At 61.4% G+C, this 110,849-nt stretch carries 112 protein-coding genes (2 of these 112 only partly in view); 38 read left to right on the top strand and 74 right to left on the bottom strand.

Annotated elements, in window-relative coordinates; all coding sequences use genetic code 11:
* The 4 genes in view from gcvPA to ACIX9_RS15365 are tightly spaced (at most 54 nt apart) and all read right to left on the bottom strand, a layout consistent with a single transcriptional unit that may run on beyond the window.
* A protein-coding gene (gene gcvPA, locus ACIX9_RS15380; RefSeq protein ID WP_013581420.1) for an aminomethyl-transferring glycine dehydrogenase subunit GcvPA crosses the window boundary here: on the bottom strand, positions 1 to 463 show its beginning. The gene continues 896 nt to the left of window position 1, outside the view; the window shows 463 of its 1,359 coding nt (coding positions 1-463); it begins with the start codon at positions 461 to 463; the stop codon falls past the left edge of the window.
* Between the two features lie 4 nt (positions 464 to 467).
* Positions 468 to 866 (bottom strand): glycine cleavage system protein GcvH, encoded by a 399-nt coding sequence (gene gcvH, locus ACIX9_RS15375; RefSeq protein ID WP_013581419.1) that lies wholly within the window; start codon positions 864 to 866, stop codon positions 468 to 470.
* Between the two features lie 33 nt (positions 867 to 899).
* Positions 900 to 2,045: a glycine cleavage system aminomethyltransferase GcvT gene (gcvT, locus tag ACIX9_RS15370; protein ID WP_013581418.1), complete on the bottom strand. Its 1,146-nt coding sequence runs from the start codon at positions 2,043 to 2,045 to the stop codon at positions 900 to 902.
* Positions 2,046 to 2,099: 54 nt separating this feature from the next.
* The gene (locus ACIX9_RS15365; RefSeq protein WP_013581417.1) at positions 2,100 to 2,549 is read right to left on the bottom strand and encodes a hypothetical protein; all 450 of its coding nucleotides are present in this window, start codon (positions 2,547 to 2,549) and stop codon (positions 2,100 to 2,102) included.
* A 68-nt stretch (positions 2,550 to 2,617) separates the two neighbouring features.
* Between ACIX9_RS15365 and ACIX9_RS15360 the strand changes: the two genes are divergently transcribed.
* Positions 2,618 to 3,121 carry a DUF427 domain-containing protein gene (locus ACIX9_RS15360; RefSeq protein ID WP_013581416.1) on the top strand — a complete coding sequence of 168 codons (504 nt, stop codon included), beginning with the start codon at positions 2,618 to 2,620 and terminating at the stop codon, positions 3,119 to 3,121.
* A gap of 4 nt (positions 3,122 to 3,125) precedes the next feature.
* On the opposite strand, the gene ACIX9_RS15355 is transcribed toward ACIX9_RS15360, so the two are convergent.
* Together ACIX9_RS15355 and ACIX9_RS15350 are read right to left on the bottom strand one after the other, a co-directional pair.
* Positions 3,126 to 3,623: a hypothetical protein gene (locus ACIX9_RS15355; protein WP_013581415.1), complete on the bottom strand. Its 498-nt coding sequence runs from the start codon at positions 3,621 to 3,623 to the stop codon at positions 3,126 to 3,128.
* 75 nt (positions 3,624 to 3,698) lie between these two features.
* Positions 3,699 to 4,169: a hypothetical protein gene (locus ACIX9_RS15350; RefSeq protein ID WP_013581414.1), complete on the bottom strand. Its 471-nt coding sequence runs from the start codon at positions 4,167 to 4,169 to the stop codon at positions 3,699 to 3,701.
* An 86-nt stretch (positions 4,170 to 4,255) separates the two neighbouring features.
* On the opposite strand from ACIX9_RS15350, the gene ACIX9_RS26495 reads away from it, so the two are divergent.
* The 3 genes from ACIX9_RS26495 (at position 4,256) to glgC (ending at position 6,487) form a co-directional block, all read left to right on the top strand.
* Complete coding sequence (locus ACIX9_RS26495) at positions 4,256 to 4,411, top strand: hypothetical protein (RefSeq protein WP_013581413.1); 156 nt, start codon at positions 4,256 to 4,258, stop codon at positions 4,409 to 4,411.
* Positions 4,412 to 4,701: 290 nt separating this feature from the next.
* A complete protein-coding gene (locus ACIX9_RS15345) occupies positions 4,702 to 5,010 on the top strand; it encodes a hypothetical protein (RefSeq protein ID WP_013581412.1) in 309 nt (102 codons plus the stop codon).
* A 223-nt stretch (positions 5,011 to 5,233) separates the two neighbouring features.
* Positions 5,234 to 6,487 (top strand): glucose-1-phosphate adenylyltransferase, encoded by a 1,254-nt coding sequence (gene glgC / locus ACIX9_RS15340; protein WP_013581411.1) that lies wholly within the window; start codon positions 5,234 to 5,236, stop codon positions 6,485 to 6,487.
* 82 nt (positions 6,488 to 6,569) lie between these two features.
* Here the strand turns inward: glgC and ACIX9_RS15335 are convergent, their stop codons facing one another.
* Positions 6,570 to 7,226 (bottom strand): hypothetical protein, encoded by a 657-nt coding sequence (locus tag ACIX9_RS15335; protein WP_013581410.1) that lies wholly within the window; start codon positions 7,224 to 7,226, stop codon positions 6,570 to 6,572.
* Between the two features lie 244 nt (positions 7,227 to 7,470).
* Between ACIX9_RS15335 and ACIX9_RS15330 the strand changes: the two genes are divergently transcribed.
* A complete protein-coding gene (locus ACIX9_RS15330) occupies positions 7,471 to 7,707 on the top strand; it encodes a Sec-independent protein translocase subunit TatA/TatB (protein WP_013581409.1) in 237 nt (78 codons plus the stop codon).
* Positions 7,708 to 7,709: 2 nt separating this feature from the next.
* On the top strand, positions 7,710 to 8,522 hold the full coding sequence (locus tag ACIX9_RS15325) for a polyphosphate kinase 2 family protein (RefSeq protein ID WP_013581408.1): 813 nt from the start codon (positions 7,710 to 7,712) through the stop codon (positions 8,520 to 8,522).
* A gap of 4 nt (positions 8,523 to 8,526) precedes the next feature.
* On the opposite strand, the gene ACIX9_RS15320 is transcribed toward ACIX9_RS15325, so the two are convergent.
* A complete protein-coding gene (locus ACIX9_RS15320) occupies positions 8,527 to 9,393 on the bottom strand; it encodes a DMT family transporter (RefSeq protein ID WP_013581407.1) in 867 nt (288 codons plus the stop codon).
* A 2-nt stretch (positions 9,394 to 9,395) separates the two neighbouring features.
* Positions 9,396 to 10,742 (bottom strand): VWA domain-containing protein, encoded by a 1,347-nt coding sequence (locus ACIX9_RS15315; protein ID WP_013581406.1) that lies wholly within the window; start codon positions 10,740 to 10,742, stop codon positions 9,396 to 9,398.
* A gap of 256 nt (positions 10,743 to 10,998) precedes the next feature.
* Here ACIX9_RS15315 and ACIX9_RS15310 point away from each other — a divergent pair, with 256 nt between their 5' ends.
* Positions 10,999 to 11,949 carry a VWA domain-containing protein gene (locus tag ACIX9_RS15310; RefSeq protein ID WP_013581405.1) on the top strand — a complete coding sequence of 317 codons (951 nt, stop codon included), beginning with the start codon at positions 10,999 to 11,001 and terminating at the stop codon, positions 11,947 to 11,949.
* A gap of 72 nt (positions 11,950 to 12,021) precedes the next feature.
* A complete protein-coding gene (locus ACIX9_RS25910; protein ID WP_013581404.1) occupies positions 12,022 to 12,198 on the top strand; it encodes a hypothetical protein in 177 nt (58 codons plus the stop codon).
* Positions 12,199 to 12,201: 3 nt separating this feature from the next.
* On the opposite strand, the gene ACIX9_RS15305 is transcribed toward ACIX9_RS25910, so the two are convergent.
* The 14 genes from ACIX9_RS15305 to rplM all read right to left on the bottom strand — a co-directional run bounded on the left by ACIX9_RS15305 (position 12,202) and on the right by rplM (position 23,093).
* Positions 12,202 to 12,906 carry a 1-(5-phosphoribosyl)-5-[(5-phosphoribosylamino)methylideneamino]imidazole-4-carboxamide isomerase gene (locus tag ACIX9_RS15305; protein WP_013581403.1) on the bottom strand — a complete coding sequence of 235 codons (705 nt, stop codon included), beginning with the start codon at positions 12,904 to 12,906 and terminating at the stop codon, positions 12,202 to 12,204.
* A 27-nt stretch (positions 12,907 to 12,933) separates the two neighbouring features.
* Positions 12,934 to 13,704 carry an imidazole glycerol phosphate synthase subunit HisF gene (gene hisF / locus ACIX9_RS15300; RefSeq protein WP_013581402.1) on the bottom strand — a complete coding sequence of 257 codons (771 nt, stop codon included), beginning with the start codon at positions 13,702 to 13,704 and terminating at the stop codon, positions 12,934 to 12,936.
* Positions 13,705 to 13,986 (bottom strand): biotin/lipoyl-containing protein, encoded by a 282-nt coding sequence (locus tag ACIX9_RS15295; protein ID WP_013581401.1) that lies wholly within the window; start codon positions 13,984 to 13,986, stop codon positions 13,705 to 13,707.
* On the bottom strand, positions 13,987 to 14,595 hold the full coding sequence (gene hisH / locus ACIX9_RS15290; protein WP_013581400.1) for an imidazole glycerol phosphate synthase subunit HisH: 609 nt from the start codon (positions 14,593 to 14,595) through the stop codon (positions 13,987 to 13,989). It lies immediately after the preceding gene.
* On the bottom strand, positions 14,592 to 15,191 hold the full coding sequence (hisB, locus tag ACIX9_RS15285) for an imidazoleglycerol-phosphate dehydratase HisB (protein ID WP_013581399.1): 600 nt from the start codon (positions 15,189 to 15,191) through the stop codon (positions 14,592 to 14,594). Before hisB ends, hisH begins: the two co-directional genes overlap by 4 nt.
* Entirely contained in the window at positions 15,184 to 16,317 is a 1,134-nt protein-coding gene (gene hisC / locus ACIX9_RS15280) for a histidinol-phosphate transaminase (protein WP_013581398.1), read from the bottom strand. The genes hisB and hisC overlap by 8 nt, the downstream gene beginning before the upstream one ends.
* Positions 16,314 to 17,594 (bottom strand): histidinol dehydrogenase, encoded by a 1,281-nt coding sequence (hisD, locus tag ACIX9_RS15275; protein ID WP_013581397.1) that lies wholly within the window; start codon positions 17,592 to 17,594, stop codon positions 16,314 to 16,316. Before hisD ends, hisC begins: the two co-directional genes overlap by 4 nt.
* Positions 17,591 to 18,469 carry an ATP phosphoribosyltransferase gene (gene hisG / locus ACIX9_RS15270; RefSeq protein ID WP_013581396.1) on the bottom strand — a complete coding sequence of 293 codons (879 nt, stop codon included), beginning with the start codon at positions 18,467 to 18,469 and terminating at the stop codon, positions 17,591 to 17,593. The genes hisD and hisG overlap by 4 nt, the downstream gene beginning before the upstream one ends.
* A complete protein-coding gene (hisI, locus tag ACIX9_RS15265) occupies positions 18,456 to 18,836 on the bottom strand; it encodes a phosphoribosyl-AMP cyclohydrolase (RefSeq protein ID WP_013581395.1) in 381 nt (126 codons plus the stop codon). Before hisI ends, hisG begins: the two co-directional genes overlap by 14 nt.
* A 376-nt stretch (positions 18,837 to 19,212) precedes the next feature.
* Positions 19,213 to 19,905 (bottom strand): hypothetical protein, encoded by a 693-nt coding sequence (locus ACIX9_RS15260; protein WP_157477601.1) that lies wholly within the window; start codon positions 19,903 to 19,905, stop codon positions 19,213 to 19,215.
* A 284-nt stretch (positions 19,906 to 20,189) separates the two neighbouring features.
* The gene (locus ACIX9_RS15255) at positions 20,190 to 20,852 is read right to left on the bottom strand and encodes a translation elongation factor Ts (protein WP_013581392.1); all 663 of its coding nucleotides are present in this window, start codon (positions 20,850 to 20,852) and stop codon (positions 20,190 to 20,192) included.
* A gap of 119 nt (positions 20,853 to 20,971) precedes the next feature.
* Entirely contained in the window at positions 20,972 to 21,913 is a 942-nt protein-coding gene (rpsB, locus tag ACIX9_RS15250) for a 30S ribosomal protein S2 (protein ID WP_013581391.1), read from the bottom strand.
* Positions 21,914 to 22,114: 201 nt separating this feature from the next.
* Positions 22,115 to 22,510, bottom strand: a complete 396-nt coding sequence (gene rpsI, locus ACIX9_RS15245) for a 30S ribosomal protein S9 (RefSeq protein ID WP_013581390.1) — start codon at positions 22,508 to 22,510, stop codon at positions 22,115 to 22,117.
* A gap of 70 nt (positions 22,511 to 22,580) precedes the next feature.
* A complete protein-coding gene (rplM, locus tag ACIX9_RS15240) occupies positions 22,581 to 23,093 on the bottom strand; it encodes a 50S ribosomal protein L13 (RefSeq protein ID WP_013581389.1) in 513 nt (170 codons plus the stop codon).
* 517 nt (positions 23,094 to 23,610) lie between these two features.
* Here rplM and ACIX9_RS15235 point away from each other — a divergent pair.
* The gene (locus ACIX9_RS15235) at positions 23,611 to 24,348 is read left to right on the top strand and encodes a tetratricopeptide repeat protein (RefSeq protein WP_041597846.1); all 738 of its coding nucleotides are present in this window, start codon (positions 23,611 to 23,613) and stop codon (positions 24,346 to 24,348) included.
* A gap of 94 nt (positions 24,349 to 24,442) precedes the next feature.
* Here the strand turns inward: ACIX9_RS15235 and ACIX9_RS15230 are convergent, their stop codons facing one another.
* Positions 24,443 to 25,666: a potassium channel family protein gene (locus ACIX9_RS15230; protein WP_013581387.1), complete on the bottom strand. Its 1,224-nt coding sequence runs from the start codon at positions 25,664 to 25,666 to the stop codon at positions 24,443 to 24,445.
* 186 nt (positions 25,667 to 25,852) lie between these two features.
* Between ACIX9_RS15230 and ACIX9_RS15225 the strand changes: the two genes are divergently transcribed.
* From ACIX9_RS15225 to ACIX9_RS15210, 4 genes are all read left to right on the top strand, one after another.
* A complete protein-coding gene (locus tag ACIX9_RS15225; RefSeq protein ID WP_013581386.1) occupies positions 25,853 to 26,221 on the top strand; it encodes a response regulator in 369 nt (122 codons plus the stop codon).
* A gap of 126 nt (positions 26,222 to 26,347) precedes the next feature.
* Entirely contained in the window at positions 26,348 to 27,934 is a 1,587-nt protein-coding gene (gene xseA, locus ACIX9_RS15220) for an exodeoxyribonuclease VII large subunit (protein WP_013581385.1), read from the top strand.
* Positions 27,931 to 29,277 (top strand): phosphoglucosamine mutase, encoded by a 1,347-nt coding sequence (glmM, locus tag ACIX9_RS15215; RefSeq protein ID WP_013581384.1) that lies wholly within the window; start codon positions 27,931 to 27,933, stop codon positions 29,275 to 29,277. Before xseA ends, glmM begins: the two co-directional genes overlap by 4 nt.
* Positions 29,278 to 29,340: 63 nt before the next feature.
* Positions 29,341 to 31,758 carry an Orn/Lys/Arg family decarboxylase gene (locus ACIX9_RS15210; RefSeq protein ID WP_013581383.1) on the top strand — a complete coding sequence of 806 codons (2,418 nt, stop codon included), beginning with the start codon at positions 29,341 to 29,343 and terminating at the stop codon, positions 31,756 to 31,758.
* 7 nt (positions 31,759 to 31,765) lie between these two features.
* On the opposite strand, the gene ACIX9_RS15205 is transcribed toward ACIX9_RS15210, so the two are convergent.
* Entirely contained in the window at positions 31,766 to 32,878 is a 1,113-nt protein-coding gene (locus ACIX9_RS15205; RefSeq protein ID WP_013581382.1) for a VWA domain-containing protein, read from the bottom strand.
* 151 nt (positions 32,879 to 33,029) lie between these two features.
* On the opposite strand from ACIX9_RS15205, the gene ACIX9_RS15200 reads away from it, so the two are divergent.
* Positions 33,030 to 33,512, top strand: a complete 483-nt coding sequence (locus ACIX9_RS15200) for a hypothetical protein (RefSeq protein WP_013581381.1) — start codon at positions 33,030 to 33,032, stop codon at positions 33,510 to 33,512.
* Between the two features lie 6 nt (positions 33,513 to 33,518).
* Positions 33,519 to 34,757 (top strand): lactonase family protein, encoded by a 1,239-nt coding sequence (locus ACIX9_RS15195; RefSeq protein ID WP_013581380.1) that lies wholly within the window; start codon positions 33,519 to 33,521, stop codon positions 34,755 to 34,757.
* A 64-nt stretch (positions 34,758 to 34,821) separates the two neighbouring features.
* Here the strand turns inward: ACIX9_RS15195 and ACIX9_RS15190 are convergent, their stop codons facing one another.
* The 6 genes from ACIX9_RS15190 to ACIX9_RS15165 all read right to left on the bottom strand — a co-directional run bounded on the left by ACIX9_RS15190 (position 34,822) and on the right by ACIX9_RS15165 (position 39,180).
* Positions 34,822 to 35,874 (bottom strand): NAD(P)-dependent alcohol dehydrogenase, encoded by a 1,053-nt coding sequence (locus ACIX9_RS15190; RefSeq protein WP_013581379.1) that lies wholly within the window; start codon positions 35,872 to 35,874, stop codon positions 34,822 to 34,824.
* 39 nt (positions 35,875 to 35,913) lie between these two features.
* Positions 35,914 to 36,453 carry an adenine phosphoribosyltransferase gene (locus ACIX9_RS15185; protein WP_013581378.1) on the bottom strand — a complete coding sequence of 180 codons (540 nt, stop codon included), beginning with the start codon at positions 36,451 to 36,453 and terminating at the stop codon, positions 35,914 to 35,916.
* Positions 36,454 to 36,458: 5 nt separating this feature from the next.
* Entirely contained in the window at positions 36,459 to 36,755 is a 297-nt protein-coding gene (locus ACIX9_RS15180) for an acylphosphatase (protein ID WP_013581377.1), read from the bottom strand.
* Positions 36,756 to 36,857: 102 nt separating this feature from the next.
* Positions 36,858 to 37,415 carry an elongation factor P gene (efp, locus tag ACIX9_RS15175; RefSeq protein ID WP_013581376.1) on the bottom strand — a complete coding sequence of 186 codons (558 nt, stop codon included), beginning with the start codon at positions 37,413 to 37,415 and terminating at the stop codon, positions 36,858 to 36,860.
* A 138-nt stretch (positions 37,416 to 37,553) separates the two neighbouring features.
* Positions 37,554 to 38,546: a hypothetical protein gene (locus ACIX9_RS15170; RefSeq protein ID WP_013581375.1), complete on the bottom strand. Its 993-nt coding sequence runs from the start codon at positions 38,544 to 38,546 to the stop codon at positions 37,554 to 37,556.
* 13 nt (positions 38,547 to 38,559) lie between these two features.
* A complete protein-coding gene (locus ACIX9_RS15165; RefSeq protein WP_013581374.1) occupies positions 38,560 to 39,180 on the bottom strand; it encodes an anthranilate synthase component II in 621 nt (206 codons plus the stop codon).
* Between the two features lie 67 nt (positions 39,181 to 39,247).
* On the opposite strand from ACIX9_RS15165, the gene ACIX9_RS15160 reads away from it, so the two are divergent.
* Complete coding sequence (locus ACIX9_RS15160; RefSeq protein WP_013581373.1) at positions 39,248 to 39,484, top strand: hypothetical protein; 237 nt, start codon at positions 39,248 to 39,250, stop codon at positions 39,482 to 39,484.
* On the opposite strand, the gene ACIX9_RS15155 is transcribed toward ACIX9_RS15160, so the two are convergent.
* The 3 genes from ACIX9_RS15155 to trpE form a co-directional block, all read right to left on the bottom strand.
* The gene (locus ACIX9_RS15155) at positions 39,481 to 39,981 is read right to left on the bottom strand and encodes a hypothetical protein (protein ID WP_013581372.1); all 501 of its coding nucleotides are present in this window, start codon (positions 39,979 to 39,981) and stop codon (positions 39,481 to 39,483) included. The genes ACIX9_RS15160 and ACIX9_RS15155 overlap by 4 nt on opposite strands.
* Complete coding sequence (locus ACIX9_RS15150; RefSeq protein ID WP_013581371.1) at positions 39,978 to 40,262, bottom strand: UPF0175 family protein; 285 nt, start codon at positions 40,260 to 40,262, stop codon at positions 39,978 to 39,980. Before ACIX9_RS15150 ends, ACIX9_RS15155 begins: the two co-directional genes overlap by 4 nt.
* A 114-nt stretch (positions 40,263 to 40,376) precedes the next feature.
* Complete coding sequence (trpE, locus tag ACIX9_RS15145) at positions 40,377 to 41,864, bottom strand: anthranilate synthase component I (RefSeq protein WP_013581370.1); 1,488 nt, start codon at positions 41,862 to 41,864, stop codon at positions 40,377 to 40,379.
* 230 nt (positions 41,865 to 42,094) lie between these two features.
* Here trpE and ACIX9_RS15140 point away from each other — a divergent pair, with 230 nt between their 5' ends.
* A complete protein-coding gene (locus tag ACIX9_RS15140; protein WP_049789310.1) occupies positions 42,095 to 43,372 on the top strand; it encodes a Glu/Leu/Phe/Val family dehydrogenase in 1,278 nt (425 codons plus the stop codon).
* Positions 43,373 to 43,481: 109 nt separating this feature from the next.
* Here ACIX9_RS15140 and ACIX9_RS15135 read toward each other — a convergent pair whose 3' ends face one another.
* Complete coding sequence (locus tag ACIX9_RS15135; protein WP_198152106.1) at positions 43,482 to 47,393, bottom strand: FG-GAP-like repeat-containing protein; 3,912 nt, start codon at positions 47,391 to 47,393, stop codon at positions 43,482 to 43,484.
* 239 nt (positions 47,394 to 47,632) lie between these two features.
* On the opposite strand from ACIX9_RS15135, the gene pgsA reads away from it, so the two are divergent.
* The gene (gene pgsA, locus ACIX9_RS15130) at positions 47,633 to 48,307 is read left to right on the top strand and encodes a CDP-diacylglycerol--glycerol-3-phosphate 3-phosphatidyltransferase (RefSeq protein WP_013581367.1); all 675 of its coding nucleotides are present in this window, start codon (positions 47,633 to 47,635) and stop codon (positions 48,305 to 48,307) included.
* Between the two features lie 141 nt (positions 48,308 to 48,448).
* Positions 48,449 to 48,586: a hypothetical protein gene (locus tag ACIX9_RS25905; protein WP_013581366.1), complete on the top strand. Its 138-nt coding sequence runs from the start codon at positions 48,449 to 48,451 to the stop codon at positions 48,584 to 48,586.
* Positions 48,587 to 48,590: 4 nt separating this feature from the next.
* On the opposite strand, the gene ACIX9_RS15125 is transcribed toward ACIX9_RS25905, so the two are convergent.
* Positions 48,591 to 50,141: a fumarate hydratase gene (locus tag ACIX9_RS15125; RefSeq protein ID WP_013581365.1), complete on the bottom strand. Its 1,551-nt coding sequence runs from the start codon at positions 50,139 to 50,141 to the stop codon at positions 48,591 to 48,593.
* Between the two features lie 152 nt (positions 50,142 to 50,293).
* On the opposite strand from ACIX9_RS15125, the gene ACIX9_RS15120 reads away from it, so the two are divergent.
* Positions 50,294 to 51,439: a two-component system sensor histidine kinase NtrB gene (locus tag ACIX9_RS15120; RefSeq protein WP_232298730.1), complete on the top strand. Its 1,146-nt coding sequence runs from the start codon at positions 50,294 to 50,296 to the stop codon at positions 51,437 to 51,439.
* Positions 51,440 to 51,446: 7 nt separating this feature from the next.
* Here the strand turns inward: ACIX9_RS15120 and ACIX9_RS15115 are convergent, their stop codons facing one another.
* On the bottom strand, positions 51,447 to 52,172 hold the full coding sequence (locus ACIX9_RS15115) for an outer membrane beta-barrel protein (protein WP_013581363.1): 726 nt from the start codon (positions 52,170 to 52,172) through the stop codon (positions 51,447 to 51,449).
* A gap of 94 nt (positions 52,173 to 52,266) precedes the next feature.
* Here ACIX9_RS15115 and ACIX9_RS27550 point away from each other — a divergent pair, with 94 nt between their 5' ends.
* The 4 genes from ACIX9_RS27550 to ACIX9_RS15095 all read left to right on the top strand — a co-directional run bounded on the left by ACIX9_RS27550 (position 52,267) and on the right by ACIX9_RS15095 (position 56,730).
* A complete protein-coding gene (locus ACIX9_RS27550) occupies positions 52,267 to 52,977 on the top strand; it encodes a c-type cytochrome (RefSeq protein WP_083808458.1) in 711 nt (236 codons plus the stop codon).
* A gap of 294 nt (positions 52,978 to 53,271) precedes the next feature.
* Positions 53,272 to 54,009 (top strand): GvpL/GvpF family gas vesicle protein, encoded by a 738-nt coding sequence (locus ACIX9_RS15105; RefSeq protein WP_013581362.1) that lies wholly within the window; start codon positions 53,272 to 53,274, stop codon positions 54,007 to 54,009.
* A 270-nt stretch (positions 54,010 to 54,279) separates the two neighbouring features.
* Entirely contained in the window at positions 54,280 to 55,875 is a 1,596-nt protein-coding gene (locus ACIX9_RS27420; RefSeq protein ID WP_013581361.1) for an OmpA family protein, read from the top strand.
* A gap of 81 nt (positions 55,876 to 55,956) precedes the next feature.
* Positions 55,957 to 56,730 carry an SDR family NAD(P)-dependent oxidoreductase gene (locus tag ACIX9_RS15095; protein ID WP_013581360.1) on the top strand — a complete coding sequence of 258 codons (774 nt, stop codon included), beginning with the start codon at positions 55,957 to 55,959 and terminating at the stop codon, positions 56,728 to 56,730.
* 12 nt (positions 56,731 to 56,742) lie between these two features.
* Here the strand turns inward: ACIX9_RS15095 and ACIX9_RS15090 are convergent, their stop codons facing one another.
* The gene (locus ACIX9_RS15090; RefSeq protein WP_157477598.1) at positions 56,743 to 57,006 is read right to left on the bottom strand and encodes a hypothetical protein; all 264 of its coding nucleotides are present in this window, start codon (positions 57,004 to 57,006) and stop codon (positions 56,743 to 56,745) included.
* 69 nt (positions 57,007 to 57,075) lie between these two features.
* Between ACIX9_RS15090 and ACIX9_RS15085 the strand changes: the two genes are divergently transcribed.
* Genes ACIX9_RS15085 through ACIX9_RS15075 form a run of 3 tightly spaced genes read left to right on the top strand, consistent with a single transcriptional unit; the run spans position 57,076 to position 60,246 of the window.
* Positions 57,076 to 58,017 (top strand): ABC transporter ATP-binding protein, encoded by a 942-nt coding sequence (locus tag ACIX9_RS15085; RefSeq protein ID WP_013581358.1) that lies wholly within the window; start codon positions 57,076 to 57,078, stop codon positions 58,015 to 58,017.
* Positions 58,018 to 58,028: 11 nt separating this feature from the next.
* Entirely contained in the window at positions 58,029 to 58,886 is an 858-nt protein-coding gene (locus ACIX9_RS15080; protein WP_013581357.1) for an ABC transporter permease, read from the top strand.
* Between the two features lie 31 nt (positions 58,887 to 58,917).
* The gene (locus ACIX9_RS15075; protein WP_013581356.1) at positions 58,918 to 60,246 is read left to right on the top strand and encodes an alkaline phosphatase family protein; all 1,329 of its coding nucleotides are present in this window, start codon (positions 58,918 to 58,920) and stop codon (positions 60,244 to 60,246) included.
* A 715-nt stretch (positions 60,247 to 60,961) separates the two neighbouring features.
* Here ACIX9_RS15075 and ACIX9_RS15065 read toward each other — a convergent pair.
* From ACIX9_RS15065 to ACIX9_RS15050, 4 genes are read right to left on the bottom strand one after another with little or no spacing between them, the layout of a single operon-like run.
* Complete coding sequence (locus tag ACIX9_RS15065) at positions 60,962 to 61,501, bottom strand: Uma2 family endonuclease (protein WP_013581354.1); 540 nt, start codon at positions 61,499 to 61,501, stop codon at positions 60,962 to 60,964.
* 32 nt (positions 61,502 to 61,533) lie between these two features.
* Entirely contained in the window at positions 61,534 to 62,544 is a 1,011-nt protein-coding gene (locus ACIX9_RS15060; protein ID WP_013581353.1) for a YpdA family putative bacillithiol disulfide reductase, read from the bottom strand.
* A gap of 47 nt (positions 62,545 to 62,591) precedes the next feature.
* Positions 62,592 to 63,314 carry a response regulator gene (locus ACIX9_RS15055; RefSeq protein WP_013581352.1) on the bottom strand — a complete coding sequence of 241 codons (723 nt, stop codon included), beginning with the start codon at positions 63,312 to 63,314 and terminating at the stop codon, positions 62,592 to 62,594.
* A gap of 42 nt (positions 63,315 to 63,356) precedes the next feature.
* Positions 63,357 to 64,076 (bottom strand): response regulator, encoded by a 720-nt coding sequence (locus tag ACIX9_RS15050; RefSeq protein ID WP_013581351.1) that lies wholly within the window; start codon positions 64,074 to 64,076, stop codon positions 63,357 to 63,359.
* A 141-nt stretch (positions 64,077 to 64,217) separates the two neighbouring features.
* Between ACIX9_RS15050 and ACIX9_RS15045 the strand changes: the two genes are divergently transcribed.
* A complete protein-coding gene (locus tag ACIX9_RS15045) occupies positions 64,218 to 66,053 on the top strand; it encodes a DUF2339 domain-containing protein (RefSeq protein WP_013581350.1) in 1,836 nt (611 codons plus the stop codon).
* Between the two features lie 203 nt (positions 66,054 to 66,256).
* Positions 66,257 to 67,633 carry a DUF3999 family protein gene (locus ACIX9_RS15040; RefSeq protein WP_041597141.1) on the top strand — a complete coding sequence of 459 codons (1,377 nt, stop codon included), beginning with the start codon at positions 66,257 to 66,259 and terminating at the stop codon, positions 67,631 to 67,633.
* Between the two features lie 152 nt (positions 67,634 to 67,785).
* Here ACIX9_RS15040 and ACIX9_RS15035 read toward each other — a convergent pair whose 3' ends face one another.
* Together ACIX9_RS15035 and ACIX9_RS15025 are read right to left on the bottom strand one after the other, a co-directional pair.
* On the bottom strand, positions 67,786 to 68,265 hold the full coding sequence (locus tag ACIX9_RS15035; protein ID WP_232298729.1) for a cytochrome P460 family protein: 480 nt from the start codon (positions 68,263 to 68,265) through the stop codon (positions 67,786 to 67,788).
* 820 nt (positions 68,266 to 69,085) lie between these two features.
* Complete coding sequence (locus tag ACIX9_RS15025) at positions 69,086 to 71,740, bottom strand: DNA translocase FtsK (RefSeq protein WP_013581347.1); 2,655 nt, start codon at positions 71,738 to 71,740, stop codon at positions 69,086 to 69,088.
* A 160-nt stretch (positions 71,741 to 71,900) separates the two neighbouring features.
* Between ACIX9_RS15025 and ACIX9_RS15020 the strand changes: the two genes are divergently transcribed.
* Both ACIX9_RS15020 and ACIX9_RS15015 read left to right on the top strand, forming a co-directional pair.
* Positions 71,901 to 72,368, top strand: a complete 468-nt coding sequence (locus ACIX9_RS15020) for a PA2169 family four-helix-bundle protein (protein ID WP_013581346.1) — start codon at positions 71,901 to 71,903, stop codon at positions 72,366 to 72,368.
* 561 nt (positions 72,369 to 72,929) lie between these two features.
* Entirely contained in the window at positions 72,930 to 73,295 is a 366-nt protein-coding gene (locus ACIX9_RS15015) for a DoxX family protein (RefSeq protein WP_041597138.1), read from the top strand.
* Positions 73,296 to 73,337: 42 nt separating this feature from the next.
* Here ACIX9_RS15015 and ACIX9_RS25900 read toward each other — a convergent pair whose 3' ends face one another.
* Positions 73,338 to 73,598, bottom strand: coding sequence for a hypothetical protein (locus ACIX9_RS25900; protein ID WP_157477597.1), 261 nt, complete (start codon positions 73,596 to 73,598; stop codon positions 73,338 to 73,340).
* Positions 73,599 to 73,638: 40 nt separating this feature from the next.
* Positions 73,639 to 74,613: a helix-turn-helix transcriptional regulator gene (locus ACIX9_RS15010; protein ID WP_013581344.1), complete on the bottom strand. Its 975-nt coding sequence runs from the start codon at positions 74,611 to 74,613 to the stop codon at positions 73,639 to 73,641.
* Positions 74,614 to 74,714: 101 nt separating this feature from the next.
* Between ACIX9_RS15010 and ACIX9_RS15005 the strand changes: the two genes are divergently transcribed.
* Positions 74,715 to 75,209, top strand: a complete 495-nt coding sequence (locus ACIX9_RS15005; protein ID WP_013581343.1) for a DinB family protein — start codon at positions 74,715 to 74,717, stop codon at positions 75,207 to 75,209.
* A 169-nt stretch (positions 75,210 to 75,378) separates the two neighbouring features.
* Here the strand turns inward: ACIX9_RS15005 and ACIX9_RS27750 are convergent, their stop codons facing one another.
* Positions 75,379 to 76,143, bottom strand: a complete 765-nt coding sequence (locus ACIX9_RS27750; protein WP_232298728.1) for an AraC family transcriptional regulator — start codon at positions 76,141 to 76,143, stop codon at positions 75,379 to 75,381.
* Between the two features lie 54 nt (positions 76,144 to 76,197).
* Entirely contained in the window at positions 76,198 to 76,395 is a 198-nt protein-coding gene (locus ACIX9_RS26995; protein ID WP_232298727.1) for a hypothetical protein, read from the bottom strand.
* 107 nt (positions 76,396 to 76,502) lie between these two features.
* Here ACIX9_RS26995 and ACIX9_RS14995 point away from each other — a divergent pair, with 107 nt between their 5' ends.
* Entirely contained in the window at positions 76,503 to 77,393 is an 891-nt protein-coding gene (locus tag ACIX9_RS14995; RefSeq protein ID WP_013581342.1) for an SDR family oxidoreductase, read from the top strand.
* A gap of 60 nt (positions 77,394 to 77,453) precedes the next feature.
* Here ACIX9_RS14995 and ACIX9_RS14990 read toward each other — a convergent pair whose 3' ends face one another.
* Together ACIX9_RS14990 and ACIX9_RS14985 are read right to left on the bottom strand one after the other, a co-directional pair.
* Entirely contained in the window at positions 77,454 to 78,608 is a 1,155-nt protein-coding gene (locus tag ACIX9_RS14990; RefSeq protein WP_013581341.1) for an esterase/lipase family protein, read from the bottom strand.
* Positions 78,609 to 78,732: 124 nt separating this feature from the next.
* Positions 78,733 to 79,620, bottom strand: a complete 888-nt coding sequence (locus tag ACIX9_RS14985; RefSeq protein WP_013581340.1) for an undecaprenyl-diphosphate phosphatase — start codon at positions 79,618 to 79,620, stop codon at positions 78,733 to 78,735.
* Positions 79,621 to 79,733: 113 nt separating this feature from the next.
* Between ACIX9_RS14985 and trhO the strand changes: the two genes are divergently transcribed.
* The gene (trhO, locus tag ACIX9_RS14980; protein ID WP_041597835.1) at positions 79,734 to 80,447 is read left to right on the top strand and encodes an oxygen-dependent tRNA uridine(34) hydroxylase TrhO; all 714 of its coding nucleotides are present in this window, start codon (positions 79,734 to 79,736) and stop codon (positions 80,445 to 80,447) included.
* Between the two features lie 2 nt (positions 80,448 to 80,449).
* On the opposite strand, the gene ACIX9_RS14975 is transcribed toward trhO, so the two are convergent.
* Positions 80,450 to 80,974: a MarR family winged helix-turn-helix transcriptional regulator gene (locus ACIX9_RS14975; protein WP_013581338.1), complete on the bottom strand. Its 525-nt coding sequence runs from the start codon at positions 80,972 to 80,974 to the stop codon at positions 80,450 to 80,452.
* Between the two features lie 103 nt (positions 80,975 to 81,077).
* On the opposite strand from ACIX9_RS14975, the gene ACIX9_RS14970 reads away from it, so the two are divergent.
* Complete coding sequence (locus ACIX9_RS14970) at positions 81,078 to 81,473, top strand: nuclear transport factor 2 family protein (protein WP_013581337.1); 396 nt, start codon at positions 81,078 to 81,080, stop codon at positions 81,471 to 81,473.
* A 36-nt stretch (positions 81,474 to 81,509) separates the two neighbouring features.
* Here ACIX9_RS14970 and ACIX9_RS23935 read toward each other — a convergent pair whose 3' ends face one another.
* The 3 genes from ACIX9_RS23935 to ACIX9_RS14955 all read right to left on the bottom strand — a co-directional run bounded on the left by ACIX9_RS23935 (position 81,510) and on the right by ACIX9_RS14955 (position 84,617).
* Positions 81,510 to 82,379, bottom strand: a complete 870-nt coding sequence (locus ACIX9_RS23935; RefSeq protein WP_013581336.1) for a hypothetical protein — start codon at positions 82,377 to 82,379, stop codon at positions 81,510 to 81,512.
* A 105-nt stretch (positions 82,380 to 82,484) separates the two neighbouring features.
* Positions 82,485 to 83,495: a hypothetical protein gene (locus ACIX9_RS14960; RefSeq protein ID WP_013581335.1), complete on the bottom strand. Its 1,011-nt coding sequence runs from the start codon at positions 83,493 to 83,495 to the stop codon at positions 82,485 to 82,487.
* A 147-nt stretch (positions 83,496 to 83,642) separates the two neighbouring features.
* Positions 83,643 to 84,617, bottom strand: a complete 975-nt coding sequence (locus ACIX9_RS14955) for a threonine ammonia-lyase (RefSeq protein ID WP_013581334.1) — start codon at positions 84,615 to 84,617, stop codon at positions 83,643 to 83,645.
* A 116-nt stretch (positions 84,618 to 84,733) separates the two neighbouring features.
* Here ACIX9_RS14955 and ACIX9_RS14950 point away from each other — a divergent pair, with 116 nt between their 5' ends.
* A complete protein-coding gene (locus tag ACIX9_RS14950; protein WP_013581333.1) occupies positions 84,734 to 85,462 on the top strand; it encodes a hypothetical protein in 729 nt (242 codons plus the stop codon).
* 42 nt (positions 85,463 to 85,504) lie between these two features.
* Here the strand turns inward: ACIX9_RS14950 and ACIX9_RS14945 are convergent, their stop codons facing one another.
* The 15 genes from ACIX9_RS14945 to ACIX9_RS14875 all read right to left on the bottom strand — a co-directional run bounded on the left by ACIX9_RS14945 (position 85,505) and on the right by ACIX9_RS14875 (position 101,967).
* Positions 85,505 to 86,491 (bottom strand): substrate-binding domain-containing protein, encoded by a 987-nt coding sequence (locus ACIX9_RS14945; RefSeq protein ID WP_013581332.1) that lies wholly within the window; start codon positions 86,489 to 86,491, stop codon positions 85,505 to 85,507.
* A 120-nt stretch (positions 86,492 to 86,611) separates the two neighbouring features.
* Positions 86,612 to 87,895: an alpha/beta hydrolase family protein gene (locus tag ACIX9_RS14940; RefSeq protein WP_013581331.1), complete on the bottom strand. Its 1,284-nt coding sequence runs from the start codon at positions 87,893 to 87,895 to the stop codon at positions 86,612 to 86,614.
* An 83-nt stretch (positions 87,896 to 87,978) separates the two neighbouring features.
* A complete protein-coding gene (locus ACIX9_RS14935) occupies positions 87,979 to 89,643 on the bottom strand; it encodes a ribonuclease J (RefSeq protein WP_013581330.1) in 1,665 nt (554 codons plus the stop codon).
* 66 nt (positions 89,644 to 89,709) lie between these two features.
* Positions 89,710 to 90,561, bottom strand: a complete 852-nt coding sequence (locus tag ACIX9_RS14930) for a 2,3,4,5-tetrahydropyridine-2,6-dicarboxylate N-succinyltransferase (RefSeq protein WP_013581329.1) — start codon at positions 90,559 to 90,561, stop codon at positions 89,710 to 89,712.
* Positions 90,562 to 90,651: 90 nt separating this feature from the next.
* Entirely contained in the window at positions 90,652 to 91,575 is a 924-nt protein-coding gene (dapA, locus tag ACIX9_RS14925) for a 4-hydroxy-tetrahydrodipicolinate synthase (protein ID WP_013581328.1), read from the bottom strand.
* A 49-nt stretch (positions 91,576 to 91,624) separates the two neighbouring features.
* Entirely contained in the window at positions 91,625 to 92,914 is a 1,290-nt protein-coding gene (locus tag ACIX9_RS14920) for an aminopeptidase (protein WP_157477595.1), read from the bottom strand.
* A 64-nt stretch (positions 92,915 to 92,978) separates the two neighbouring features.
* On the bottom strand, positions 92,979 to 93,665 hold the full coding sequence (gene dapB, locus ACIX9_RS14915) for a 4-hydroxy-tetrahydrodipicolinate reductase (protein ID WP_013581326.1): 687 nt from the start codon (positions 93,663 to 93,665) through the stop codon (positions 92,979 to 92,981).
* 112 nt (positions 93,666 to 93,777) lie between these two features.
* A complete protein-coding gene (lysC, locus tag ACIX9_RS14910; RefSeq protein ID WP_013581325.1) occupies positions 93,778 to 95,235 on the bottom strand; it encodes a lysine-sensitive aspartokinase 3 in 1,458 nt (485 codons plus the stop codon).
* Between the two features lie 5 nt (positions 95,236 to 95,240).
* Complete coding sequence (asd, locus tag ACIX9_RS14905) at positions 95,241 to 96,359, bottom strand: aspartate-semialdehyde dehydrogenase (RefSeq protein WP_013581324.1); 1,119 nt, start codon at positions 96,357 to 96,359, stop codon at positions 95,241 to 95,243.
* A 142-nt stretch (positions 96,360 to 96,501) separates the two neighbouring features.
* Complete coding sequence (locus ACIX9_RS14900; protein WP_013581323.1) at positions 96,502 to 97,293, bottom strand: hypothetical protein; 792 nt, start codon at positions 97,291 to 97,293, stop codon at positions 96,502 to 96,504.
* 142 nt (positions 97,294 to 97,435) lie between these two features.
* Positions 97,436 to 98,455 (bottom strand): isocitrate/isopropylmalate dehydrogenase family protein, encoded by a 1,020-nt coding sequence (locus ACIX9_RS14895; RefSeq protein ID WP_013581322.1) that lies wholly within the window; start codon positions 98,453 to 98,455, stop codon positions 97,436 to 97,438.
* 13 nt (positions 98,456 to 98,468) lie between these two features.
* Entirely contained in the window at positions 98,469 to 98,978 is a 510-nt protein-coding gene (gene nrdR / locus ACIX9_RS14890; protein WP_013581321.1) for a transcriptional regulator NrdR, read from the bottom strand.
* A 220-nt stretch (positions 98,979 to 99,198) separates the two neighbouring features.
* Entirely contained in the window at positions 99,199 to 100,242 is a 1,044-nt protein-coding gene (locus tag ACIX9_RS14885) for a lysylphosphatidylglycerol synthase transmembrane domain-containing protein (RefSeq protein WP_013581320.1), read from the bottom strand.
* Positions 100,239 to 101,003: a lytic transglycosylase domain-containing protein gene (locus ACIX9_RS14880; protein ID WP_013581319.1), complete on the bottom strand. Its 765-nt coding sequence runs from the start codon at positions 101,001 to 101,003 to the stop codon at positions 100,239 to 100,241. The genes ACIX9_RS14885 and ACIX9_RS14880 overlap by 4 nt, the downstream gene beginning before the upstream one ends.
* Positions 101,004 to 101,007: 4 nt before the next feature.
* Positions 101,008 to 101,967, bottom strand: a complete 960-nt coding sequence (locus ACIX9_RS14875; protein WP_013581318.1) for an HAD-IIB family hydrolase — start codon at positions 101,965 to 101,967, stop codon at positions 101,008 to 101,010.
* An 80-nt stretch (positions 101,968 to 102,047) separates the two neighbouring features.
* Here ACIX9_RS14875 and ACIX9_RS14870 point away from each other — a divergent pair, with 80 nt between their 5' ends.
* On the top strand, positions 102,048 to 103,310 hold the full coding sequence (locus tag ACIX9_RS14870; RefSeq protein ID WP_013581317.1) for a threonine synthase: 1,263 nt from the start codon (positions 102,048 to 102,050) through the stop codon (positions 103,308 to 103,310).
* On the opposite strand, the gene ACIX9_RS14865 is transcribed toward ACIX9_RS14870, so the two are convergent.
* From ACIX9_RS14865 to ACIX9_RS14855, 3 genes are all read right to left on the bottom strand, one after another.
* Positions 103,297 to 104,448, bottom strand: coding sequence for an acyltransferase family protein (locus ACIX9_RS14865; protein ID WP_157477593.1), 1,152 nt, complete (start codon positions 104,446 to 104,448; stop codon positions 103,297 to 103,299). The genes ACIX9_RS14870 and ACIX9_RS14865 overlap by 14 nt on opposite strands.
* Positions 104,449 to 104,563: 115 nt before the next feature.
* Positions 104,564 to 105,505: a DMT family transporter gene (locus ACIX9_RS14860; protein ID WP_013581315.1), complete on the bottom strand. Its 942-nt coding sequence runs from the start codon at positions 105,503 to 105,505 to the stop codon at positions 104,564 to 104,566.
* A gap of 142 nt (positions 105,506 to 105,647) precedes the next feature.
* Entirely contained in the window at positions 105,648 to 107,693 is a 2,046-nt protein-coding gene (locus ACIX9_RS14855; protein WP_013581314.1) for a M13 family metallopeptidase, read from the bottom strand.
* 119 nt (positions 107,694 to 107,812) lie between these two features.
* Between ACIX9_RS14855 and ACIX9_RS14850 the strand changes: the two genes are divergently transcribed.
* The gene (locus ACIX9_RS14850) at positions 107,813 to 109,456 is read left to right on the top strand and encodes a hypothetical protein (protein ID WP_013581313.1); all 1,644 of its coding nucleotides are present in this window, start codon (positions 107,813 to 107,815) and stop codon (positions 109,454 to 109,456) included.
* A gap of 217 nt (positions 109,457 to 109,673) precedes the next feature.
* On the opposite strand, the gene rpsT is transcribed toward ACIX9_RS14850, so the two are convergent.
* Both rpsT and ACIX9_RS26990 read right to left on the bottom strand, forming a co-directional pair.
* Positions 109,674 to 109,955 (bottom strand): 30S ribosomal protein S20, encoded by a 282-nt coding sequence (gene rpsT / locus ACIX9_RS14845; RefSeq protein ID WP_013581312.1) that lies wholly within the window; start codon positions 109,953 to 109,955, stop codon positions 109,674 to 109,676.
* 255 nt (positions 109,956 to 110,210) lie between these two features.
* Positions 110,211 to 110,849: the 3' end of a M56 family metallopeptidase gene (locus ACIX9_RS26990; protein ID WP_013581311.1), read on the bottom strand. It continues 717 nt past the right edge of the window; the window shows 639 of its 1,356 coding nt (coding positions 718-1,356); its start codon lies off the right edge, out of view; the stop codon is at positions 110,211 to 110,213.

Below are 110,849 nucleotides of genomic sequence, written 5' to 3'. Positions count from 1 at the left end.
CGGCGGCGTTGCGGCCGGTGACCCGGACGGCCATCATGATGGCTTCGGCTGCGCCGGTGGAGCCGTCGTACATGCTGGCGTTGGCGATCTCCATGCCGGTGAGTTCGCAGATCATGGTCTGAAACTCGAACATGGCCTGGAGGGTCCCTTGCGCGATCTCGGGCTGGTAGGGGGTGTAGCTGGTGAGGAACTCGCCGCGCTGGACGAGGGAGTCGATGATGACGGGCTTGTAGTGCTTGTAGACGCCTGCGCCGAGAAAGCTGGCGTAGCCGTTGGCGTTGTTGTCGGCATATGCGCGGAAGCGGTCGATGATCTCTGACTCGGCGTGCTGGCGCGGGACGTCGAGATCGCGGGTAAGCTGATACTCGGCCGGGATGGAGGAGAAGAGGGCGTCGATGTTGGGGACGCCGATGTCGGCGAGCATCTCTTCGCGGTCGGTGGGGCTTTTGGGGAGATAACGCATTGATCTAGTGTCCTGTTTCTTCGGCTACGAAGGTTTCGTAGGCGGCGGCTTCGATGAGAGTGTCGAGGGAGGTAAGCTCGGACGGGTTGGTGAGGTCGAATTTATAGAGCCAGGTGGTGTTGGCGTCGGTGTTGATGGTCTCGGGTGCGGGGTTGAGGGCCTCGTTGATCTCGGTGACGGTGCCGGAGGCGGGGGCATAGAGATCGCTGACGGCCTTGACGCTCTCGACGGAGCCGAAGATCTTGCCGGCGGTGAGGGTGTCGCCTACCTTGGGGAGCTCGACGAAGACGATGTCGCCAAGGGAGCTTTGGGCGTAGTCGGTGATGCCGACGGAGCCGGTGGTTCCGGAGACTTCGAGCCACTCGTGGGACTTGGTGTACTTGTATGCGGCGGGATAGGCCATGCTGGTGAGTCTCCTTGAATTCCTTGAGTGAGTTTAGACGGTGGGGGGCTTTTTTGGTTTCTTGTAGAAGGGCGTGGGGACCACTTTGGCTTTGACGAGCGCGCCGCGAATCTCTACGGCGAGGATCTCGTCCACAACTGCATACTGGGTGGGGACGTAGGCGAGAGCGATGTTTTTCTTGAGGAATGGGGCGGGGGAGCCGCTGGTGATCTCACCGATTTTTTCACCGCCTACGGTGAAGACCGGGTAGCCGTCACGGCCGATACCTCGGTCGATCATCTCGAGGCCGACGAGTTTGCGCTTGGGGCCGCCGGTGAATTCGATCTCGGAGAGGGCGTCGCGGCCCACGAAGTCGGTGCCCTTGTCCATCTTGCAGTAGCGGCCGAGGTTGGCCTCGAAGACGTTGATGGTGTCGGAGATCTCGTGGCCGTAGAGGGCCATGGCGGACTCGAGACGAAGGGTGTTGCGTGCACCGAGGCCGCAGGGGATGATGCCGAACTCTGCGCCGGCGTCCAGGACCTCGCCCCAGACGCGGGAGCTGGTGGGCTCGTCGGACGGGATATAGATCTCAAAGCCGTCTTCGCCGGTATAGCCGGTGCGGGCGATCATGACGTTGTGGCAGCCGCAGACCTGGCCCCAGGCGAACCAGTAGTTCTTGATAACGGAGAGGTCTGTGGTGGTGAGTTTTTGCAGGGTGGCTTCGGCCTTGGGGCCCTGGATGGCCAGTTGGGTGTAGTAGTCGGAGAAGTCGTTGATGTGGACGCCGGGCATGGCACCGATCTGCTTGCGGACCCACTGGACGTCTTTCTCGCGCGTGCCGGCGTTGATGACGATGAGATAGTCATTGTCGGAGAGCTTGTGGAGGACCACATCATCGACAAACGTCCCGTTCTCATACAACATGGCCGAGTAGTGGGCCTGGCCGGTCTGAAGCTTGCTGGCATCGTTCATCAGGAGACGCTGCACGGCGGCGAGGGAGCCCGGTCCACGGAGCTGGATATCGCCCATGTGGGACACGTCGAAGAGGCCGACGGCCGTCCGGACGGCGGTGTGCTCGGCGATCAGGCCGGAGTATTCGACGGGCATGTCCCAGCCGCCAAAGTCGACCATCTTGGCCTTGTGGGTGCGGTGAGTGGCGTTAAGCGCGGTGGTGCGGAGATTGACGACGGCGTCTGACATGGAATTCCTCAAGCCGATGCTGCGGCGGCCTCTAAAAGGGTAGCATCCGGGGGCTTAGGTGGGTTTGAAGAGCGGGCGCAGGAGGACGGGGGAGAAGGTGATGAGGAAGGCGGCGAGGAGGGTGGCTACGAGGGTGAAGGGACTTCGACTACAGGCGGAGACGGTCCAGGTGAGGAGGATCCAGAAGGCCATGCCAGCTGAGGCGGCGAGGTAGACCCAGTCGGAGAACTTGTGCTGGTCTCGGACAAAGTTCATCTGGGGAAGCGTGGGGTAGGGGGTTGCGGGAGTGAGGGTGAGGCGGAGCAGGGCGACGGGGAGGAGGTTGAGGGTCAGGACGAGGGCAATCCAAAGACCGGCAAGGGCGGGGTAGCGGGGCTCGACATACCAGGTGGCGAGGATGGTGATGAGGACGTTGAGGGTGGCGCCGGCGTTGACGAGGGCGGGGAAGTGCAGCATGTCGGTGAGGCGGTTCATTTCATTGAGGCGTTTTTGAGTGGCGTGCAAATGAGGCTCCTGCCGGGGGCGATCGTCAGGCTGAGTGTAACGTCCTACTTTGGGGAGGGACTTACGCGATGAACAAAGGAGCAGGGGATTCGGCGAGTGGCGAAAGTGAGTCGGTGTGGGACTATCCGAGGCCCCCTCGGCTGGAGGCGAGTGTGCGGCGAATCAGGATCGTGCATGCGGGAAGGGTGATTGCCGATGCGACGCAGGCAGTCCGGATACTGGAGACGAGCCATCCTCCGGTGTACTATCTGGCGCCTGCCGATGTGGCGGTCAGTCTGTTGCGACGCTCCTCCGCGGCCGGGAGCTTTTGTGAGTTCAAGGGGGTGGCTGGCTATTGGGACCTGATTATGCCAGGAGCCGACCTTGTTGGCCAGGTGGCCTGGAGTTATGAACAGCCGTCACCGGGCTATTCGGCGTTGAAGGGGTTTCTGGCGTTCTATGCGAGCAAGGTGGATGAGTGCTGGGTGGATGAGGAGCGCGTGGTACCGCAGGAAGGGGACTTCTATGGCGGTTGGATTACGAAGAATCTGAAAGGGCCGTTCAAGGGTGCGCCGGGGACGCGGGGTTGGTGAGGGGCTAGTGGATAAGGGCGGCCTGGCGAAGGGCTTCGGCGTACGTCTGGTCCGTGAGGGGTTGGGCGGTATGCCAGCGGACGGTGCCGGAGGGGTCGACGACGAGGATGTAGGCGGAGTCAGGGTTATCGAAGGCAGTTGCGCGCTTCCAATCCTGCTCGTGGTCAAGGATGGGGGCAAAGTGGTGCTGGCCGTTGGGAGACACGGATTGCCTGATCCTCTTGAGCACCCAGGAGCGGATGAGGCGGGGAACGGATTCGAGGACAGGGAGTTCGTAGTAGGCGACGGTCGGGGGGCGGTGGGGGTCGGCGGCGAGGCGGTGCCCCCAGTCCGAGGCCTGGGTGCGGGAGGCCTGGGAGAAGCCGAGGATGAGAATGGCGGGTGGGCCGGGGAGAGTGACGGGGTCGCCGGCGAAGGTGGTGGCATGGAGCTGCGGGATGGTGGTCTGGGCCTGGAAGGTGGCGGCCAGAAGAAGGCAGGCGGTGGGGAGGATCAACCTCATACCATGCTGTGATGCATGGCTGCGGCAGCGCACTTGATGAGATGGAAAAGCGAGGGTGCAGTCTGAAGTGAGGAGTTAGCGGCGCTGGCGGCGGGAGGCCCGGAGGAAGCTGGAGAGGGTGAAGTAGCCGAAGACGGCGAGCATGATGATGGCGAAGATCTCGTGGCGCTGCTCGGCAGCGGCGGCGTGGAAGTCGTGCCGGCCTTTCCAGACTTCGGAGGCGGCGACCAGGGCGAACATGCCAAAGAGGACGCCGGTGACCTCAAGGATGAGGACGCTGGAGAGCTTGGCGAAGGGCCCCCAGATGGCTTCGCCGAAGCGTTTGCCGCCGCGCTTGATCCCCTGGGCGGTCTGGACGGTGTGGTGGCTGGACTGACTGACGGTTTCGCGGGCTCGCTCGATGATTGGGGTGGCGGGGGCGGGGCGAGCGGTTCGTCTGCTGGGAGCAGGTGACGGGGCTGCTGCTGCTTCGGCTGCCTGGACGGCTGCTTTCGCGGCCTCGCGTGCGCCTTGCCCTAATGCTCTGCCGAAACGACCTGCATCCATGCTTTTCAGTCTACCTTGGGGTGCTGGGCTGCATCCTAGTTTGCTGGACGGGGCGGAGCAGGCCCGGAAATGGAGATTCAGAGCAGATGAGCAAACTTCTCTTTTTGGTCAGCGGTCTGGCTTTTGCGGCGGCTTATTTTGTGGTCAGCAATCAGAAGCAGGCTGCTTTGAATACGGCCCCGGTGTCGGATCTGGCGCACAAGCTTCAGGATGCATGGGCGGATCATCACACGGTGGTTTAGTTTATGTGAGTTGGTGGCCGAGGACCGGCAAAAGCTTTTTCTGGCCGGTTCTCAGCTGTCGGTTCTTGGTTGTCAGTAAAGACGCAATCTCTTTCTGTGAGGAGTGGTGATTTTGGGCCGCGATACTCACAAGGTGTGATTGCAGTGAAATGGGAGTGGGCGTATTCTCTGATTCAACATCCCGCACCCGCAATGCCGTTCCCCTCATCCAATCTGGAGGGCGAATACCCGATGCGAGTCCTTTTGGTTACAGCGTCTCAGTCGTTTATTGCGGCAGCCCGGAGGTGTCCTTGAATCAGAACGTAAAGAATCTTATCCAGAAGCTCGGCGAAGCGATTCACGAGTCTGTCTCCGAGTCCGAGCACATAGCGGGCGTTGTAAAAAACCTTCGCGAGCAGGGATTCGATGTCCTGCTGATGCTGGAGGCGACGATCGGCCTCAACGAAGTGGAAGAGGAGACTGAAGATTCTCCCCTGCTGCTGGGCGACGGTACAACGGAAGAAGGTCCTTTTACCAATAATGATTTGAGCTTCCTGAAGTCTTTGCGGATCAGTCTGGCGGAAGAAGGACAAGAGCAGGGCCTGGAGCCTAGGGACTAGGGCCTAGCAAGACAGAAATAGAATTAACCGAGTGGTGCGAAAGGCCTGGAATTTGTCCGGGCCTTTTTCATGTGAGCTGAGGGATTGTGGTCCATGTTAGGGTGGAGGTCCGGTGCGTGAGGGCTATTTTTGGCATCCCACGTAGATGTTGATCCAGAGTGGCGTTCGTACGCGGAACGCTGTTTCTGCAAGCGCAGTGCAGCAGTGACGAGGAAGCTTCCTGATGAGAGATACGCTTGGTGTTCTGCTCGCCGGTGGTGCCGGCGAACGGCTTTTTCCCCTGACCCGCGATCGTGCCAAGCCGGCTGTTCCGTTTGCCGGCCAGTACCGCATTATCGATATCACGCTGTCTAACTGCATCAACTCCGACCTGCGGCATGTGTACATCCTGACGCAATACAAGGCGCTCTCGCTGAACCGTCACATTCGTGAAGGATGGGGGTCTGTGGTGGCGCAGGAGTTGGGCGAGTTTATCGAAATTTTGCCGCCGATGCAGCGGGTTTCAAAGTCCTGGTACCAGGGGACGGCGGATGCGGTCTACCAGAATATCTACTCGATTGGGTCCGAAGAGCCGAAGTACGTGATCATCCTGTCCGGCGACCATATCTACAAGATGAACTACGCCAAGATGCTCCAGCACCACATCGACACAAAGGCCGATGTCACGCTGGCGACGCTGCCGATCCTGCCGGAGGAGGTTTCTTCGTTTGGCGTGGTGGAGGTGGGAAAGAACGGGGAAGTGACGGGCTTTGAAGAGAAGCCGAAGGAGACGAAGGTCCGGTCGCCGTTTATGCCGGACATGGTCGACGCTTCGATGGGCATTTACATCTTCAACACGGATGTCTTGCTGCCGGAGTTGATGAAGGACGCTGAAGACCCGAACTCGAAGCACGACTTCGGGCACAATATCCTGCCGAACCTGCTGGGCCGTTGCAGGATGCAGGCGTTCAACTTTGTGGATGAGAACAAGCAGAATGCGCTGTACTGGCGCGATGTGGGAACGCTGGACGCCTACTACGAGGCCAATATGGACGTGGCGGGCGTGACGCCGATCTTCAATCTCTACGATAAGAGCTGGCCGATGCGGACGCGGGCATACCAGTATCCGCCGGCGAAGTTTGTGTTCGGGGAGCCGGGACGTACTGGCATGGCGATCAACTCCATTGTGGCTTCTGGGTCGATCGTTTCAGGTGCTGTGGTCAGGAACTCGGTGGTGAGCCAGGATGTGCGCGTGAATTCATACGCGGACGTGGACTCCTCGATCGTGTTCTCGCATGTGAATATCGGGCGTCACTGCCGGATTCGCCATGCGATTATCGACCGCGACGTACATATTCCGGATGGGACGGTGATTGGGTATGACCAGAATGAGGACCGGAAGAATTATTTTGTCTCGCCGTCGGGGCTGACGGTGGTGACGCGGGATTACTCGGTTTATGAGAATCCGGTCAGTCCGGAGTTTATGCAAACGCTGTAAAGCAGGGACTAGAGCCTACGGACTAGCAAACGGAAACGCCAAGCGATCCATCGCCTGGCGTTTCCCGTTTAGGTGGGGTCGGTTATTTTTGGCCGAAGCGGTAGATGACTCCGCCGGAGATGGCGAAGAACTCGCGAGTCTCCGTGCCAAAGTGCTCGAGGATGAGGTCTGGCGAGAGGCGGATGGCGAAGTTCTTTGAGCGGTTGAAGTCTACGCTGCCACCCAACGCGAAGATGGGGGCGGTGTGATTGTCATAGAGGCCGGCGGACTGAGGTCCGTTGTTGACGATACCTGACTCCGTGAAGTCGCCGTAGGCCGCGCCGCCGTAGGCGTGGTAGTTGATGGCGGCACGCTGGCTCTTGGGGCCGCGGTACTGGACGCCGAAGAGACCGGAGTGCAGGACGACGAGCGGCTGAACGGTGGTGTTGACGTTGCGCGCGGTGGGAATAACGGGCGTGGTGCCGGCTTCACCGCGGTACTCGGCTGTGAGACCGAGCTTGTGAGTGAGCCAGTAGGTGCCAGCCACTTCAATACCGCCCAGATTCATACGCTTGGGGATGTCCTGGCCGGCCTGGAAGTTCATGAAGTTGATGCCGCCGTAGACTTCGTACTTGTTGTCATAGGTGACTGGAGCGGCTGCCGCCAGTTTGCTCTGGGACTGCGCCTGCGCTGCGGTTGCGGCCAAGGTTGTTACTGCCGCGGCGAACAAACATGCCAGGGCTTTCATCGATCTCTGCATCGGTCTTCCTGTCTCCACATCTGAACCCGGGTGCGCCGCTGCCTGCGCTTTGCGCGAGAGCGACTCCTTCCAAGATATAACGTTTGACGGCCATCTGACCCGGATGCTGCATCGTAAGGTTAGGGTGAGCGTTTCGGACGCGTGGTAAAGCAGTGGCTTGCGCTGCCCGTTCGGTGCGACAATAGGTTCGCGGACGCCATGTTTTGACATCTGTAGCTGTAGACGTTCGCAAGGGAGAATCAGTATGGAACTCTTTCAACCGTGGCACATTATTATCGTCGTGGGTCTGGCCGTTCTGTTCTTTGGAGGCAAGAAGCTTCCGGAACTGGGCAAGGGACTGGGCGAAGGATTCAAGGGTTTCAAGGACGGCATGAAGGGAATTACCGGAGATGATACCCCGGCTGCTTCGACGCAGGCAAAGGCTGCAGAGAACGCCCACAGCGTGACTCCGAAGGCTGATGAACCGGTTACGAAGGCCTAGATTTGCATATCAAGATCAAGTCCCCCTGGCTGATCAAGCCTGACACGAAGGTGAAGCTGTCCAAGCTGGAGACGAAGGCGGACGGCGGGTTCAACTCGCCTGAAGCCGCGGCTGCGGTACTGGTGAAACACCAGCGGAAGCTGCAGAAGCTGCAGGAGGTTCTGTATGCCTCGCAACAGCGGTCTGTGCTGATCGTGCTCCAGGGCATGGACACGGCAGGCAAGGACGGGACGATCTCGCATATCTTTGAGGGGATCAATCCGCAAGGGTGCGATGTGGCTTCGTTCAAGGTGCCGACGCCGCTCGAGGCAAGGCATGATTTCCTTTGGCGCTGCCATGCGAAGGCTCCGGCGAAAGGGATGATCGTGGTGTTCAACCGGTCGCACTATGAGCAGGTGTTGAGCCCGCAGGTGCATGGACATCTTTCCGGCAAGGAAGTGAAGGAATCGCTGGCGCAGATCAATCAGTTTGAGCAGATGCTGGCGGATCAGGGCACGCTGATTCTGAAGTTCTTCCTGAATATCAGCCGGGAGGAGCAGACGGCGCGGCTGAAGGCACGAATCGACGATCCGAAGAAGCACTGGAAGCTGTCCGCGGGGGACTTTGCGGAGCGGAAGTTCTGGCCGCAGTATGCGGATGCGTACGAAGATATTTTGAGCGAGACGAGCAAGAAGCATGCTCCGTGGTTTGCGATTCCTGCGAATCACAAGTGGTATCGGAACCTGGCCATCTCCGAGGTGCTGGAACAGGCCTTTGAGGGGATGAAGCTGGAGTATCCGAAGCCTACGGTGGATGCTTCTACGCTGACGCTGTAACGGTCTACAGGGTTATGAGAACTACGGCGGCGATGGCTACTGCCATTCCGAAGGCCTGGCGGCGCGTGGGGCGCTCGCGAAGGACCCAGGCGGCGAGCAGGATGGTCGAGGCGGGGTAGAGCGAGGCCAGAACTGCGGCGACGTCCAGGCGGCCGAGACGAGCGGCGGCGACGAAGAGCAAGTTGCCGGACGTATCGAAGAGAGCCGTGGAGAGAACCCAGAGGATGGTGCGGCGGGTGATGGTGACTGCGCCTCCACCGCCACGCAGAGCCAGCAGAATGATGGAGCAGGTGGAGATGCTGCCCATGCGGGCGAGGGCCATGGGCCAAACTGGACCGGCGGGGCCTGCGTATTTGAGCGCGACAAAGTAAAAGCCGAAGCCGGCTCCGGAGGCGATGGCGAGCCAGGTGGTGGAGGGGTCTTCGTGCTCGGCTGGTCCGGCTGCAATGAGCCAGATGGCTGCGCCGGCGATGAGGAAGCCGAGAGCGCGGCGGAGGCCGGGGGAGCCATCCGTCAGCATGGAGACGAGGGCAGGGATGGCGGCGGCGAGGAGGCCGCTGATGGCCGCGGAGGCACCCATCGCGCCGCGTGCGAGGGCGATGTAAAAGCCGGTGAGTGAGAGGCCGCCTGCGACGCCTGCGGCGATGCCCCAGAGCATAGGGGCCCCGTGGGGGAAGGTATCACCACGAGCGAAGAGGATAAGGAGCAGGACGGAGAAGCTGGTGAGGTGGCTGAGGAGGACGACGCGCAGGGCTGAGGCGGTGTTTCCGCCCGCGGATTTGGCCCCCATGCCGCCGGAGAAGTCGCCGACACCCCAAAGCCCTGCTGCCGCGAGGGCGAGCAGGGCGTTACCGTTCAGAAAAAAGCCCACTATTACTGGTTGGGCGTTGTCGAGACGGGCGCAGTAGGCCGCTGACGCGAGGCTTGGGAGGCTGAGGGGAAGTACCCGTCCTTGGCGATGACGTTCAGGTTGGGCTTGAGGATCTGAACCTCGAGCTTGCGGTATTTGCCGTCGATGAAGGGCTCGCGGCTGTAGTAGCCGATGGTGTACTGGGTGCGAACCTGCTCGGTGACCTGGGAGAAGCTGGTCTCGATGGCCTTCTGGCGGTACTCGGCGAAGAGGGCTCCGCCGGTGGCGTCGGTGTAGGCCTTGAGGTTGTTGTCTCGCATCATGAGGGGGACGTGGATGCGCTCGATGAAGCCGAGGCCTTCGACGCTGGCGTCGCCGGTGAGGGTGGCAAAGACCTGGATGTTATTGGTCTGAAGGAACTTGATGACGTCCTTGGTCTTGGCGACGCTGCCGTATTCCTTGCCGTCAGAGATGACGTAGATGATGCGGCGGCGGCCCTGCTTGGCCTTAGAGAGGGACTTGGCGGCTTCCAGAATGGCATCGTTGAGGGTGTGGACCTCGCGCGGAACCTGGGTCACTCCCTGGGGGGTTCCTACTCCGCCGCCGGTACCGAGGGGGGTGATCTCCTTCTGGGCTCCGTTGTTGATGTCGATACCGTGTCCAAGACCTTCGCCCGGGGCGTAGTACATTGCCTCACGTCCGCTGGATTTGGAGCGCTCCAGGACGGCCGAGAGGCGGGCGCTGGTGCCGGAGGTGAAGTCAGTCTGCATCCGGGGGCCGTTGTTATAGGTGAAGACGGCGACCTCGTCATAAGAGGCGAAGGCTGCGGGCAGCGCTTCGAGAGAGTTGTTGACGCGGGTCATGGTGTCGAAGGGCATGGATTGGTCGATGACCATAGCGACGGACATGGGGAAGGGATCGCTGGTGAAGACGGCGGTGTGTTGGCGGAGGCCGTTCTCGTAGACGCGAACGTCACGCGCGGATAGTGCGGGCACCAGATGGCCTTTGTTGTCCTTGACGGTAAACGGAACCTCTACGAAGTTTGTCTGGAGCTGGAGAGTGAAGGTCGCGGGGCCTTGGCCTGGTGCGGGCTGGACTGGAGGTGGCCCTTGGTCGTCTGCAGTCGGCTGCGAGGGTGAATTGGGCAGGGTGGAACCGACTGCTGGCTGGTCCGGATCCGTGGCGTTGCTATTGGACGTATTGGGCGCCTTGCCCGGAGCAACATTGGTCAGTGGCAGGCCCTGAGGGCGTGGGGCGTCGGGAATCGTCTGCTGCTGTGGGGTGGTCTGCTGCGCCACCGCCACGCCGGTTCCGGTTTGCTGCCCGAGCAGCGTCAACGCCATCGCGCCCGCGATCACAATCTCTTTCACTTGCTTCTCCCCAGTTGGCTGTTTGTTTCGGCCAACCTACAGCCTACCAGCTTGGACGCAGCAGGTACGGTCTAGGGTGCCCGCTGGGAGCCTCCAGGCCGTTCCAAAGGTAAGAAATGCCATAAAGTCCGTAAAGATCAGGTGCGCCCTAGAGCAGCAATTCACCGTCTAACGGATTATGCGCCGCCTTGCCTTGACTGCCACACTCTTCGCCGCCTCTTCGTTTGCACCTCTCCTGTGGGCCCAGGAGGCCCCGATGCCGTCCGGGCCGCCGCCAAAATCCAACGCTCCAGCTCAGGTGGAAGAGGATAATCCACTGCAAACGCTGAAGATTGGGACGAACCTGGTGAACGTCTATTTTTCCGCACGGGATAAGAACGGATTTATTACGAACCTGAAGAAGGACGACTGCTCGGTTCTTGAGAACAAGGACGAGCAGAAGATCAAGAACTTTACCCAGGAAAAGAAGCTTCCGCTGACGATTGGGATTTTGTTGGACACGTCCGGGTCGCAGCAGAACGTGCTGCCGTTGGAGCAGCAGTCCGGTGCGGAGTTTCTGAAGACGGTGCTGACGCCCAAGGATGAGGCGTTTTTGATCTCATTCGACATCAATGTGGATCTTCTGTCCGACTACACGAACAGCCCAAGGGAGATCAAACGATCGATCGATAAGGCCACGATCAATACGGGTGCGGGAACGGGTTCGGTGACGGGCAACTCGACCCCGAAGGGCACGCTGCTGTACGACGCAGTGTACCTGGCAGCGCATGACAAACTGCGGCAGGAGGCAGGGCGGAAGATCCTGGTGATGCTGACCGACGGCGGCGATCAGGGATCGCAGGAGACGTTGAAGACGGCGACGGAGGCGGCACAGAAGGCGAACGCGATCGTTTACGTGATCTTGATTGCGGATCGCGGGTTCTATTCTGGCGGCGGGTTCAGCTTTGGCGGCGACCGGGATATGGAGAGCCTGGCGCACGACACGGGCGGGCGCGTGATCAACGTAGGGAACAATGGTCGGAAGCTGGAAGATGCGTTCGACCAGATTCAGGATGAGCTGCGGACCCAGTACCTGCTGAGCTATACGCCGAAGGACCTGGAGTTCAACGGCAAGTTCCGGACGATCAACCTGGACTGCGGCAAGGGGATCAAGATCCAGGCTCGGAAGGGGTATTATGCAATCCCGGATGGCGGGTCTACGGAATAATTCAAGCTGACGCTTATGCCTTCCTCATGCGTTGAAGACTATTCCTGAAAGCGTAGTCAGGAAGGGTGAGGCATGAGGATTACAAACGACGCTGCGACTTTGCAGCGCAGTGCGCAACAGCGCTTTCTAAGAGCGGTCAAACTGCATCGGGAGACGATGGAAGAGAAGGCGATGATGTGGGGTCTCATCGCCTTTGTGGCGTTGGCTCTGGGGATCGTTGCTTATGCGGTCTTTGCGCCGGGGAACTGAGGGTCAGGCCTCCATGGCCCCGGAGTAGACGGCCATGCCGGCTACGGCGTCTACACCCATTGCGTCAAGAGCATCGACCTCCGCGCGTTCCTTGATGCCGCCCGCGACGATGAGCTGTTTGGCGGTGCAGGCGCGGAGGATGGCGGCAACATCGATGGGGAAGCCGGTCATGGTGCCTTCGGTATCGACGTGGGTGTAGAGGAAGGCGGCGCAGGAGTCTTCGAGCCAGGTGACAGCTTCTTCAGGCGTGAGATCGACGGAGTCCTTCCAGCCTTTGACCGCTACCTTGCCGGCTTTGGTATCGACCGAGAAGCAGATGGCTTCTTCGCCGAGGGTCTTCTTGAGGCCTTCCGCGAATTCGAGACGGATGAGTTTGTGGCGGCGCTTACCTTCCGCTTCCGTGGCTGCGCCGAAAAGGGAGGAGCCGTAGATGACTCGCTTTGCGCCTGCGTCGAGGAGGCGCTGGCCGTCTTCCGCGGTTTTGAGGCCGCCGCCGACCTGGCAGGGGAGACGCTTGCAGATCATCTCAATAAGAGCGGTGTTTTCGCCCTGACGCATGGCGGCGTCGAGGTCAATGAGTTGGACGAGGGGATACTTGGAGAAGCGGTCGATCCAGTACTCGAAGTCATCAAAAGCCAGCTTGAGTTTTTCACCCTGGACGAGCTGAACGATGCGGCCGCCCATGAGGTCGATGGAAGGAATGAGCATTTGTATCCTTTCTGGTTACTTATTTCTTTAGCAGGGGAGGCGTACGCTAACGCCTGCGCGTTGGAGCTCTGCTTTGAGCTCGCGGGAGTCAGTGACGCCGAAGTGGAAGATGCTGGCGGCGAGGGCGGCGTCGGCCTTACCGCGTGCGAAGACCTCTGCGAAGTGTGCGGCGGAACCTGCTCCACCGCTGGCGATGACGGGGATCTGGACGGCTTCACTGACGCGTGCGGTGAGCTCGCAATCGAAGCCGTTGCGCATGCCATCTGTGTTCATGGAGGTGAGGAGGATCTCGCCTGCGCCGCGCTGCTCGGCCTCGCGGGCCCAATCGACGACGCGCAGGCCAGTGGGCTTGCGGCCTCCGCTGACGTAGACCTCTGCGTCTTCTACGCCGAGCGTGCCACGCCGCGCGTCAATGGCGACGATGACGGCCTGTGCGCCGAAGCTCCCGCCAATCTCGCCGATCAACTCCGGGCGTGCGATGGCGGAGGAGTTGATGCTGACCTTGTCCGCACCGGCATCGAAGACGGCTGCGGCATCCTCTGCGGAGCGGATGCCGCCGCCTACGGTAAAGGGCACGAAGAGGGCTGCGGCCGTGCGCTTGACGGTGTCGATGAGGGTGCCGCGGCCTTCGTGGGTAGCGGTGATGTCGAGCAGGACGATCTCATCCGCGCCTGCGGCGGCGTGGCGGTGAGCGAGTTCGGCTGGGTCTCCCGCATCGATGATGTCGACGAACTGAATGCCTTTGACGACGCGGCCTCCGCGTACGTCAAGGCAGGCTATGATGCGCTTGGTCAGCATTTAGCCGAGCCTCATGGGGCTGGCTGGCGGGACCTCTTCGGCTTCACCTTCGCAGACGATGCGGGCGAGGCCGTCGTTGCCGGCTACGCGGCCACCGTGCTCCACGAACCACTGCACGATCAGGCCCTGGCGCGGGGCGGGGACGTGGTACTCCATGGCTCCGTCCGTGAGGGTTGCAACGGGCTGGCCGGTGCTGACGAGGGTGCCGACGGGAACGAGTTGCTGGACGAAGGTGTATTCGGGCTCGCCGGGTGCGAGGGTCAACTCATACATGAATGGCATTTACAGCTCCACGAAGTTCTTGAGGACTTGAAGGCCTGTTGCGCTGGATTTCTCTGGGTGAAACTGGACGCCCATGACGTTGTCCTGCTCGACGACGCCAGTGAAGGGGCCGCCGTATTTTGTAACTGATGCGGTTGCAGATAGGATCGGGGCTCGCCAGGAGTGGGTGTAGTAGACGAAGCCTCCGGGGGGTACACCGCGAAGGAGACGAGAGTCCGGACGGATGGAGTCGAGGGAGTTCCAGCCTACGTGAGGGGACTTGAGTTCGGCGCCTTCATAATGGGCGGGGAAGCGCTCACAGAGACCTTTGAAGTGGCCGAGGCCTGGGGTTTCAGGGGCTTCGGTTGAGCCTTCAAAGAGCCACTGCAGACCGACGCAGACGCCAAGGAAGAGTGAGCCTTTGGTGATGGCTCCACGGACGGCTTCGGTGATGCCGAGTTTGTTGAGCAGGTCTGTTGAGCGGAAGTGGCCTACGCCGGGGAGAACGATCTTACTCGCGGTGCGAATGAGGTCCGGGTCTTGGGTGATGGTCGTCTCAGCGCCGAGGTAGTTCAGGGCCTTGACGACACTGGTGAGGTTGCCGGCTTTGTAGTCGATAACTGCTATCACAGTAGGCCCTTCGTGCTGGGCAGCATTTCCTTCATGCGTTCATCACGAGAGCAGGCCCCGCGCATGGCGCGTGCGAAGGCTTTGAAGATGGCTTCGATCTTGTGGTGGTTGCTGCGGCCGTACATGGTTTTGACGTGGACGTTGCACTTTGCGCCGCGTGCGAAGCCTTCGAAGAAGTCGGTGACGAGCTCCGTTTGGAGGTCGCCTACGATGGGGACGTCGACCTCGGTCTCAACCGCATAGGCGGTGCGGCCGCTGAGATCGACTGCAGCTACTGCGAGGGTCTCGTCCATGGGCATGACGAAGTAGCCGGCGCGCATGATGCCTTTCTTATCGCCGAGCGCTTCAAGGAAGGCCTCGCCGAGGGCGATGCCGGTGTCTTCGACGGTGTGGTGTTGATCGACGTCAAGGTCGCCGGTCACCTTGAGGTCGAGGTCAAAGCCACCGTGACGCGTGAAGAGCTCCAGCATGTGATCGAAGAAGCGGATGCCGGTGCTGACGTTGTACGTGCCCTGGCCGTCGACGGTGAGGGTGAGGGCGATCTGGGTTTCCGTGGTGTTGCGGTTGACTGTGCCGATGCGGATTGTGTCACTCATACTCGCGCTCCAATGCTGTGTCGTGAGCGGCGACGGGGCCGGCCCAGTTGATCTCTATCAGGGAATCCTTCAGGGCTGCGAGGCCTTGTGTGACCTGATCCGCGATGCCGACGGTGATGCGCACGAAGCCATCGCAGCCGGGGTCTGCGGAGCGGTCGCGTAACAGGACGCCGCGTTGGCGCATTGCGTTGACGAGGGCCGTGTGCTTTTCACCGATCTGCATGAGGACGAAGTTGGCTTCGCTAGGAAAGTAGGAGACGCCGAGTTCGTCGAGGCCGGCCATGATGCGCTCGCGGCCGGTGCGAATCTGGTCGACGTACCAGGCGATGTAGGCGTCATCTTCAAGCGCAACGGGAAGGCAGGTGAGCGCGACGCCGTTGACGTTATAGGGCGAGCTTGCCTTGCGAAGGTAACCGATGAGGCGGGCGTCGCCGGCGAGCATGCCGACGCGAAGATTCGCGAGACCGTAGGCCTTGGAGAAGGTGCGGGCTACGATGAGGTTGGGGACGTCACCAACATCGCCCATGGTGGTTTCGCCGTGGAAGTGGAAGTAGGCTTCATCGACCATCAGGACCGCATGGGGCGCGGCGTTGGCGATGGCGAGCAAGTCCGCGCAAGGGATGGTGGCGCCCGTGGGGTTATTGGGCGAGGCGATCATGATGAGCTTCGTCTTGTCCGTGATGGCGGCAAGGAAGCGCTCCCGGGGGAACTGCATGGATGCGTCCGACTGAACCTTACGCAGGCCGCCGGGCGACATGAGTTGAATGTTGACGTCGTACATGAAGAAACCTGGGGTCCAGATGAGGGCCTCGTCGTCGTCTTCGAGGAAGGTGACGCAGAGGAGATGGATGGCTTCGTCGACGCCGTTGGTGAGAAGGACCTGCTTTGAATCGAGGCCGAATTTGGTGGCTACGATGCGCTCGACGGGTTCGCGTTCGGGATACTTGGTGAGGCCTTCGGCGGTGATGGTTTGGAGGCGCTCCATGACACGGGGCGAGGGGGCGAAGGTGTTCTCGTTGAAGTCGAGGCGCAGGGCGTCGCGGCTGGCGAGGGGCGGGTGGTACTCGGGCATCTCAAGGATGGCGCGGCGTGGGGCAACGGTTTTGATTGCTTCTGCGATGCTCATTGCTTGCCTCCCATCTTTACGCGGACGCTTTCAGCGTGGCCTACAAGGCCCTCGGCTTCAGCCATCGCGATGGCGTGGGGACCGAGATGGGCGAGGCCGGACCTGGTGTACTCCTGCACGGTGATGATCTTGAGGAAGTCCATGACGCTGAGGCCGCCACGGATGCGGCCTGCGCGGCCGGTGGGCAGGACGTGGTTGGGGCCGCTTACGTAGTCGCCCATGGACTGTGGGGAGTATTGGCCAACGAAGACGGAGCCGGCGTTCTGGACCCACTTCAGATCGGTGGTGTTGTCTACCGTCAGGTGCTCGAAGGCCAGGCGGTTGGTGAGGTCTTGTGCTTCTGTGACTGTTTTGGTTACGAATATCGCGCCTTGTGCTGTGAGCGACTGCTCGGCGATCTCGTTAGCCTTTGCCTGCTGCTTTACCTCTGCTAGGACGGCTTCTGCGAGGGTCTCGCTGGGGGTGATGAGGACGGCTAGGGTTTCGGGATCGTGTTCGGCTTGCGCGACGAGGTCAGCGGCGATGCCGGCGGGGTCGCCATGCTCGCTCATGACGCCGATCTCGGTGGGGCCGGCGGGCATGTCGATACCGCACTCATGCGACACGGCTGCCTTGGCGGCGGTGACGTAGAGATTGCCGGGGCCCACAATCTTTTCTACGCGGCCGATGGTTTGCGTGCCGAAGGCCATGGCTGCGACGGCCTGCGCGCCGCCCATGCGATAGAACTCCGTCACGCCGCAGAGCCAGCCTGCAGCAAGGGTCTCCTTTGCGGGCTTGGGGGAGCAGACGACGATGCGGGCCACGCCAGCGACCTGTGCGGGCGTGACGGTCATGATGAGCGTGGAGGGCAGGGGATAACGGCCCCCGGGGACATAGCAACCGACGCTTCCGAGCGGACGAACGATCTGGCCAGTCTGCACTCCGGCGGCGGGCTCGATGGTCCACTCCCCGGGCTTCTGGGCTTCCGCGAAGGCGCGGATGTTGGCTTGCGCGATCTCCATTGCCTCGCGCAAGGTCGCGTCGGTGTCGTCCCAGGCCGCCTTCATCTCCTCGCGGGTGACGAGGAGTGGCTGCGATTTGCCGTTGATGCATTGCAGGCCGTCAAAGCGGGCGGCATACTCCATCACAGCTTCATCGCCGCCCTGGCGCACGTCCGCGAGGATCGTGCTGACCGTGTTCTCCACGCGAGCCGTGTTGGTTGCGCCGCGTTGCTCGATGGATTCGATCAGCGCGGCCGCGGCCTTGGCCGATTCGCCGTATGTTTTGACGAGCTTCATAGGACGACCTTGCTCAGGGGGTACTCGACGATGCCGGTTGCGCCCGCAGCCTTGAGCTTGGGGATGACCTCACGGACGACGCGCTCGTCAAGAATGGTGTTGAGCGCGAAGCCGTTGCCGCCGGAGAGCTGGGAGACGGTGGGCGAGTTCAACGCGGGGAGCTGCGCCGAGACTGCTTCGAGATCTTCCTTCGCCACGTTCAGCATGAGGCCAACGCGGCCCTGTGCGGCGATGGCGGCGTTGAGCATGAGGGAGATGTTGTTGATCTTCTCGCGCTTCCAGGCGTCGGCATAGGCGGTCTTGTTGGCGATGAGTTGCGTCTCGGACTCCATGAGGGTCTCGATGATGCGGAGTCGATTGGCCTTGAGGGATGAGCCGGTCTCGGTGACTTCAACGATGGCGTCGGCGAGCGTGGGGGGCTTGACCTCGGTCGCGCCCCAGCTGAACTCGACCTTGACGGGGATGTTCTTGCCGGCGAAGTAGCGCTTGGTGAACTCGACGAGCTCAGTTGCGATGATCTTGCCGGCGAGGTCCTCAGGCTTCTGAAACGGTGAGTCTTCCGGCACTGCGAGGACCCACTTGACGGTGCCGCGGCTGACCTTGGAGTAAGTAAGGCTGGTGATGCGCTCCACGTCGGACTCGTTCTCGAGCACCCAATCGTTGCCGGTGAGACCGGCGTCCAGGGCACCGTGCTCGACGTAGCGCGCCATCTCCTGTGCGCGAACGAGCATGCACTCGATCTCAACGTCGTCGATCTGCGGAAAGTAACTGCGGCCGCTGGCGAAGATGCGCCAGCCGGCGCGTTCAAAGAGGGCGATGGTGGCATCCTGCAGGCTGCCTTTGGGAATACCGAGCTTCAACTTACCGGGCGTCATTTTCATTGTCTCCAGAGACCGCGATTGCGATTGGTTTGGTGAAGCAGCTTACGGTGCCTTCGTGGCAGACGAGTCCGTCGCCTTCAACCTCCACGCGAAAGAGCAGCGCGTCGTTGTCGCAGTCGGTGGCGGCGGTGACGACCTTGAGGCGATTGCCGCTGGTCTCACCCTTCATCCAGAGCTTCTGGCGGCTGCGCGACCAGAAGGTGACGTAGCCGGTTTCGAGGGTCTTTTTGTAGCTCTCTTCGTTGAGGAAGCCGAGCATGAGGATCTCGCCCGTCTTCGCGTCCTGCACCATTCCGGCGACGAGGCCGTCCGTCTTGCCGAAGTCGATTGCCACGTTATCCGCTGTGTTTACCGCGTTCATCCTAACTCTCCTGTGGGTTTGCCGAAGCTGACACCCGCGCAGACAAAAGGCCCGCTCGCGGTGTTCGCGTCGGCGGGCCTTCTTGTAATCCTGTTGTGCGTTTCGTTAGTTCTTCGCACCGGACACAGCCGCCAACACGCTGATCGCATGATGATGGTGATGATGCCGATGCTGGAAAGAGCTACGCATTGAATTCAAGGCTATCGAGGGGGTGGCGGATTGTCAACTAGACGCCTAACAAACTCATCATTCGATTAACAGAACATACTGTACGGATAGAGGCAAATCGATTCTGAACACAATCAAAGGGATGCGAAAAACCGGTCCGCCGTATCACTGCTTTCGAATTCATGGCCAACATTCTTTTCGAGTATCTTCAGGATGCTTTTCCGCGCGATTGAACTTGCCGCCTCGTCGAGCACTGCCATAAGGGGAAGCTGGCGCTGAACTCCCTGTCTTGTATCCCAGCAAAAAACCGATCAGGAATCCGATCGCCGTGTGCGATGCAATTCCTTACATCGAAGAGTTCTTCAAGCACAGAACCAACCGTAATGTCAGTTGCCTGCTGCAAGTAATCTGGAATATCACCGGGCTCGTAGATCCGGGTATCTCCACCAAGGAATTTCAAGATGCGATCTTTAGTGACCCTTGCTTTGCGGTGCTTGGTCGAACCAAAGACTGCCTCAATGGAAGAGCAACGCAATGCATATCGGGCTTTCCAGTAGTTAGTTTGAAAGAACCCGGCTTGATAGAACTCAACAGCCATGAGTATTTTCCACCGTTTATTCCGCCGGGCTTCTATGAAATACGGCGCAATTTCACGCAGCCTCAATGCATCTACTGTGCGCACAGTAAAGAGTTTTTCCACTTCTGACACTTCCTCGACAGAGTAGGGTGATGAGAAACTCTGAATGTCTATGGTGCCGTCATCCCTGAGGTGCCCTTTAAAAAGACCAAGGTATTCGCGCATCGGTCGTATAAGGCGCAGGCATGCCATCACCTCTTCGACTGTTTCTGATGTGCCTTCTCGATTCACAGATTTGATTGGTAACGAATCAAACCGTCGCACCAACGCAAGCGAATCCTTCCCAATCTCTCAAATTCGGGTTCGCCTAAGAATCTTTTCCAAGTGTTGAAGGAATCTTTCGATAGAAATGGGGAAATGTCTTCCAACGTCACATTTTCCGTTATGGAGAGAGGTAGCAGGCTGAGATCAAATCCGGGCTCGCTGGAGCGATTCCGAGCAAGGCTATAAATCGGGTGAAAAATAATCTCGTCCATATGAGTCTCTCCAATATAAAGAGCCCGGGCTGTCGCCCGGGCTCGATGTGCTACTGAGGTTTTGCGCTAGGCCTATGCCTGGGGCTCCTCTGCGGCAATCTTGGTCTGGGCTACGGTCCAGTCCGATGCGCCTACCTTGAAGCGGGCGAAGCGGCGAACCGAGATATTCTCACCAAGCTTGGCGACCTTGCTGGCGATGAGCTGCGAGATCGTCTGGCTGGCTTCCTTGATGAACGGTTGATCGAGCAGGCAGACCTCCTCGTAGAACTTGCTCATCTTGCCTTCGAGAATCTTGCTGATGACGGCCTCCGGCTTGCCCTTCATTGCGGGCTGTGCGAGGAAGACCTCCTTCTCGCGGTCGAGGTCAGCCTGAGCGACCTCCTCACGACCCACGAAGCGGGGATCGGTGGCGGCGATGTGCATGGCGATATCGCGGAGCAGCTCCTGAAAGTCCTCGGTGCGGGCGACGAAGTCGGACTCGCAGTTGAGTTCGATCAGCACACCGATCTTGCCGCCGGCGTGGATGTACGTGCCCACAGCGCCTTCGTTGGTGCTGCGCGAGGCCTTCTTGGCCGCGGACGCCATGCCGCGCTTGCGCAGGACGACGAATGCATTCTCCATATCGCCCTTGGCCTCCTGCAGCGCTTTCAGGCAGTCGCCCATGGGGGCGCCGGACTTCTCACGGAGTTCCTTGACGAGTTTTGCGTCGATCTTCACGGCTGTTTCGGTAGACATAATAAGATCCTTCCTCTTGCAGCGTACGCTGCCAATGTTACAGTTGTGTTCTTACGCAGAAAGAGCGTGGTGCGGGCTTGCCCGGCCTCCACGCTCTTGCTGTAAAGCGGGGTTCCAGACTAGGCAGTCGCTTCAGCGTGAACGGCTTCAGCTTCCGGCTCGGGCTCGGTTGCAGCCGCGGGTGCCTTCTTGATGCCGCCGCCGAGAGCTGCTTCGAGATCGATGACCTCAGACTCGGCATCCTCAACGGAAGCCTCAGCCGTACCGGTCGACTCCTGCACTGGAGCCTCGATCTCTTCACCCTCTTCGCCGATGAAGTGCGACTCGGTCGGAAGCTCGCGAACGTCGGCGGACTCGGTGGCGAAGGCACGCTCGGAGACCATCTGGACGCCTTCAGCGGCAGAGTCGGCCATCTTCATGGTGAACAGGCGAATGGCGCGGAGCGCATCGTCGTTACCCGGGATGACGTAGTCGACCACGGTCGGATCGCAGTTGGTGTCGACGACAGCGACGACGGGGATGCCGAGCTTGCGGGCTTCCGCAACGGCGATGGCCTCGTTGTTGGAGTCGATGACGAAGAGAGCATCGGGAAGGCGCTTCATGGCCTTGATACCGGAGAGGTTGGTTGCGAGGTGCTTGCGCTCGCGCTCCAGCTTGATGACTTCCTTCTTGGTCAGCAGCTCATAGCGGCCGTCGGTGGACATATCGTCCAGCTCCTGGAGGCGCTTGACGGACTTCTGCACGGTGACCCAGTTGGTGAGCAGACCGCCGAGCCAGCGGCTGTTGATGTACGGCATGCCGGCGCGGGTCGCTTCCTCAGCGACTGCGTCCTGAGCCTGGCGCTTGGTGCCGACGAACAGGATGAGCTTGCCGGTGGAGGTCAGATCGGTTACGAACTTGGAAGCTTCCTTGAACATCTTCAAGGTCTTCTGAAGGTCGATGATGTAAATGCCGTTGCGCTCGCCGAAGATGTATTCCTTCATCTTGGGGTTCCAACGCTTGGTCTGGTGGCCGAAGTGTACGCCGGCTTCGAGCAATTCCTTCATCGTAATGTTTGCCATGTGAGGCTCCTGTTTTAAGACCTGCGCTCCGCACTTCCCGGTCATCTCCGGAAAAGTAACGGCCCAAGTCTGTGTTGATCCCTTGCGGTAAGGCGTCGGGAGATTTAAGTCCATGCCCCGGGCGATGAAAGATCCCGAAGTTGATGCGAAAACAAGCTCCGGACCGCCGCATACAACCAGCGGCCCGGAACAAGAAGCTGATTACCGCTTGCTGAACTGGAAGCGTGCGCGAGCGCCCTTCTGCCCGTACTTCTTGCGTTCCTTGCCGCGCGAATCGCGGGTCGTCAGGCCTTCAGCCTTCAGAGCCTTGCGCAGTTCAGGGTTGAACTCCATGAGCGCACGTGCGATGCCGAGCTTGACTGCATCGGCCTGGCCCATGACGCCGCCGCCGCGAACGGTGGTGAGAACGTCAAAGGTCTCTTCAATGCCGGCGATGCCGAGCGAACGGCGAGCCGCGACGCGCTGCTGAGGGGTGACGAAGTAGACGTCTACGTCCTTCTTGTTGACAGTGAACTTGCCGCTGCCGGGACGCAGGAAGACACGGGCGATCGAGCTCTTGCGACGACCGGTGCCGTAGTACTGAATAAGATCTGCCATGTTGCTCCTCAAAATCAAAACCTAAGTAGAAGTAAGAGTCCGGATGAACTAACCACGAGAGACGGAGACTTTAGCCTTCGAGAGCCGGGATGTGGTGCGTCGGCTGACCGGGCTTGGGAACGCCTGGGGTCTTCTTTGCGTTCGAAGCGTGGAACTCCAACGGCACCGGCTGCTGGGCGAAGTGAGGATGCTGTCCGCCCTTGTAGACCTTCAGCTTGGTGGCCATCTGGCGGCCCATCTTGCTCTTCGGCAGCATGCCCTTGATCGACTGTTCGACGATCGCTTCCGGACGGCGAGCCAGCAGCTTGATGAAGCTTTCCTCGCGCAGACCGCCGGGGAAGCCGGTGTAGCGGCGATACATCTTGCTGTCAGCCTTGAGGCCGGTGAGGACGATCTTCTCGGCGTTGATCACGATAACGTGGTCGCCCATGTCGATGTAGGGGGTGTAGAGCGGGTTCAGCTTGCCGGCCAGAATGCTGGCGGCGGTAGTGGAGAGACGGCCGAGCGTCTTGCCGGCTGCGTCGATCACAAACCACTTGCGCTGAATGTCTTTGCCGCTGGGGATCGTGGTGGTGTTGTTCATAGTGCGGATGTACTCCCTGGTTCTGCCGTCTTCAGTTAGGGGGCGGCGTGGGGCATGAAGATGAGAGGCGAAACGAACATGGTTGGCAGGCGGCACAAGGCCGTCCGCAGAAGAATCTGAGTGCCTGGCGAAAGGTTTGCGGGGAAGCTCCACCGCGAGACCGGACTGCCGGGGACAGTATGGGATCAACTAAGGCTTGAATTCACCAGAGTTTCAGGACTGTCGGCCTGGATCACGACTTGGCTGCGACTGGCCGGAACTCGTCCTGTACTTCGGATCGGTCCAGCTCTCGAGGCCTTTGTCTCGCCCGTTTTCTTCGTCCGAATCACGGCATAGCCGGGTACAGACGTGCAGACGCGAGACTGCGCGAGCTTCCAGACTACCTAAGATGATGCCCGGAGTCAACGATTGCGGAGAAATTCTGGAATGCCCTGCTAAACTAGTCGCTGCGCCAATGCTCACAAGCTCTCCCGCGGCTGAATCTTTCGCCGCGACCGAAAAGGAAGAACCCAGACCCGTGGATCAACAGACCAAAGCAGCTCTCAAGCAGGATAACTTCATCACCACCACCAGCCACGGCCTTGAGTGGGCCAAGGAAAACCGCAAGTCGGTGATCGTGACGGTTTCACTCCTGCTGGCCGTCATCATCATTCTTGTAGCTGTCGGCGTGATCTACACGCAGCGTTCCAACGCGGCGGAGACAGCCTTTGGTGAGGCGATGCAGGTGTACCAGGCGCCCGTGGCGATTGCTGGCCAGCCCGCGATGCCTGGCGTGAAGACCTATGCCAACGTGGCCGAGCGTGCCACGGCGGCGAACAAGCTGTTTGCGAACGTGGCCGACCACTACGGTATGACCAAGGACGGCAAGAATGCACGCTACTTCGCCGGCTTGACCGCTGCAGAGGCAGGCCAGACCCAAACGGCGGAGACGACGTTGAAGGCAGTCGCGGACGGCTTCGACAAGGATCTGGCGAACCTGGCGAAGCTTGCGCTGGCGGATCTTTACCGGCAGACCGGGCGCGATGGGCAGGCCGTCGACCTATACAACCAGCTTGCTGCGAAGCCGACGAACACGGTTCCGGCGGCTACGGCGCAGATCGCGCTGGCCGAGATGTACACGGCTGAGGGCAAGACCGAGCAGGCTCGCAAGATCTACGCGCAGTTGAAGGATAAGGACGCCAAGGGTGTCGGCGGCGTTCTGGCGGCACAGAAGTTGAATCCGGCTGCCGCGACTGGGCCTTCGCTTCAGCAGTAAAAGCGAATCACAGAGAACACGAGAGAACCACGAGACCACAGAGAGATCCTCTGTGGTCTCTCTTTTGCTCTGCGCACGCTGTGATTCGCTTCGGCTAGAAGCCGTGCTCTTCGTCATGCAGGTTCAGTGCGGTGGAGTTTGAGCTTACGTGTCTTTGGGCATTGAGTGGGTCGATGGGGGTGGGGGTGGATTGCTTCATGCGGAGGTCGGCGACCTTCTTCCAGGCGTCTCCGGCCTTGGGTTCGGCGATCCAGAGGGGCAGTGGCATGCAGAGGTAGTTGGAGAGGGCCAGGGCGTGGGGCTCGTACATGGCGCGGATGGCGGTGAGGCGGCGCATGGTGGCGGGGTCTCCGCAGAGGCGCATCTGCATCTCGCCCAGCGCATCGCAGAGCCGGTCGAAGACCTCGGCGGGGAGGCGCTCATCGGTGATCTCGGATTCCGGTGCCAGCTTGCCCTCCACATGGAAGACGTGGCCGAGATCGATGAGGGCGTGGCGGGCCATGGCGAAGGTGAGCTGTGCCTGGCGGGTGGTGGGGCCGTCGATGGTAGTGATCAAGAGGGCGCAGGCGTCGAGGATGGCGACGAGCGCGGAGAGCCAGCTCTGGTTGTCATGCTGGGAGCGGTAGTAACAGAGGATGGGGTAGGAGATGTGGGATTCAAGGATCTCGGCGGCCCAGCGCTCCCACTCTTCAAGCAGGGTAATGAGCTCTTCCTGGCCGCCTTCAAAGCCATGGCGCCGAAGAAGCTCGGTGGCGGTGGGGGGTGAGCCGGCCCGGCCGTCGAGCATGGCGACGGAGACCTCGCGGCGGGAGAAGGCCTGGTAGATGACGGGCAGGTATCCGATGACAAGCGCCACAAAGCCCAGGCCGGTGCCGGATTCGAGAACGACGACGACGCGTGCGAGATGGGTGAGGGGGATGACGTCGCCCATGCCGAGGGTGAAGAGGGTGGTGCCGCTGACGTAGAGGTCGTCCCGCAGGCGTGCGAGGTCTGTGGCGTGGGTGAGGAGGACAGCGTCATGGAAGGGGGTGCCGGCGGCGAAGTAGATGAGGGCGAAGCCGGTGATCAGGATGACGGCCCAGAGGCCGAGCAGCAGGATGAGGGAGACGGGCCCGTAGATGCTGTAGATCTGCTCGCGGACGCGGCGGTCGCGGACCCGGGCGGCAATCGCGGTAAGCGGCCCCCATGTGACGATGTAGAAGAGGCGCGTGATGCGGAAGCGGCCGGAGGGACGGCGCGGCAGGATGATGGTCTGGAAGGCGTCGAGTACGACGCCGTTACAGAAGAAGATTCCCAGAATGCAGGCGAGGACGTGCATGGGTCTACCTTACCTTGGGGGTGGCGCGGGTGTAAGGGTGACTGTCCCGTTTTGGTTTCGTCAAACCACTATGTTCCCGATGCGACATAACCGCCAAATGTTCACTTGACAGCGGAAACCTGGTGCATTTGGATAGGCGTACGAGGTTTTTTGTTGGAATCCAACCTGACTTCGCGAGAGACGGCCATGAAAATTCTGATCGTTGACGACGAACTTGTTGTAGCTCGCACGTTGAGCCTTATCTTCGAAAAGCATGGATTTGAAGTAACGACGGCGTACTCTGCCGGGGAGGCGCTGATCGCGGCGATGAGCCAGGTGCCGGACCTGGTGATCTGCGATATCGATATGCCGGGACGGGATGGGGTAGACCTGATGCTGGACCTGGGGCGCGAGCTTCCCGGGTGCCCGATTCTGGTATTGACGGGGCTGTATGGAAGCCTGGGGCGGGTGCAGGATACGGCCAAAGGGTTGCGGCAGAAGGTGCAGATCCTGACCAAGCCCTGCCAGCCGGCGGAGCTGCTGCGTGAGGCCGGAACGATGCTGAAGACAGCTTAGGACAGTTTAGGAACAGTGGGATGGCAGTGATGGGGTCGTGGAGAGGCAGTCGGTGCTGCTGCTCCACTGTCTAGCCACTTGGTGCTTCACTGCTTCGCCACTGTCCTTTGCGTTAGACTTTAGCGGATGCCTGTGGATGATCCGATTCCGAGCTTTTTGAGTTTGAGGGCGGGTAAGGGGAAGCCTCGGAAGGGTGCCGGGGCGGGCGCCAAATACAAAGCAAATCCTGAACAGCCGATGTTTGCGTTTGAGCCGGGGCCGGTGATTGTGCCGGAGCCCGTGAAGGCCCCCGTGGGACCTCGGGTGTATGCGCCGATTGTGTTGACTCCCCCTGAGCCTTCAGTTGTGGCCAAGGTGCGGGAGCCGATTCTTTACACGGTTCGGCAGCTTCTGAACGAGATTCGTCAGAGCGTGGAGCGGAGCTATGAGGGCACGCTGACGGTTGAAGGTGAGATTTCCAACTGCAGGCCTGCGGCCTCAGGGCATGTGTACCTCACGCTGAAGGATGGGGACGCCCAGCTTTCCGTGGTGATGTTCCGGCGGCAGGCCAGTTTGTTGGGGTTCAAGCCTAAGGACGGACTTTCGGTGGAGGTGCGCGGACGGATCTCAGTCTATGAGACGCGGGGACAACTCCAACTGATTGCGGAGACGATGCGCCCGCGTGGCGAAGGCGCGCTGCAACTGGCGTTCGAGCAGTTGAAGAAGCGGCTGGCGGCGGAGGGGCTGTTCGATGCGGCGCGGAAGAAGCCGCTGCCGCCGTTTCCGCATTGCGTGGGAATTGTGACCTCGGCGAACGGGGCTGCGCTAACCGATATCATCAACGTGGTTCGGCGGCGTCATGCGCGGCTGAATCTATTGGTCTACCCGGCGACGATGCAGGGGCCGCAATGCGCTCCCTCCGTGATGGCCGGCGTGCGGTGGTTCAATAAGCATCCGGATCGGGTGGATCTGATCCTGATTGCGCGGGGGGGCGGGTCGTTTGAGGACCTGGCGGGATTCAACGATGAGGCTCTGGCGCGGGTGATTGCGGAGTCTGAGCTGCCGGTGGTTTCTGCGATCGGGCATGAGATCGATACGACGATCGCGGACTTTGTTGCGGACCTGCGGGCACCTACGCCGAGCGCAGCGGCAGAGCTGATTACGGTCGCGCAACACAGGATTGGGGAGCGGATTTCGGCCCTGGAGGCTCGCGTGCAAAGGGCAGGGCGATACCACCTGATGCATGCGCGGCAGAGGCTCTTCCGGTTGAGCGCGGAGCAGGTGCTGGCGAGGCTGCGGGATTCGATCTCGTTGCGGCATCAGAAGGTCGATGAGTTGCAGTTTCGGATGGTAGCGGCGTTTGCCCGGGTTGAGCGTTTGCGGTCGGGCAGGGTGATTGCTTTGGAAGCGAGGCTGCGGCGGCAGGACCCTACGGTTCGGGTGGCGATGGCGAAGCGGCGGCTGGAGATTGCGGTGGCAAGGATGGACCGGGCGGGGAAGGATATGGTGGCGCGGCGCGGAGTTCGGCTGGAGCGTGCCAGCGCGCGGCTGGAGGCGCTTTCGCCGCTGGCGGTGCTGAATCGTGGCTATGCGATTGTGTATGGGGCGGACGGCGGCATCCTGCGGGATGCGGGTGAGGCTGGGGTGGAACAGGTTATTCGAGCACGGCTTGCGCGGGGAAGTGTGCGCGCTCGCATCACAGAGATTGAAACGACGGAGAAGGCTGGCAGATGAAGAAGTTTTTTGGGACGGATGGGATTCGCGGTGTGGCTGGACAGGCACCGCTTGATGCAACGACGGTTCACGCGGTGGGATTGGCATTGGCGAAGTCGCTGAAGGCTGTGACGGATGCACCGCGGGTGCTGCTGGGGATGGACACGCGGGAGTCCTGCGGGGAGATTGCGGCGACGCTGACGGCGGGGCTGGTGACGGGTGGTGCGACGGTGGAGAATGCGGGCGTGATCACGACGCCGGCGGTGGCGCACCTGACGCACGCGCATGGGTTCGCGGCGGGGGTGGTGATCTCGGCGTCGCACAATCCGTGGCAGGATAACGGGATCAAGCTGTTTGGGCCGGATGGCTACAAGCTGCCAGATGGGACGGAGATGGCGATCGAGGCTGAGATTGAGCGGCAGTTGGAGTCTCATACAGCCGCTCCAGTGGCGGCCGATGCGCCGGCTGTGAATGATGCGGATCGCGCGGAGTACATGCGATTTCTGCTGGCGGCTGTACCGGGATTGTCGCTGGATAACAAGCGGGTTGTGGTGGACTGCGCGAATGGCGCGGCAAGTTCGGTTGCGCCGCAGTTGTTTTCGGATTTGGGTGGCACTTGCCTGATCACCCATGCGAGCCCGGATGGGCGGAACATCAACCTGGGCTGCGGGGCGCTCCATCCTGAGGTTGTGGCGGCGGAGGTGGTGCGGCATCAGGCTTCGATTGGGATTACGTTCGATGGCGACGCGGATCGTGCGCTGTTTGCGGATGAGACGGGCAAGGTCGTGAATGGGGATGCGGTGCTGCTGCTTGCGGCTAGGGATCTGCATGCGCGTGGGGAGTTGAAGAACGCGACCGTGGTGGCGACGACGATGTCGAACATGGGGCTGGAAGCTGCGCTGGGGCGCTCCGGGATTGCGATGCTGCGGGCCCCGGTGGGGGATAAGTATGTGCTGGAACAGATGCTCGCGACGGGGGCTACGCTGGGCGGAGAGCAGAGCGGGCACATCATCTTTGCGGGTCGGTCGACCACGGGGGACGGGCTGCTGACGGCCTTGCTGGTCCTGGACGTAATCCATCGCTCGGGCAAGACGCTGGCGGAGCTGACGAGCGATCTGAAGACGTTTCCGCAGGTGATCGTGAATGTGAAGGTGCGGGAGAAGCGGCCGCTGGAGGAGATTGCCACGGTGGCCAACGCGATTGCGGAGGCTGAGGCTGCGCTCAAGGGGACGGGGCGGGTGGTGATCCGGTACTCGGGCACGGAGAAGCTGGCGCGGGTGATGATCGAGGCGGAGGATGAGGGGCAGATGCGGAAGCATGCGGATGCGATCGCTGGGGCGATTCAAGCGGAGTTGGGCATTTAGGCCCCGTGATCACTTCGTAACCCAAAAGGCGATACCATAGCTTGTTTGGGTTTGTGAGGTGGAATGAGCGAAGGGCGTTGGGTTCTTTTGATTGCGAGTGAGGTGGGTGGGACTGACTCTGTCTCCGACCGTGCCATGGAGCGGCTCGTCAGTGCGATTGGCGAGGAAGGCTATGAGGTGGTGCGTACCTCGACCCCTGAGGATGGGCTCTCGCTGATCACGTCAGACCCTTCGTACTCGTCGATCCTGCTGGACTGGGATCTCGAAGGCGACAACCAGTTCCAGGAACGCGAGGCGCTGCAGATTCTGCGCGCGGTGCGGCGGCGCAACAAGAAGATTCCGATCTTCCTCATCGCGGACCGGACGCTGGTCTCGGAGCTGCCGCTGGAGGTCGTGCGGCAGGTGCATGAGTACATCCACCTCTTTGGCGATACGCCGGCGTTCATCGCCAACCGCGTCGACTTTGCGGTCGAGCGCTATCACGAGACGTTGCTGCCCCCGTACTTCAAGGTCCTGAAGAAGTACACGGATGAAGGTGCGTATAGCTGGGACGCGCCGGGACACATGGGCGGCGTGGCTTTCCTGAAGCACCCCATCGGCATGGAGTTCCACAAGTTCTTCGGCGAAAACATCATGCGTTCGGACCTTGGGATTTCGACTGCTCCGCTGGGCTCGTGGCTGGATCACATTGGCCCTCCGGGCGAGAGTGAACGCAATGCCGCGCGTATCTTTGGCGCGGACTGGACGTTCTACGTGCTGGGTGGAAGCTCGAACTCCAACCAGATCATCGGGCACGGCGTGATCGCGCAGGACGATATCGTGCTGGCGGATGCGAACTGCCATAAGTCCATCTGCCACTCGCTGACGGTGACGGGCGCGCGACCGGTATACTTCAAGCCGACGCGCAATGGCTACGGGATGATCGGGCTGGTGCCGCTGAAGCGCTTCAGCCCGGAGAACGTGAAGTCGCTGATCGATAAGAGCCCTTTTACGCCGGGTGCGCCTTCCAAGGAACCGACCTACGCGGTCGTAACAAACTCAACCTACGACGGGCTTTGCTATGACGTGAACCGCGTGGTGCAGGAGCTTTCAAAGTCCGTGCCTCGCGTTCATTTTGACGAGGCCTGGTATGCCTACGCGAAGTTCCATCCCATCTATCGCGGGCGTTTTGCGATGGATGTGCCGGACGACATGCCGGACCGGCCTGCAATCTTTTCCGTGCAGTCCACGCACAAGATGCTGGCGGCATTCTCCATGGGCTCGATGGTGCATGTGAAGCTGAGCCAGAGGGCTCCGCTAGACTTCGACCAGTTCAACGAATCCTTCATGATGCATGGCACCACGTCTCCCTTCTATCCGCTGATTGCCTCGCTGGACGTGGCTGCGGCAATGATGGACGAGCCTGCCGGCCCCACGTTGATGGACGAGACGATTCAGGATGCGATCAGCTTCCGCAAGGCGATGAGCTCGATTGCCCACCGCCTGCGGCTTGCGGAATCGAACGGCGACGGATGGTTCTTCCGGCTGTATCAGCCTGAGGTTGTGATTGACCCGCGGACGGATGAGTCGTTCGTGTTTGAGGAGGCACCGGACTCCTTGCTGGGAACTGCATCCTCCTGCTGGACGCTGAAGCCGGGCGAGGACTGGCACGGCTATCAGGACGAGGACATCGCAGACGACTACTGCATGCTGGACCCGACTAAGGTGACGATTCTGACGCCGGGTGTGAATCCACAGGGCAAGATCTCCGAGTGGGGCATTCCTGCGTCGATCCTGGTGGAGTTTCTGGACAGCCGCCGCGTTGAAATTGCGCGGGTCGGCGACTACACGGTGCTGGTCCTGTTCTCGGTGGGTACGTCGAAGGGCAAGTGGGGCTCGCTGCTTGAGAATCTGTTCGAGTTCAAGCGGCTCTACGACTCTGAGGCGCCTCTCGAAGAGGCATTACCGGAGTTGGTCTCGAAGTATCCCGCGCGATACCGCAATGTGAGCCTGAAAGAGCTTTCAGACGAGATGCACTCCGTGATGGGGGATCTCGATCTGGCTGGCCTGGTGAACGCTGCGTGCGATGAGGACTTCGATCCCGTGCTGACGCCAGCGCAGACCTACCAGAAGCTGGTGAAGAATCAGACCGAGCGCATTCGCTTCAACGAGATGGCCGGCCGTCTGGCGGCTGTGATGCTGGTGCCGTATCCGCCGGGCATTCCAATGTCCATGCCGGGTGAGCGTCTGGGCAGTTCAGAGAGCCCGGTCATCAAGCTCATCCTGGCGATGGAGGAGTTCGGCAAGCGGTTCCCGGGCTTTGAGCGCGAGGTTCATGGCATTGAGGTCGACAGCGACGGCAACTACTGGATGCGCGCCGTCATTGAGGGTGCGGAAGGCAAGCCAAAGAAGCGCAAGGGCAAGAAGGCTCCGCCGAGCAACGCGCCTCCGGTTCACAAGCAGCGTTTGAAGTCCAAGCCGATCCGCCGCTCCGGCGAATAAGCCGGGGTCAACGCTTGGTTGGGAGCGGTGGCGGGACGATGGGTTGGTCCGTGCCCACGCCGGGAGGTAACGCATAGTAGCCTTGCCGCGTGCGCGCGGTGAGGCTGGTGTCCGGGACCTTAACCTGCAGCCCGTGGTACTCGATCTTGTCTTCCCCAGGCGCGGGGGTGAAGGAGAGTTCGTAGTAGACATCGGCATCACGCACATCGCGCCGGATCATGGCGGCGACATCGCTGTTCAGCATGTCCACGAGACCTCCGCTCTGGGTGGCGATGACCTGAAGCCCGAGGTCCCCGAGGTCGACGTGATTTGGCGCGGTGACGCCCTTCAAAAACTCCTGGTAGTAAAAGGCGCGGCCCACATCCTCACCAACGCCCACCGGATTCAGGTTATAGAGTGTGACGCCGGCCTGGCGAAGCTCGGTGGAGGTCTGGACGACGGAGCGAAAGAGGGCTGTCCGCTGCTTGGAGGACAGGTCGACGGCGGGGCCGGAAAGCAGGGGCCAGCCCGGTGAGATCCACAATACAAGTTTGCGGCCGGGCACGGTTTTCTCATGCTGGATCAGCAAGTTCAAAGAGCGCAGCGAATCGTCCAGCCGCTCCTCCGCGCCATAGAAGCCGCTGTTACGTCGAATCTCACGTAGGCCGATTACGGACTGCTCCAGTGACTCGTTGAGCGATTTACCGTCAGTGGAATAGCCCTGCTGCATCTGGATGCCGGTATCCGTCATGATCGCCAGGGCCGTTGGATGGGCGAGCCGTCCGCCGTCCGCCAGAAGGTACTTCCCAATCTCCTGGCGCTCATAGGACACCGTGGAGAAGCGGGCGTTTACAGAATCAATGACGAGGATCACCTGCAGATTGGTAGCCCCTCCTTTCACCTCGCGGAAGGATTTAATCTCCTCCGAGCGTCCGTTATCGAGCAGCGTGAAGGCAGACTGAGGCAAGCCGGCCACCGGAACGCCGGACTTCGGCGCGACCACGACGTCCAGCGTCATCAACCTGGAAGGCGCAGGTGCGGAGGACACGGCAGGTGCGGGTGTGAGTTGCTGCGAGAAGGCGGAGACCGTCAGCGTGGCAGTGAGAAAGGCGGCGGCAAACAGAGGAGAGGTGCGCGACATTGGAGACTCCAGGGCGTCGTGGACGGGGTGGCGGAGGTGTCAGATTCCGCTCTCCGCCGACGCTATGAAATAAGATGCTATTCCGCCTTGCATATCTTCGTCGATTGCACGTCTCCTTGCCGCCACCCTGCCAGTCGTCTAATCTAAATTCATGTATGAAGACTTCACGGTAACTGACCGCTGGACCTCCGAGCCGCTCCACTGTACGTGGAAGGGAACGGTCGTCGCCATCGCCACGCGCCATGCCGACGCGACCGATATCCGCTTTGCCGTCAACGGACGTGCCTGCTGGATTGCGATGCCGAACATTGCATGGGTGGAGATGAAGAAGTCCACCGGCTTCGTCATTACCGATTACCTGGCCGCGCAAGCTGCGGGCAGATATCTGAAGACCTGCATCGAGAACGGTTACGACAACGGCCGTGAGATGTACACGATGACGGTGGAAGAGGTAATGGAACACGCCAACGCCGTCGTGCATGAGGCGGGCAGCACGGATAAGCTCCCATCGCTGCCGGTGATCAGTGACGACATCAAGCCCGAGCAGTTCCTGGGCGAACTCCCCGGAGATCCCGGAAGTGCGGCCTACTTTGGCGCTGCGCAGCCTAATGAAAACGACCGCGTCAAACTGTAGGCACGCATGACCATCTCTCGCAGACGATTTTTAGCAGCAACGACCTCCGTCGCAGCCGCCGCGTATGCATGCGGTCTGCCGGGAGAGTGTACGGCCCAGACGAACTTCTTTCCCAAGCGCCACAAGCCCGTCCCGCCCGCTCCGTCCTTTGTCTACTTTGGGACGGATACCGCAAAGCCCGGTGCGCAGGGAATCTATCTCTCCCGGTTTGACCCTGCTACGGGCAAGTTGACCAGCCCTACCGTCGCCGCTGCGAGCTTTCGGCCGGCGTTCTTCGCCCTGGGTCTGGGCCACGGAAAGCGCGTCCTGCATGTGTGCAATGAAGGCGACGAGCATAGCTCCGCCATCTCGTCTTTATTGATTGACCCGGCGACAGGCGCACTGCATCCGCTGGGGAAGGTCTTGTCCGGCAGCATGGGACCGTGTTATCTCTCACTTGATGCGGATGGCCAGTCGGCGTACTCGGCCAGCTACTCGGGCTCCGGCGTGGCGACGTACCTGGTTGAACCGGATGGCAGCCTCTCGCAGCCGGTGGAACGGCTGGACTTCAAAGATGCAAAGTTCGGTCAGCATGGTCCGAACGCAGACCGGCAGCAGGCATCCCACCCGCACTCGGCTAGGCTTTCGCCCGATAACCGCTTTTTGATCGTGAACGATCTGGGCAACGACAGCATCGTGACCTTCCCGGTTGACGTTACGACCGCACGGCTGGGCGCACCTCATGTAAACGAGCGTCGTGCTGGTTCCGGGCCTCGGCATATTGCGTTTCATCCGAATGGACGCTGGGTCTATTCGGTGAATGAACTCGATAACCGGATAGACCAACTGTTGTGGAGTGGTATGCGCGGTGATCATGCCCACGGCGTAGAACCGCAGGCTCTGTTGACGGACGCGGGCCACTCCATCAGCACGGTTGACCCGGGCTTCCATGGCACAAACACCGCGGCAGAGGTGGAGATCAGCGCCAGCGGATCCTACCTGTACGTAAGCAACCGCGGGGAGAACTCGCTGGTGGTCTTCGCGATCGATCAGGGGAATGGAATGTTGAAGGTGTTGCAGAGAATCTCCTGCGGTGGCAAGACTCCACGGCAGTTCACCTTCGATCCCACGGGCAAATGGCTGCTGTGCGGCAACCAGGATTCGGATTCAGTGACAGTCTTCGCCTGCAATCAGGGCAACGGCGGCCTGACCGGACCGGTGCAGACGCTGACCGTGCCTTCACCCATGATGACGCTCTTCGCATAACGGTAAGACCGCAGCAAAAAGCCCACACCCTGGATGCAGGCGTGGGCTTTTTGCTGTCTGAGAACTAGCTTTTCAGGGTGGCCAGATCGATCACAAAGCGGTACTTCACATCGCTCTTCACGACCCGCTCATACGCTTCATCCAGCTTGTCGACCGACGTGAGTTCGATGTCGGAGACGATGTCATGCTCGGCGCAGTAGTCGAGCATCTCCTGCGTCTCGGTCATGCCGCCGATCATGGAGCCCGCAAGACTGCGGCGATTGGTTACGGTTGAAAAGGCGCTGATGGAGAGCGGTTCCTCAGGCAGGCCGACGAGACAGAGCGTGCCGTTGAGCCGCAACAGGCCGAGGTACGTATTCATGTCATGAGGTGCTGAGACGCAGTCGAGGATAAAGTCGAAGCTGCTCTTCTGCTTCGCCATGGCGTCGGCGTCCTTGGAGATGACGACCTCGTCCGCACCTAGGCGCTTGGCATCCGCTTCCTTGCCCGCAGAGGTAGTAAAGAGCGTCACATGCGCGCCAAAGGAGTGCGCGAACTTCAGTCCCATGTGGCCCAGTCCGCCCAGACCGACGATGCCGACCTTCATCCCGGGACCCACCTTCCAGTGGCGCAGCGGGCTGTAGGTCGTGATGCCCGCGCACAGCAAAGGAGCAACCGCGGCCAGCTTCGCCTCAAGCTTCGGCGAGATGGAGAAGACATACCGCTCGTCCACGACGATGTTGTTGGCGTAGCCGCCGAAGACAAGCTTTCCGTCATAGCCCTTGGCGTTGTAAGTGCCGACAAAGCCCTTCTCGCAATACGCCTCTTCGGACGCCTTACAGTTGGCGCAGACCTTGCAGGAGTCCACCATGACGCCCACGCCCGCGAGATCGCCAACCTTGAACTTCGTCACGTCCGCGCCCACGGCAGTGACATGCCCGACGATCTCGTGGCCTGGAACCATCGGGTACATGGACCCACCCCACTCATCCCGCACCTGGTGAATGTCAGAGTGGCAGATTCCGCAGTAGGCGATCTCCACGACCACATCGGCTGGGCCCGGGTCGCGGCGGGTGAAGTCAAAGCGTTCTAAGGGCGCGGCCACATTTTGGGCGGCGTATCCAACTGATTGAGTCATGATGATCTCCTTGAGGCAAGACGGCTGATGTATGCAGGGCTACTCGTCGTAGTGCAGCAGGCTGAAGACGTCATACTCCTGGAACTTGGCGCGGCCCTTCAGGAAGTCGAGTTCAATCGCAAAGCCAATACCCGCAATCTCGCCGCCAAGCTGACGCACGAGCTTCACCGTCGCCTGCATGGTGCCGCCGGTTGCAAGCAGGTCGTCGACGATCACGACGCGCTGGCCGGGCTCGATCGCATCCAGGTGTATCTCCAGCGCATCCGACCCATACTCCAGGTCATAGGTGACCTTGGCGGTTGGCGCGGGGAGCTTCTTGGGCTTCCGCACGGGCACAAAGCCCGCGTTGAGGCGATACGCCAGCGCGGGTCCAAAGATGAAGCCGCGAGCCTCAATGCCGAGCACGAGGTCGATCTCCTTGTCGATGTAGTATGCGGCAAAGGCATCAATCAACTGCGCCATGCCTGCCTTGTTCTTCAACAGGGTGGTGATGTCGTAAAAGAGGATTCCCGGCTTGGGGAAGTCAGGGACCGTGCGGATCAGTTCCTTCAGCGGTTCACAGTTCACAATCGTGCTCATCGTTTTTACCAGGCTCCTTCAATCTCGAATGGTCCAAGCGCCGTGCCTTCTTCGTCGGTCAGCGCATGCTCGATCACGGCGTCCACACGGCTTCCGCGCGAACCCTTGTGCAGCACAGCGTTCAGCTCTGCGATCGATTCCGCATCGCCTGCAACGACGATTTCTACATGGCCTGCGTCCGTGTTCTTGACCCAGCCGCGCAGCCCAAGCTCAGCGGCTTCGCGATGGACGAACCAGCGAAAGCCTACGCCCTGCACACGGCCCTTGACCAGGTAATGACGGACGCACTCTGCTTGTTCCATTGTCTTCAGTGTCGCATCGCTGTTTGTGGGAGAGCAAATTGAGAGTTAAGCGGCAAGGGCAGAGTCGAAGCCGACTCTGCCCTCGTCACAAATGCGAAATGCTTACGCGCGGCTCATGTAAGCGCCTTCAGCAGTATCCACGCGGATCTTCTCGCCTTCGTTGATGAACGGAGGAACCTGCACTACGAGACCAGTCTCGGTCGTTGCGGGCTTGGTCACGGAAGACGCTGTAGCCGACTTGATGCCCGGCTCCGTCTGCAGCACGGTCATGATGACTGCCGTGGGGAGTTCAATGCCGACGGCCTTGCCGTCATGGAAGCTGACGCTGATGGAGAGGTTCGGGGTTAGGTAGTCGACCGCGTCGCCCAGCGTCTCGCGCTTCAGCATCGTCTGCTCGAAGCTGTCGTCCATGAAGTAGTAGTCTTCGCCGTCGGAGTAGAGGAATTCCATCTTGATCTCGTCCACGTAGACGCGGTCGATGGGGTCAGGCGAACGGAAGCGCTCAGTGAACATGGCGCCGGTGCGGACGTTGCGAAGCTTGGCCTGGATGAAGGCGCGCAGGTTGCCGGGAGTGCGGTGTTCCACCGAGAAGACCAGGTGCAGGTCGCTGTTGTACTTGATGATCATGCCCGGACGCATCTGGGTAGCGGGAATCGACATATAAAAAAATCCTTTGAGCAGAAGCTTTTTGCAAAGAAGTGGCGGCTAAGTTCAGATCGACGGCGGCCAGTCCGCAACCCTACGATTGTAGCGCAGTGACGCGGGTCTCGGCTTGCATGAGCCCGTCGCCGCCAAGCCTCAGCGAACGAAGATTCGCTTGAAGAAGCTCCCAATCGAGTGCATCACGCCGTGTCCTTCGACCTTCGGCGGAGGCGGAGGATTGAGCGCCGGAGCTGTCGCCAGGGTCACCTCCGGGGGCACAGTCCCTGTCGCGGCAGGCGCGGGCTTCTGATCGGCGGCGGGGTCATAGCTCAACGTCGTCGCCACCTGCACATGGGTCGTCTTAGGGTCTTCCGGGGGCAGGGGACTGGGCGGCGCAAGCCCTTCGCTCACCGCGGCAGGGAAGGGATGCTCTTTGGCCGCTTGCTTCGCGGTCACGGGCTTGCTGGAGCCACGCCGGACAGCCGCCTCCGCAAGCGAGATCTCCTCATGGCCCACCGGAGGACAGCCACACGGTGTCGATTCGCGATCATTGACCTCCTTCAGGCTGCCATGCTCGAACATGACATGCTGCCCGGCTTTGAGCTGGTAGGAGCTTTCGCCGAAGGAGTCCGAAATATTCAGCGTAGGTGCCTTCTTGCCGCGATTTTCCACGCAGGTATCGCCATTGGAGGTGGTGCGGATGGCAAGATCCAACGCCTCGCCTTTCCCTTTACTGCTCGCGCTGGTGAAGCGCAGATCCGGCGTGACCAGCGCATCGCCGGGCAGCATCGGCATGCGAACCTCCATGGCGCCGCGGTCCAGCGCCAGCAGAACCTGCGGGCTCCAGTCGCGCACCAGCGCATCCGCCGGGCCCATCTGCGACTCCGTCAGCTTCAGCACGCTGGTCTGGCAGACCAGGATGGAGCCGCCCCGATCAAGCGTCACATGCGCCGGCCGGTCGAGCGCGGTGATCACGCTCGCTGTGCCCAGGATGTTCTTGCCGCCTGTGACCATCAGGATTCCCGTGGCGTTTGCCTCGCCCAGCGGCACGCTTCCCGCCACGCGAGGCTGCGTCCAGGCCTGAGCGTCGGCCTTCATCGTGCCCAAAGCTCCGCATCCCACCGCAAGCAAGATCCAACCGCTCTTCATCGCCACCGCACCTCTACATCTTCAGAAAGTTCTCAATCATCTGCTTGCCGTGGCTGGTCAAAACGCTCTCGGGATGGAACTGGACGCCTTCGATGGGCAGCGTCTTATGCCGCAGCGCCATGATGGTCTGCCCGCCATCCTCTTCCACCGCCTCCGGTGAAGCTTTCCCGTAGGTACGCGCCGAAACCTCCAGCACATCCGGAAAGCCCTCCTCCGCGACGATCAGCGAGTGATACCGCGTGCAGGTCATCGTCGAGGGGATTCCGGCGAAGATGGTCCTGCCGTCATGCTCCACCTCGCTCGTCTTGCCGTGCATCAGTTTCTTCGCGCGAACGACGTTGCCGCCAAACGCCGCGCCGATGGCCTGATGGCCCAGGCAGACACCCAGGATCGGCACGCGTCGGCCACCCGCCTCCTGCAACGCAGCAAAGTGCTTCAGCAGCGGAATGCTCACGCCTGCCTCCTCTGGCGTGCAGGGCCCGGGCGAGATGAGAATGCGCTCAGGGTTCAGCGCCTCAATCTCTTCCGGCGTCAGCTCGTCATTGCGCCGGATCACCATCTCCGCGCCAAGCTCGCCCATGTACTGCACCAGGTTGTAAGTAAAGGAGTCGTAGTTGTCCAGGACGAAGACCATGGCATGATTTTACGCCTGCGGCAACAGCAGGCCGCATTGCAGACTCTTACAAGGCAGAGGTACTGCAATGATGTTCATGACGCCTACCCGCTGGAAGCACTTCGCTGCAATGACCCTGATCGGAGACGGCGTCATGGCGCTGATCCATCCGCAGAAGGACGCGCTCGCCTGGAAGAAGGGGCCAAAGCCATGGCAGAGACTGATGGGCGAACTGCATGAGCGCCCAGGGCTGACGAGGGTGATTGGCGCGGCACAGATTGCCGGTGGGATCTGGTGGGCGCTTCGGCAGGAGCGGGAGGATTAGCCCGCTACTTCCATCTCGGCCTGTAATCGATCTATAACCTGGTTCAGCTGATGGGAGAAGTAAAAGGTAGTCAATCGCAAGCGGCCCACGTTTTGTCGAAACTCCTCTGCTGGCCTTAGGCTGAGGCGCGATACTTCGTAGATTACGCCGAGCGTGCCGGTTACGGACGCATTGATGTATTTGGGTGCTGCCTTACGCGCCGCCTGATCGTCAATGAGTAGAAAATCTGCCTCAAGCTTTATCGCTAATTTGAGGGCTTCACTCTCTCCGAGATCCAAGGTTGGAATCTTTGGCGTCCTATCAGCCGCGTCGACAATGTGGAACCAGAAAGGCGGCTTTGCCAGCCATAGCTTCACGCTGGAGGGCGTAATGGGTTGACTCAATTCGTTCAACACTGCACCGGGAACATAAAGTTCGCCATACTGAGCTGGGATTTGCGCAATGAGATCAATCTCGATGAGATAGCGCAGCGGGCCGGCATCAGCAACGACGATCATGCAGTCTGTTTTTGCTTCAAACGCGCCAGATTCAGCGTCGCAATGTCATCCAATAAATCCTGTCCGCTATAAGAGCCATGCTCTATTCCTCTTTCTTTCAGGAACATATCAAGCTCATACTGGGTTGCGAATCCAAGACGACTCTGCAATTCGTGACGAGAGAGGGTGTCGCGGCAGTAAGCCCCAACAGCGGCATCTTCCAGCAGTCTGCGCGGAAGATCGTGTCCGTTCTCAGAGATTTGAGCCGCAAAATCATCAGGAATCTCAAGAGTGATCTGCATGCTGAAATCCTACACCTGCCCGCAAATATTTCCGAAGGTGGGACTTGGAGACTAGAGGGCTCTTCCAGCCTCGCCTCTCCACCGCATGAGGTTCCGCGACCTTTGAAGCAACCCCTAACTCAACCGAGCCCTCTCCATAGCCCTCACCACCGCCCTTGCCTTATTCCCGCACTCCTCAAACTCCATCTCCGGCACGCTGTCCGCCACGATCCCCGCCCCAGCCTGCACATGTCCCTGCTCGCCGTTCATGAACAGCGTCCGGATCGCGATGCAGCTATCCAGATTCCCGCTGAAGTCCGCGTAGAAGATGCTGCCGCCGTACACTCCGCGCCGAGCGGGCTCCAACTCCTCAATAATCTCCATCGCACGGATCTTCGGCGCACCGCTCAGCGTCCCGGCAGGGAAGCAGGCCTTGAACGCATCGATCGCCTCCAACTCCGGCTTCAGCTTGCCTTCGATCGCGCTCACCAGGTGCATCACGTGGCTGTACCGCTCCACAAACATCAGATCCTTCACCCGCACGCTGCCGAACTCGCTCACCCGGCCCACGTCATTACGGCCCAGGTCGACCAGCATGATATGCTCGGCAACCTCTTTCGCATCCGCCCGCAGGTCGGCTTCGAGTGCACGATCTTCCACCTCATCCGCGCTGCGTTTGCGCGTCCCAGCGATCGGCCGGTACTCCACGTTGCGGTCATGCACCCGCACCAGCAACTCCGGCGACGAACCCACTATATGAGCCTCGGAGTCCTCCATCCCAAACCGCATGAAGTACATATAAGGCGAAGGATTCACGATGCGCAACGCACGATAAACCTCAAACGCCGGCACCTCCGGCACACAGTCGAAGCGTTGCGAGAGCACGCACTGGAAGACATCGCCCGCCGTAATGTACTCCTTGGCCTTGTTCACCGCCTTCAGGAACGCCTTCTTGGACGTACGCGGAACCATCTTCAGCTTGCCCGTAATCGGCTTCCGTCTCTTCATCACAGGCAGCGCAGAGGCCAGCCGCTTTTCCATCTTGTCCAGCCGCTTCTCCGCCTGGGCGTAGCTCCCGCCGCGCGTCAGATCCACTGTCGCAATCAGCAGAATCTCCTTCTTCACATGATCAAAGGCCAGCACCTGGTCGAAGAACATCAGGCAGGCGTCCGGCACGCCAAGTTCGTCCGCCGCAAGCTCCGGCAGCCGCTCGATCAGCCGCACCACGTCATACGAAAAGAACCCCACAGCCCCAGCCGTAAACGGCGGCAACCCGGCCAGCCGAGCAGGTTTATGCCCGGAAAGCGCCTTTTTCAACTCCTCAAACACGTCGCCGTCGAAGGTCTTCCTGCGCCGGCCCTCGGAAACGGACATCCTTCGCCCGTGCGCGACCATCTTCTTATAGGGGTCGATGCCGATGAACGTGTATCGTCCCACATGCTCGCCGCCTTCCACGCTCTCCAGCAGAAAGGCCTCCGGGGCATCGTTTGCAATCCGCAGAAACGCCGAGACCGGCGTCTCCAGATCTGCAGTCACGGTCCTGTAAACCGGCACTAGGGTATGGCTCTTGGCCAGTTTTTCAAAGGCTGCGCGGGGCGGAAAACTCTCGTGTCGGGATCTCATGGTCGATATGCCAATGGTAAATGCCTGACCCAAAAGCCGTATGGCCGTGGCTTGCACCTGCTGTTAACCAAGGCCTATACTCCGCAGGGTTTGACTGAAGCTTTCACACCAGCCCTTAGAGGCGAAACATGAATCCTCCCCCATTCCGGCTCATCAGCTTAGATTGACGAGGGAGCAACACCATGGCGCGAGAATCACTGATACCCGCAACAGAAAAGAGAGAAACAAAGATGCCCGCAATTGCAAACATCCTGACGTTAGAGCAGGAGAAGAACCCTTGGGAAGCACAGGCCGCACGCTTTGACCTCGCAGCACGCAAACTCAATCTCGATAACGGAATCTGGAAGGTTCTCCGCATGCCCACGCGAGAGCTCATCGTCCACATCCCCGTCGCCATGGACGATGGCTCCATTGAAGTCTTCACCGGCTACCGCGTCCAGCACTCCATCGCCCGCGGCCCCGGTAAGGGCGGCATCCGCTACGCCCCGGATGTGTCCCTGGATGAGGTCCGAGCCCTCGCCTCCTGGATGACCTGGAAGTGCGCCGTCGTCAACATTCCCTTCGGCGGAGCTAAGGGCGGCATCATCTGCGACCCCAAGCACATGTCCCAGGGCGAGCTCGAGCGCATGACGCGCCGTTACACCGCCGCCATCATCGACTTCATCGGCCCGGAAAAAGACGTACCCGCGCCCGACATGAACACCAACGAGCAGACCATGGCCTGGATCATGGACACCTACTCCATGCACATGGGCCAGACCGTCACCGCCGTCGTCACCGGCAAGCCCGTCAACATCGGCGGTTCACGCGGACGTCGCGAGGCCACCGGCCGCGGCATCTCCGTCGTCTGTGACCAGGCCCTCAAGCATCTCGGCATGGACATCGCCGGCACCCGCGTCATCATCCAGGGCTTCGGCAACGTCGGCTCCAACGCCGCGCACCTGCTTTACAAAAAGGGCTACACCATCACCGGTATCGCCGAGTACGATGGCGGCCTCTACAACGCCGACGGCATCGACATCCCCGCCCTCATCGAGCACCGCGCCAAGGCCGGCACCATCAACGGCTTCGCCAAAGCAGAGGCCGCGGACAAGGCAGAGCTCCTCACCCGCGAGTGCGAGATCCTCATCCCCGCCGCGACCGAAAACGTCATCACCAGCCAGAACGCTGCCGACCTCCGCTGCAAGATCCTCTGCGAAGGCGCCAACGGTCCCACCACCATCGTCGCGGACGACATCCTCGAAGACAAACGCGTCTTTGTCATTCCGGATATCCTCGCCAACGCCGGCGGCGTCACCGCCAGTTACTTCGAGTGGGTCCAGGACCGCATGGGCTACTTCTGGACCGAAGCCGAGGTCAACCAGCGTCTCGACGCCATCATGACTGAGTCCTTCACCGACGTCGTCTCCTACGCCACCAGCCACAAGGTCAACAACCGAATCGCCGCCTACATGCTGGCCATCGATCGCGTAGCCTACACCACCAAGCAACGCGGCATGTACGCCTAAAGCGAAGTCAGAAGAAAACAAGCAAAAGGCGGATAAGCCCCAGACCAGGGGTCTTATCCGCCTTGATCGTTCTGATCCCTTTTTATCCCCGTAGTCTTTGCCTTATCCGTTAGTCGGCAAACACAGCCATCTTCACAGTCTGGCTAGCCGTCTGTGTAATCGGCCCACCCTGCGCCACGCCGCTCACCGTGAACGAGTAATTCCCAGGCCGAGTCCCCAGGTCCGTGCAGTTTCCGCCGCACCCACCTAGCGCCGCAACTCCTGACAGCATCGCCACCAGTATCAGCGCCCGCATCCACCGTTTGCGCCGCTTCGGCAGCAGCAGAAGCCCAAGTCCGCCGAACAGTGAAGCCACCAGGGGCCCGCCAGTCCTGCCCAGCGAGCCCAAACGCCCCGGGTCCCCGCAATTATGCGGAGCCATCGTCGTCACATCCAGCGTCGTCGATCCGCCGCCCACTGGAATCGTCCCCTGGATAAACAGGCAAGCGGCTTCAAAAGGCATTCCCGCGCAGCTCAACTGCACCGGCTGCGCAAAGCCGTTCACTGCCGTCACCGTCACCAGCAGTACCGCCGTACGCCCCGTCCCGACCGTCACCGGAACCGGCGTCACCGTCAACGTGAAGCTCTGCGGTCCCGCAGGTGGTGGAGGCGGAACAACCGCCGCCACAATCAACTCGGCCACCGCCCCAATCGTCACCGGATTGAAGTCGTTGGTCCCCGGATAAGCAGCCGTCACCGTATGCAGCCCCACCGCCAGCGAGGAGGTCGTCAACGTCGCAACTCCCGCATTCAGCGCCCCCGTCCCTATCGCCACTGCCCCGTCATAGAACGTGACGTTCCCCGTCGGCACCGCAACGTTGCCCACAATCGCAGCGCTGAACGTCACAGCCGTCCCCACCGTTGCAGGATTCAGAGAACTCGTCAGCGTCCCCGTCGTGAGATCTTTCAGCACCACAAACGGATACGGCCCGGAAAGCCCAGACCCGTTTACCGGATCGCCATTCGCCGGCCCGCCGTTATACGCAATCGTCAGCGTGTAATTGCCCGCATCCAGCAGATCCGGATTCCCATACGGACAAGAGACGCCCTTCAGATCGACGCATCCCGGAACCAGCACCCCATTGCTCAGCACCGAGTACGACCCGCTCGCGTTATAGCTCGGGTCCTGCGGTGTAATCTCCACAATCCCATCGATCGGCTGCCCGTAGTAAACCTGCAGCGGAGTCGTCAGGTCCAGCGACACCGTCGTCTGCCCTAGCTTCACAACATGCGTCCCGGTCAGAGTAGCCGAAGCATAGTTCGCATCACCGCTATACACCGCAGTCAGCGCACGAGTCCCCGGCAGCATCGGCCCAATCGTCGAGGTCGTCGCGACATACGCCGGAATACTCACCGTCGCAGCCCCGTTCGTCACCGCAGCCGAACCCAGCGCCAGCGTAACCGGCGCAGCCCCATTGACCGAGTCATTATCGGAGGTAAACGTCACCGTACCCGTAGGCGCAGGCCCACCCGCAGGCACCACCAGCGTAGCCGTCACGCTATAAGCTGCCTCAAAGTTCGCCGGCTCCGGCGCAGCCGTGACACTGCCGCTGATCGCCTGCACCTGCGGCTGAATCTGGTTCAGCAGCACCGTGATCCCACCCGTATTCACATCCGCGTTCGGTGTTAGCGTCTCCTTGTTCGCCACGACGTTCCCATAGACGCTCCCGCCGTTCGCCACCACCAGATCAGCCCGTCCCAAATGCCGCAGGTCGGCCACCGAGATCGTATTCAGCCCCTGCCCAGCCAGAAAATGTTGCTCCGCCCCAAACGTCCCGTCGCCCTTGCCATACTGCACGCTGATCAGATATCCATCGCTCAGGATCAGATCCGCATGACCGTCGCCGTTCAGATCCGCCACCGCCACCTGGTAGTAGTTCCGCGTGGGCGTCAGCCGCACCGGATTCACCGGATGCTCAGCCGAGGTCAAAAACCTCCCGCCTCCAGACCCGAACCACACATAGACATAGTTCGGATTCGCCGCCGTCGGATTCCGATGATCCGCATCCAGATTGTCGTACACGACAATCAGATCGCCATTTCCATCTCCATCCAGATCCGCAATCACCGCCGATCCCGGAAAAGCCCTGAACCCCAGCGCCTTGGACATTCCCGGAAACGTCCCAGAGATATCCGGCGCAACCATCTGCCCCGTCGTCGTCAGCGATCCATCCACCGCCAGGTCGCCCAGCGGAGTCGAGGCAATACCGGTCCCGCTATTCAGGTAAACCTTCAGCGACCCCTCATCCTGCGCCACCACATCCGCCGCCATCCCCGCGCGGAGCACCCCCGCCGTAACTAGGCTATGCGCATGAGCATCGCTCACCGGAGCGATTAGCGTGGCAAAGGGAACACTGTTCGCCAGCGAAGGCGTGCTGAGCGTCCATAGATTCCCCGCATCCAGATTCACGAACCCCGGAACCCCTCCGCTTCCCAATCTCGGAGCCGCAAAGCTCGTGCCAAAGTAAGGTGCCGTGCCCCCGTTCGCATGACTCGCCACCGCGGATGCCGTCTTGAACGTTCCATCCCCCTGCCCGAACTGCACCGCCACTCCAATACCTAAACCAACCGGTGACGTTGAAGGCCCATCCGCCGTCACCGTAAGATCCAGCACGCCATCGTTGTTGAAGTCCCCCACCACCACGGAGCCCCACGACCCCGCTCCCGGCTTTAACGTCGTCGTAGGAGAAGCCGCAAGCGTGAACGTTCCATCCCCGGCTCCGCGCAATAACTGAGCCTGCGTGGAGTTGACCGCCACTACAGCATCCACATTCCCGGAAGCCATAAACACCCCCGTAGCCCCGCTCATCGCAGGCTGCCCCGTCGCAAAGGAACTCGACGTGCCGAACGTCCCCGAGGAGTTCCCATAAACCACCGCGATCCCCTCCGGCGAATCCACCAGCAGGTTGACATACCCGCTTCCAAAGTCCTGCACCGCAAAGCTCGCATGCCCAGGCCCGATGTTGTAGATCCCGTCCAGCGTATAGCTCAGCCCCGGCTGTCCCTTCAGAACACTCAGCCCCGCCGGCGTCACCGTCAGCAGGTCCAGCACCCCATCGCCGTCCACATTGGCCGCCGCAATCAGATGGCCCCCATGCCCGGTCGTCCCGTCGCTTGCTCCACTGCCGATGATCGAAGTCGTCCCAAACGTCCCATCCCCAGCGCCTGGATAGATGTCGATCTCCCCGTTCGTACCCTCCACCACTAGGTCGATCCTCCCGTCGCCGTTCAGATCCTTCAGCAGAAAGCTTCTTGCCCCATGCGGAGGCTGAAGCAGCGCCGGAGCCTTCAATTGTCCCGTTGCATCGCTCATCAGCACATACAGCGAGATACCATCCGCCCCAGCCACCATCAGGTCATTGACCCCATCGCCGTTGAGGTCTGCTGCCTGCACGTTGCCGGCGCCGTTCGGCAGGGGAAAGCGCTGATAGCTGAACAGCCCGCTTAGGTGGCACGTATAGAGATAACCGTTCGCTGAATCCGTGAAGGCAACGTCCTCTTGCCCACCCGTATTCACTCCGGAAGGCCCTCGCATCGTTGCTCCGCCCAGTATCGGCATTTGCATGACTTGCGTGATGATAAGCGGCGTCGTCCCCAGGCTTGACCCCTCTGGATACAGGCTCACTTGTAACTGCCCTAAAGTCGTGGACGGTGATGAGACCGTCGATACGAGCACCAGAGAGTGCGTCGTCTTACCCCCGGCGATCGAACTCCCAACCAACGCCCTGCTTCCCGTCATATACGGAACCGGATAATCCGCATGCTTCGTATACGTCCCGTCAGAGTTCCCACGCAGCAGGTGGCAGGCCGGCGTCACGCCCGGCACCACCGCATCGCAGTACGCCAGGTTATCCCGCCCCGTATCTTCAATGTCACCGCTCACCAGGCTCACCGGCCAGCTTCCCGTCCCAATCACTGTCGGCTGCACAAACTGCTGTGTCTGCCCTGCGGCACTGCCGGCAGCGCAAAGGGAAAGACCCATCAACAGCACAGCGCGGAATACGGTGGAAACGAACGAGCGTGCAGAGAAATAGAACATAAGAATCAGGGCCTTTCGGACAGACTCCGGTAATTTATCATTCGCCACGCCATTGCGCTCTCCCATGGAAGGGGCAGACTCATCGCCCGTTTCCCGGATGTGGCAAAATGCTATTGGCCCATCTTTAGCGCGTATCCCCGAGCTGAAGCGGCGGACCACGGTCTCAAAGCACCGGTGCGCGCATGAATCTGCCTAACTCCATCACGATGAGCCGCATCGCCAGCGTGCCTCTGCTGATCTGGTTCCTGAGCCCCCATTCGCCCTTTGACGCCCATAACGGGAATCAGGAGATGGCAGCCTCATCCCTCTTCATCCTCGCTTCCATCACCGACGGCCTCGACGGCTATCTCGCCCGCAAGCGCCAGCAGATCACAACCATCGGCATGCTGCTTGACCCTCTGGCCGACAAGCTCATGATCACCGCGGCCTACATCATCCTGGTCGCCTACAACCCCCGCATCGTGCCGCCTTGGATCGCCGTCCTCATCATCGGACGCGAGTTTCTCGTCTCCGGCCTCCGCTCCATCGCCGCGTCAGAAGGCTTCACCATCGACGCCAGCGAGATCGGCAAGCTCAAAACCGTCATCCAGATTGTCTCCGTCGTCGCAGCCATCCTCGCGCACCGCTGGGATTATTGGAACTGGGGCGGCTTCATCGTCGCCGTCCACTTCATCGCCATCACGGCCATCTACTGGATGACCTGCGTCAGCGTGATCTCGGCCGTGGACTACTTCATCGGCTTCTGGAAGCAGATCGACCACGCCTCGGAGCGCGCCCGCACCAAACGTTCCAACGTCCTCAGCCGCAACAAGGCCAAGGCCGTAGCTGCGGCGGAAAACCCTTCAGGCATCTCCTAGCCCTATCGCCAAAGATTGCTTGCGAAGAATCACACGCGAAGAGCATAATGCCGTCACTTGAGGGCCGGGTCGATCCAACCCACCAGGCTGAACCGATCTCCGAATGCAATCCCTTACCGGGCTGTATCGCAGGAGTATCCCATGACGGACATGTTCTTCCCCTCCATGCTTCTCTTCGCCATCGTCTGTATCCCGCTGGCTTTCCTGCCACAGTACGACCTCTGCACGGAGCGCTGCCGTGCATTCTTCCGGCATCTCCTGCACCGCAAACACTCCTGAGCTTTTACTGCCCCAGAATCGCCACTCCCCCCACCGACTGACTAGCCGCAATCCTCTTCTGCCACTCGGCCGGCCCAGTCTGGTGGACACTCGTGCCATCCGCACTCACGGCCACGGTCACCGGCATATCCTCCACCACAAACTCGTGGATGGCCTCCATCCCCAGGTCCTCGAACGCCAGCACCCGCGAGTGCTTGATCGCCTTCGACACCAGGTAAGCCGCGCCGCCCACCGCCATCAGGTAGACCGCATGGTTATCCCGGATGGCCTCGATCGCCGCCTCGCCACGCTCCGCCTTCCCAATCATCCCCAGCAGCCCCGTCTGTTCGAGCATCTGCCGCGTGAACTTGTCCATGCGCGTCGCCGTCGTAGGCCCAGCCGGTCCCACAGCCTCATCGCGCACCGCATCCACCGGCCCCACGTAGTAGATAAACTTGCCATTGAAATCGACCGGCAGCGTCTCTCCCCGGTTCAGCATGTCCGTCATCCGCTTATGCGCCGCATCCCGCCCGGTCAGCAGCTTGCCCGTCAGCAGAACGATCTCGCCTGGCTTCCACGTCTCCACATCCGCTCGAGTCACTGTCTCCAGGTTCACCCGCCGAGCCGTATGCACGTCGTACTCCAGTTTTGGCCAGTCCTTCAACGAGGGAGGCACCAGCTCCGCCGGCCCACTCCCATCCAGCACAAAATGCGCATGGCGAGTCGCAGCACAGTTCGGAATCATCGCCACCGGCAGGTTCGCCGCGTGCGTCGGATAGTCCAGGATCTTCACGTCGAGCACCGTAGTCAGCCCACCCAACCCCTGCGCCCCTATCCCCAGCGAATTCACCTTGTCATAAAGCTCCACACGCAGCTTCTCGATATTCGTCTGGGCCCCGCGAGCCTTCAACTCCTGCATATCGATCGGGTCCATCAGGCTTTGCTTCGCCAGCAGCATCGCCTTCTCCGCCGTCCCGCCGATCCCGATCCCCAGCATCCCCGGCGGACACCATCCCGCACCCATCGTCGGCACCGTCTTCAGCACCCAGTCCACCACGGAGTCGGACGGATTCAGCATCACAAACTTCGACTTCGCCTCAGACCCCCCACCCTTGGCCGCCACCGTCACATCCACAGTCGTACCCTTCACCAGCGATACCTCGACGACGCTCGGCGTATTGTCGATGGTGTTCTTGCGCGAGAATGCCGGGTCCCGCAGAATCGATCCTCGCAGCTTGTTATCCGGGTTCAGCCACGCCCGCCGTACACCCTCATCCACCATCTCCTGCAGGCTCATGTTCGCAGGGCCACCATCCGGCCCGACAAATTGAACCTCCATCCCCACCTTCAGAAACGTCGTCACGATCCCCGTATCCTGGCAGATCGGCCGATGTCCCTCCGCGCACATGCGGCTGTTGATCAGGATCTGCGCCATCGCATCCTTGGCCGCCTTGCTCTCTTCCATCTCATATGCCCGCGCCAGGTTGGTGATGTAGTCCACCGGGTGGTAGTAGCTGATGTACTGCAATGCGTCCGCGACGCTCTCGATCAGGTCCTCTTGCTTGATGACGTTCATTCCCAAATCCTCACAATGTTCCCGAAATAGATTCTAGGCCGCAACAACCCCATAGTCATCCATTCCAGCCTCATACATTGAACGCACCCCGAATCTGCATCACACTCATTGTTCGCATCTGCGACGTACGGCCGAGGATGATGCCTGAAGACTTGAACACGACGCATCTCACAGCCCCGGCCCAGCCCCATGTGACGAAAGGGGATGCTCCGGAGCAGCCATGGCAGGCCCTGCTCGACTCCGCCGGAGAAGGCATCTGGGGTGTCGACCTCGAAGGCCGCTGCACCTTCGTCAACCGTGCCGCCCTCCGCATGCTCGGCTTTGACGCCCAGGAGCTCATCGGGCAGAACATGCACGCCATGATCCACCACCATCACGCCGATGGATCGGTCTACCCAGCCGAAGACTGCAGCGTCTATAACGTCTTCCGCCGCAACCGCCCAGTCTCCAATGAGGTCGACCACGTCTTCCGCAAGGACGGCAGCTACTTCTGGATCGAGCTCTCCGCCCAGCCCATCCTGCACCTGGATAAGGTCCAAGGCGCCGTCGTCACCTTTCGAGACGTCACGCAGCACCGCATGGCCGAACAGGCCCTGCGCCGATCCGAAAAACTAGCCGCCGTAGGCCAGCTCGCCAGCTCCATCGCGCACGAGATCAACAACCCCCTAGAAGCCGTCCTCAATCTCGTCTATCTCGTACGAGGTGCAGACACCCTTGAAGACGCCCGTCACTACGCGAATCTAGCCGAAATCGAGCTAGTCCGCGTAGCCGATATCACCATGCAGACCTTGCGCTTCCATCGTCAGCAGACCGCCGCCGCCCCGGTCAATCTGGAAGACACCATCACCGCCATCCTGCGTCTTTACGCCTCGCGTTTCCCAGCTCGCCGCATCAAGGTGGAGCAGTATCTGCGAGCCTCCCATGAGCCCTATCTGCTTGAAGGCGACATCCGCCAGGTCCTCAACAACCTCATCCGCAACGCCTATGACGCCATGCCCCACGGCGGCACGCTGACCATCCGCCTGCACTCCGCCACCTGCCTCAAGACCAGCATTCCAGGCGTTCGCATCACCATCGCGGACACCGGCACCGGCTTCCTGCCGGCCATGCGCGGGCATCTCTTTGAGCCCTTCCACACCACCAAAGAGGTCACCGGCACCGGTCTGGGCCTATGGATTACCAAGGGAATCGTCGATAAACATGAAGGCCGCATCTACATGCGCAGCCGCGAGGGGCAGGGAACCGTCTTCACCATCTGGCTCCCCGTCCAATCCGCCGCCGCCGCAGTCGCAGCCTGAGAACGTGCTACCGAATCGTTCCGAACCGGTAAACCAGCCCGACGTTCACGCCCTTTGTGTTCTGGATCGTGCTTCCGTAGGTCGTACCCAGATACGTCGGCGTAATCCGAGCCGAAAGATTCGGATAGAGGTGATAGTCCAGGTTTACCCCAACCGAGAACGCCGCTGCCGTCCCTGAAGGCCACAATCCAACTACTGCAGTCGGAAAGTCCTTGGGTCCCGTGCTGAACCGTCCATAAGCCGCGCCGCCCGCACCGTATACGCTCACGCCAAACTTCTCTTTGGCGACCAGCCGGTACGAGGGTCCAGCCATGAAGTCGTAGCTCTGGATCTGAGGATTCACCGCATTCGGATTCCCGTTGCCCAGCTTCGCAGAGCCGAACGCGCCGCCCACCAGCGCCTCCGCTCCAAAACGCGGCGTAAACGAGTACATCGCGCTCGTCCAGAACGTCACATCGTTATTCTGCTGTTTGAACTCGCCGCTGCGGAAACGCAGGTAGCCAGGTCCTGCGCCAACCTCCCACTTATGCGTGTAGGTCTCCTGAACCGCGCGCTGAATGCGGTTCTTGCGATTCTGATTGCTCTCCCGCCGCCGTGGCTTGGAGCTCTGCGCGCCCGCCGCCAACGCCGTTCCAACCAGCGCCAGACCGGCCGCCACCTTCAAGCTCTTGCCTGAAAAACCCAGCTCAAACGAACTCAAACCACCGTACTTCTTACCTGAAATCAAGATCAACGGACTCACTCCTGCCTATATCGACGCATGGCTCTGCTTTTTCGGTCCCTTCGGATAGGCGACCCATCCGGATGGTTTCAGATTTAGACGGACCCTGAGCCGCAAAGCATCTACCTGTATTAGAACATCCATAGCGGTCCTGCTGCACCCTGACCTGCCCCTGAATCCGCCACCTAAGGAGTCCCAAGCCATCGCATCCCGATCCACCTCCCGCAACTCCAGCCGCCCACCCGCACGAAGCCCCGGCGGCGGCTTCGGCCCTTTCCTGCTTGGCTTCCTGCTCTGTGCTGCCCTCGCCGCAGCCGCCTGGTTCTACTTTCATGGCGAAATCCCCTTCGCCCACTCCACCAAAACGACGGCCAAGTCCGCTGCTGGCCAGCCTGCGGTCCCGCTCGCATCCACGCCTGCAGCTCCCAGCCCCGCGCAGCCCAAGCCTGCCTTCCACTACCTCCAGCCACCCTTCGGCATCGGGGAGGACGTCTTTGAATCCGGAGCAAAGGTCTACACCGCCCGCTGCGCCGCCTGCCACGGAACCCCGGCCCACGACGGCTCTCTCGCCACCTCCACAAGCCCGCCAGCCCTTCAACTCTGGCGCAAGCGAGCCACCGGAACCGCCGTCGGCGATTCAGCCTTGGAGCCCGGGGAGATCTACTCCAAGACCCGCTACGGCATCCCCCACACCGGCATGCCCGCCTACAAAGCCCAGCTATCCGACACCCAGATCTGGCAGATCGCCCTCCTGCTTAAGAGCGCCAACCAGCCTCTGCCAGACCCGGTCCGAGCTCTTTTGACCTCGGGTCGGTAGTAGACGATCAAGGGGTAACACCCTTTGATCGCAAATTGGTAATACCTGTTTTCACATAGTTCGCTGAAAATGCAGCAAATTTGGTGCTCTCCCACCAGACTTGTTTCTCATTAAGATTTCATTGCCAAAGGTTGCAAGATAGGCTTACTATCCGTTTCGTTCTAGGTTCAGTGTCCACTTTTTGACACGCGCCAAGGCAATCTTCGAGGCCACTCGAGTACGGAACAGCTTTTGCAATCAACCAACGCGTGACTGGGCAGCAAGACCCATCAGCGTGCTTTGGAGAGAATCACCATGTCGTGGTATGCCTACTGCATCGCAGAGCGTCAGTCGTTTCCAGAACTTGCCCGCCACCGCCGTCCGGTCCCCCTCAATGGAGTCGCCGGTCTCTTCGGTAATCAGACGTTCCTCTTCCCCGCAGGTGAGCTTGCGGTCATCGTTTCAGAGCACGGCCCCGCAGATTCCGCACGCATGGATCAGCAGGCAGCCAAGGATCACGCCCGCGTCATCGCGGACTGCTTCAAACTCTCCACAGTCCTGCCTTTCCGCTTCGCCACCACCTTTCATGATGACGATAGCCTCCGCCGCTCCGTCCGTTCCAATCAGCGCCAGTTCCTGGCCAATGTGGAACGCCTCCGCGGCAAAGCAGAGATGCACCTCAAGGTCCTCGTAGACGACACCTGCCCCGGCAACTCAGCTCGTGACATGACCGTCGGCCTCCAGTACCTGACCAGCCTCCGCGAGTCCGCCGGTCGTCAGCGCGAGCGTCAGTCCAAGGCTCGAGCTCTCTCCGTCCAGATGCATCGCATGTTTCTCCCCATCGCGGAGGAGATCACCTGCAAGCGCATGGAGTCAGGCAAACTGCTCCTGGATATCGCCCACCTCATCGACAACAAAACGGTGGAGCGTTACCAGAATAAGTACTCCTCCGCCACCCAGGAACTGAAGGAGTGCCGCATGCAGCTCTCCGGTCCCTGGCCTCCATACCACTTCGTCCACCGCACCAGCGGAGCCCAAACCACTCACGCATAATTGTTGGCAAAACATACAAAAAGCCCTCCCACCCCGGGAGGGCTTTTCTGCGTTTACGATCCGCTAGCCATCAACGAAGCAATCACAACTATTTCGCAGCTCCAGACAACCCGGAAAAATGGCCTGTCCGGCCACGTAAGACTACCCCAGCCCCATCATGGGCATCTCTCTAAAGGAGTGAAGAAGCCAGACCCTGTCTGATCCTTCGTCACGATCAGCTTCGAGTGCTCAAGCACCCAGGAATGACGTAGCAGGAACCAGGAGAACGAAATGATTCGCAGCACCTTCCGCACCTTCCTCCCCACCCTTTTTCTCAGCGGCATCACCCTCACAGCATTTGCCGGCGCACAGGAAGCCAATCCCACCAGTGTTCAGGCCCCGCCGGCCGCAGCCGTCACCCAGAACGGCGAGGTCTTCTTCTACAAGGTCAAAGCCGTCCAGCGCGATATCGACGCCGTCAACTACTTCCACCGTAGCGGCTCCACGAAGGTCCGTTTTGAGGGCACCAACCTCCTGCCCAACGGCAAGGGTGAAGCCAGCGTCAAATCCGATCGCGGCGGTATCTCCATCCACGCCGAGTTCAAGGGTCTCACGCCCGCCAACGGCTTCGGTCCCGAGTATCTAACCTACGTCCTCTGGGCCATCACGCCTGATGGCCGCCCCCAAAACCTCGGTGAAGTCCTCCCCGACGGAACCAAGAACAATATCGACGTCACCACCGCACTCCAGTCCTTCGGCCTCATCGTAACTGCCGAGCCTTACTTCTCCGTCACAACCCCCTCAGACGTCGTAGTCCTCAAGAACGTCATCATCGACGACAAGACCCAGGGCGTCCTTGAAAAGGTCAACGCCCACGCCACCCTCATGCCGCGCGGCATATACGCGGAAGAGACGGACGGCGCTCACACCATCTCCCACCCCATCACCCGCGACGAAAAGTCCCCGCTTGAGCTTTACGAGGCCTATAACGCCGTCCGCATCGCCCAGCAGAACGGCGCAGACAAGTACTCGCCTGACACCATGGCAAGCGCCAAGCAGGACCTGAAGAACGCCTCGGACATTGACTCCGGCAAGCACCGCGACGTCAAGATGGAGATCACTTACGCCCGCCAAGCCGTGCAGCGTGCGGAAGACGCCCGCGTCGATACCCTTCGCAAGAAGGCCGCGGAGCGCCAGCGCAACGCAGAGATTGCCAAGAACGACGCCCAGCAACAGGCAGCCCAGTCGCAGGCTCAGGCTGAAGCAGCGCGCCTCGCGGAACAGAAGTCGGCGCTTGACGCGCAGAAGTCTCAGCTAGCCGCCCAGCAGGCCCAACTTGCCCAGGCCAACGCAGACGCACTCGCCGCCCAGGCCCGCAACAAGGAGCTTGAGGCCAACCAGCGTGCCGACGCAGCCAACAAGCGTGCCGAGTCCGCCGAACAGATGCGTGAACGCCTGCGTGCCCAGCTCAACGAGGTCCTCCAGACCACAGAAACCTCCCGCGGCGTCATCGTCAACCTCTCGGACGCCCTCTTCGACACCGGCAAGTACACCCTCAAGACCAACACGCAGGTCTCGCTCGCCCGCGTCGCCGGCATCCTCCAGTCCTACCCTGGCCTGAAGGTGCAGGTGGAGGGCTACACCGACATCGTCGGCTCTGACGCCCTCAACCAACGCCTCTCCGAGAACCGCGCCAACACCACGCGCGACTTCATGGTGAAGCAGGGCGTCCCCACCGATAGCATCAGCGCCGCCGGCTACGGCAAGGCTGATCCCGTAGCGGACAACGGCACGGCAGCAGGCCGTGCCCAGAACCGTCGCGTCGAACTCGTCGTCTCCGGCGACGCCATCGGCGTCAAGCAGTCAGCACCCACACCAGCCCAGTAATCTAACTCCCGCTCCAACCCGTGACCCCACGATCGTTTATCGTGGGGTTACCTGCTTAGTTCCCCAACATCCAGGAGACCCATGCAATCCCTTCGCGGCAAAACCGTCCTCATCACCGGCGCAAGCTCCGGCATCGGCCAGGCCACGGCCCTCGAGTTCGCCCGCCAGGGCGCACGCCTCCTCCTCTGTGCCCGCCGCCTCGACCGTCTCACCGAACTCACGCCCCAATTCACTGAAGCCGGAGCCGAGGACGTTCTCAACATCCGCCTAGACGTCCAGGACCGCGAAGCCGTCGCCAAGACCCTCGCCGATCTCCCCGAGAACTGGCGCACCATCGATATCCTCGTCAACAACGCCGGCCTGAGCCGCGGCCTCGCCAAGCTCTATGAGGACGACCCTCAGAACTGGGAAGAGATGATCGACACCAACGTCAAGGGTCTTCTCTACGTTACCCGCGCCATCGTCCCCGGCATGGTCGAGCGTGGCTCCGGCCAAGTCATCAACCTCGGCTCAACCGCCGGCCACCAGACCTACGCCAACGGAGCCGTCTACTGCGCCACCAAGGCCGCAGAAAGAGTCATCACGGAAGGCCTCCGCATCGACACCATCGGCAAGGGCATCCGTGTCACCACCGTCGACCCCGGCATGACCGAAACCGCCTTCAGCGAGGTCCGCTTCCACGGCGACAAGGACAAGGCCGAAAAGGTCTACCAGAACATCACGCCGCTCCAGCCTGAGGACATCGCAGACGCCATCGTATGGGCCGCCACCCGCCCCGCACACGTCCAGATTCAGACCATGGTCCTCACCACCATCGACCAGGCCAACTCCACCACCTTCAACCGCCGGAGCTAGCGGAACAGAACGCTACAGGTGCAGCGTCCACCCCAGCTCCGTCAGCTTCTCTTCCACATCGGCCAGCGCGTTTGCAAGCGCTGATCGCCGATGCGGACTTGAAGTCCGTTGCGAAAGAATAAACTCCCGCTGCAGCTCAAGCTCCTGCCGCTTCCGTCTGCTCTCCGCGTCCGCCCCATGATTACCCTGGGGCTTCTGCGTCTTAGGCTGTGATGCCGCCACTTCAGCCTCAGCCTGCTGACCTTCGACCGACTTGCTTTCCCATCCTTGAGCCATGGCCTCATTCTACGCCGCCCTCGCCCAACACCCCCTTTATAATGATCCGGGAACCCGGAAGGACCAATCTTGATCGTTGAAGTGCAAGGCCTCAGAAAGGTCTACGAGGGCAAACAACAGGTCACCGCAGTCGACGGCATCGACCTCAGCGTCGGCGCCGGCGAGATCTTCGGCCTCCTCGGCCCCAACGGCGCAGGCAAAACCACCACCATCAGCATCTGCACCACCCGCGCCCTTCCCACTTCGGGAATCGTTCGCATCGCCGGCGTAGATGTCGTCAAAGACTCCGCCCTGGCCCGCCGATCCATCGGCGTAGTCCCCCAATACAACACCCTGGACCGCGCCTGCACCATCGCAGAAAACATCAGCTTCCACTGCCTCTACTTCGGCTTCTCCCGCGCCGACGCCCGCGCCCGAACCGCCCAGCTCCTGGACCAGTTCCACCTCACCGAGCGCACCGGCGCCTACCCCCAACAGCTCTCAGGCGGCCTCGCCCAGCGCGTCCAGATCGCACGCGCCATCGCCCACCGCCCCAAAGTCCTCTTCCTGGATGAACCCTCCGCCGGCCTCGATCCCCAATCCCGCATCGCCATGTGGGACGCCGTCCGCGGCCTTCGCGATGAAGGCATCACCGTCGTCCTCACAACCCACTACATGGAGGAAGCAGACGAGCTCTGCGACCGTGTCGCCATCATCGATCACGGCAAGATCCTCGTGCAGGACACCCCCGCCGCCCTCAAGAACTCGGTAGGCGCGCAAAAGGTCTACCAACTCCACCTCCGCGACCACGACTCCACCGCCGCCCTCCTTGAAACCCTCCGCAAGCTCCCCGGCATCATCACTGCGGAGAACCTCTCGGACGGCGTGCGCGTCCTCGCCCACAACGCAGACGGCCTCCTCTCTGACGTCGTCGGAGCCGCCAACCCATACGGCCTCCGCGACCTCACCATCACAGAAACCAGCCTCGAAACCGTCTTCATCCAACTCACCGGCCGCGATCTTCGCGAGTAAGAGGCCCCACCATGAGCACCGCCCTTGAAACCAGGCCCGCCACCCAACCCGCAGGCTCCAACCTCGCCATGTACGCCCGAGCCTTCGCCGGCCTGTACCTCCGCGACCTCTACGTCCTCCGCCGCGAGCTCTTTCCCTTCGCCGTCCGCGTTTGCATGAACCCTCTGCTCTTCCTCTTCGTCTTCACCTACATCATGCCGCACATGACCAACGGTGCAGCCATGAACCCAACCGCACGCTTGGCCGGCAGCAGCTTCTCCACCGTCCTGCTCCCCGGTCTCATGGCCGTCGCCATTATGTTCTCCGGCATCGCCGCCGTAGCCCTTCCGCTCGCACAGGAGTTCGGCATCACCCGTGAGATCGATGACCGCGTCATGTGCCCGCTCCCCGTAGCCTTCGTAGCCATTGAGAAGATCGTCTTCTCCGCCATGCAGAGCATCATCGCCGCCGCCATCGTCTACCCGCTCGCCCGATACATCCCGGCCACCCCGGCCGTCGCCCACGTCACCAGCTGGCCCTTCCTGATCCTCGTGCTCATCCTCGCCAGCCTCGTCTCCGGCGCGCTCGGCCTCACCATCGGCACCAGCGTCAAGCCGCAGCAGATCGGCCTCATCTTCGGCGTGGTCGTCGTGCCCATCACCTTTCTCGGCTGTGTCTATTACCCCTGGGCCGCGCTAGGCCCCATCAGGTGGCTCCAGATCGGCGTCCTCTTCAACCCCATCGTCTACATGAGCGAAGGCCTCCGCGCCGCCCTCACCCCCAGTCTCAACCACATGCCGGAGCCCCTTATCCTCGGCATGCTCTGCATCTTCCTCGCCCTGCTCACCTGGCTCGGGATGAAGGGCTTCATGCGCCGAGTCATCGGCTGACACAATCCGTTCCAAACCATAAGGACTCCCATTGCGCACGCCCATTGCACTCCTCCTGCTTGCCTTCGCCCTGCCCCCCACCTCGCCCGCACAGAAACACTCCAACTCTCATCGCCCCAAGGTTGTCATCATCAGTCTTGACGCGTTCCCGGCTGAGACCCTTCATGATCCCTTCATAGCCGCACCCACACTCCATCGCCTCATGAAGGCCGGCGCCTACGCCCGTTCCATGCAACCCATCAACCCCACCGTCACCTGGCCCAACCACACCTCGCTCATCACCGGTCAGGACGCCAGCCACCATCACGTCCTCGTCAACGGCCTCATCGTCGATCAACGCACTGAAAAAGATGCGCGCATCGATGCCCAGGCCTCGAAGGATCAACTCGTCGCCGTCCCTACCCTCTACGATCTGGCCCATAAAGCCGGCATGACCACCGCCGAGGTCGATTGGGTCGCCATCATGCACGCCCCCACCATCGACTGGAGCTTCGCAGAGAAGCCCAACCCGGACGGCATCATTGAACGAGAACTCATCGCCGCCGGCACTGCAACCCGCGAAGAGTTAGCCAAATTCAACACACCCCGCCAAGCCTGGCGAGACCGTCTCTACACCGCCGCCGCCGTCGACATCCTCCGCAAGCACCACCCGGACCTCCTCATGCTTCACCTCCTCGCACTGGACAGCATTGAGCATCATACCGGCTTCGGCACGGACGCCGACTACAACACCATCGCCTTCCTCGACGACCGCGTCAAAGACATCATGGAAGCCGTCCAGGCCAACGGCGACACCGCACGCACCACCTTCATCATCGTCTCGGACCACGGCCAAGCCAGCGTTCACAAGCACCTGCATCCGTCGTTCCTCCTCGGTGACGCAGATCTTGAAAGCCCATCCTCTCCCACCCCCACGTCCATCATTGAAGAGGACGGTTACGCCCTCCTCTATCAGAAGAACTCCACCCCCGCCTCGCTTGCGGATCTCAAGAAACTCTTCGCAGGCAAGCCCGGAGTCAGCGCCGTCCTCCCCCCGGATGAGGCTGCACGGCTAGGCTGGCCAACCCCCGCTCAGACCACCCAGGCCCCGGACCTGCTGCTCTACGCCGCGGACGACTATAGCTTCACCGAAGAAAGATCAGACGCCTTCGTCACAGACTCTGAGCAGCGCGGCGTCCACGGCTACCCCAACACCAACCCCCTCATGCAGGCCATTTTCATAGCCCAGGGCGCAGCCATCCAGCCCCGCGGAGAGTTCCCCGCAATCTCCAACCTTGACGTAGCCCCCACCGTAGCCCACATCCTCGGCCTCACCCTCCCCGACGCCCAGGGCAAGCCAATCCTCGAAATCCTGAAGTAGAAACCGTTTGTCGCTAGCAACGTTCCTCATGCAAACATTGCCATGACTAAACGTTTGTCCCCACCAACGTCCGTTACCATCAACGTTCGTGACTACCGAAGGTTCGTCACCACCAACGTTCGTCATTCTGGCGAAGCCAGAACCTCAGTATCTGCCGTTGCTGTTGTCTGTTCTTCTCTAAAAGACAAGTAGTTCATCCAACATTGCGGCCGGCCCGCCACGAAGCCCACGGCTCGCCAAACCATTCCCTGCTTACAATCAACAGAACCCCTGCGACCCACAAGAAGTGGCCTGGCAACGGAGTCAGTGACGAGACCCAGATGGCCAGCCATGTTGCTGCAAGACACGCAACAATCACCGAAGCGCAAAGAAACTGCCAATAGCGGTTGGGGATTAGGGAGAACATCAACAGCGGATTGATAAGTCCAGTCAATCCGAAGAGGAAGATGACCCCGGACCCCGGTCGGGGGTGCAGAAACGTCCGGGGTAGCAGCAACAGCATCAGGTTGGCTTGACGTGCACACCACCATCCCACTTCCACGCCGGAGGGCCCCCAGCCCCCGCCGGATTTTATTGAGATGCCCGGAAGCGCCAACGCAACCAGGATCAGACACACCCCAGCTAACGTACGCACGTTCTCATTTCGCGTTGGCCGAACAAACTCCATCGCTGGAGTATCGTCCAACATGCCAGGTTGCGACACTACCCATAAGCGTCATGCCGGCTTAATCCAGCATCGCAAAAAGCTCAGGCAGTCAAGGTAGATCGGCGTACCCGCAATCTCCAGGCGGGTACCCTCAGCGATCTTCAGCCCCTTGGCACCATACGTCATTGCCACCCGGTCGACCGGATCGAACACCCATAGATTCTTAACACCCATCGCCAGGTAATCGTCGAGCACCCTAATAGTCCCCGTGATCCGATCCTCACGCGAGAGAATTTCGATGCACAGGAGCGGCGGCGTTACCCTCACCCGCTCGATCGCTCCACCCCGCTGAATGATGCAAACATCAGCAATCCGCACCCGCGTCTCCCCGACCCGCGTCCTCTGTTCCGTCAGCACCCGGACCCCCCACTCTCGTCCACGGTTGAAGAACCACGCACCGAGTGCCGCCTGCAGATTGCTGTGCTCGTACTCGCCCCCGTTCCGCTTCTCAAGGACGCCGTCCACAAAATCGCAGTCAGGATGGTAAGCCGTATGGAGATACTCCTCCATGCTGATCGATGCAGGAATGATCTGGGTCGAAGCTACCATTGGTCCTCCGCCGCTCTAGTATGCTCCTGACTCTAAACCGCCGCCGCCACCATCATCTTGCTCCGCAGCGAATCCGCAATCAGCTTCCCATGGAATCTTCCGTTCTCAATGAAGATCTCGTTCGTCCGCTCGCCCGCCACGATCACCCCCGCAAGATAGATTCCCGGAACATTCGATTCAAGCGTCCCCTCATCGCACACCGGGCAGCGGTCATTCGCCTCATCCAGCTTCACTCCAAGCTTCTCAATGAACTCAAAATCCGGGTGATACCCCGTCAGCGCAAACACAAACTCATTCGCAATCGTGACCTCGCCCGCCGGCGTCTTCAGCGTCACCGTGTCCTCTGAGATCTTCTCCACCGTCGATCCAAAGTAAGCCGCAATCTCGCCGTTCTTCACTCGGTTATTGATGTCCGGCAGAATCCAGTACTTCACATGCCGATGCATCTCCGCACCGCGATGCACCAGCGTCACCTTCGCCCCATGCCGCCAGAGATCCAGCGCCGCAATCGCAGCCGAGTTCTTCCCGCCGATCACCAGCACGTTCAGCCCGAAGAACGGATGCGGCTCGTGATAGTAGTGCTTCACCTTGCTGAGCCCTTCGCCGTCGATCCCCAGGTAGTTTGGCAGATCGTAGTAGCCCGTCGACACAATCAGCTTCCGAGCCCGCAGCGTACTCCCACGCTCAAACCGGTCCGTCATATGCACCGTAAATTCACCGTCGAACCCCGCAACCCGATCCACCGTCTCATACTGCCGCACATCCAGCCTGTAATGCTCGGCTACCTTGCGGTAGTACTCCAGCGCCTCGTTGCGCGTGGGCTTCTGGTTCGGGCTGGAGAACGGCATATCGCCAATCTCCAAAAGCTCAGGCGTCGTAAAGAACGTCATGTGCGCCGGATAGTGAAACAGGGAGTTGCACAGGCATCCCTTATCCACGATCACCACGGAAAAACCGGCCCGCTGCGCATCGATCGCGCACGCCAGACCGGTCGGCCCCGCACCAATCACAAGAACGTCATAAATCTTCGCCGAAGCATCCATAGTCACATCCTATGGATGCGCAGCCCACCCCACAAGGTTCGCGATGGTTACTCGTCCGGCGTAACCAGCTTGTGTGCAATCGCAAACAGCGCCAGCTCCAGCCGCGTAGACACGCCTGTCTTATCGAAGATGTTCGACAGATGCCGCTTCACCGTCTCTTCAGAGATCGTGAACTGCTTCGCCACATCCTTGTTCGAGCAGCCCTCAACAATGCACTGCACCACCTCGAGCTCCCTCGGCGTCAGCCCGTACGTCTTGCGCTCCGGCACCTGCGCCGCCTTCTGCATCAGCTCGTGCAGCGCCTTCAGCAGGTTTGCCACGCGCTCGCCGCCGATCCAGTAATCCCCGCTCAGCACCGCACGCAGCGCCTCGGAGAGATCGCCCGAAACAGCATCCTTCAGCACAATCCCGCGCGCGCCAATCTGCAGTGCCTCAATAATCTGCTGCGTCGAGATCGTCGCCGTCAGCAGAATAATCTTCACCCGCGGCGACTTCGTCATGATCGCCCGCATCGCCTCCAGTCCCGGCAGCCGTGGCATATTCAGGTCCAGCAGCAGAATGTCCGGCTCCAGCTCCAGCGCCTGCTGGATCGCCACGTCGCCATCCTCGGCCTCGCCCACGACCTCAAAGCCCGGCTCGTTCATCAACATATTCTTAACGCCAAACCGCACGACCGGGTGGTCGTCGGCCACGACGATGCGGATCGAACCGGCCGCCGGGGCAGCCTTCCTGCGAACGGGCGTCTTCTCAGCGGATGCGGTCTTCAACATTGTCTTCTCCAATGGTCTACTCCCAGTGCAAATCGATACAGGTCAGTCGTGCGCGTTTAGAATACGCCGCAGCCGTGCCGACGCCATCAGGAATTGTTCCAATGTCCTTACATTGCCATCACTTGGCGGTCCATCTTCTTCCATGGCGCTCGCCATCGAAGCCAGCTCCAGCGCTCCGACAAATCCACATCCACCCTTGATCGCATGCGCCGCCTTCGAGTAAGCCTCGCCGTCGCCCGCAACCGCCAGCTCCTTCATTGCCTCAGCCCTCCGGTCCGCATCGTCCAGGCACATCGCATACAACTGCAGCAGTTGCTCCCGAGGCATGCTCGCCGCCAGCGTGCCATATGTCGCCTCGCTCAGAGCATAGTTCTTTTCCATCCCCGCTTCATGTTCCGTATGCAACACCTGCGGCGATTCCATCGTCAACATCGTCTTCAACTCCTCGACCCCAAACGGCTTCAGCAGAAACCCGTCAAACGCCGCCGTCTCATCCACACTCACCCGGCTCCCGCTCATTGCGATCACCTTCGTCGCATCCCCGCACATCCCGCGGAGCTTCACCGCTAGCGCATTCCCATGTGTGCCTTCCATACGCATATCGGCCAGAATCGCATCCGGGTTTACCTCTCCGCCTTGTAAAAGATCCAGCGCCGCATCCCCGGATTCCAACGCCAAAGCATGAAATCCAGCCTCCGTCGCGAACAGCACCAGCAGCTCCCGGCTCACCTCATCGTCGTCGACTATCAGGACCTCATGCACAGTTCGCACCTCAGGCTCAACGCCTACAAGGTACCAGACACTTTGGTAACCTGCTTATCCCTCGGAAGTGTTAGATGTGCGCCGAACCACAAGCGCAAACTCATTCCGCTCCAAATTCACAGGAAGAGGTAAAGTAACCCCATGCATCCGGACCCGGCGAACCCGTCAGAGCCCACCCCAGACACCCTCGCGTCGCTCGCCGCACGCATCGCCGCCCTCGAGCGCCAGCTCGCCGCCCTCCAATCCCCCCAGCCAATCCCCACCGCCTTTGCCGCCCAAACCGCCCCCATCCAGCCCTCCCCCGAACCCCCACCAATCCCCATCCCACCCCCGCGCCCCAAACAATCCTTCGAAGACCGCCTCGGCTCCCAGATCTTCAACCGAATTGGCGTCATCGCCCTCCTCATCGGCACCAGCCTCATCCTCAAGCTCGCCATCGAGCACGGTCTCATCGGCCCCGTCGCCCGCATCCTCATCGGCCTCGCCGCCGGCGTCGCCCTCGTCCTCTGGTCGGAGCGATTCCGCCGCAACCACTTCGCCGCCTTCTCCTACTCCCTCAAAGCCGTCGGCACCGGCGTCCTTTATCTCACCCTCTGGGCCGCCTTCCACCTCTATCACCTCCTGCCCGCCCCCATCGCCCTCGCCGCCATGATCCTCGTCACCGCCTGGAACGCCTGGATGGCCTTCACTCAGGACGCCGAGCTCCTCGCCGCCTACGCCCTCATCGGCGCCTTCGCCACCCCCGCCCTCCTCTCCACCGGCGGCGACCACGAACTCTTCCTCTTCTCCTACCTCCTCGCCATAGCCCTCGCCGTAGCCGCCCTTCTCCGCCTCAAACCCTGGCCCCGCCTCATCCTCGGCTCCTTCCCCGCGACAGTCCTCTACTTCATAGCCTGGTACTCCGACCACTTCTACCAGCCCAACAACGCATCCCCCATCGCCCTCACCTCCGCCTTTCTCATCGCCTTCTTCGCCGCCTACACCATCCCCACCCTCACCCTCAAATCCACGGAAGAGCAACCACAGGCCTACAAACTCATCCCTCTCGCCCTCATCCTGGCCAACACGGCTTTCCTCGCCCTCGGCCTGTATTCCGTCCTCCAGGACACCGGCCATCACGACCTCCTCCCCTGGCTCATGCTCGCCCTCGCCTCCATCTCGCTCGGTCCCCGACGTCTCCAGCAAAGCCCCGCTGCCGCAGGCATCCGACTATCCCTCGCCGTCACCTTCCTCACCATCGCCATCCCCCTCAAGGCCTCCGGCCGCTGGATCACCATCGGCTGGCTCGTAGAAGGGGTAGCCCTCCTCTGGACCGCAGCCCGCCTCAGCCCGCGCGCAGAGCCCGAGCCTCCCTCGCCGCTAGCCCCCCACCGCATCATCCGCCTGCTAGCCTGCGCCGCCCTGACTTTAGGCTTCTTCGGAGCCGTCAGCCTCCCCTTCTGGCTTGATCTCGAACCCACCATCCACCAGGCCATCCTCAACTCCCGCTTCGCCACCTCCCTCGCCGCAATCGCCGCCTTCGCCCTCGCCGCCTGGATCGCCCGCACCGCCTCGACCAGGTCGTCATCCACCCCAGACCGCCTCTGGCCCACCATCACCATCGCCACCATCCTCGCCCTCAACCTGGTATCCCTCCAGGCCGGCATAGACGAGATCGCAACCTTCTGGAACTCTACCGGCCACACCCACGATTCAGCCTTCCAGACCGCCCTCTCCATCTCCGCCTTCCTCATGGCTTACGGTGCCGCCCTCCTCGCCGCCGGCTTCTGGCGACGCACCGCCTTCATCCGCTGGCAGGGCCTCATCCTCCTCGTCATCGCCATCTCCAAGACCTTCCTCTACGACGTCCGCGACCTCTCCGAGGGCTATCGGGTAGCCAGCTTCATGGGCCTCGGAGCCCTCCTCATGGCCGTCAGCTTCGCCTACCAAAAAGACTGGCTCAACCTCCGCCAACCCGACCCACCCCCTCTCGAATAGGCAAGGATGGGTCGTCTAAGTAAAAATGTGTCGTCATTCTGGCGAAGCCAGAACCCCCGTATTGGCTTTTGCACTTGCCGTTGTCTGTTCTCACATTTCCCCGGCTCCAATCTCCTCGCCCCACCACAACCGGGTGCCCCACGTCCCGCTTCTGGGACGTGGGTTTCCACAAATCCCCCACTAACTCTGAGACAATAACCACCTTGTTCAAACCCCTCCAACTCGCCGCTCTGGCCTTTGCCTTCCAGGCTATCCCTGCCCCCCACCCACACCCCATCCACTTCGCCTACCAACGCCCCGTCACCCTCCCCGCCGGCCAGACCTCCCGCACCTGCGTCACCCTCGACGCCCCCGTCTTTGCCCACTCGAACGCCACCCTCTCAGACCTCCGCCTCTACACCGGCTCCGCCGAGGTCCCCTACGCCACCACCATCTCAGAGTCCTCCCTCGAACCCCCAGAATCCGCCCGCATCCTGAACCTCGGCGAACGTTCAGGCCGCATTACCTTCGACCTCCAGATGCCCCCCCGCTCCTATACCCAGGTAGTCCTGGACCTGACCGGTGCCAACTTCCTCGCCACCGCCCACGTCACAGGCCTGCACTCCGCCGACGATAAATCCGGCACCACCCTCGGCGCCTTCACCCTCTTCGACCTCACCGCCCAGCACCTCTCCCGCAACACCACCATCCCCCTCCAGGAATCCAGCTTCCCCTACCTCCACATCGATCTAGCCGTAACCCCCGCCCCCGCATCCCCCCCGCAAACCTTCTCGCCCACCATGGTCCAGGGAGCCCAGATCCCCCCCACCCGCGACGCCCAGACCCTCTACACCGCCGTCGCCGAGACCTCCGCCTTCACCCAGCAGGAGACTCCCCAACTAGGCCGCGCAACGGTAGCCGACATCACCATCCCAGCCCGCATCCCGGTAGAGCGCATCACCTTCACCCTCGCCCCCGGCTCCAAACTGAACTTCAGCCGCCCCGTCCGCATCACCGCCACCCCGCAAAAGGAAGGGGTCATTCTGAGCGCAGCGAAGAACCTCAGTAGTTCGCTTGAAGCGCCAGACCCCGCCAGCGGAGCACCCGAAACCATCACAGGGGAGATCACTCAAGTCCGCCTCATCGCAAACGGTCCGGAGATCCACCAGGAACGTCTCAGCATCCCCGCCACCCTCGGTGCCAACCTCCACGCCCCCGCCCACATCCAGATCGCGATCCAGAACGGCGACGACAAGCCCCTCCCAGTAGCCGCCGTCCGCCTCGAAATGCGCCAGCGCAAACTCTGCTTCGACCCACCAGCGGGCGCAGCCGGAGGTAAGGCGGAACCGGTGACATTGGCCTACGGCGACCCCGCCCTGACCCCACCCATCTACGACTACGCCCGCCTCTTCAATCCCGCCGCCCCCACCCGCCCCGCCATCCTCGGCCCGGAGCAACCCAACCCCAACTACATCCCCCGCCCCCAGCAACTGCGACCCTTCACGGAACGCCACCCGGAACTCCTCTGGGTAGCTCTCCTCGCCGTAGTAGCCGTACTAGGCGTCATAGCCTTCCGCTCCGCCCGCACCGTCAAGCCCTGAAAACTCGCGACTCGAAACTGATCAATGCCAAGCCGTTGTCTGTTCTTGCACTTCGCGTGCCCGCCCCAAACTCCAGCCGCCCGCGTCATTGCCTTTGCTCTTGCCCTTTGTCTGTCATTCCCAAAGGGAATCTGCGTTTGTCCTTACTTTCCCTAAGGCTTCAACTCCTTCAAATAAGCCGCACTCAAGGTCCCCTTCGTCTTAGCCGTCTCCATCAGCGTCGGATAAAACTGCACAAACGTCGTATCCACCGCAGCATGCTCCTCATGGCACGTATAGCAACCCGCCGGCCGCGCAATCAGCTTCCCACTCACCTGGTTATCAAACCCATAGAACCCCCATCCACCCTTCACATGTGCTGAATCAAGCACATGCACCTCCAGCCCCATCAACTCGCTGGACTCCGTCTTCCCCCGCTTGTTGATCGACTTCGCCCCCTCCGCCCCCCGGTTTTCGAGCACCAGCACCGTCCCCTCCGGCCAATGCCCCGTAGCCTTGAATGCGCGGTAGGCAGAAGGGTTCACAAACACGTTATTGAACATCGAGTGATCCGGCGCCGCATCCGAGCTATAGCTCATATCCAATCCCGAAGTCAGAAACACCCAATCCCGATAATCCGCTGGAAATTTCATCTCCCCATTGGCCAGATAACCCGGCCCATCGTTCACCATCGGAGCATGTTGAGAAGGCTGAAGCGGAGACAAAACAGCAAGCAAAGCGACGAGGGCCAGACGCAAAGAAGTTCCTCTTTCCAGGAGCAGGGGTTTTCAGACTCTACGCCAATCCACCCTCGCCAGTTCCCAAAATCTTCCCCTCCAAGACCACTCACTCACCCAATCCGTCATTCTGAACGCAGCGAAGAACCTCAGTAGCGGCTTTTGCCGTTGCCTGTTCTTGCTGTTGCCTGTCCTCGCCGCTGCCTTTAAGGGCTCGGCTTGAGCCATGCCACGGAACTCAAGCACCATCCCCCAAAGCAACCCCCCCCCAAATCCAAGCTCCGCAACTTGCTAAGAATGAGCAAGTTACAACTATTTTTCAAGACTTCACGGGCAAAATCACGTGTCAAGCCCCCCCGGTCTTCAAAAAATCATCTAACTAACTCATACCAAACCACTTTCACCCCAAAAATAAATGGCGTATTTACCCCCGCCAACTCTGTACAATTAAAGCAGACCCCAAAACAAGAGAAAGCCCCGCCGCAAAGAGGAACCCAAGTCACCCAAGTCACCCAAGGTTCCCCTCTTATCGCGTTGCTTTTATCCCTTTTTATCCTCGTTACGCCTTGCCCTTTGCTAAACCATCTGAAATGAAAACTTTACCAGTAGGCACCCTCGATTTCACTGACCTCCGCACCCAAGTCCAGACCTAAGTCCAATGAATGGAAGACTTTGCGTACTTTCGCCGGGGGTGGGGTACACACTAAGCACTACCCACTAATCACTAACCATTGCCTTACCGCAGTGCCGCATCGATCTCGCTATAGAAGCTGGGTGACTTCAGAATCTCCCGCGGCTTCGATCCATCCGCTGGCCCCACCAGCCCATCCCTCTCCATGAGGTCGATCAGGTGGGCAGCGCGGCCGTAACCGATCCGCAGCCGGCGCTGGAGCAGGGAAGTACTAGCCTTACCGAACTCGAACACCAGCCGGACCGCATCGTCGAACATAGGATCATTCTCGTTCTCATCCGAGTGACTCCCTTCGACGCCGCTGCCGTCCTTTTCGTCCTTAGGTCCCTCAAGGAAGCCCTCAACGTACTCGGCCTCCCCCTGAGCCCGCCAGAACGCAGTCACCGCGGAGATCTCCTTCTCGGTCACGAACGGAGCATGAACCCGCTGTAACCGGCTGGTCCCCGGCGGCAGGTAAAGCATGTCGCCCCGTCCCAGCAGGCTCTCGGCGCCGTTCGAGTCGATGATGGTACGGGAGTCCACCTTGGTCGCCAGCCGGAAGCTCATACGAGTCGGCACGTTGGCCTTGATCAGCCCGGTGATGACGTCCACACTCGGACGCTGCGTCGCCAGGATCAAGTGGATGCCCACCGCCCGGGCCATCTGCGCCAGACGAGTAATCGACTCTTCGACGTTCGAACGGTCCAGCATCATCAGGTCCGCCAACTCGTCGATGATGATGATGATGTACGGCAACGGCTCCTGGTTCACGTCCTCGAACAGGTACTCCGACCCGTTGTCGAAGAGCTTGTTGAACTGATCGATGTTGCGCACATGGTTCGCGGCCAGCAGCTTCAGCCGCCGTTCCATCTCGCGCACGGCATTGCGTAGCGCATTGGCGGCGAGCTTGGCCTCAGTGATGATCGGCGTGAACAGGTGAGGGATGCCTTCATACATCCCCAGCTCCACCCGCTTCGGATCGACAAGAATCATCCGAACCTGCTCCGGCGTGGACTTGAACAGCACGCTCATAATCATCGCGTTGATCGCGACCGACTTACCCGAGCCGGTCGACCCGGCGATGAGCACATGCGGCATGGACGCCAGGTCCGCCGTCACGATCCGCCCATTGATATCTTTGCCCAGGGCGATGGCCAGCTTGCTCTTCGACTGCGCAAAGCTCTCGCACTCGACCACATCGCGCAGCCAGATCGTCTCCCGATCACTGTTCGGCACCTGAATCCCGACAGTCGACTTGCCCGCCATCCGCTCGATCAGGATGCTCTCAGCAGCCATGGCGAGGCAGAGGTCATCCGCAAGCCCCGTCACCCGCGAGTACTTCACACCCGCATCCGGCCTGAACTCGAACGTAGTCACCACCGGCCCTGGGTTGATCTGGGTCACCTGCCCATCCACCCCAAACTCTCCACACTTTTCAACCAGAACGCGCGCCTCTTCCCGCAGCGCATCCTCCCTGACAATCGCCTGCTCCTCTGACCGATACAGCAGCGACGACGAGGGCAGCTTATACCCCCGCACCGACTTGGCCGTAATCGCCACCGCCTTCACATCCGTATCCGCCCGCCGCCCAAACGAGATAGGCCCCGCCTCCGCAGTCACAGCCTCCACAAGCTGCGGCTTGAGCACCGCCCTCTTGGGCTCCTGGACGGGCCGGGCCACCGGCTGGCTGAGGAAGGAGAACGGTTCCTCCTCGACGAACCGTCCCTGCACCGGCGCCAAGTCCAACTCATCCGGCTGCAGCGGCAGCGGAGCCGCCGCAGCGGCCAGAGCCTCGGCATAGGGTGCAGCCGCCGCGGTCGCGGTGCTTAGCGGCGTCACCGGGGGGGCATCCACGTTCATCCGTGGCATGGCCTCCCAGACGGAGGTGGGGGCGGCCTCCGGTTGGGAGGGCGTGATGGAGATGGTGGCGTCCTTGCGGCGGGGCCACCAGCCGAAGAGGGTGGAAAGGAGGGTGTTGCTGGAACGGGTGGCTGCCTTCTCGGCACGCTCGCGCTCCTTGCGGGCCTCGGCGGCCAGCTTCTCCCGCTTGGCTCCGTAGACTTCACCGGTGGCATCGACCAGGTCTACGTCGGGCATCTCACCGCGGCGGCGAGCCTGGCGCTGGTTCCACCGCTCACGGATGGAGGCGGCGAAGGCGAAGTGCATGGTCATCCACTCGCGGGCGGTGCTGAAGGAGAAGGTGGTGGCGAGGTAGAGGGAGAGAAGGACGGCGAGGGCGAGGACGATGCAGGCGCCGGGCAGATTCAAAAGTTGGATGGTGAAGTCTGAGACCATGCGGCCCCCCAAGCCTTCGATGGGGAGGGAGTTGCGCCAGAGGAGGTGGCCGGGGAGGAGGGCGACGGCGGCGGGGGCGAAGACGACCCACATGCCGAGGCCGAGCCAGCGGGCTATAGCGGAGCCGGCGGGGCGGGACTTGAGCCAGCAGACTCCCAGGCGGACCAGCAGGACGGGCAGGAGGAAGGCTGCTATGCCGAGGGTCTGGAGGATGGCGTCCGAGGTCCAGGCGCCGAAGAGGCCGATCCAGTTGTGAGCAGGACGCCCAGTGATGTATCCGCCGACGGAGTTGAAGGATGGATCGGTCGGAGTGTAGCTCGCGAGGGCCAGGAGGAAGAGTCCGGCGGCGACCAGGACGATCATTCCGAGGATCTCGTTGAGGCGACGGCTGCGCGTTGGAGCGGATACGAGACGGAGCGGCTTCATTCTCGTATTACATCAGAGGCGGCGAAGCTTTGACGGTGATGCAGTTAGCGGGAATCCAGATACAAACCATTGCGGTGTGCGGGCATCTACCTCCATGCAACGGAATGTGTACGCTCCTGAGTTTTCGGGACCAACCATGCATCATGAAAAGGATTGACCCATGTCGACTGACGCAGATAAGAACAGTGAATTCGAGAAGATCCTGAAGGAAGTCATCAACGTATTGCAGGACGGCCAGAAGGGCTTTGCCGACCTAGGCGAGCATCTGAAGGACGATACGGTCAAACGTTACTTCCTGGCCGAGTCGCTCAAGCGTGCGAACTTCCGCGCGGAGCTGGAGAACGAACTGCACCGCCACGGGGTGAAGGACGTCCACGAGGAGGGTACTGCCCTCGGCGCGATCCATCGGACCTGGGGCGATCTCAAGGCCAAGATTTCGACTCCTACCGACCACTCGCTGCTGGCGACTGCCGAGCAGGGTGAGGACAAGGCCAAGGCAACGTACAAGGATGCGCTTGATCAGGAGCTTCCGCTGCCGATCCGTCAGCTTTTGACGGAGCAGCAGGCGCATATCCTGACCTCTCACGATTATGTGAAAGCCCATCGGGATGCTCTTGCGTCCAAATAAGTAGAACGCAGCGACGATACGGCGGCAGACTGAGTCTGCCGCCCTTTTTTTGTGCCTGACGGGTACCCCCCCCCCACCCCCGTCGTTTGGTGCAAAGTATTCAATTCATTGAGGTTAGGTGTGGACTAGCCCATATTGGAGCTCAATCATCAGTGTTTACGCGCGTGAATGTCGCAAAGTATTCATTCGCCTTGGGTTAGGGGAGCAAGGCGTAACCAGGATAAGAAGAAAAAGGCAAAGGCGATACGAGAGAAACCTGGACTGGGTCGGCTTACTCCCCGATGTTCTTGCTTGATCGACGGGTCTTATTTCTAGAGGCCGGATGGTACGAGGCCGATGTCAGGGCTCAGGATTGATCTGTTTTTCTTGGTCTGATTTAATTGTACGCGTTTGCGTGGGGTAAATACCCCAACTATTTTTGGCTTGTAAGTCATTTCGAATGAAATGCTTACAGGAAAAATCAAGGGCTTGGGGGCTTGACATGCGAATTTGCTGAGTAAAAACGCAAAACTTTTTTTGGGGCTTGTGCTTTTGCGCGGTTGGGGCTGATTCTCAGGGGTGATGATGAGTGGATTTCAGATTGGGCGAGTGATCCTAGCGGTGGTGTTCGTGGTGGCGGGGGTGCTGCACTTCGTGCTGACGCCGGTGTATGTGCGGATCGTGCCGGGGTATCTGCCGAGTCCGGTTTTGCTGGTACATATCAGTGGGATTTGCGAGGTGCTGGGTGGGATTGGGTTGCTGGTGCCGAGGGTGTCGCGGGTGGCGGCCTGGGGGTTGGTGGCGCTGCTGGTGGCAGTGTTTCCGGCTAACGTGACGATGGTTTTGGATACGGGGCGATTTCCTGGTATTCCGCTCTGGGCGGCGTGGGTGAGACTGCCGCTGCAACTGCCTTTGATCTGGTGGGCTTGGATCTATACACGGGCTTGAAAGGCCCGATCGTATGCTTCTCTGTATCGGGTCGGAGCTTCCTCAGCGGCTAATGCTGAATTTGTGGCGGGTTCGGTCGGCGGGCGTGAAGTCCTGCCCTTTCAATGCGGATTGGTGCGGCTCGGTAATGGCGCGATGAACGGCAACGGCAAGAGCAACGGCATGTATTGAAGAGTTACGAGTTAAAACAACGACAACGACAACGGCAAAAACAGAGGCAAAGGCAAAAGCGAAATACGGGGGTCCTTCGCTTCGCTCAGGATGACGGCGTAAAACAAGCACCTGCAACTGCAGCCACGGCACTGCAACTGCAGAGGAACAGCCCTTTCAAAATATGGCCATCTTAGGCTGGAGTGGGTGCTTCAAAGGAGTCGTTGGCGGCTTGTAGGGCCTGGGTGGCTAGTTGGCGGAAGGTTTCGCGGAGTTCTGCGGGACGGTGGATTTTGATGGGGCGGCCGGTGGAGAGGATCATGGCGGCGAAGATCTCCAGGCGGTCTCGGGTGCAGCGGAGGCGGGTTCCGCCGGCGTCTGCCTCCAGGGCGATGCGCCATAGGGCGAAGTTGCGTTGGGCCTCTTCGAGGGGCATGTCGAGCCAGACGTCGATCTCGTACTCGGCTGGGATGAAGGGCATGTGGTCGGCGAGGTAGCGGCGGGCGTCGAAGTTGAGAGGGCGCTCGAAGGTGGGGGTGCCGGTTTCGAGGTTGGAGACGCGGTCCAGGCGGAAGGTGCGGAGGCCGGCGCGGGAGAGACAATGGCCGATCAGGTACCAGCGGCCGTCCATGTGGATGACGGCGTAGGGTTCGACCTGGCGGGTGGAGGTGGTGGCATTGTGGGACTCGTAGGCGAAGTGGATGCGGTGGCCGGTGCGGATGGCGGTGGCGGCGGTGATGAGGGATTCGAAGGAGGCGGGGGCGGACCAGGGGCTGGGGTCGCCGGCGATGACGTCTTCTACGGTGCGGAGGCTTTCGCGGAGGGTGTGGGGGAGGACCCGGCCTAGTTTGGCGAGGGCTCCCTCTGTGGCTGGGGCGAAGGCGGAGAGACCGATCTGGCGGAGGGCTCGGAGGCCGAGGGAGAGGGCGAAGGCCTCTTCGTTGGTGAGGACGAGGGGCGGGAGGCGATAGCCGGGGCGAAGACGGTAGGCGCCGCCGACGCCGGGCGAGGAGTCGATGGGGATGTGGAGGGATTTGAGGCGGACGACGTAGCGCTGGATGGTGCGGAGATCGACGTCGAGCCGTTCGGCGAGTTCTGTGCCGGTGACGCGGTCGCGGCCCTGGAGGGTCTCGAGGAGAACGAAGATGCGGCTGACGGTGTCATCCATGAGTTCATTTTTGCATCGAGGGGCGCTTATTCCCGACAGGATTTGTCGGGGATGGTTTTTAGGATCGGAGTTGAGGCCAAGAGGCTTCCAGGAGAAGCGAGATGACAAGCGAGATGACGAGTGAAATGTTGGCCGTGAGTTTGGAGACGCCGGAGACGCTGCTGAAGAGCTGGCAGGGGCATCGGCGGCTTACGCGCAAGACGATCGAGGCTTTCCCGGAAGAGAAGCTGTTTGAGTTCTCGCTGGGCGGGATGAGGACGTATGGGCACATGGTGCTGGAGATGATCGGGATGACGGGGCCGGTGGTGGAAGGGGTGTTGTCCGGGATGTGGACGACGTTCAACTCCGGTAAAGTGGCGACGAAGAAAGAGGTGCTGGCGCTTTGGGATGAGCAGACGATGTTGCTTCAGGAGCGGTTTCCGAAGATTCCTGAGGCGCGCTTCTGGGCTATGGATAAAGCGTTCGGACAATGGGAGATGCCGGGTATCGTGATGATCCGGTATGCGATCGATAACGAGATCCACCATCGCGGGGAAGGGTATGTTTATCTGCGGGTGCTGGGGATTGAGCCTCCGGCTTTTTACGATCGCAACTGAGGTGTGGCCCCCTCCATCGCAGGGATGGATGGGGCGATGCGACTGGTCAGTTGCTGTCAGACGTACTTTGCCTGGTCCAGGTCTGACATGAGGGTTGGGCCGATGGGGTTCCAGCCAAGCTTCTGCCGGGTGATGGCGCTGGAGGCGGAAGGTCCAAGGGGGGCGAGACTCAAGGGATGAGTTGGACTTGGTTCGACCGGGTGTACTGCCTTGGCGAGCGGCCCATGACTCGCCGGAACGCCTTGCCGAAGGCACTCTCCGACTCGTAACCGAGAGAGCGAGCGATTGTGGAGAGGCCGTCCGTGGAGTTTTTCAGGCGATCGGCGGCCAGCAGCATCCGCCAACGGGTGAGATATTCCATGGGGGTTGCGCCGACTGTCTGGCGAAAACGCAACGCGAAGACTGAGCGCGACATCCCGACGCGTGCGGCCAGCGCTTCGAGCGTCCACGGATGTCCTGGGTTGTTATGCACGCTGGAGATGGCGAGACTCATGTGCTTGTCTGTGAGTGCGGAGAGCCATCCGCCGCCGGCCTGGGTGGCGCTCGCAAGGTGGAGGCGCAGCGCCTGAATGAGCATCATGTAGGCAAGCTGCTGGGCAATCAGGGAACCGCCGGGTTGAGGATCGCGCAGTTCCTCGCGTAGACGCTCCAGCGACCAGCGCATGGCGTCCCTGTCCGACTCGCGGCGAATGTGCACGATGGGCGGAAGTGACTGGAGAAGCATCTCCGCGTGGCTTCCGGTGAAGCCGAAGAACCCTCCTGCCATGTACCGTGTCCCTTCGCTCATCGCCGGGAGGGCGCTGTGGCTGTTCAGGCGGCTCAAAGCAATCGTGTAATGGACGGGTTTCAATGAGAGGTCGGTGGTGAGTTGGAAGGGTAAGCCGCGTGGCAGGATGAAGCAATCTCCGGCGCGGAGCAGTATTGGCTCAGACATGCCTTCCACAACGATCCAGCACTGGCCGGCCATCATGGCATAACACTTGACGCCCTAATGTTTCGGGAAGGAGATGGCGACATCGCCCGGTACGGCGAATCCACCGCAGGCCAAGCTCTGCGGCTTCATGAGCGCGAGAACCTCCGAGAGCGGGTCCATGGACTGAGCCGATTCCGGGTCTTTCTGCGGATAGGGGGCATCCGGAGCAGGAAGCGCGGCGATCTGCGGTGGGAGGACGATTGGACCGATCATACGGACTTTCAGTATAGATCGTCCGATCGTAAGATGCGTCTATCTCTTGACGGTTGAAGCTGGCCTGCCAGATCGACTGCGAGTTTGGAGATTCAGGAGAAGTTATCATGCGTATTTTCGTGACGGGAGCAACTGGTTTTATTGGGACGGCGCTCATTCCAGAGTTGATTCAGGCAGGACACACGGTACTCGGATTGACGCGCTCTGAGGAGGGCGCTGAGAAGCTACGGGCTGCGGGAGCCGAGGTGCTTAACGGCAACCTGGAAGATCTGGATAGTCTGCGTAAAGGCGCGGCCGATTCTGAAGGGGTGATCCACCTGGCGTTCAGCCATGACTTCTCTCAGTTTGAGAAGAACGCAGCGGATGAGCGTGCGGCGATCACTGCGCTGGGCGAGGTGCTGGCGGGTTCCGACAAGCCCTTCGTTGTGACTTCCGGCACGGCGATTGCGGCGAATGTTGACGGGAAGCCATCGACCGAGACGAGTGCGATCTCTCCCTGGAATCCTCGGTCCGGACTCGAGGCGACAGTCAAGACGTTTACCGAGCGTGGCGTGAAGACGTCGATCGTTCGGCTGGCGCAGATTCACGACACCCGGAAGCAGGGGCTGGTGCCGTATTTTCTTGCGGTGACACGCGCAAAGGGAGTGTCGGGGTATGTCGGTGACGGCAGCAATCGATTCCCTGCGGCGCATGTCTCCGACACGGCGAGACTCTATCGGTTGGCGTTTGAGAAGGCTGAGGCGGGTGCGATCTACCACGCTGTCGACGAGGAGGGCGTGACGACGAAAGCGATTGCGGAGGCGCACGGCCGTGGACTTGGGATTCCGGTTGTCAGCATCCCGCCAACAGAGGTTGAGGCGCACTTTGGATGGCTGGCTATGTTTGCCAACGCAGACATGCCTTCTTCCAGCGAACTCACGCAGAAGAAGCTGAATTGGAAGCCGACCGGTCCGGGCTTAATTGCCGACCTGGACGCGATGGACTATACGCAGGAGTAATCGCGGTCTGTGCGCCGGAGGCTGCTTGCGGTCTCCGGTGCGCCGTCTGCGCTGAGCGCTCTAGTTCTGGGGCTCGCGGATGGGGATCTGGCGGTTGATGGTGAATTGGACCTTGAGGGAGGCGCGGGCGGTGCCGAGACAGACTAAAAGGGTTTTGCCGGGGCCTTTGAAGCCGTAGTCGATGTGGGCTACGCCGGAGGGGTCGATGCCGGTGACGATGGGTGGGTCGGGATCAATGTCGTGGACGTCGGTCATGTTGACGAGGGAGGCGGTGACGGCGGTGACTCGCTCGTGGAAGGTGCTGTCCAGGGCGATGGGGACCTGAAGATCTACGTTGCTGTTGGCCTGGCCGCAGCCGGCTGTGAGACCGGCGATGACGTTGTCGCGGGTGACGATCTGCTCTTCGAGGATGGGGTTGTCGCGGTAGACGCGGCGGAAGAAGTCGTAGGCGGCGGAGTTGCGGTCAAGCGGCTTGATCATGTGGATGTGATCGGCGTGGATCTCCTGGGGCGGGGTGGTGACGTCACAGCCGTAGGTGGCGCTGAAGTAGCTGACGACGCGGGTGTGGGGCTTGAGGTAGCGGGCGATGCCGTCCTCTGGGGTGGTGTCCTCGGACTCGTAGGCGCAGAAGCGATGGATGGAATTGACGGTCGGGGTGCCGCGCCAACTGCTTTCGAGGTTGGTGAGGAAGGTGTTGCTGGTGGCGTCGCTGAGATCGTTGAGGATGGGGTCTTTGTCGTAGATGGAGGCGAAGCGGGCGACGGTGGAGCCTTCGTGCGGGGTGCCGTAGGAGACGACGAATTTGACGCGGGCGGCTTCGGCGGGATGACGGAGGAGCATCTCTTCGACGAGGATGCCGCCGAGGCTGTGGGCGAGGAAGACGACCTCGCGATGATCCCAGACGTGATCCTGCTTGAGGCGGTTCCAGAGGATGTCGGCTAACTGGATGCTGGAGGACTTGCCGTTGGAGGCGGGGGATGGGTACTCGACGACGTCAACGTCTGAGAGGGCGAAGTGGGGGTCTGATTTTACGAGGTCTGGCCAGTAGGCTCCGTTGGCGGCTCGCCAGGAGGAGCGGTCACCGTGGAGGCCGTGGACGAAGACGATGACGCGGGCACGTGGGGCCTGGGGGAAGGATGGGGAGGCATGGAGGAAGAGCAGGAGGAGGGGGAGAAAAAGCTGGAGGCAGGTGGTGCAGTGAGGGTGTCTCTTCATCTTGAACCTGAATTGAGAATACAGGGAGACGGGTGTGGCAGAGGGTGTGGGTGGGGGCGGTCCCATCCTCATCGCGATGAGGATGCGATGAGGATGGGGCACACAGTTTCTTTTTTGGGGTGGGTTAGTAGCCGCGGGTGTGGAGGAAGAAGACGACCGCGCTCATTACGAGGCAGTAGATGCCGAAGAGGTACCAGCGGCCGGCTTCGAGCCAACTCGAGAGCCACTTCAGGCCGGCGAGACCTGCGACGAAGGCGAGGATCATGCCGAGGACGCTGCTGCCGATGGCTCCGTGGAGATCAAGCGGGGTGCCTGCGGCGGCGGCTTCGTGGGAGAACTTGACGAGGCGCATCCCTTCACGGGCGAGGACGGCGGGGGTGAGGACGACGGCGAGTGCGAAGCTGAAGGTTTCGGCTGATTCGCGGGCTACGCCGGCGAGCATTCCGGCGGAGATAGTGGAGCCGGAGCGGGAGAAGCCGCGGAAGGGAAGCGAGAGGCCCTGGGTTGCGCCGATGATGCCGGCCTGGCCGAGGGACATGTCCTCATCCGATGCGCCGGTGGTGCGGCCGGTCATGCTGCGGCGCTCTGCGAGGCCGGCGAAGAGGATGAGGAGGCCGACGAAGAAGAGAGCGATGGCGATGAGATCGAGGCGGCCAAAGAGCTGTTCGATCTCGGCCTTGGGCGCGCCGTGGAACATGACCTTCTCAATGACCTTCTGGATGGGGTAGCCGATGACGCCGGTGAGGATGGTGGCGACGGCGATGCGGACGACGACGCTGGTGAAGGCGGCGGAGGAACGGAAGTAGGTGTGGACCCAGCGACGCCAGAAGTAGACGATGACGGCGAACATGGTGCCGGTGTGGAGCATGACCAGCAGGAGGGTCATCTGGGGGGAGGTGGGATCGAGGCCCATGAGCTTTTCTGCTACGACGACGTGCGCGGAGCTGGAGACGGGCAGAAGTTCGGCGAGTCCCTGCACGATGGCAAGGATGATGACCTGGAGGATCGGCATAGGGTGATTTTAGCTTGCGGGGGTGGTGAGCGTAAGAGCAACTGCAGGTTCCTCCGCTGCGCTGCGGAATGACAAACAAAAAGGCCAGGGGGAGTGTGTTTGATAATGGAGGGATGGTTTATACGATTGCGGCGTTTTATCGTTTTGTTGCGGTGGCCGATCCTGCGGGGTTGCGGGAGGAGATGGCGGGGCTGTTTACCGAAGAGGAGCTTTGGGGGACGATGCTGATCGCGGGTGAGGGCGTGAACGGCACGATGGCGGGGGAGGCGGGGACGATCTCGCGGCTGATAGAAACGCTGGGGGCGAAGGTCGGGTTGGAGGCTGGGGATGTGAAGTTTTCTTATGCCGATGAGAGGCCTTTTGGGCGGCTGAAGATCAAGGTGAAGGACGAGATCATTGCGTTTCGCAAGGCGGTCGTCGATCCGTCACAGGCTGGGACGTATGTGGAGGCTCGGGATTGGAATGCGCTGATTGCGGACCCGGAGGTCTTGGTGCTTGATACGCGGAACAAGTATGAGTATGAGGCGGGGACGTTTGCTGCGGCGGTCGATCCGGGGATTGAGAATTTCTCAGAGTTTGCGACGTTTGTGAAGGAGCGGCTGGACCCGGAGCGGCATAAAAGGGTGGCTATGTTTTGTACGGGTGGGATTCGGTGTGAGAAGGCTTCGGCTTTCATGTTGCAGGAGGGGTTCGGTGAGGTGTATCACCTGAAGGGTGGGATTCTGAAGTACCTGGAAGAGGTTCCGGAGGCGGAGAGCCGGTGGAGTGGGGATTGCTTTGTGTTCGACCGGCGGCGGGGGGTGGGGCATGAGGACTTTGAGGGGTGAGGCTATTTCCCTGAGGTCTTCGCAGCCATTCTTTCTGCCAGCTTCGATCCCGGTGCCGGCGTCACATCCAGGCCATCGGCCAACATTCTTGTCAGTCTGAGAAGCTGGTCGTAATCGGGGCGAGACCAGTTTCGGAACATCTTCAATGCCAGGCGTTCGCGTGCGGCGTCGACGGCATTGGTTGCGGCCTTACCCTCTCGTGTGACGGTCGCTTCGCGGGTGCGGCGGTCGGTTGAACCGGCGCGACGAGTGACCAGGCCAAGCTCTTCCAGGCGCGCGACCTGGCGGCTGACGGTGGTGTAGTCGCGTCCGACGCGTTCCCCGAGGTCAACGACGCCGATGGGGCCGTACTTTCCGATGAGCACGAGGAGCGGGTAGAGGGCGCGTTCGAGGGTGAGGCCTGCGCTCTCCAGCATGGCCGCGTCGCGCTCCGGGCTATTGAAGATGCCGACGATATCCAGCACTGAGCCGAGCAGCTCCGGCAACGACTTGCGGATATGTTTATTGAACGATTCTTTCCCTGGCATGCGTGCGTCTCGCCTGATCTATGCAATATACACATATTTTTTCAGGGGCCGGGCGGTGCGAGATTTTATGTGTATAGTACACCTATCGTACTTGGGAGGATTTATGGCGAATACGCAGAGAGTGATCGCGCGGGCTTACTCGGCCTTCAACGAACGTGACATCGACAGCGCACTGGCGCTGATGAGTGAGACTGTGAGCTGGCCCAAGGCGAGCGAGGGCGGGCGTGTGGTCGGGAAGGAAGAGATTCGTGAGTACTGGACGCGGCAGTGGCAGGAGTTCGATCCGCATGTGGAGCCAGTTGAGGTGATCGACCGCGAGGATGGCAAGACTGAGGTCAGGGTTCATCAGCTTGTGAAGAGTCTGGGCGGGGAAGTACTCGCGGACGGCGAGGTCTGGCACGTTCATATGATTGTGGATGGATTGATTGAGCGGATGGACCTCAAGGAGAACGAGGCGGGTGCGGGCGCGGCTCCGTCTGCGGCGTTCGCCAAGCACTAGACAGAGGCGGCACGGCTACCCGGCACCGTGAATGGATCAGGGCTGGGCCGCTGCTGCCGCTGCTTTTTTATCCTGCACGCGCTGCTGATGGCGGTGATAGAGGGCGACGAGATCCGGGGAGAACTCAAGTAGCTGGGCTCCGAAGGCTCCTTCCGCGGTGACCTGGAGGGCGTTGTCGAAGGCGAGGCCGATACCACGTTCGTTGGAGGGGTAGTAGAGGTTTGAGATGCCTCCGGAGATGATGTTGCCGGCGATGTTGGAGATGCTGAACTGACTGTGGCCGTTATCACCGTGGCAGATGACGGTGGAGAGTGCGGAGTGCAGGATGCGGCTCTTTATGGAGCCGGTGCCTTTGCGGAAGTAGCGCGGGTCCTGATGGAGAAGGATGGGGAGGACGGCGTTTCCCCAGAACGCACCGTCTACGGTATCGGCGTACTGCGCTCCGAAGCGCTTGAAGTAGCCTGCGGGGCCCCAGCCGTAGCCGTTATGGGAGCCGGAGATCTCGTCATAACCTCCGAGGACAGCAGCGAGGCTGATGGTGAAGGGATCGATGGAGGAGTGGAAGACGAGGGAGAACTTCTGCGCGGGCGAGATGGGCGGAGCGTAGCCGCCGAGGACGACGTTGAAGTCCGGAACGACGCCGGCGATGCGCTGCTTTTCTTCGGCTGCGACCTGATCGGCCGATTGCTTGCGAATGCGCTCGCGGCGTTGGGCATCAGTCTCGGCGGAGGGCTGGGGCTTAGCAGCATCCTGTGATTGGCTGGTCCAGACTGAAGAGCTGGAGGGTGCGTCAGGGAGGGTGAGTCTGGAAAGCAGAGGAGACTGTCCGCGTGCGGCCGTCGCGCTGAGCGAAGCCAGAAGGAGTGCGGCAACTCCAGGGGAGAGAATGAGATGGGGGCCCTTCACACCTCGATGGTACGCGGGAAATGGGGCGGACGGGGGAGTGTTCCGCCATCAGCGGCATAAGGTAACTCGAGACGAACGTCTGGAGGTCTCAATGTGGCGCGGGGGCTACTCGCGGTCGGAGCCGTAGATGCTCAGGCCCTGGGCGATGCGGAAGGCTATGGATTGGGCGCGGCGGGTGTAGTCGCTGTTGGGGAAACGGGTGCGCATCTCGTCGGCGAGGGTCTGGGTTTGTTTGGCGGCGGCTTCTGCGTGCTTGCGGTCTTCGTCCACCTTGTACATGGTGACGGCTACGCCCTGGCGGTAGACGGCGTTGTACTCGGCCTCGGGCGCGCGCGGGGATTCGGGGTACTGGTCTGCGTATTTAAGGTAGAGCTTGGTCTCCATCTCGGGGCATTTGGGGAGGCCCTGCCAGTCGCCGCAGAGCTTGTTGTCGAGGAGGTCGTAGGCGGCTTCCGCGGCAAACTTTGTGCCGGGATAGGTCTTCATGATGTGCTTCATCTCGCCTTCGTAGAGCTGGGGGCGGAGGTAGGCCTCCTGCTCCTTGGCGGAGGGGAGGGTGGAGATGTCGAGCTTTTCAAGCTGCCAGCGGATGTCAGCGGAGCGGAAGGCGGCTTCGGCGGCCAGGGGGGAGTTGGGGAAGTACTCGAAGACGCGGCGGTAGAGGAGGTGGGCTCCGGGGGCGGCGTTCTTGGGGGCGTGGGGTTGGGAGGCGGCTTCTTCGAGGTTGGTTGCGGCGCCGAAGAGGATGGCGTCGCCGTTGGGGGTGGCGGCGTTGACGACGCCCTTGTCCTTGATCCAGCCGCTGGCGGGGGTGACGGTGTCGTCTTCGGCGAACTCGGGGGTGCGGTCGGGGTCGGCTTCGTCGGGGGTGTCGGTGTTGGCGTAGACCTTGACCCAGGGGCCGGAGTGGTCGATGATGACGAGCTCGTGGCCGGGGGTGACCTCGGCTACCTTCTGGGTGGAGTCGTCCGCGGCTACGTAGACTACGGCGTCGTGGAGGACTGTGGCTCGGGCGGAGCGGTCGTAGCCGGAGAGATTGTCCTTGTTGTCCCGGGGTTTCTTCTGGGCCAGGAGGGCGGCGGGGATGAGGAGGAGAGCCAGGGCTAGACTGCGCATGTGGTGTTGGACGCTCGATTGAGATGGTGGGTGTACGGAGCCTGGAGTGTTGGGTGGTACGAGATTCTCTGGTAAGGTCGGCTTTGCCGATGCCCACCCTAATCGCGGTAAGACTGCGATGAGGATGGGGCACACGACTTAATTCTGCTACTTCAGAGATTCAAGTAGTTTCGGGTCTATGTTGCCTCCGCTCAGGATGACGGCGGTTTTGGCGGCGGCGGGGAGCTGGTGCGCGTGGAAGAGGGCGGCGGCTAGGGTGACGGCTCCGCTGGGTTCGGGGACCAAGTCAGTGTCTTTGAGGAGGCGGCGCATGGCGGCGTAGATCTCGTCCTCGGTGACGGTGACGATGCCGTCGACGAATTTGAGGATGTGATGGAAGTTGAGTTGGCCGAGGGATTGGGTGCGGAGGCCGTCGCCGATGGTGCGGGTGGTGAGGGCGGCGGGCCACTCGACGAGGGTTTTGGTGTCGAAGGATTCCTTGGCGTCGGCGGCGAGTTCGGGCTCGCAGCCCCAGACCTGGACGGTGGGCTTGGCAAGGCCGGCTGCCGCAGCCTGCTTGACGCAGGTGGCGGTGCCGCTGAGGAGACCGCCGCCGGAGACGGGGGAGAGGATGAGGTCGACGTCCGGGAGTTCCTGGAGGATCTCAAGGGCGCAGGTAGCCTGGCCGGCGATGATGTGGGGGTGATCGTAGGGCGGGATGATGGTGTAGCCGTGGGCGGCGGAGAGTTCTTCTGCCTTGAGCTTGCGGGCGGAGCTGGCGGGGCCGACGAAGACGACTTCTGCGCCGAGGGCTCGGGTGGCGTCTATTTTGACCTGAGGGGCGTTGTCGGGCATGACGATAACAGCTTTGGAGTTGAGGGCTCGGGCGGCGAAGGCGACGCCCTGGGCGTGGTTGCCGGAGGAGTAGGTGATGACGCCGAGGCGAAGCTGCTCCGGGGTGAGCTGGGCGATGGTGTTGTAGGCGCCGCGAAGCTTGAAGGAGCCGATGGGCTGTGCGGACTCGGCCTTGATCCAGATGCTGGTGCCGGGGAGTTGGGTGAGGGGCGTGCGGATGGCTGCGCCAGAGATGCGGGCGGCTGCGGACTGGATCTCGGAGAGGGTGACGTAGGTTGGCTGGGACATATCTGGGAATAGTTTAGTGCGTGGCGGAGTTGGTGGATGACAAGAGAGGGGGATGTGGACTAACTTGTTGCTCGCTGAGAGGACTGCGATCTGGTTCTCTCTGAAAGGATTCTGTGATGAAGAGGACTTTGCGGTATGTGTTTGGCGTTGTGGGTGCGGCTTCGCTGGCGTGCGTCATGAGTGTGAGGGCGCAGGCGCAGAAGGATTATGTGGGGAAGTATGACGTTTATGCGGGGTTTGCGGATATCAATGCTCCCGCGCTGGGACTGAATCAGCCGGGGTTTCATACACAGATTGGGATCAACCCGAGGCGGTGGTATTCGGTGGGGTTCGACTTCAGCATTGCGAGCGGGTCAGAGGTGCTGACGACGAGTGAGTTGCCGGCTGCACTGCAGGCGCAAGTGAATGGGGCGCAACAGCAGTACATTGCGTTTGGGCTGCTGCCGCCGAACTACCAGCTGCGTGTGAACACGGATGCCCGAACGGAGACGTATGCGCTGGGGCCGCAGTTGATCTACCGGAAGTACTCGAAGGTTGCGCTTTTTCTGCGACCTTCGCTGGGCGCGCTGCATGAGAGCGCGACTCCGCACCCGAGCGATCCGTTTCAGCAGGTGGTGGTGGCGGAGCTTGCACCGCGTGGGACGAAGACGGATTGGACTGGGTTCTATGGGGTTGGTGGAGGCGGGGACTTCCGGATGACGCAGCATTTTGGGCTGCGGATGCAGTTGGATGCGGTGTACAACCATCCGTTCAACGACATTCTGGCGAATGGGCGGTGGACCTATCGGGCTTCGATCGGGCCCAGCTTCCATTTTGGGAAGAACGTTACCGGGAGAGGCAAGTAAGGTGCCTCTCCTGCGTGCTTTGCAGGCAGGAGAGGCTTTGTCTCAATGGATCTGGACCTTGGCTGCGTTGGCCAGGTAGATATCTACGTTCGAGCGGTCGACGATCGAGGTGCCGGTGTCCACGAAGATGGGATAAGGCGAGAAGGCGTTGACCTGGTAGTTGGTCTGGAAGGGCTTGGGGAGGCGGTCGTGGACGTCTACCAAGGCCTGGAGGCCGGCGTAGCCCATGGTGTACGGCTTTTGCGAGACGGTAGCTTCGATGTCGCCGGACTTGATGAGATTGAGGGTATCGGGGTCTACGTCCATGGCGATGAGGGTTCGGTCGGTGGCGTTGCCACGTTTGAGGACTTCAGCTACGTCCTTGCCGGAGGCTGAGTCGAGGCAGACGAAGGCGTCGATCTTCTGTGCGCCTGTTTGGCCGAGCAACTGGCTGGCTCGGTCCATGGCGACGCCTGTATCACCCTTGATGTCGAAGGTATCGACGACTTTCATCTGCGGGTGCTCGTTGAGGACGTCGAGGTAGCCTTTGAGTCGTTCGTCCAGATTGGGCTGGCCGGGGATGGAGAAGAAGACGATATTGCCTTTGCCGCCGAGCTTTTGAACGAGGCGTTCTCCGCCTAGCCGGCCGGCCTGCAGGTTGTTGGTGCCGATGAAGAAGAGGCGATCGCTGAGTGGGGCGTCAGAGTCCACGGTGATGACGGGAATGCCCTGCTGAAGGGCGGCGTCGATCTCCGGCTTCATCAAGGCCGCGTCCTGTACGGAGACGAGGATGCCGGCGGGATGGCGGGAGACCGCGGTATGGAACTCATCGGCCTCGGCCTTGGCGTCGTTGCCGTCCGGGCCGCGGAGCTGGGCGGTGACGCCGTAGACGTCAGCCGCGTGTGCGAAGCCGGCGTTCACGGTCTTCCAGTAAGGCACCTTGAGGTTGCCGGCGATGAGGTAGTAGGTGTCCGAGCGGGAGTTCTGCTGGCATCCGATGACGGCGAGCAGGGTGGCGGCGGGGATGAGGGCAAGAAGGCGATTGCGCATGGGACGGGCTCCTGGATCAGAGTCGTCGCTCGCGTGGTCCCGTTTTGGCGTGGCCATGGAGGGGCGGCGGTTTCAGGACCGGAATTGTACGCCTTCGGTGTAACGGCTGAAATCAGATTTCTATAGCCAGGGAGTGCGGCCGGTGGGAGTTTCAGCGGCATGCATGATGAGGGCGAAGAAATGGATGAGGTGCCACTGGTCCGCGAGGGTGGGGTTGGTGCCCATGTCCAGGTGGGAGATGACGGGGCTGACGAGCATGGCCTGGAGGGTGATGGTGGGGAGCTCGGAGGCCATCCATAGGGTTTCTGCGGAGGGGATGATGTTGTCCGCCTGGCCGTGGAGGAGGTAGACGGGAGTCATGAGGGTGCGGAGATGGCCGCCGGGGGAGAGGCCGTTGAGCTCGTTGGCGTGCCTGGCGGCGGCTGCGGCGATGAGGGATCGGGTGTGCGGGGAGGCGGCGTCCATGAGGTCGAGGGCTTCGGCCTTCTGGCGTTCGTCGAGCTTGAGAGATGCGGTGGCTTCGGCGGGCTTGTCCTCATAGAGGTGGGCGCGGAGGACGGCGCGGATGCGGGCGATGTCCTGACGGGGGACGAAGTCTTCGACATACTCGTACTCCAGAACTAACGGGCCGTATTCGTGCGCGGGAAGGAGCTCGGTTGAGCCGTTGGGGCGCTCGTCCTGGTTGGTGCGGTAGTACTGGGCGACGCGGTTCATGGAGTCCTGCGAGCCTACCGCGAAGACGAACTTGAAGTCCTTTTTGTAGAGGGGGTCTGCGGCTGCGAGGAGGGCGAGGCCGCCGGAGAAGCTGAGGCCCATGACGCCGACGGGCGCGCCGGTCTTGTGGGCGAACCACTGGGTGGATTCGCCGATGGTTTTGATGGAGGTGGAATCGACGTGGTAGTCCTTGATGTCCGGTAGCTCGGGCGTGAGGACGCGGAGGCCTGTGGAGGCCATGGCGGAGGCAAAGCCTTCGAGGCGAGGCTCGTCTATGCCGAGATGGTGGACGCCGTGGAGGACGATGAGGGCGGGGGCGTTGGGGTTGTTGGCCGGCATGTAGAGGCGGGCGCGGACCTTGCCGGATTCGGTGTCGAGCGTGAGGTCCTGGGTAGTGACGGGATGGCTGACGAGGTCGGCGATGAGGGCGGGGACGGGCTTCTGGGAGACCTGCTGGAGGACGGAGATTGCTTCGAGATGGTCCTTGGTGAAGGGCCAGATGGCTAGGGCGAAGACGATCAGGCCGGCGGTCAGGATCGCCGTAAAGAGCAGGCGCTGGCGGCGGATGCGTTCGGTGACGCGGGTGCGGGTTTCTCCGACGAAGGTGCGGGAGCGGCGGAGGTTTTCAGTGAGGCGGGCGAGTGCGGGGCGGCGGGAGCGGAGTCTGCGAGGTTTCGGGAGCCGGGGCATAGGTGTTGTGGGAATGGTACATGGATGGCATGAGAAAAGGCCCGGCTTTGTGGGCCGGGCCTTTTGTGAGATGAAGCAGGAGATCAGATCTCCATGATGACGGGCATGATGAGAGGACGGCGGCTGGTGCTCTTCTGGATGAAGCGCTTGAGGTCACCGCGGATCTTCTCCTTGATGACGCCGTAGTCCTGACGCTCCTCAGCGCTGGAACCTTCGAGGGTGCGCTTGACGATGGCGCGTGACTCGCCGATGAGCTGAGCGTCGTCCATGGCGAAGCCGCGCATGACGATCTCAGGTACGCCCTCGGACTGGCCGGTGCGCTTGTCGATGGCGACGATGGCGATGACGATGCCGTCTTCGGACAGGTGCTGGCGGTCGCGGATGACGACGTCTTCGACGACGTCGATGGTGCCGCCGGAGTCGATGCAGACGCGGCCGGTGGTGACCTTGCCGTTCTTCTGCGCGGTGTCCTTGGTGAGCTCGAGGATCTCACCGTCTTCCATCAGGATGGCCTTCTGGGGGACGCCGGTGGAGAGAGCGAGTTCTACGTGGCGCTTGAGGTGACGGTAGTCGCCGTGGACGGGGATGAAGAACTTGGGCTGAACGAGGTTGATCATCAGCTTGAGCTCTTCCTGCGAGCCGTGTCCGGAGACGTGGATGAGGCCGTTGGTGCCGTCGTCATGGATGACGAGGGCATCGCGGCGCTCAAGGTGGTCGATGACGCGGTAGATGCCCTTCTCGTTGCCGGGGATGACGCGGCTGGACATGAGGACGGTGTCGCCGGCTTCGATCTTGGCGAACTTGTGGTTGTTGACCGCGGCACGGGAGAGGGCGGACATGGGTTCGCCCTGGGTGCCGGAGATCATGACCAGGAGCTTTTCAGGCGCGAAGTCGCGCATCTGGCCGGGGTTGATGATGAGGCCCTGCGGAACCTTGAGGTAACCGAGATCCTGTGCGATCTCCGTGGCGTTGTCCATGGAGCGGCCGATGACGGCAACCTTGCGGCCGTGCTTGGCGGCGAGATCGAAGGCAAGGGCGATACGCGTGACGGACGATGAGAAGCAGGAGAAGAAGAGCTTCTTCTTGGTCTGGCCGAAGATCTCGTCAAGGCGTGGACGTACGGCGCGCTCGGACGGGGTCCAACCCTTGCGATCGACGTTGGTGGAGTCCTGCAGGAGTGCGAGGACGCCGCCGTTCTTGCCGAGGTCCGCGAAAGCCTGGAGGTCAAAGGCCTTGCCGTCGGGTGGGGAGAGATCGACCTTGAAGTCACCGGTGTGGAGGACGACTCCGACGGGGGTGTGGATGGCCACGGCCACGCAGTCCACCAGCGAGTGGGTGACGTGGATGGGCTGGATGGTGAAGGGGCCGATCGAGAACTTCTTGCCGGGGATCATCTCGATGAGGTCTGCGTCATCGAGGAGGCGGTGTTCGTCGAGCTTGCCTTCAGCAAGCGCCAAAGTGAATTCGGTGCCGTAGACGGGGACGTTCAGCTCAGAGAGGATCCAGGGAAGGCCGCCGATGTGGTCTTCATGGCCGTGGGTCAGGATGATGGCTTTGACTTTGGTCCGGTTCTCGGTGAGGTAGGAGATGTCCGGCACGACGATGTCCACGCCGAGCAGTTCTTCTTCAGGAAACATCAGGCCGGCATCGATGACGATGATGTCATCCTGCCAGCGGAGGGCCATGCAGTTCATACCGAACTCGCCAAGGCCGCCCAAAGGTATCAGTCTTAATTTATCTTGTGCCATCAACCCCTGAGTTTATCAGGGATACGGAATCGGGGCTTTTCAGCCCCGTCCGGGGTGGGATGGAGGTTAGCGGAGAAGGTCTTCCAGGGCGAGCGAAAGCTCAGTCTTTTCATCGCGATACTTGACGATGATGGGGGTGGCGACGGAGAGATTCCAGTCCTTGCCCTTGCCGGAGGTGATGGCTCGGGAGCCGGGAACGACGACGGCTCCGGCGGGGATGATGAGGGGGGTGTCTGCGGTGGCGCGGTGGATCTCGCCGGTGACGAGGTCGTAGACCGGGGTGCCGCGGGTGAGGACGGTTCCGGCGGCCAGGACGGCGCGGGTGCGGACAATGGTGCCTTCGTAGACGCCGGTGTTGCCGCCGATGAGGGCGTCGTCCTCAATGATGACGGGGGAGGCGTTGACGGGCTCCAGGACGCCGCCAATCTGGGCTGCGGCACTGAGGTGAACGCGCTTGCCGATCTGGGCGCATGAGCCTACGAGGGCGTGGGAGTCGATCATGGTGCCTTCATCGACGTACGCGCCGACGTTGACGTAGGCGGGAGGCATCATGACGACGCCCTTGGAGAGGAAGGCTCCGGCTCGGACGCTGGAGCCGCCGGGGACGATGCGGGTGCCTTGCTCCGCCGTGAAGATCTGGGCGGGATAGGTGTTTTTATCGACGAACTTTCCGTCCTCCGCGGAGACGAGGTGGCCGAGACGGAAGCCGAGGAGAATGCCGCGCTTGACCCAGGCGTTGACGGTCCAGCCGATGGGGGATGTGGGGTCGGGCGAGGCGGAGCGCAGTGCGCCGGATTCCAGGGCTTCGCGGAGGGTGGCGAAGGCGGCGAGGGCCTCGGGGTTGCCGATGGCGGCTGGTCCCTGGGCGAAGTGGTGCTCGATCTGCTGCTGGAGGGTGGAGAAGTTTTGGTCTGTCATGTCTGGTGACAGTTTACCGGGTCTGTACAAACGGCCTACGGGGATAAGTTGGGATAAAAGCGATCAAGCCGGATGAGTGCCCAGATCGCCTTAGAAGGCGCGGAGGTTTTCTACGTAGCCTGCGGGGGCTTTGGTGAGGAGGCCTAGCTCGCCGATGAGGAGTTCCAGTTTGTGGCGAGTGGCGGGGGTGACGGGGACCATGGGGAGACGGAGATGGTCTGGGGAGCGGCCCAGGAGGGCGAGAACGGCCTTGACCGGGGCGGGGCTTGGTTCTACGAAGAGCGCCTGCATCAGGCGGAAGATCTTGCGGTTGATGCGGCGGGCGCCGGCCCAGTCGTTGCGGATGGCGGCGCGGATCATGTCGGAGGTCTCGGCGGGGATGACGTTGGAGGCGACCGAGATGAGGCCGGCACCGCCGAGGGCGAGGACGGGCAGGGCGAGACCGTCGTCGCCGGCGAAGACGCGGAAGTCGCGTGGGGCCTGGGTGAGGAGCTCGGTGATCTGAGTGAGGTTGCCGCTGGATTCCTTGACGCCAATGACGTTTGCGATCTCGGCCAGGCGGAGGATGGTGGCCGGATCAAGGTTCGCGCCGGTGCGGCCTGGGATGTTGTAGAGGAGGATGGGTAGATCCGTGGACTCTGCGATGGCGCGGAAGTGCTGGTACTGGCCTTCCTGGCTGGGGCGGTTGTAGTACGGGTTCGCGGTGAGGATGCCGGTGAGGCCGGGGATGCGCGACAGGCGGCTGACGCGCTGCACGGCCGTGTGGGTGGAGTTGTGGGTGCAGCCGGCAAAGATGGGCGCACGGCCTGCGGCGGCGGCGATGGTGACCTCGATGACGCGCTGGGTTTCGGCGTCGGAGAGGGTGGCGGCTTCACCTGTAGTGCCGCAGGGGATGAGGAGTTCGACGCCGTTCTGGATCTGCCAGTCGACGTGCGCGTGAAGGGCGTGTTCGTCGACGGAGCCGTCAGGGCGAAAGGGGGTTACGAGGGCGGTGCCACAACCAAAGAGTTCCATAGCAGCGTTGAGTTTATCTTGAACCGGACTGTGAGTGCCGGAGCAAGTTTCAGACCCACTCTCCCTGGCGCATCAGGGGCTCTGAGGTGCCGTCGTGCGCGATGCCGTCCACGTCCATCTGGGCGGAGCCGATCATCCAGTCGACGTGGATGAGGGAGTGGTTGGCTCCCTTGGCGGCGAGGGTCGTCTCGTCCATGTGCTCGCCTTCGATCAGGCAGGTGGCGTAGGCCTGGCCGAGCGCGATGTGGCTGGCTGCGTTCTCGTCAAAGAGTGTGTTGTAAAAGAGGATGCCGCTCTGGGCGATGGGCGAGGAGTGTGGGACGAGCGCGACCTCGCCGAGCGAGCGAGCACCTTCGTCCGTGGAGATGAGGCGGTTGAGGGCGTCTTCTCCAGCGGAGGCGGTGGCTTCGACGATGCGGCCCTTCTCAAAGCGGCACATGATGTTTTCAATCAGCGTCCCCTGGTGCGAGAGGGGCTTGGAGGCGTGGACGACGCCATCGATGCGGTCCTTGTGCGGGGTGGTGAAGCACTCTTCGGTGGGGATGTTGGCGTTACAGAAGACGCCGTTACCGGACTCGCCACCGCCGCCGGCCCAGAGGTGATCGTCCGCGAGGCCTACGGTGAGGTCTGTCTTGCCATCCGCGGAGTGGAAGCGGAGGGAGTGGTAGCGCTTCTCGTTCAGGTAAGCGACGCGCTGATGGATATTGGCGCTGTGGGCCTTCCAGGCGGCGACTGGATCTTCAGATGTGGCACGCGAGGCGTAGAAGATGGCGTCCCAGAGTTTGAGCATCGCTTCTTCTTCCGGGATTCCCGGGAAGACGAGGCGGGACCAGGCCGAGGTTGCCGCCGCGCAGATGCTCCAGTTGATGGCGTGGCGCGTGATCATCTCCATCGCGGGCTTGTTGGCCTTGGAGCCGGCGATGTTGGCGCGGGAGACCTTGGCTGGGTCCTGTGCGGAGAGCAGGGTGGGGTCGGCACCGGACAGTGCGAGGCGGGCCGCGCCGCTGCGGAAGGCGGTGGCGATGCCTTCCGCCATCCAGACCGGGGCGTAGTCGAATGAGGCGTCGTTGGCGTACTTGTAGCGGCTGAGGATGGCCTGGTCGTCGCCGTACGTCGTCGTAACCAGCAGGGCTCCGGCTTTGTAAGCGTGCTCTGTGATGAGGCGGACGAAGGGGATCATCTCCGTGGAAGCGGTGATGAGCAGCTCCTGGCCGGGCTGAAGATTCAAGCCAACGTGGACGGCGAGGCGTGCGAAACGGTCCAGCTTTTCTGCAAAGGAGAGGGCGGCGAAGTCGAAGGTCATAGTGTGCTGAGGTGTCAGAGACGCGGCAACGGACATTGCCTTAGGTTAGGCAGAAGCGGGGGATAACGCAAGGCTATGAATGTTTCAACATTCAATCGGCTTACATCTTGTCAAAGATATCGCGGAAATCATACGTTCCCTTGCGCGTGGAGAGCCATTCCGCCGCGCGCACTGCGCCCTCGGCAAAACCGCTACGGGAGAAAGATTCGTGCTGCAGGGTGATGCGGTCTGAGTCGCTTTGCGCGGTGAGAATGTGGATACCGGTCTCATCGCCTTCACGGCTGGAGGTGATGCCGACGTCGACTGCACCGGATGAGGTCTGGATGGTCTCGCAGAGGGTCAAGGCTGTGCCGGAGGGTGCATCAAGCTTGGAGGCGTGGTGGGTCTCATTGATGGAGAACTTGAAGCCCGCGTCCTTGAGGGCCGCGCCCATTTCGTAGGCGACCTTCAGCATCACCTGGACGCCGACGGAGAAGTTGGTGCCGTAGAGGAGGCTGCCTTCGCGACGTTCCGCGAGGGACTTCATATCTGCGAGCTTGTCATACCAGCCGGTGGTGCCGATGACCATCTTTGCGCCGGTGGCGAGGCAGGCGCGCATGTTCTGGATGGCGGCTTCGGGCGTGGTGAAGTCGATGACGACGTCAAAGCCTGCGACGAAGGGCGCGGTGAGGGCCTGGGCGTTGGGGTTTTCCTTGGCGTCGAGGACGTGGACGCTGTGGCCGTGCTCGGCGGCGATCTGCGCTACGAGCTTGCCGGTTTTACCGTGACCTAAAACTAAGACGCGCATTGCTGATGTTCCTTCTGGCTGCCGTTTTCAGGGCGTGCCTCAGAGGCGGAAGCCTCTTGTAATGGACAATCCTACTGGCACAAAGAGAGCTTTGTCTTTCCAGAAACAACTTTCAGACGGAAACACTTTGGGAGGCGACGTCGAAGACGGTTTCGTCTGGGTTGGTGAAGAAGGCTTTGTGGAGCGAGCGGACGGCCTCTTCTACATCTTCCTCGTCGATCATGAAGCTCATGTTGATCTCACTGGCACCCTGCGAGATCATGCGCACGTTGACGTGGCTGACGGCGGTGAAGACGCGGCCGGCGATGCCGTTGTGGCCACGAATGTCCTCGCCGACCAGGCAGATGAGGGCTTTGCGGCCTTCGTATTTGACGTCTGCGATCTTGCCGAGCTCCGCGCAGATCGCGGGGAGTTGCTCGTTGGAGTCGACGGTGAGGGAGATGGAGACCTCGGAGGTCGAGACCATGTCGATGGCGCATGAGTACTTGTCGAAGACATCGAAAACGGCCTTGAGGAAGCCGTGCGCCATGAGCATGCGGCTGGCGACGATATCGATGATGGTGAGACGCTTTTTGGCTGCGATGGACTTGAAGGGGGATGCGCAGCGGGCGGCGACGGCGGTGATCTTGGTGCCTTCGTTGGCGGCGTTACGGCTGTTCAGGACCCAGACGGGGATGGACTTCTGGACTGCGGGCAGGATGGTGGCGGGGTGCAGGACCTTCGCGCCAAAGTAGGCGAGCTCGGCTGCTTCTTCAAAGCTGATGGTCTTGACGCGCAGGGCCTCGGGGACGATGCGCGGGTCCGTGGTCATGATGCCGTTGACGTCGGTCCAGATCTCGATTGCGCCGGCGTGGAGGCCACCGCCGACGAGGGCTGCGGTGTAGTCTGAGCCGCCGCGGCCGAGGGTGGTGGTGATGCCTTCGGCGTTGGAGCCGATGAAGCCACCGAGTACAGGAATGGCCTTCGCTTCGACCAGCGGCAGCAGGTGCTGGTGGAGTGCGGCTTCGATGGCGGCCTCGTTGGGCGCGGCTTTGCCGTAGTGCGAGTCGGTGATGATGCAGGTGCGGGCGTCGATGTGCGCGCCGGCGAGGCCGCGATGCTCGAAGGTGTGGGCGACGATCATGCTGGAGAGGCGTTCGCCGAAGCTGACGACGAGGTCGTTGGTGCGCGGCGTGAGTTCACCTACGGCGGCGATGCCGCGCAGAAGATCGTCAAGCGAATCGAAGTTCTGATGGATCTGGTGAGCGACCTCATCGATGTGGCGTCCGACGAGCTCGCTGGCGGTCTCCAGATGCCGCTCACGCAGCTTGAAGGAGATGGAGAGCGCTGCCTCACGGTCGTTGCGGCCTGCTGCTGCGGCTGCGGCGAGGAGTTGATCCGTCACCCGGGCCATGGCGGAGACGACTACGATGGGCTGGTGCCCCATATCGCGGCGGCCCTTGACGATGGCGGCCGTGCGCTTGATGGCGGCGGCGTCCTCAACCGAGGTTCCGCCGAACTTCATGACGACGATCTTGGGGCGTGGCTGCAGGACTGCGACGGGGGTGCTTTGACTGCCTTCGATGCTCATACGTGTTATGCCTTCAGTGCTACGGGGACGTTCTGACTGCGGGCTTTTCCGCCAGGGAGCTTGTCCAGCATGGCGAGGATTTCGGCGTTCAGGAGTGCGGCTCCGGCTGCGCCGCGAATGGTGTTGTGGGACAGGACCACGAACTTCCAGTCGAACAGCGAGCAGGGGCGCAGCCGGCCTACGGTGGAGGCCATGCCCTTGCCGCGCATACGGTCCAGGCGGGGCTGGGGGCGGTCTACCTGGTCGACGTACTCGACGGGCTGGTCTGGGGCTGAAGGCAATGGGTGGCCTTCGTGGATGCCGCGCAGGGGTGCGAACTCAGCCCAGGCTTCGAGCATCTGCTCGTATGTGGCGGGGGTGCGGAGCTTGAGGGAGACGCACTCGGTGTGGCCGTCTTCTACGGCTACGCGGTTGCAGTGGGCGCTCAAGGGGGCGTCGAGCATGGCGACGTGGTCCCCGCTCAGAGTGCCGAGGAGCTTGCCGACCTCTTCCTGCATCTTCTCCTCTTCGTTCTTGATGAAGGGGACGACGTTGCCGAGGATATCGAGGGAGGCGACGCCGGGATAACCGGCTCCGCTGACCGCCTGCATGGTGCTGACGAAGACCTTCTCGATGCCGAAGCGGTCGTGGATGGGCTTGAGCGCGAGGACCAGGCCGATGGCGGAGCAGTTGGGATTGGTGACGATGTATCCGCCTGAGTCCTTGCGCCAGGACTGCTTTTCGATCAACGCGAGGTGGTCTGCGTTGACCTCCGGGATGACGAGGGGGACGTCCGAGGTCATGCGGAAGGCGCTGGAGTTCGAGATGACGGCACAGCCTGCGGCGGCGAACCTGGGCTCGAGCTCGTATGCGACGTCGGAGTCGAGGGCGGCGAAGATGATCTTGGGCAGCTCGGTGGCGGGGGTGCCTTCGGGCGTGTTGGGCATCAGGGTCATGCCGGCGATGTTCGCGGGGAGCGGCGTGTCCAGCTTCCAGCGGCAGGCGTCTTCATACCGTTTGCCGGAGCTGCGGTCCGATGCCGCGAGCCATGCGATCTCAAACCAGGGGTGATTGTGCAGGAGCTGAATGAATCGCTGTCCCACCATGCCGGTTGCGCCGAGAATGCCTACCTTACGCCGTTCCATTACGAGATGTGCTCCATCTGGTTAGGATATCGCGTCGGCGGGTCCTTGGGGGAAAGCGAATCACGGAGGGCACGGATGGAAAGGCGAGGACACAGAGAGATTTTTGCTTTTCTCTTTGACTCTGCGTCCTCTGTGATTCGCTTTATTTTGCTTGGAAGGTGGCGGCGGCTTTGGTGGTGGACTGGGGCTTGACCGTGAGTTGGATGGTCTGCTCGCCAAGCTTCTCGTGGATGACGCCGAGGGTGTAGTCGCCGGCGGGGAGACCCTTCAGGTTGAACTGGCCGGTGGCGTCCGTGACTGCGAAGAACGGGGTCTGGGAGACGTTGATGAAGGCGTTCATCCAGGGGTGATTGTTGCAACGGACCGGGATCATCAGCTCAGGTTTGGTGAACTGCTTGTCCTGGGGGGCACCCTTGGGTCCTTGGGACATGTCCATGGTCTCGTTACCCATGACGTGTACGTTGTGCATAGTGACGTCTGAGTTATGGAAGGAGACGGTGCCGCCCTGCATGACGCCGATGACGTGGGGGGTGTACTGGCAGCCCTTCTGGTCGAGGACTACGGGAGCTGTGCTGGTGGGGGCGGCGTTCATGGCGGCTGCGGGGCCAGTCTTGACGTAGACGAAGACGTTGGCGAGGTGACCCTTGTTGACGAGGAGCTGCTCGGAGAGGACGGGGGTGGTGGTGCCTATGCCGCAGGCGGGGTCCATGGAGGTGTCGATGGTGACGGGGGCGGGGGCCTTGCCGGCGAAGGAGATGGTGCCGGAGACGGTGCCGGTTGTGGCGGGGTCAATGGGTGCGGCGGTGGGACGGGCTGCGGCTGCGGGAGTAGCCTGCTTGTCCTGGACTTCGGCCTTTTGGGTGGCGGCGTCTGGCTTGCAGCCGGCGATCGTGAGGGTGAGGAGGAGAGCGGCGGGGAGGGAAAGCTTGTTCATTTGGGCGCCTCGGGGGAGATACCCCCAGCTATAAATCCGGTTCCGGCATTCCCTCGGCGGCTAAAGCCGCAAGGTAGTGGGGGAGCCGAGTGGCGGGGCTGAAGCCCCGCCCTTTCAAAACGGCGATCGGTTCAGCAAGTTTCTATGCCGAGAGTGCGGCTACTACGGCGTCGGAAAAGGCGGTGGTTCCGGCGGTGCCGCCGATGTCGCGGGTGAGGGTTTTGCCTTCAGCGTAGACGCGCTCCAGGGCCTTCTGGATGAGGTCGGCGGTGGCCGTCTCTTCGAGGTGGTGCAGCATGAGGACGGCGCTCTGGAGGAGGGCGGTGGGGTTGGCCTTGTCCTGGCCGGCGATGTCCGGGGCGGAGCCGTGTACGGCTTCAAAGATGGAGGCGTCCACGCCGATGTTGGCTCCGGGGACGAGGCCGAGGCCACCGATGAGGCCGGAGCAAAGGTCGGAGAGGATATCGCCGTAGAGGTTTTCGGTCAGGATGATGTCGTACTGGAAGGGGTTCATGACGAGCTGCATGCAGGTGTTGTCTACGATGTGCTCGGCGTAGGTGATCTCCGGATACTCGGCTGCGACTTCCTTGCAGCACTTGAGGAAGAGGCCGTCCGAGAGCTTCATGATGTTGGCCTTGTGGATGGCGTGGACCTTCTTGCGGCCATGCCTGCGGGCGTATTCGAAGGCGGATTTGGCTATGCGGAGGCTGCCCTTGCGGGTGATGATCTTAAGGGACTGGGCGATGTCCGGGTTGATCATCACCTCGAGCCCGGCGTAGAGGTCTTCGGTGTTCTCGCGGAAGATGACGAGATCGAGATTTGGGTAGTTGGTCTTGATGCCGGGGAGGCTCTTGACGGGGCGGAAGTTGGAGTAGAGATCGAACTTCTTGCGGAGGGTGACGTTGATCGAGGTGAAGCCGCCGCCGATGGGGGTGGTGACGGGGCCTTTGAGGGCGACCTTGTTTTCTTTTACGGAGTCGTAGAGGGACTGGGGGATGTACTCGCCGGTTTTGGCGAAGGCATCCGCGCCGGCGTTGTGGGTGTGCCACTCGAAGGAAGCGCCGGTGATCTTGCCGGCTGCTTCGAGGATCTTGACGGTGGCGGCGGTGACCTCGGGGCCGATTCCGTCGCCGGGGATGAGGGTGATCTTGTGGGTGGGCATGTTTGGCTTATCCTTATGCGTTTCGGGGTGTGGGTTTCAGAAGTTTTCTGGGGTCTTCGGGATGTTTCTTGGCGCCGCCGAGGAGTTCTTCGAGCTCGGCTTTGAACTCGCGGACGTCCTTGAAGTCGCGATAGACGCTGGCGAAGCGGATGTAGGCGACGGTGTCGATGTTCTTGAGGCGATCCATGATGAGTTCGCCGACCTCAGTGGTGAGGCGCTCGCGCTCGGGTGAGTCGACGATGAAAGTTTCGACCTCGTCGACGATACGCTCAAGCTGGGCGGAGGAGATGCTGCGCTTCTGGCAGGCCTGGAGGAGGCCTCCTAGGACTTTTTGGCGGTCGAAACGCTCGCGGCGGCCGTCTTTTTTGACGACCATGTAGGGGATTTCGTCGATGCGCTCGTAGGTGGTGAAGCGCTTGTTGCAGCGTTCACATTCGCGGCGGCGGCGGATGGAGTCGGCTTCCTTGCTTTCGCGGGAGTCTACGACGCGGTCTTGCGTAAAGGCACAGTAGGGACACTTCATTTGCTTACGGTGATTTTAGCAGTGGGGGAAGAGAGGGAGCAGGGAACAGGGATCAGGGATCAGGACGGCAAGGTCCACCGGGATGCGATGACGTGGCGTGGATGGAGGGGAAAAGGGGCATATGCCGGGCTTTCAGCCCTTGGCGGGGTGGCTCTGTGCATACCCAGGGCTTGCGCCCTGGGTATAGGCCGCGCCTTCAGTGCTTGATCTGTGGTGATGGTTAGAGGGTGGAGCTTTCTTTGGTTTCGGTGGTGTGGGCGGCCTGGCGGAGGGAGATGCCTTCTATGCGGGCGAAGATGAGGCCGGCGGGGATGATGCTCATGTTCTGGATGAGCCAGAGCATGAGGCCGGCGCTGACTGCGAGCTCTTTGGGGATGCCGAAGAGGAGCGTCAGGGCGGTGATGCTGGCGAACTGCGCGCCGCCGCCTACGCCGGGAAACTGGACGAGGGAGCCGACGACTGAGAAGCCCATCAGGACCAGGATGTGGGAGATGGTGAGGTCGTGGACGGGGGGTGGGAAGGACTTCATGATCACGACATAAGAGACCGCGATCAGGCCCCAGGTGAGCAGGCTGAGGAGCGTGACGGCGGTGAAGTCGGCTGGGGTGTCGATGACGTTGAGGCCGTCGCGGAAGGAAAGGATGCGGTCGGTGATCGCTGCGCCGGCCTTGGGAGAGGCCATGCCGACGAATTTGCCCATGAGGGTGGCTACCGCCGAACCGGCGAGGCGGACGGAGGCTACGAAGATGACCAGAAAGAGCGTCAGGGCGGCGATGGCGTAGCCCACCTTGTGGAAGAGCTCGTGATACGGGAGGCTCTGGAGGCTGGGGGAGAAGAGGAGGTTGAGCGAGAAGATGAGGGCGAAGGCCCCGAGATCGAAGACGCGCTCTACGGCGACGACGGCGATCTGTGAGCTGAAGGTGAGGCCGGTGCGGCGGGAGACGAGGAGCGGGCGGATGAGCTCGCCGATGCGGCCGAAGATGGCGAGGCCGGTGAAGCCGACGAACTGGGAGCCGACAAGGCTGTACCAGTGGGTGGGCTTGAGCTGTGTCTGTTTAAAGGCGGGGCGGAGGAAGATGGCCCAGCGGACGGCGCGGAGAACGTCCTGGAGGTAGATGACGGTGATGGCGATGAGGAGGAGACGCCAGTCGGCGGTGCGCCAGCTTTGGGCGAAGCTGTGCCAGTCAAAGTGCGAGGAGTAGAGCTTCCAGGCGATGAAGGTGAGGAGTGCGGCCCCAATGGCCCAGGGGAGGGCCTTCTTCACTTAGCGGCGACCAGGGTGGACTTACGGGCGTTGAACTCGCGGATGATGCGGGAGACGTAGGCGCGGGTTTCGCGGAAGGGTGGGACACCGTGGTAGCGGTCGACCGCGCCGGGGCCGGCGTTGTAGGCGGCGAGCGCGAGGGCGATGTCGTCGTGATAACGGGTAAGAAGCTCGTCGAGATACTTGGTACCGCCTTCGACGTTCTGGCCGGGGACGAAGGCGTCCTTCACTCCGAGTTGGGCGGCAGTGCCGGGCATAAGCTGCATGAGGCCGCGTGCGCCAGTGCGGGAGACGGCTTTGACATTGCCTGCGCTTTCGGCGTGCATGAGGCTGGCGAGGAGGTCAACGTCAATGTGGTGGGCTGCGCCGGAGGTGGTGAGGAGCTGGTGGATTTCGGCGATGGTGGGAGTTATAGAGGCCGCTAAAGAAGAAGCAGGTCCCTCCGCTGCGCTGCGGGATGACAACAAAGAAGGGGGGGACGACAAGGGAGCGGGTGGATCGGGGACAATCTCAACGGAGGCGACGGAAGCTGCGGGGACGTCGAGGTAGTTGGCATCTGGATCATCGCCGCGGGCGCTCTCGGCGCGGAAGAAGAGGCGGAGGTTGGTTCCGTCGGCTATGTGACGGACGCAGTTATCAAAGGTGCTGCCGTTCTTCAGGGTGATGCGCTCCGCCGCGTGGGCGAAGGGTGCGAGGGCGAGAAGGGCCGCAGCGATTGCTGTGCGGAGGACTCGCGTCTGCCTTAAAGGGGTGAGATGCACGGAACTAGCCTACCAGAGTGGGTTGCGTTGTCTCATGAGACTTCGGTGTTAGGGCGGAGGTGAGCGCGGATTCGATGGCTTCTGCTACACCGCTTTCCGTGTGGGGCAGGCCGATGCGCCAGCCATGCTGGCGGGCGAGGGTTTTGAGGTCCTCCGGGGCGTTGCCCATGAGGACGGGGTGGCCGACGACCTCCAGCATGGAGAGGTCGTTCCAGTTATCGCCGATGGCCATGATTTCGGAGGGCTGGATGCCGCGCGAGGCTGCGAGGCGGAGGAGCGCGGCGCCCTTGGAGCAGCCGGCGGGGAGGATGTCGAGGATGCTGAGATCGCGTTCGGGGTAGGCGGTGCGGTTGAGGGAGATGAGGCCGCCGGATAGGGTTTCGCCAACCGCTGCGACGCCTGGATGCGAGACGAGGAGGGCTTCGGCCTGGGCCATGCGGTCCATGGTGCCGACGAGCATTGCCTGGATGGGGGCGTCGTTCTTGAGGGCGTTCTCGATGGGATTGACGTGGACGATGTAGAGCTCGTTGGCGGTGACCCAGCGCTCGATGCTGGCGTGGATTTCTGCCAACTCCTCGACGACGAGGGCTCCGCGGGCGTCTTCGCCGTCGGGGCCGACCTTGTCGAAGGTGATGACGAGGGCGTTGCGGAAGCCGGCGAGGTGGTTGCAGAGGAGGGCGGTGGCCTCCGGGCTCATGTGGGTGCGCTCGATGAGCTGGCTGGAGAGATTGCGGACGACGGTGCCGTTGGAGCTGATGAGGACAGCTGATTCGGGTAGGCCGATGTCGCGGAGGACGCGCATGGCGTAGCAGTGGCGGCGGCCGGTGGCGATGACGACCTCGACGCCGAGGGAGCGGGCGAGGGCGAGGGCGGCCTGGTTGGGGGCGCCGACGCGGCCTTCGTGGCTGAGAAGGGTGCCGTCGATATCGATGGCGATGAGGCGGATGGGTGCGGCGTGGGGCATGAACCATTTTCTCACCGCGGTTTCCCGGGCGGGGTCGGCTGGTATACCACATATCTGCACATATCTATTACGATGGACGGATGCCTAAGATCGCTTATCTCGAGTCCGTACGCAGCCACAACCGCATTTCAGCCGATACTCCGCAGACGCTCGACCCGGCTACAGCCGAGAGCCTCTATGTCCGGTACGACATGGAGGAGATGAAAAAGACGGCCAAGCGTGAGAATCCGGCGAAGTATGCGGCTGAATCTGCGAAATCGCTGGGGATGTGGCGGTATAAGGACGTGCTGCCGGATGTTACGCCGGTGACGCTGGGCGAGGGTTGGACGCCGATGGTGCAGAGCAAACGGCACGCCGGGCTGTTCATCAAGGAAGAGGGCAATAATCCGACGGGGAGCTTCAAGGCTCGCGGGTTGGCGATGGCCGTGACCATGGCAAAGCACTATGGCCTGCAGCATCTGGCGGTGCCGAGCGCCGGCAATGCGGCTGGCGCGCTAGCGGCTTATGCGGCTGCGGCGGGGATCGCTGCGCATCTTTATATGCCGCAGGATGTGCCGTTTGCGAACTATCTCGAGGGCGTGATCTACGGGGCGGACGTGCATATGATCGACGGGCTGATCTCAGACTGCGCGCGGCTGGTGGGCGAGGAGATCAAGCGGCAGAAGGAGGCGGGGACGCCGGCGAACGAGGTTTGGTTCGATATTTCGACGCTGAAGGAGCCGTTCCGGATCGAAGGCAAGAAGACGATGGGGTATGAGCTGGTGGAGCAGCTTGGATGGAAGTACCCGGATGCGGTGTTCTATCCGACGGGGGGCGGGGTGGGGCTGATCGGGATGTGGAAGGCTTTTGACGAGATGGAAGAGCTTGGGTGGGTGGAGAGGGGCTCGAAGCGACCGAAGATGTATGCGCTGCAGGCCTCGGGCTGCTCGCCAATTGTGAAGGCGTATGACGGTGGTAAGGATGTTTCGGAGTTCTTCCAGCATGCGGCTACGTTTGCGGCCGGGCTGCGGGTGCCGAAGCCTTATGGGGATGCGATCATTTTGGATATTGTGAGGGTTTCGGGTGGGTCGGCGATCGCTTCGACGGATGAGGAGATTCTGGCTTCGATCCTGGACTATGCCAAGCATGAAGGGCTGTTTCTCTCGCCGGAGGGAGCGGCGGCTACGGCGGCTTATGAGCGGCTGCTGGCTTCGGGTGAACTGACACCTGAGGAGACGGTGGTGCTGTTCAATACGGGTGCCGGGCTGAAGTATACGGATATGACCGCGGAGGCGATGAAGCTGCGCCGGCCGGGGACGCTGCCGACGGCTATGCCGGTCGGGGGGATTATTACGCCGGTTTAGGGGCGGCTTCGGTGGTTGACTGGAGATCGGAGCGGCCGGGGGTGGCCGACGGGGCAAGTTTATGGCCGAGTCGGGCGAGCGGCCGCTCCAGAAGCTCATAGCTGGCGAGGGCACAGGCGAAGGTGAGGATGAGCCGGAGCGGCCAGCTCTGGAGCAGGCTCAGCCTGGAATCAGGTGGGCCGAAATGGCCCAGGAAGAAGAGCTGCTGCCAGAGGTAGAGGCTGTAGGAGATCCGCCCAATGTAACGAAGGGGCTTCCACTCCAGAGCCTTTCCGAGGAAGGTTTGCGGATTGAGCACGGACCCGAGGACGATGAGCGGCATGAGCCAGGAGATGGCCGTGGCTCGCAAAGCCGTGCCCTCTCCGAACGGAAGGATGCAGAGGAGGGCGATGGCGAGGAGCGGCCAGAACCTGAGCCACTTTTTGAAGAGCTCACGGTTCTGGGGGCCATAGGCGAGAATCGCAAACATGGCGGGGACGAGGAGGCAATCGATCCGCACATCCGTGTGGAGGTCGATCAGCACCCAGGCGCGGCCGTGGAGGGCGAAGACCCGGTGGATGGCTACGAGGAGAGCGAGAGCGGCAAGGATGGCAGCGCGATAACGACGCGCAATGAGAATGAGAAGAGCCGGAAGGAAGAGGTAGAACTGCTCTTCCAGCGCGAGCGACCAGAAATGGGAGGTGTACCAGTTATCCGGGCCACCATTGAAGCCGGTGAGGCGGGGATAATTTCGAAGGAAAAAGATGGATGCGACCACCTCATGCCAGCCAACTGTGATGAGTGCAAATGCGGCGAAGAGGCTGATGACGGCGAGGTACATGAGCGCCGGGGGAAGGATGCGGAAGGCTCGGCGGATGTAAAAGTCTTTGAGGTGGATGCGGCCGAAGATGGATTCTTCGTCCAGAAGCCGGAAGCAGATGAGAATGCCGCTGATGGCAAAGAAGACGTCGACGCCGTGGTTGCCGTACTCGTAGAGTGGGCGGGTGCTGAGTGGGCCTAACGTGTGGATCACGTCGTGATCGAAGATGACCGCGAGAATAGCTATGGCACGCCAACCGTCAAGGGTGGGGAGATAGGCGGAGCGTTTTTTAGCCGGGGTGATTGGGCTGGGTACGGTTTGTCCGTCGAATCTGGGCATGTCTTCCTTGGGGTTGAGCAACCGTTTCCTCTTCGTCCGATTATCTTTGGTGCCAGGGCTCAAAGTGGCTTGAGCTCTTGTTCTTGGACTTGCGTCGTGATCAGGAACCCCTATTTTAGCCGTGTACCGGCTCAAGCTCCTTGCGAATGTGAGTCTTGGAGTGGGTGGTGAGCGTGACGGCGGCGGCGAGGATCATGAGTCCTCCTACCCAGGCTGTGGGTCCGAGGGTCTCCTTGAGGACGACTACGCCCAGGATCGAGCCGAGGAGCGGTTCCATGTTTAGGAGGACTCCGGCCTGCGAGGCGGGGACCTGGGTGAGGCCCCAGTTCCAGAGGAGCGTTGTAGTTGCGGTGCAGAGAACCCCGCTGGCGATGAGGGCAAGCCAGGCCTTGACGGAGATGTGATGGATGGGTGGCAGGCCCCAGATGGGTGGGACGATGGCGAAGAGCATCACCGTGCCGAGCAGGAGGCCATACGAGGTCACGGCGATGGGGGAGTGCTTTTCCTCCGGGCTGACTCCGTCCATGAGGTGCTTGTTCATGAGAATCCAGAAGAGAGCGATGAGGAGCGAGACGACGACGATGAGGTCGCCGGTGAGCGTGGCCTGGTTGGGGCCGTGGGGGTGGGCGCTGAGCGCGATGAGGGCGGCTCCGAGGGTGGAGGGACTCAGGGCCAGCCAGCCAGTGCGGTCCATGCGCTCGTGAGCGTGGATGGCTGCTCCTACGGCCAGGATGACGGGCATGGTGCCGACCATGAGCGAGGCGTGACTGACGGTGGTGAGGGAGAGTCCGTAGAACTGCAGGAGGAACTGGACGGGGACGCCGAGGAAAGAGGCGGCGAGGAGGATGAGCCAGTCGCGGCGGGTGAAGCGGGGCTTGTGGGTGAAGAGGAGGGGTATGAGGACGACGGTGCCGAAGAGGAATCGGTAGAAGACCATTGCGCCTACGTTCATCTCGGCGAGTGCGATCTTTCCGAAGAAGAAGCCGCAGCCCCATAGGGAGCTGGCGAGGGCGCAGGCGGCGAAGCCTAAGGTGCGGTTGGGTGGTGCCTGGGGCATCTATTCAGGGTCGCACAGATAAAGATTGGTGCCGGGGTGAGGAACGGCCTGAGTTGATAAAGATTGATAAAAGCGATCAAGGCGGATTGGACCCTTGGTGGGTCAATCCGCCTTGACTCGGGTTGATATTGTTTTTTTGTGTTTACCAGACTCGGCAGCTTTTGGTGGGGGTCATGGGGGAGTTGGCTTTGCAGCTGAAGGCTGCTGCGAAGCCAGGTTGGTTGACGATGGGGCCGTTGGTGCGGAACTGGTCCGGGGAGTGGGGGTCGGTGAGGACCTGAGAGCGGATGGCCTCAGGGCGGTCGTTGGCGCACCAGTTCTGACCGAAGGAGATGTAGAAGCGCTGGATGGGAGTGTAGCCGTCTTTCTTCGCGGCGAGGTCTACGCCCTGCTTTTTGGCGCGGTCCAGGTAGGCCATGTACGCGAGAAGCAGGCCTCCGTTGTCTGCGGTGTTTTCGCCGAGGGTGAGCTTGCCGTTGACGTGTACGTCGTCTACTGCGACGAACTGGTTGTACTCGTTGACCTCGCAGTCGGTTTTGGCCTCAAACTTCTTGGTGTCTTCGGCGGTCCACCAGTCGCTGAGATTGCCGTTGCCGTCGAACTTCTTGCCTTCGTCGTCGAAGCCGTGGGTGAGCTCGTGGCCGATAACTGCGCCGATGTGGCCGTAGTTGACGGCGTCATCCTGCCTGGGGTCGTAGAAGTTAGGCTGCAGGATGCCGGCGGGGAAGTTGATGTCGTTCATGCTGGGGTTGTAGTAGGCGTTGACGGTGGGGGGCGTCATGCCCCACTCCTGATGATCGACGGGGTTGCCGATCTTGTTGAGCTGACGATCGTTCTCAAACTGAGTGGCGCGCATGTCATTGCCGATGGCGTCGGTGGGCTTGATGGTGACTGAGGAGTAGTCGCGGAAGTGATCCGGGTAGCCGATCTTGTTGGCGACGAGGTGGAGCTTCTCCTTGGCCCGGGTCTTGGTGGCGGGACTCATCCAGTCAAGCTGATCGATATCGCGATCCATGGCGTCTTCGATGTCCGTGACCATTTCAAGGGTCTTCTTCTTGCTGTCGCCGGCGAAGTACTGGTTTACATAGACCTTGCCGAGCGCTTCTCCGAGATCTCCGTCGACGGCTGCGCTGCAACGCTTCCAACGGGCGCGCTGAACCTCAGAGCCGGTGAGCTTGCGGCCGTAGAAGTCGAAGTTCTCCTGGTCGAAACTCTTGGGAAGGTTGTGGGCTTCCGCGGTGAGGAGGTGATAGCGGATGTAGGCACGCAGGGTTTCGAGGTCGGTATCGCGGATGAGGGCTACGGCGGCGGGGATGTAAGAGGGGTTGGCGTCGTTGATCTCCGTGACTCGCGGGGAGTGGACGGCGTCCTCAAACTGTCCGAAGAGACCGTAGGGGAACGATTTATTGATCTCCGAGATGGGGACGAGGTGGTAGGTCTTTTCGGGGTCGCGGCGCTCCGTAACGCCCATGCTGGCCTTGGCGAGGGCGGTCTCAAAGGCCATGACCGCAGTGGCATCCTTGAGGGCCTGCTGGGGGGTGGAACCGGCGAGGGTGAGCATTTTGGTCATGTGGGCGACGTAGTCCTTGCGGAGCTGCTCGTCTTTGGCCCCGGTGCGGAGATAGTAGTCTTTCTCGGGCATGCCGAGACCACCCTGGTCGATGTTGGCGATCTGCTTGGTGGCGTCCTTGAGGTCCTGCTGCTCGCCGAAACCGAAGAAGACGGTGACGTTGATGCGGGAGAGCTTGCCGGCGAGGGAGGGGAGGTTGCGGAGGGTCATGGAGTCGATTTCAGCGAGGAGACCGGCGATGGGGGTGAGGCCGGACTTCTCTATGGCGTCCGTGTCCATGCAGGCGTGGTAAAAGTCGCCGATCTTCTGCTGGTCAGGGGTGCGGGAGGGATCGGGCTTCTCGTACTTGGCGAGGATGCCGCTCAGCTCTTCCGTGTTGACGTTGTAGAGGGTGTAGAAGCCATCGGTGCTGGCCTGGTCGGCAGGGATGGGATGGTTTGCGGCATAGTTTCCGCAGGCGAACTTGTAGAAATCATTGCAGGGGTCTGCGGAGGGATTGATGGAGGCGATATCAAAGCTGGGCGTGGGGAGGTAGGTGGGCTTCGCGGCTGGAGCCTGGGCGGAGAGGGTGGTACAGGCGAGGGCCAGGGCGGGGAGGGCAAGGTGCTTCAGGGACATTCGAGTTCCTTCCTGATGTGGGCGCGGCTGTGGTCGTTTGTTCGGTAAGTGCGTCTATGAAACAGTAGATCAGCGGAGAGTTCCGCACAAACTACACCAGACGATACGAAGACAGGGCTATGACGGTTCGGGCGAAGTTCGGGATAGTTTTTGCGGCGGTGGCGATGCTGCTGGGTGGAGTGCGGGCGGGGGCGGCCAAGACGGCCGGGCCGGTGGTGTCGATTCCGCTGGACAGCATTGGGTTTCAGCCGATTGCGGCGCACTATCTGCTGGCCGGCGACACGATGTATACGCTGCACTTTGTCGACGATCAGCACCTGCTGGTGACGTTTACGACGCATGGGCTGATCAAGCGGATGGCGGACTCGGAGCCGCTGGACTACGACCGCAATGTGCAGGCGGTGCTGCTGGAGTTGCCGAGCGGGAAGGTGCTGGGGCGGACGGAGTGGCATCTGCGGGATCATGGGCAGTATCTTTGGCCGATCGGGCATGGGCGGTTTCTGCTGAGGATTCGGAACCGGCTCTCGCTGCTGAGCCCGATGCTGAACCTGGCCAAGGATAAGCCGTTTCAGGAAGAGCCGTTCGTTACGACAGAGCGGCACATTGGGCATATCTCTGTTTCGCCGATGAACGATTTGCTGACGATCGAGACGATTCCGAAGCCGGTGGAGAAGGCTACGGGGGCGGCCGCGGCGATGGCGTCGCTGGCGGCTGCACAGGGCAGGCCGATGGAGTTGCAGAAGCGGGACGCTCCGGATGTGCAGATTGCGTTCTTCCGGTTCTTTGTGGAGCCCGGAAAAGATCATGAGGAGAAGCTGGTGGCGCAGTCCTCCGGGCTGGTGCGGGCCCGGGATCTGATTGAGATTGCGGCTACATCAGAGGGATACCTGGATGTTTCGCAGGAATCGCCTGGGGTGTATGACTTTGACTTTCAGCCGCATGGCGGGGGGAAGAAGCTGGAGCTTTCACCGTATGACTCGACGTGCATTCCGCGGGCGAGATTTATCAGCGCGAGTGAGTTTGTGGCGTTTGGGTGCAGAGGGACCGAGGATAAGCAGCAGCTCTCGGGCTTCAATCTGAAGGGGGAACAGAACTGGATCGACGCATTTCCGACGCGGCATGTGTTTCCTTACGTGGTGCCGGCCCCGGCTACGGGGCGGTTCGCGCTGAGCCGGACGCTGGTGGCGGGAACGTACGTGGACCCGGATAACCTGACGGCGGATATGGTGTCGGCCACCGAGATTACGGTGCTGCAGAGCCATGATGGGCGGACGCTGCTGAAGACGCAGGCTGCGCCGATCCAGAAGGCGGGGCAGAACTTCGACCTCTCGCCGGATGGGACGGAGCTGACCGTGGTTCGGGCGGATGCGATTGAGGTCTACAAGTTGCCGGCGCTGAGCAAGAAGGATGAGCAGCAGATCAAGCTGGCGGGGGAGTATGCCCCTGCCCGGAATACGGCTCGGATCGACCTGGGGGCCAGGCGGGTGGCGGTTGAGGCGGAGGGGCCCAAGGAGACTCGGTCGGAGAAGGTGGAGGCCAAGGAAAAGGTGGTTGCGCCGGAGGGGGATTTAGGTGCGAAGCCGCAGGCGGCGGCGGAGGCTCTACCGGCACAGACGGCGAGTGAGACGGGGAAGGTCGCGCCTGCCTCCGCTCAACAGCAGCGGGTGATCATGAATGGGGATGAGGTTTACGAGCCGGAGACGATGGGGCATCGGAAGAAGCCATCGCTGTACGATGCGGAGCATCCAAAGGGGAATGACTAGGTACCCCCCACTCCCCCTCTCTTTGCGCAAAGTCTTCATTCCATTTGGGTTAGGTCTGGACTTGGGGTCGCATCAGGGCGCATTTTGAGTGCCAAAGCGGGGCTAAAGTCTTCAAAACAGAGACTTTAGGGGTAGGTCCAAAGGGCACTTTATTTTGGGGGAGTGCAATGGAAAAGGCCAGCCCGTCTGGGCTGGCCTTTTCTGAGACTGAAGCTGCTTAGGCGGCCTTTTTCGCGAGGATCGCGGTCTTGACGCGGGCGTTGAGACGGCTCTTATAGCGGCTGGCGGTGTTCTTGTGAAGGATACCCTTCTGAACGCTCTTATCGAGGATGGAGGCGGTGTTGCTGTAGACCTTCATGAGGTCGGTGGCATCGCCCTTGGCGAGGGCCTCGCGGAGAATGCGGAGGGTGCCGCGGAGCTTGCTCTTGTTGGCGCGGTTCAGGGAGGTTTTGACGATGGTCTGACGGGCGCGCTTGAGCGAGGATACGTGATTTGCCATGAGAACTCTTTTCTATTGGGCTCGAGCTTGAACTCTGAGCGGAATTTGGGTGCGGGCTTTTGGGCCGGGCCGTGAACACAGCCTGCCGCACTCCCTGCAATTTCTAAGTCTACGGAAGAATGGGGCGGAGGTCAACAGATTTGGGGCCGTGCCGCCGCAAGAAAGGCAAACGCAGATTCCCTGCGGGAATGACAACCAGGAGACAAAAAGGGAACCCGAGGTGGGTTCCCTTTCGGAACGACCTCTGCAGGCGGGTTAGTTGGCTAGGGAGTAGTTGACGGTGATGGTGGTATCGACCTCAGTGGGTTCACCGTTGAGGAGGTAGGGTTTGTAGACCCATTGGCGGACCGCGTCGAGGGCGGAGGTTTGCAGCTCCTGGGGGCCGGAGATGACGGTGAGGTTTTCAATGGTGCCATCCTTGCCGATGATGGCGTGGAGCAGGACGGCACCCTGGATGTGGTCTTTCTTGGCTTGCTCCGGGTATTTGGGCTGTGATTTGGTCAGGATATTGCCGGCCATGACGCCGCCTGCGATTTTGGCGGTTCCGGCCTGGTTGCTGTCTTTTCCGTTGAGAGTGGACGTGGAGGTGGGGGTTGCCACGTTGAGCCTGAGTGCAAGGGCGGAGCCGCAGGTGGCGAGGGCGAAGGCGGTGCAGGCAGCGAGGATGAGGGTGCGGCGTGTGCCGGCGAGGGGCTTTGTTTTTTCGGTGAGTTTCATGATTCTCCTCTCGAAGATGTTGGCATCCAGGATTCCGATGGCGTGAGGTGCGCGGGCTGAGCGCCCTGTGATCAGGAGGGAGGCGAGCCGAAGAAGAGACTGTCCGTAAGGGGTTGGGCCGACAAGTTGTGCGGCGAGGTGGTCGCAGCTCATCTCGCGGGTCTCGATGAGGCGCTC

Source organism: Granulicella tundricola MP5ACTX9, assembly GCF_000178975.2.
In the GTDB taxonomy this organism is placed as follows: domain Bacteria; phylum Acidobacteriota; class Terriglobia; order Terriglobales; family Acidobacteriaceae; genus Edaphobacter; species Edaphobacter tundricola.
Note: the sequence above shows the minus strand (reverse complement) of the source record. Positions and strands in the feature narration are given on the sequence as shown.

Bases quoted from the DNA above. Each gene is read 5' to 3' on its own strand.
- gcvH (WP_013581419.1), bottom strand. From the start codon at position 866: ATGGCCTATCCCGCCGCATACAAGTACACCAAGTCCCACGAGTGGCTC.
- gcvT (WP_013581418.1), bottom strand. From the start codon at position 2,045: ATGTCAGACGCCGTCGTCAATCTCCGCACCACCGCGCTTAACGCCACT.
- ACIX9_RS15360 (WP_013581416.1), top strand. From the start codon at position 2,618: ATGAACAAAGGAGCAGGGGATTCGGCGAGTGGCGAAAGTGAGTCGGTG.
- ACIX9_RS15355 (WP_013581415.1), bottom strand. From the start codon at position 3,623: ATGAGGTTGATCCTCCCCACCGCCTGCCTTCTTCTGGCCGCCACCTTC.
- ACIX9_RS15350 (WP_013581414.1), bottom strand. From the start codon at position 4,169: ATGGATGCAGGTCGTTTCGGCAGAGCATTAGGGCAAGGCGCACGCGAG.
- ACIX9_RS26495 (WP_013581413.1), top strand. From the start codon at position 4,256: ATGAGCAAACTTCTCTTTTTGGTCAGCGGTCTGGCTTTTGCGGCGGCT.
- glgC (WP_013581411.1), top strand. From the start codon at position 5,234: ATGAGAGATACGCTTGGTGTTCTGCTCGCCGGTGGTGCCGGCGAACGG.
- ACIX9_RS15335 (WP_013581410.1), bottom strand. From the start codon at position 7,226: ATGCAGAGATCGATGAAAGCCCTGGCATGTTTGTTCGCCGCGGCAGTA.
- ACIX9_RS15330 (WP_013581409.1), top strand. From the start codon at position 7,471: ATGGAACTCTTTCAACCGTGGCACATTATTATCGTCGTGGGTCTGGCC.
- ACIX9_RS15310 (WP_013581405.1), top strand. From the start codon at position 10,999: ATGCCGTCCGGGCCGCCGCCAAAATCCAACGCTCCAGCTCAGGTGGAA.
- ACIX9_RS25910 (WP_013581404.1), top strand. From the start codon at position 12,022: ATGAGGATTACAAACGACGCTGCGACTTTGCAGCGCAGTGCGCAACAG.
- ACIX9_RS15305 (WP_013581403.1), bottom strand. From the start codon at position 12,906: ATGCTCATTCCTTCCATCGACCTCATGGGCGGCCGCATCGTTCAGCTC.
- hisF (WP_013581402.1), bottom strand. From the start codon at position 13,704: ATGCTGACCAAGCGCATCATAGCCTGCCTTGACGTACGCGGAGGCCGC.
- ACIX9_RS15295 (WP_013581401.1), bottom strand. From the start codon at position 13,986: ATGCCATTCATGTATGAGTTGACCCTCGCACCCGGCGAGCCCGAATAC.
- hisB (WP_013581399.1), bottom strand. From the start codon at position 15,191: ATGAGTGACACAATCCGCATCGGCACAGTCAACCGCAACACCACGGAA.
- hisC (WP_013581398.1), bottom strand. From the start codon at position 16,317: ATGAGCATCGCAGAAGCAATCAAAACCGTTGCCCCACGCCGCGCCATC.
- hisD (WP_013581397.1), bottom strand. From the start codon at position 17,594: ATGAAGCTCGTCAAAACATACGGCGAATCGGCCAAGGCCGCGGCCGCG.
- hisG (WP_013581396.1), bottom strand. From the start codon at position 18,469: ATGACGCCCGGTAAGTTGAAGCTCGGTATTCCCAAAGGCAGCCTGCAG.
- hisI (WP_013581395.1), bottom strand. From the start codon at position 18,836: ATGAACGCGGTAAACACAGCGGATAACGTGGCAATCGACTTCGGCAAG.
- ACIX9_RS15255 (WP_013581392.1), bottom strand. From the start codon at position 20,852: ATGTCTACCGAAACAGCCGTGAAGATCGACGCAAAACTCGTCAAGGAA.
- rpsB (WP_013581391.1), bottom strand. From the start codon at position 21,913: ATGGCAAACATTACGATGAAGGAATTGCTCGAAGCCGGCGTACACTTC.
- rpsI (WP_013581390.1), bottom strand. From the start codon at position 22,510: ATGGCAGATCTTATTCAGTACTACGGCACCGGTCGTCGCAAGAGCTCG.
- rplM (WP_013581389.1), bottom strand. From the start codon at position 23,093: ATGAACAACACCACCACGATCCCCAGCGGCAAAGACATTCAGCGCAAG.
- ACIX9_RS15230 (WP_013581387.1), bottom strand. From the start codon at position 25,666: ATGCACGTCCTCGCCTGCATTCTGGGAATCTTCTTCTGTAACGGCGTC.
- ACIX9_RS15225 (WP_013581386.1), top strand. From the start codon at position 25,853: ATGAAAATTCTGATCGTTGACGACGAACTTGTTGTAGCTCGCACGTTG.
- xseA (WP_013581385.1), top strand. From the start codon at position 26,348: ATGCCTGTGGATGATCCGATTCCGAGCTTTTTGAGTTTGAGGGCGGGT.
- glmM (WP_013581384.1), top strand. From the start codon at position 27,931: ATGAAGAAGTTTTTTGGGACGGATGGGATTCGCGGTGTGGCTGGACAG.
- ACIX9_RS15210 (WP_013581383.1), top strand. From the start codon at position 29,341: ATGAGCGAAGGGCGTTGGGTTCTTTTGATTGCGAGTGAGGTGGGTGGG.
- ACIX9_RS15205 (WP_013581382.1), bottom strand. From the start codon at position 32,878: ATGTCGCGCACCTCTCCTCTGTTTGCCGCCGCCTTTCTCACTGCCACG.
- ACIX9_RS15200 (WP_013581381.1), top strand. From the start codon at position 33,030: ATGTATGAAGACTTCACGGTAACTGACCGCTGGACCTCCGAGCCGCTC.
- ACIX9_RS15195 (WP_013581380.1), top strand. From the start codon at position 33,519: ATGACCATCTCTCGCAGACGATTTTTAGCAGCAACGACCTCCGTCGCA.
- ACIX9_RS15190 (WP_013581379.1), bottom strand. From the start codon at position 35,874: ATGACTCAATCAGTTGGATACGCCGCCCAAAATGTGGCCGCGCCCTTA.
- ACIX9_RS15185 (WP_013581378.1), bottom strand. From the start codon at position 36,453: ATGAGCACGATTGTGAACTGTGAACCGCTGAAGGAACTGATCCGCACG.
- ACIX9_RS15180 (WP_013581377.1), bottom strand. From the start codon at position 36,755: ATGGAACAAGCAGAGTGCGTCCGTCATTACCTGGTCAAGGGCCGTGTG.
- efp (WP_013581376.1), bottom strand. From the start codon at position 37,415: ATGTCGATTCCCGCTACCCAGATGCGTCCGGGCATGATCATCAAGTAC.
- ACIX9_RS15170 (WP_013581375.1), bottom strand. From the start codon at position 38,546: ATGAAGAGCGGTTGGATCTTGCTTGCGGTGGGATGCGGAGCTTTGGGC.
- ACIX9_RS15165 (WP_013581374.1), bottom strand. From the start codon at position 39,180: ATGGTCTTCGTCCTGGACAACTACGACTCCTTTACTTACAACCTGGTG.
- ACIX9_RS15160 (WP_013581373.1), top strand. From the start codon at position 39,248: ATGATGTTCATGACGCCTACCCGCTGGAAGCACTTCGCTGCAATGACC.
- ACIX9_RS15155 (WP_013581372.1), bottom strand. From the start codon at position 39,981: ATGATCGTCGTTGCTGATGCCGGCCCGCTGCGCTATCTCATCGAGATT.
- ACIX9_RS15150 (WP_013581371.1), bottom strand. From the start codon at position 40,262: ATGCAGATCACTCTTGAGATTCCTGATGATTTTGCGGCTCAAATCTCT.
- trpE (WP_013581370.1), bottom strand. From the start codon at position 41,864: ATGAGATCCCGACACGAGAGTTTTCCGCCCCGCGCAGCCTTTGAAAAA.
- ACIX9_RS15140 (WP_049789310.1), top strand. From the start codon at position 42,095: ATGCCCGCAATTGCAAACATCCTGACGTTAGAGCAGGAGAAGAACCCT.
- ACIX9_RS15135 (WP_198152106.1), bottom strand. From the start codon at position 47,393: ATGGGTCTTTCCCTTTGCGCTGCCGGCAGTGCCGCAGGGCAGACACAG.
- pgsA (WP_013581367.1), top strand. From the start codon at position 47,633: ATGAATCTGCCTAACTCCATCACGATGAGCCGCATCGCCAGCGTGCCT.
- ACIX9_RS25905 (WP_013581366.1), top strand. From the start codon at position 48,449: ATGACGGACATGTTCTTCCCCTCCATGCTTCTCTTCGCCATCGTCTGT.
- ACIX9_RS15125 (WP_013581365.1), bottom strand. From the start codon at position 50,141: ATGAACGTCATCAAGCAAGAGGACCTGATCGAGAGCGTCGCGGACGCA.
- ACIX9_RS15105 (WP_013581362.1), top strand. From the start codon at position 53,272: ATGTCGTGGTATGCCTACTGCATCGCAGAGCGTCAGTCGTTTCCAGAA.
- ACIX9_RS27420 (WP_013581361.1), top strand. From the start codon at position 54,280: ATGATTCGCAGCACCTTCCGCACCTTCCTCCCCACCCTTTTTCTCAGC.
- ACIX9_RS15095 (WP_013581360.1), top strand. From the start codon at position 55,957: ATGCAATCCCTTCGCGGCAAAACCGTCCTCATCACCGGCGCAAGCTCC.
- ACIX9_RS15090 (WP_157477598.1), bottom strand. From the start codon at position 57,006: ATGGCTCAAGGATGGGAAAGCAAGTCGGTCGAAGGTCAGCAGGCTGAG.
- ACIX9_RS15080 (WP_013581357.1), top strand. From the start codon at position 58,029: ATGAGCACCGCCCTTGAAACCAGGCCCGCCACCCAACCCGCAGGCTCC.
- ACIX9_RS15065 (WP_013581354.1), bottom strand. From the start codon at position 61,501: ATGGTAGCTTCGACCCAGATCATTCCTGCATCGATCAGCATGGAGGAG.
- ACIX9_RS15060 (WP_013581353.1), bottom strand. From the start codon at position 62,544: ATGGATGCTTCGGCGAAGATTTATGACGTTCTTGTGATTGGTGCGGGG.
- ACIX9_RS15055 (WP_013581352.1), bottom strand. From the start codon at position 63,314: ATGTTGAAGACCGCATCCGCTGAGAAGACGCCCGTTCGCAGGAAGGCT.
- ACIX9_RS15045 (WP_013581350.1), top strand. From the start codon at position 64,218: ATGCATCCGGACCCGGCGAACCCGTCAGAGCCCACCCCAGACACCCTC.
- ACIX9_RS15035 (WP_232298729.1), bottom strand. From the start codon at position 68,265: ATGAAATTTCCAGCGGATTATCGGGATTGGGTGTTTCTGACTTCGGGA.
- ACIX9_RS15025 (WP_013581347.1), bottom strand. From the start codon at position 71,740: ATGAAGCCGCTCCGTCTCGTATCCGCTCCAACGCGCAGCCGTCGCCTC.
- ACIX9_RS15020 (WP_013581346.1), top strand. From the start codon at position 71,901: ATGTCGACTGACGCAGATAAGAACAGTGAATTCGAGAAGATCCTGAAG.
- ACIX9_RS15015 (WP_041597138.1), top strand. From the start codon at position 72,930: ATGATGAGTGGATTTCAGATTGGGCGAGTGATCCTAGCGGTGGTGTTC.
- ACIX9_RS15010 (WP_013581344.1), bottom strand. From the start codon at position 74,613: ATGGATGACACCGTCAGCCGCATCTTCGTTCTCCTCGAGACCCTCCAG.
- ACIX9_RS15005 (WP_013581343.1), top strand. From the start codon at position 74,715: ATGACAAGCGAGATGACGAGTGAAATGTTGGCCGTGAGTTTGGAGACG.
- ACIX9_RS27750 (WP_232298728.1), bottom strand. From the start codon at position 76,143: ATGTCTGAGCCAATACTGCTCCGCGCCGGAGATTGCTTCATCCTGCCA.
- ACIX9_RS26995 (WP_232298727.1), bottom strand. From the start codon at position 76,395: ATGATCGGTCCAATCGTCCTCCCACCGCAGATCGCCGCGCTTCCTGCT.
- ACIX9_RS14995 (WP_013581342.1), top strand. From the start codon at position 76,503: ATGCGTATTTTCGTGACGGGAGCAACTGGTTTTATTGGGACGGCGCTC.
- ACIX9_RS14990 (WP_013581341.1), bottom strand. From the start codon at position 78,608: ATGAAGAGACACCCTCACTGCACCACCTGCCTCCAGCTTTTTCTCCCC.
- ACIX9_RS14985 (WP_013581340.1), bottom strand. From the start codon at position 79,620: ATGCCGATCCTCCAGGTCATCATCCTTGCCATCGTGCAGGGACTCGCC.
- trhO (WP_041597835.1), top strand. From the start codon at position 79,734: ATGGTTTATACGATTGCGGCGTTTTATCGTTTTGTTGCGGTGGCCGAT.
- ACIX9_RS14975 (WP_013581338.1), bottom strand. From the start codon at position 80,974: ATGCCAGGGAAAGAATCGTTCAATAAACATATCCGCAAGTCGTTGCCG.
- ACIX9_RS14970 (WP_013581337.1), top strand. From the start codon at position 81,078: ATGGCGAATACGCAGAGAGTGATCGCGCGGGCTTACTCGGCCTTCAAC.
- ACIX9_RS14960 (WP_013581335.1), bottom strand. From the start codon at position 83,495: ATGCGCAGTCTAGCCCTGGCTCTCCTCCTCATCCCCGCCGCCCTCCTG.
- ACIX9_RS14955 (WP_013581334.1), bottom strand. From the start codon at position 84,617: ATGTCCCAGCCAACCTACGTCACCCTCTCCGAGATCCAGTCCGCAGCC.
- ACIX9_RS14950 (WP_013581333.1), top strand. From the start codon at position 84,734: ATGAAGAGGACTTTGCGGTATGTGTTTGGCGTTGTGGGTGCGGCTTCG.
- ACIX9_RS14945 (WP_013581332.1), bottom strand. From the start codon at position 86,491: ATGCGCAATCGCCTTCTTGCCCTCATCCCCGCCGCCACCCTGCTCGCC.
- ACIX9_RS14940 (WP_013581331.1), bottom strand. From the start codon at position 87,895: ATGCCCCGGCTCCCGAAACCTCGCAGACTCCGCTCCCGCCGCCCCGCA.
- ACIX9_RS14935 (WP_013581330.1), bottom strand. From the start codon at position 89,643: ATGGCACAAGATAAATTAAGACTGATACCTTTGGGCGGCCTTGGCGAG.
- ACIX9_RS14930 (WP_013581329.1), bottom strand. From the start codon at position 90,561: ATGACAGACCAAAACTTCTCCACCCTCCAGCAGCAGATCGAGCACCAC.
- dapA (WP_013581328.1), bottom strand. From the start codon at position 91,575: ATGGAACTCTTTGGTTGTGGCACCGCCCTCGTAACCCCCTTTCGCCCT.
- ACIX9_RS14920 (WP_157477595.1), bottom strand. From the start codon at position 92,914: ATGTCCGTTGCCGCGTCTCTGACACCTCAGCACACTATGACCTTCGAC.
- dapB (WP_013581326.1), bottom strand. From the start codon at position 93,665: ATGCGCGTCTTAGTTTTAGGTCACGGTAAAACCGGCAAGCTCGTAGCG.
- lysC (WP_013581325.1), bottom strand. From the start codon at position 95,235: ATGAGCATCGAAGGCAGTCAAAGCACCCCCGTCGCAGTCCTGCAGCCA.
- asd (WP_013581324.1), bottom strand. From the start codon at position 96,359: ATGGAACGGCGTAAGGTAGGCATTCTCGGCGCAACCGGCATGGTGGGA.
- ACIX9_RS14900 (WP_013581323.1), bottom strand. From the start codon at position 97,293: ATGAACAAGCTTTCCCTCCCCGCCGCTCTCCTCCTCACCCTCACGATC.
- ACIX9_RS14895 (WP_013581322.1), bottom strand. From the start codon at position 98,455: ATGCCCACCCACAAGATCACCCTCATCCCCGGCGACGGAATCGGCCCC.
- nrdR (WP_013581321.1), bottom strand. From the start codon at position 98,978: ATGAAGTGTCCCTACTGTGCCTTTACGCAAGACCGCGTCGTAGACTCC.
- ACIX9_RS14875 (WP_013581318.1), bottom strand. From the start codon at position 101,967: ATGCCCCACGCCGCACCCATCCGCCTCATCGCCATCGATATCGACGGC.
- ACIX9_RS14870 (WP_013581317.1), top strand. From the start codon at position 102,048: ATGCCTAAGATCGCTTATCTCGAGTCCGTACGCAGCCACAACCGCATT.
- ACIX9_RS14865 (WP_157477593.1), bottom strand. From the start codon at position 104,448: ATGCCCAGATTCGACGGACAAACCGTACCCAGCCCAATCACCCCGGCT.
- ACIX9_RS14860 (WP_013581315.1), bottom strand. From the start codon at position 105,505: ATGCCCCAGGCACCACCCAACCGCACCTTAGGCTTCGCCGCCTGCGCC.
- ACIX9_RS14855 (WP_013581314.1), bottom strand. From the start codon at position 107,693: ATGTCCCTGAAGCACCTTGCCCTCCCCGCCCTGGCCCTCGCCTGTACC.
- ACIX9_RS14850 (WP_013581313.1), top strand. From the start codon at position 107,813: ATGACGGTTCGGGCGAAGTTCGGGATAGTTTTTGCGGCGGTGGCGATG.
- rpsT (WP_013581312.1), bottom strand. From the start codon at position 109,955: ATGGCAAATCACGTATCCTCGCTCAAGCGCGCCCGTCAGACCATCGTC.